This window comes from Nocardia sp. NBC_00508, from assembly GCF_036346875.1.
GTDB lineage: Bacteria > Actinomycetota > Actinomycetes > Mycobacteriales > Mycobacteriaceae > Nocardia.
Genome location: NZ_CP107852.1, coordinates 3,436,170 through 3,551,512, shown reverse-complemented (window position 1 = coordinate 3,551,512; position 115,343 = coordinate 3,436,170). Strand labels below are relative to the sequence as shown.

At 66.6% G+C, this 115,343-nt stretch carries 100 protein-coding genes and 4 tRNA genes (2 of these 104 cut by a window edge); 50 read left to right on the top strand and 54 right to left on the bottom strand.

All coding sequences use genetic code 11. The features are described from left to right. On the bottom strand, positions 1-1,109 hold the 5' portion of the coding sequence (locus OHA40_RS15825) for an alpha-L-fucosidase (protein WP_330233792.1). Its footprint begins 361 nt before the window's first position; the window shows 1,109 of its 1,470 coding nt (coding positions 1-1,109); its start codon is at positions 1,107-1,109; its stop codon lies beyond the left edge, outside the window. Between the two features lie 252 nt (positions 1,110-1,361). Between OHA40_RS15825 and OHA40_RS15820 the strand changes: the two genes are divergently transcribed. Then, the gene (locus OHA40_RS15820) at positions 1,362-1,790 is read left to right on the top strand and encodes an ester cyclase (protein WP_330233791.1); all 429 of its coding nucleotides are present in this window, start codon (positions 1,362-1,364) and stop codon (positions 1,788-1,790) included. A 112-nt stretch (positions 1,791-1,902) separates the two neighbouring features. Here the strand turns inward: OHA40_RS15820 and OHA40_RS15815 are convergent. Next, positions 1,903-1,985, bottom strand: a tRNA-Leu gene (locus tag OHA40_RS15815). A 237-nt stretch (positions 1,986-2,222) separates the two neighbouring features. Between OHA40_RS15815 and OHA40_RS15810 the strand changes: the two genes are divergently transcribed. From OHA40_RS15810 to OHA40_RS15775, 8 genes are all read left to right on the top strand, one after another. Further along, positions 2,223-3,620: an FhaA domain-containing protein gene (locus tag OHA40_RS15810; protein ID WP_330233790.1), complete on the top strand. Its 1,398-nt coding sequence runs from the start codon at positions 2,223-2,225 to the stop codon at positions 3,618-3,620. A 205-nt stretch (positions 3,621-3,825) separates the two neighbouring features. Then, positions 3,826-4,293: an FHA domain-containing protein FhaB/FipA gene (locus OHA40_RS15805; RefSeq protein ID WP_014980860.1), complete on the top strand. Its 468-nt coding sequence runs from the start codon at positions 3,826-3,828 to the stop codon at positions 4,291-4,293. Beyond that, positions 4,290-5,774 carry a PP2C family protein-serine/threonine phosphatase gene (locus OHA40_RS15800; RefSeq protein ID WP_330233789.1) on the top strand — a complete coding sequence of 495 codons (1,485 nt, stop codon included), beginning with the start codon at positions 4,290-4,292 and terminating at the stop codon, positions 5,772-5,774. Before OHA40_RS15805 ends, OHA40_RS15800 begins: the two co-directional genes overlap by 4 nt. Beyond that, positions 5,774-7,258: an FtsW/RodA/SpoVE family cell cycle protein gene (locus OHA40_RS15795; protein WP_330233788.1), complete on the top strand. Its 1,485-nt coding sequence runs from the start codon at positions 5,774-5,776 to the stop codon at positions 7,256-7,258. Before OHA40_RS15800 ends, OHA40_RS15795 begins: the two co-directional genes overlap by 1 nt. After that, on the top strand, positions 7,255-8,721 hold the full coding sequence (locus OHA40_RS15790; RefSeq protein WP_330233787.1) for a peptidoglycan D,D-transpeptidase FtsI family protein: 1,467 nt from the start codon (positions 7,255-7,257) through the stop codon (positions 8,719-8,721). The genes OHA40_RS15795 and OHA40_RS15790 overlap by 4 nt, the downstream gene beginning before the upstream one ends. Positions 8,722-8,758: 37 nt before the next feature. Beyond that, positions 8,759-10,267: a protein kinase domain-containing protein gene (locus OHA40_RS15785; RefSeq protein ID WP_330233786.1), complete on the top strand. Its 1,509-nt coding sequence runs from the start codon at positions 8,759-8,761 to the stop codon at positions 10,265-10,267. Next, entirely contained in the window at positions 10,264-12,156 is a 1,893-nt protein-coding gene (gene pknB, locus OHA40_RS15780) for a Stk1 family PASTA domain-containing Ser/Thr kinase (RefSeq protein ID WP_330233785.1), read from the top strand. Before OHA40_RS15785 ends, pknB begins: the two co-directional genes overlap by 4 nt. A 136-nt stretch (positions 12,157-12,292) precedes the next feature. Continuing rightward, the gene (locus OHA40_RS15775; protein WP_330233784.1) at positions 12,293-12,712 is read left to right on the top strand and encodes a CBS domain-containing protein; all 420 of its coding nucleotides are present in this window, start codon (positions 12,293-12,295) and stop codon (positions 12,710-12,712) included. Positions 12,713-12,942: 230 nt separating this feature from the next. On the opposite strand, the gene OHA40_RS15770 is transcribed toward OHA40_RS15775, so the two are convergent. Both OHA40_RS15770 and OHA40_RS15765 read right to left on the bottom strand, forming a co-directional pair. Continuing rightward, a complete protein-coding gene (locus OHA40_RS15770) occupies positions 12,943-13,623 on the bottom strand; it encodes a RibD family protein (protein WP_330233783.1) in 681 nt (226 codons plus the stop codon). Further along, on the bottom strand, positions 13,620-14,264 hold the full coding sequence (locus OHA40_RS15765) for an aminodeoxychorismate/anthranilate synthase component II (protein WP_330233782.1): 645 nt from the start codon (positions 14,262-14,264) through the stop codon (positions 13,620-13,622). Before OHA40_RS15765 ends, OHA40_RS15770 begins: the two co-directional genes overlap by 4 nt. 96 nt (positions 14,265-14,360) lie before the next feature. Between OHA40_RS15765 and crgA the strand changes: the two genes are divergently transcribed. Together crgA and OHA40_RS15755 are read left to right on the top strand one after the other, a co-directional pair. After that, complete coding sequence (crgA, locus tag OHA40_RS15760) at positions 14,361-14,624, top strand: cell division protein CrgA (RefSeq protein ID WP_067469491.1); 264 nt, start codon at positions 14,361-14,363, stop codon at positions 14,622-14,624. Positions 14,625-14,761: 137 nt separating this feature from the next. Further along, complete coding sequence (locus OHA40_RS15755) at positions 14,762-15,196, top strand: PH domain-containing protein (protein WP_330233781.1); 435 nt, start codon at positions 14,762-14,764, stop codon at positions 15,194-15,196. A gap of 73 nt (positions 15,197-15,269) precedes the next feature. Here the strand turns inward: OHA40_RS15755 and OHA40_RS15750 are convergent, their stop codons facing one another. From OHA40_RS15750 to OHA40_RS15720, 7 genes are all read right to left on the bottom strand, one after another. After that, the gene (locus OHA40_RS15750) at positions 15,270-16,142 is read right to left on the bottom strand and encodes a rhomboid family intramembrane serine protease (protein WP_330233780.1); all 873 of its coding nucleotides are present in this window, start codon (positions 16,140-16,142) and stop codon (positions 15,270-15,272) included. 4 nt (positions 16,143-16,146) lie between these two features. Further along, positions 16,147-16,674 carry a peptidylprolyl isomerase gene (locus OHA40_RS15745; protein ID WP_330233779.1) on the bottom strand — a complete coding sequence of 176 codons (528 nt, stop codon included), beginning with the start codon at positions 16,672-16,674 and terminating at the stop codon, positions 16,147-16,149. 333 nt (positions 16,675-17,007) lie between these two features. Then, positions 17,008-17,856, bottom strand: coding sequence for an ABC transporter permease (locus OHA40_RS15740; protein WP_330233778.1), 849 nt, complete (start codon positions 17,854-17,856; stop codon positions 17,008-17,010). Next, positions 17,853-18,872, bottom strand: coding sequence for an ATP-binding cassette domain-containing protein (locus tag OHA40_RS15735; protein WP_330233777.1), 1,020 nt, complete (start codon positions 18,870-18,872; stop codon positions 17,853-17,855). The genes OHA40_RS15740 and OHA40_RS15735 overlap by 4 nt, the downstream gene beginning before the upstream one ends. Positions 18,873-19,697: 825 nt before the next feature. Next, positions 19,698-20,624 carry an acyl-CoA dehydrogenase family protein gene (locus OHA40_RS15730; RefSeq protein ID WP_330233776.1) on the bottom strand — a complete coding sequence of 309 codons (927 nt, stop codon included), beginning with the start codon at positions 20,622-20,624 and terminating at the stop codon, positions 19,698-19,700. 44 nt (positions 20,625-20,668) lie between these two features. After that, a complete protein-coding gene (locus tag OHA40_RS15725; protein WP_330233775.1) occupies positions 20,669-21,166 on the bottom strand; it encodes a pyridoxamine 5'-phosphate oxidase family protein in 498 nt (165 codons plus the stop codon). Continuing rightward, positions 21,163-21,939: an SDR family oxidoreductase gene (locus OHA40_RS15720; protein ID WP_330233774.1), complete on the bottom strand. Its 777-nt coding sequence runs from the start codon at positions 21,937-21,939 to the stop codon at positions 21,163-21,165. The genes OHA40_RS15725 and OHA40_RS15720 overlap by 4 nt, the downstream gene beginning before the upstream one ends. Before the next feature lie 231 nt (positions 21,940-22,170). Here OHA40_RS15720 and OHA40_RS15715 point away from each other — a divergent pair, with 231 nt between their 5' ends. After that, the gene (locus OHA40_RS15715; protein WP_330233773.1) at positions 22,171-22,905 is read left to right on the top strand and encodes a YoaK family protein; all 735 of its coding nucleotides are present in this window, start codon (positions 22,171-22,173) and stop codon (positions 22,903-22,905) included. 44 nt (positions 22,906-22,949) lie between these two features. Next, complete coding sequence (locus OHA40_RS15710) at positions 22,950-24,140, top strand: hypothetical protein (RefSeq protein ID WP_330233772.1); 1,191 nt, start codon at positions 22,950-22,952, stop codon at positions 24,138-24,140. 96 nt (positions 24,141-24,236) lie between these two features. Here the strand turns inward: OHA40_RS15710 and OHA40_RS34730 are convergent, their stop codons facing one another. The 4 genes from OHA40_RS34730 to OHA40_RS15690 form a co-directional block, all read right to left on the bottom strand. Continuing rightward, the gene (locus tag OHA40_RS34730) at positions 24,237-25,112 is read right to left on the bottom strand and encodes a C40 family peptidase (RefSeq protein ID WP_442944010.1); all 876 of its coding nucleotides are present in this window, start codon (positions 25,110-25,112) and stop codon (positions 24,237-24,239) included. 334 nt (positions 25,113-25,446) lie between these two features. After that, on the bottom strand, positions 25,447-26,280 hold the full coding sequence (locus OHA40_RS15700) for a hypothetical protein (protein WP_330233771.1): 834 nt from the start codon (positions 26,278-26,280) through the stop codon (positions 25,447-25,449). Continuing rightward, on the bottom strand, positions 26,280-27,005 hold the full coding sequence (locus OHA40_RS15695) for a ParA family protein (RefSeq protein WP_442944009.1): 726 nt from the start codon (positions 27,003-27,005) through the stop codon (positions 26,280-26,282). Before OHA40_RS15695 ends, OHA40_RS15700 begins: the two co-directional genes overlap by 1 nt. 280 nt (positions 27,006-27,285) lie before the next feature. Beyond that, positions 27,286-27,358 (bottom strand) — tRNA-Ala (locus tag OHA40_RS15690). Between the two features lie 212 nt (positions 27,359-27,570). On the opposite strand from OHA40_RS15690, the gene OHA40_RS15685 reads away from it, so the two are divergent. After that, complete coding sequence (locus OHA40_RS15685) at positions 27,571-28,683, top strand: IS630 family transposase (RefSeq protein WP_330234030.1); 1,113 nt, start codon at positions 27,571-27,573, stop codon at positions 28,681-28,683. Between the two features lie 56 nt (positions 28,684-28,739). Then, on the top strand, positions 28,740-30,068 hold the full coding sequence (locus OHA40_RS15680; RefSeq protein ID WP_330233770.1) for an IS630 family transposase: 1,329 nt from the start codon (positions 28,740-28,742) through the stop codon (positions 30,066-30,068). A gap of 373 nt (positions 30,069-30,441) precedes the next feature. Here OHA40_RS15680 and mhpA read toward each other — a convergent pair whose 3' ends face one another. Genes mhpA through OHA40_RS15655 form a run of 5 tightly spaced genes read right to left on the bottom strand, consistent with a single transcriptional unit; the run spans position 30,442 to position 35,024 of the window. Next, a complete protein-coding gene (mhpA, locus tag OHA40_RS15675) occupies positions 30,442-31,995 on the bottom strand; it encodes a bifunctional 3-(3-hydroxy-phenyl)propionate/3-hydroxycinnamic acid hydroxylase MhpA (protein ID WP_330233769.1) in 1,554 nt (517 codons plus the stop codon). Further along, positions 31,995-32,348, bottom strand: a complete 354-nt coding sequence (locus OHA40_RS15670) for a DoxX family protein (protein ID WP_330233768.1) — start codon at positions 32,346-32,348, stop codon at positions 31,995-31,997. The genes mhpA and OHA40_RS15670 overlap by 1 nt, the downstream gene beginning before the upstream one ends. After that, positions 32,345-32,962: an AMP-binding enzyme gene (locus OHA40_RS15665; protein ID WP_330233767.1), complete on the bottom strand. Its 618-nt coding sequence runs from the start codon at positions 32,960-32,962 to the stop codon at positions 32,345-32,347. The genes OHA40_RS15670 and OHA40_RS15665 overlap by 4 nt, the downstream gene beginning before the upstream one ends. After that, entirely contained in the window at positions 32,959-33,894 is a 936-nt protein-coding gene (locus OHA40_RS15660; RefSeq protein ID WP_330233766.1) for a fumarylacetoacetate hydrolase family protein, read from the bottom strand. The genes OHA40_RS15665 and OHA40_RS15660 overlap by 4 nt, the downstream gene beginning before the upstream one ends. Then, positions 33,891-35,024 (bottom strand): VOC family protein, encoded by a 1,134-nt coding sequence (locus OHA40_RS15655; protein ID WP_330233765.1) that lies wholly within the window; start codon positions 35,022-35,024, stop codon positions 33,891-33,893. Before OHA40_RS15655 ends, OHA40_RS15660 begins: the two co-directional genes overlap by 4 nt. Before the next feature lie 133 nt (positions 35,025-35,157). Between OHA40_RS15655 and OHA40_RS15650 the strand changes: the two genes are divergently transcribed. Both OHA40_RS15650 and OHA40_RS15645 read left to right on the top strand, forming a co-directional pair. Next, positions 35,158-35,820, top strand: a complete 663-nt coding sequence (locus tag OHA40_RS15650; RefSeq protein ID WP_330233764.1) for a TetR/AcrR family transcriptional regulator — start codon at positions 35,158-35,160, stop codon at positions 35,818-35,820. Between the two features lie 130 nt (positions 35,821-35,950). Beyond that, positions 35,951-36,026, top strand: a tRNA-Ala gene (locus OHA40_RS15645). 400 nt (positions 36,027-36,426) lie between these two features. Here the strand turns inward: OHA40_RS15645 and OHA40_RS15640 are convergent. From OHA40_RS15640 to dnaA, 10 genes are all read right to left on the bottom strand, one after another. After that, positions 36,427-36,500, bottom strand: a tRNA-Ile gene (locus tag OHA40_RS15640). A 208-nt stretch (positions 36,501-36,708) separates the two neighbouring features. After that, positions 36,709-37,878, bottom strand: a complete 1,170-nt coding sequence (locus OHA40_RS15635; RefSeq protein ID WP_330233763.1) for a DUF3566 domain-containing protein — start codon at positions 37,876-37,878, stop codon at positions 36,709-36,711. Between the two features lie 39 nt (positions 37,879-37,917). Beyond that, complete coding sequence (gene gyrA / locus OHA40_RS15630) at positions 37,918-40,431, bottom strand: DNA gyrase subunit A (protein ID WP_330233762.1); 2,514 nt, start codon at positions 40,429-40,431, stop codon at positions 37,918-37,920. A gap of 106 nt (positions 40,432-40,537) precedes the next feature. Then, complete coding sequence (gene gyrB / locus OHA40_RS15625; protein WP_442944008.1) at positions 40,538-42,619, bottom strand: DNA topoisomerase (ATP-hydrolyzing) subunit B; 2,082 nt, start codon at positions 42,617-42,619, stop codon at positions 40,538-40,540. 277 nt (positions 42,620-42,896) lie between these two features. After that, entirely contained in the window at positions 42,897-43,553 is a 657-nt protein-coding gene (locus tag OHA40_RS15620) for an alpha/beta fold hydrolase (RefSeq protein ID WP_330234199.1), read from the bottom strand. Positions 43,554-43,587: 34 nt separating this feature from the next. Further along, the gene (locus OHA40_RS15615; RefSeq protein WP_330233760.1) at positions 43,588-43,788 is read right to left on the bottom strand and encodes a hypothetical protein; all 201 of its coding nucleotides are present in this window, start codon (positions 43,786-43,788) and stop codon (positions 43,588-43,590) included. A 125-nt stretch (positions 43,789-43,913) separates the two neighbouring features. Further along, on the bottom strand, positions 43,914-44,483 hold the full coding sequence (locus OHA40_RS15610) for a DUF721 family protein (RefSeq protein ID WP_330233759.1): 570 nt from the start codon (positions 44,481-44,483) through the stop codon (positions 43,914-43,916). A 387-nt stretch (positions 44,484-44,870) separates the two neighbouring features. Continuing rightward, positions 44,871-46,160, bottom strand: a complete 1,290-nt coding sequence (recF, locus tag OHA40_RS15605) for a DNA replication/repair protein RecF (RefSeq protein WP_442944007.1) — start codon at positions 46,158-46,160, stop codon at positions 44,871-44,873. A 243-nt stretch (positions 46,161-46,403) separates the two neighbouring features. Beyond that, a complete protein-coding gene (dnaN, locus tag OHA40_RS15600) occupies positions 46,404-47,579 on the bottom strand; it encodes a DNA polymerase III subunit beta (RefSeq protein ID WP_330233758.1) in 1,176 nt (391 codons plus the stop codon). A gap of 797 nt (positions 47,580-48,376) precedes the next feature. Continuing rightward, positions 48,377-50,347 (bottom strand): chromosomal replication initiator protein DnaA, encoded by a 1,971-nt coding sequence (gene dnaA / locus OHA40_RS15595; protein WP_330233757.1) that lies wholly within the window; start codon positions 50,345-50,347, stop codon positions 48,377-48,379. Between the two features lie 640 nt (positions 50,348-50,987). Here dnaA and rpmH point away from each other — a divergent pair. From rpmH to OHA40_RS15550, 9 genes are all read left to right on the top strand, one after another. Next, complete coding sequence (rpmH, locus tag OHA40_RS15590) at positions 50,988-51,131, top strand: 50S ribosomal protein L34 (protein ID WP_006934459.1); 144 nt, start codon at positions 50,988-50,990, stop codon at positions 51,129-51,131. A gap of 21 nt (positions 51,132-51,152) precedes the next feature. Next, positions 51,153-51,584, top strand: coding sequence for a ribonuclease P protein component (rnpA, locus tag OHA40_RS15585; RefSeq protein ID WP_330233756.1), 432 nt, complete (start codon positions 51,153-51,155; stop codon positions 51,582-51,584). Further along, complete coding sequence (gene yidD, locus OHA40_RS15580) at positions 51,581-51,979, top strand: membrane protein insertion efficiency factor YidD (protein ID WP_330233755.1); 399 nt, start codon at positions 51,581-51,583, stop codon at positions 51,977-51,979. The genes rnpA and yidD overlap by 4 nt, the downstream gene beginning before the upstream one ends. 4 nt (positions 51,980-51,983) lie before the next feature. Continuing rightward, positions 51,984-53,063: a membrane protein insertase YidC gene (gene yidC / locus OHA40_RS15575; RefSeq protein WP_330233754.1), complete on the top strand. Its 1,080-nt coding sequence runs from the start codon at positions 51,984-51,986 to the stop codon at positions 53,061-53,063. Between the two features lie 161 nt (positions 53,064-53,224). Then, positions 53,225-53,731: a Jag family protein gene (locus OHA40_RS15570; protein ID WP_330234198.1), complete on the top strand. Its 507-nt coding sequence runs from the start codon at positions 53,225-53,227 to the stop codon at positions 53,729-53,731. Positions 53,732-53,874: 143 nt separating this feature from the next. Further along, the gene (gene rsmG, locus OHA40_RS15565) at positions 53,875-54,669 is read left to right on the top strand and encodes a 16S rRNA (guanine(527)-N(7))-methyltransferase RsmG (protein ID WP_330233753.1); all 795 of its coding nucleotides are present in this window, start codon (positions 53,875-53,877) and stop codon (positions 54,667-54,669) included. A gap of 1,448 nt (positions 54,670-56,117) precedes the next feature. Next, positions 56,118-57,074 carry a ParA family protein gene (locus OHA40_RS15560; RefSeq protein WP_442944050.1) on the top strand — a complete coding sequence of 319 codons (957 nt, stop codon included), beginning with the start codon at positions 56,118-56,120 and terminating at the stop codon, positions 57,072-57,074. 69 nt (positions 57,075-57,143) lie between these two features. Then, positions 57,144-58,160, top strand: coding sequence for a ParB/RepB/Spo0J family partition protein (locus tag OHA40_RS15555; protein ID WP_330233751.1), 1,017 nt, complete (start codon positions 57,144-57,146; stop codon positions 58,158-58,160). Between the two features lie 343 nt (positions 58,161-58,503). Beyond that, complete coding sequence (locus OHA40_RS15550; RefSeq protein ID WP_330234197.1) at positions 58,504-59,232, top strand: GNAT family N-acetyltransferase; 729 nt, start codon at positions 58,504-58,506, stop codon at positions 59,230-59,232. A gap of 71 nt (positions 59,233-59,303) precedes the next feature. On the opposite strand, the gene OHA40_RS15545 is transcribed toward OHA40_RS15550, so the two are convergent. The 9 genes from OHA40_RS15545 to OHA40_RS15505 all read right to left on the bottom strand — a co-directional run bounded on the left by OHA40_RS15545 (position 59,304) and on the right by OHA40_RS15505 (position 71,718). Next, positions 59,304-60,497 (bottom strand): N-acetylmuramoyl-L-alanine amidase, encoded by a 1,194-nt coding sequence (locus OHA40_RS15545; protein WP_330233750.1) that lies wholly within the window; start codon positions 60,495-60,497, stop codon positions 59,304-59,306. A gap of 160 nt (positions 60,498-60,657) precedes the next feature. Beyond that, positions 60,658-60,990 (bottom strand): thioredoxin, encoded by a 333-nt coding sequence (gene trxA / locus OHA40_RS15540; RefSeq protein WP_330233749.1) that lies wholly within the window; start codon positions 60,988-60,990, stop codon positions 60,658-60,660. Between the two features lie 32 nt (positions 60,991-61,022). After that, the gene (gene trxB, locus OHA40_RS15535; RefSeq protein WP_330233748.1) at positions 61,023-62,003 is read right to left on the bottom strand and encodes a thioredoxin-disulfide reductase; all 981 of its coding nucleotides are present in this window, start codon (positions 62,001-62,003) and stop codon (positions 61,023-61,025) included. Positions 62,004-62,131: 128 nt separating this feature from the next. Further along, positions 62,132-62,950 (bottom strand): hypothetical protein, encoded by an 819-nt coding sequence (locus OHA40_RS15530; protein WP_330233747.1) that lies wholly within the window; start codon positions 62,948-62,950, stop codon positions 62,132-62,134. A gap of 75 nt (positions 62,951-63,025) precedes the next feature. Then, on the bottom strand, positions 63,026-63,610 hold the full coding sequence (gene sigM, locus OHA40_RS15525; RefSeq protein WP_330234196.1) for an RNA polymerase sigma factor SigM: 585 nt from the start codon (positions 63,608-63,610) through the stop codon (positions 63,026-63,028). A 296-nt stretch (positions 63,611-63,906) separates the two neighbouring features. Beyond that, entirely contained in the window at positions 63,907-67,749 is a 3,843-nt protein-coding gene (locus OHA40_RS15520; protein ID WP_330233746.1) for a murein biosynthesis integral membrane protein MurJ, read from the bottom strand. A gap of 512 nt (positions 67,750-68,261) precedes the next feature. Beyond that, the gene (locus OHA40_RS15515) at positions 68,262-68,384 is read right to left on the bottom strand and encodes a hypothetical protein (RefSeq protein ID WP_330233745.1); all 123 of its coding nucleotides are present in this window, start codon (positions 68,382-68,384) and stop codon (positions 68,262-68,264) included. Positions 68,385-68,617: 233 nt separating this feature from the next. Continuing rightward, positions 68,618-71,185, bottom strand: a complete 2,568-nt coding sequence (locus OHA40_RS15510; protein ID WP_330233744.1) for a DUF6049 family protein — start codon at positions 71,183-71,185, stop codon at positions 68,618-68,620. Next, positions 71,182-71,718 carry an NUDIX hydrolase gene (locus tag OHA40_RS15505; RefSeq protein ID WP_330233743.1) on the bottom strand — a complete coding sequence of 179 codons (537 nt, stop codon included), beginning with the start codon at positions 71,716-71,718 and terminating at the stop codon, positions 71,182-71,184. The genes OHA40_RS15510 and OHA40_RS15505 overlap by 4 nt, the downstream gene beginning before the upstream one ends. A gap of 130 nt (positions 71,719-71,848) precedes the next feature. On the opposite strand from OHA40_RS15505, the gene OHA40_RS15500 reads away from it, so the two are divergent. Then, on the top strand, positions 71,849-73,309 hold the full coding sequence (locus OHA40_RS15500; RefSeq protein WP_330233742.1) for a CCA tRNA nucleotidyltransferase: 1,461 nt from the start codon (positions 71,849-71,851) through the stop codon (positions 73,307-73,309). 5 nt (positions 73,310-73,314) lie between these two features. Here OHA40_RS15500 and OHA40_RS15495 read toward each other — a convergent pair whose 3' ends face one another. Next, positions 73,315-74,130, bottom strand: coding sequence for a hypothetical protein (locus OHA40_RS15495; RefSeq protein WP_330233741.1), 816 nt, complete (start codon positions 74,128-74,130; stop codon positions 73,315-73,317). Between the two features lie 140 nt (positions 74,131-74,270). Here OHA40_RS15495 and OHA40_RS15490 point away from each other — a divergent pair, with 140 nt between their 5' ends. The 3 genes from OHA40_RS15490 to OHA40_RS15480 are packed head-to-tail and all read left to right on the top strand — an operon-like array spanning position 74,271 to position 76,599. Continuing rightward, positions 74,271-75,026, top strand: coding sequence for a LamB/YcsF family protein (locus OHA40_RS15490; RefSeq protein ID WP_330233740.1), 756 nt, complete (start codon positions 74,271-74,273; stop codon positions 75,024-75,026). A gap of 8 nt (positions 75,027-75,034) precedes the next feature. Then, entirely contained in the window at positions 75,035-75,745 is a 711-nt protein-coding gene (locus OHA40_RS15485) for a 5-oxoprolinase subunit B family protein (RefSeq protein ID WP_442944006.1), read from the top strand. Then, positions 75,742-76,599, top strand: a complete 858-nt coding sequence (locus tag OHA40_RS15480) for a biotin-dependent carboxyltransferase family protein (RefSeq protein ID WP_330233739.1) — start codon at positions 75,742-75,744, stop codon at positions 76,597-76,599. The genes OHA40_RS15485 and OHA40_RS15480 overlap by 4 nt, the downstream gene beginning before the upstream one ends. Here OHA40_RS15480 and OHA40_RS15475 read toward each other — a convergent pair. Beyond that, on the bottom strand, positions 76,569-78,197 hold the full coding sequence (locus OHA40_RS15475; protein WP_330233738.1) for a DUF4185 domain-containing protein: 1,629 nt from the start codon (positions 78,195-78,197) through the stop codon (positions 76,569-76,571). The two genes, OHA40_RS15480 and OHA40_RS15475, sit on opposite strands and share 31 nt — an antisense overlap. Before the next feature lie 320 nt (positions 78,198-78,517). Here OHA40_RS15475 and OHA40_RS15470 point away from each other — a divergent pair, with 320 nt between their 5' ends. Next, positions 78,518-79,006: a hypothetical protein gene (locus OHA40_RS15470; RefSeq protein ID WP_330233737.1), complete on the top strand. Its 489-nt coding sequence runs from the start codon at positions 78,518-78,520 to the stop codon at positions 79,004-79,006. Here the strand turns inward: OHA40_RS15470 and OHA40_RS15465 are convergent. Both OHA40_RS15465 and OHA40_RS15460 read right to left on the bottom strand, forming a co-directional pair. Further along, positions 78,996-80,324: an MFS transporter gene (locus tag OHA40_RS15465; protein ID WP_330234194.1), complete on the bottom strand. Its 1,329-nt coding sequence runs from the start codon at positions 80,322-80,324 to the stop codon at positions 78,996-78,998. The two genes, OHA40_RS15470 and OHA40_RS15465, sit on opposite strands and share 11 nt — an antisense overlap. 96 nt (positions 80,325-80,420) lie before the next feature. Further along, on the bottom strand, positions 80,421-80,885 hold the full coding sequence (locus tag OHA40_RS15460; RefSeq protein WP_330233736.1) for an NUDIX hydrolase: 465 nt from the start codon (positions 80,883-80,885) through the stop codon (positions 80,421-80,423). Between the two features lie 233 nt (positions 80,886-81,118). Between OHA40_RS15460 and OHA40_RS15455 the strand changes: the two genes are divergently transcribed. Both OHA40_RS15455 and OHA40_RS15450 read left to right on the top strand, forming a co-directional pair. Then, positions 81,119-81,907, top strand: a complete 789-nt coding sequence (locus OHA40_RS15455; protein WP_330234193.1) for a pirin family protein — start codon at positions 81,119-81,121, stop codon at positions 81,905-81,907. Between the two features lie 131 nt (positions 81,908-82,038). Beyond that, the gene (locus OHA40_RS15450; RefSeq protein ID WP_330233735.1) at positions 82,039-82,533 is read left to right on the top strand and encodes a DUF4190 domain-containing protein; all 495 of its coding nucleotides are present in this window, start codon (positions 82,039-82,041) and stop codon (positions 82,531-82,533) included. Here the strand turns inward: OHA40_RS15450 and OHA40_RS15445 are convergent. Further along, the gene (locus tag OHA40_RS15445; protein ID WP_330233734.1) at positions 82,496-83,026 is read right to left on the bottom strand and encodes a hypothetical protein; all 531 of its coding nucleotides are present in this window, start codon (positions 83,024-83,026) and stop codon (positions 82,496-82,498) included. The two genes, OHA40_RS15450 and OHA40_RS15445, sit on opposite strands and share 38 nt — an antisense overlap. Positions 83,027-83,170: 144 nt before the next feature. Here OHA40_RS15445 and OHA40_RS15440 point away from each other — a divergent pair, with 144 nt between their 5' ends. From OHA40_RS15440 to OHA40_RS15430, 3 genes are all read left to right on the top strand, one after another. Then, positions 83,171-84,022 (top strand): Scr1 family TA system antitoxin-like transcriptional regulator, encoded by an 852-nt coding sequence (locus OHA40_RS15440; RefSeq protein ID WP_330233733.1) that lies wholly within the window; start codon positions 83,171-83,173, stop codon positions 84,020-84,022. 10 nt (positions 84,023-84,032) lie between these two features. Beyond that, entirely contained in the window at positions 84,033-84,407 is a 375-nt protein-coding gene (locus OHA40_RS15435; protein WP_330233732.1) for a DUF397 domain-containing protein, read from the top strand. A 72-nt stretch (positions 84,408-84,479) separates the two neighbouring features. Beyond that, entirely contained in the window at positions 84,480-86,498 is a 2,019-nt protein-coding gene (locus OHA40_RS15430) for a M13 family metallopeptidase (protein WP_330233731.1), read from the top strand. Positions 86,499-86,763: 265 nt separating this feature from the next. Here OHA40_RS15430 and OHA40_RS15425 read toward each other — a convergent pair whose 3' ends face one another. The 3 genes from OHA40_RS15425 to OHA40_RS15415 all read right to left on the bottom strand — a co-directional run bounded on the left by OHA40_RS15425 (position 86,764) and on the right by OHA40_RS15415 (position 90,701). Then, a complete protein-coding gene (locus OHA40_RS15425) occupies positions 86,764-87,678 on the bottom strand; it encodes a L,D-transpeptidase (protein ID WP_330233730.1) in 915 nt (304 codons plus the stop codon). A gap of 278 nt (positions 87,679-87,956) precedes the next feature. Beyond that, on the bottom strand, positions 87,957-89,336 hold the full coding sequence (locus OHA40_RS15420; RefSeq protein ID WP_330233729.1) for a cytochrome P450: 1,380 nt from the start codon (positions 89,334-89,336) through the stop codon (positions 87,957-87,959). Between the two features lie 87 nt (positions 89,337-89,423). Next, positions 89,424-90,701: a serine hydrolase domain-containing protein gene (locus tag OHA40_RS15415; protein WP_330234192.1), complete on the bottom strand. Its 1,278-nt coding sequence runs from the start codon at positions 90,699-90,701 to the stop codon at positions 89,424-89,426. 238 nt (positions 90,702-90,939) lie between these two features. Between OHA40_RS15415 and lppU the strand changes: the two genes are divergently transcribed. Next, positions 90,940-91,566: an LppU family putative lipoprotein gene (gene lppU / locus OHA40_RS15410; RefSeq protein WP_330233728.1), complete on the top strand. Its 627-nt coding sequence runs from the start codon at positions 90,940-90,942 to the stop codon at positions 91,564-91,566. An 85-nt stretch (positions 91,567-91,651) separates the two neighbouring features. Continuing rightward, the gene (locus OHA40_RS15405) at positions 91,652-93,103 is read left to right on the top strand and encodes an MFS transporter (RefSeq protein WP_330233727.1); all 1,452 of its coding nucleotides are present in this window, start codon (positions 91,652-91,654) and stop codon (positions 93,101-93,103) included. A 62-nt stretch (positions 93,104-93,165) separates the two neighbouring features. Here OHA40_RS15405 and OHA40_RS15400 read toward each other — a convergent pair whose 3' ends face one another. Beyond that, positions 93,166-93,840: a S1 family peptidase gene (locus tag OHA40_RS15400; protein ID WP_330233726.1), complete on the bottom strand. Its 675-nt coding sequence runs from the start codon at positions 93,838-93,840 to the stop codon at positions 93,166-93,168. Between the two features lie 524 nt (positions 93,841-94,364). Between OHA40_RS15400 and OHA40_RS15395 the strand changes: the two genes are divergently transcribed. From OHA40_RS15395 to OHA40_RS15355, 9 genes are all read left to right on the top strand, one after another. After that, entirely contained in the window at positions 94,365-95,219 is an 855-nt protein-coding gene (locus tag OHA40_RS15395; RefSeq protein WP_330233725.1) for an MlaE family ABC transporter permease, read from the top strand. Positions 95,220-95,223: 4 nt separating this feature from the next. Continuing rightward, positions 95,224-96,087: an ABC transporter permease gene (locus tag OHA40_RS15390; RefSeq protein WP_330233724.1), complete on the top strand. Its 864-nt coding sequence runs from the start codon at positions 95,224-95,226 to the stop codon at positions 96,085-96,087. Between the two features lie 7 nt (positions 96,088-96,094). Next, complete coding sequence (locus OHA40_RS15385) at positions 96,095-97,585, top strand: MlaD family protein (protein WP_330233723.1); 1,491 nt, start codon at positions 96,095-96,097, stop codon at positions 97,583-97,585. Further along, complete coding sequence (locus OHA40_RS15380; protein ID WP_330233722.1) at positions 97,582-98,625, top strand: MCE family protein; 1,044 nt, start codon at positions 97,582-97,584, stop codon at positions 98,623-98,625. Before OHA40_RS15385 ends, OHA40_RS15380 begins: the two co-directional genes overlap by 4 nt. Further along, positions 98,625-99,623, top strand: a complete 999-nt coding sequence (locus OHA40_RS15375) for an MCE family protein (RefSeq protein ID WP_330234191.1) — start codon at positions 98,625-98,627, stop codon at positions 99,621-99,623. The genes OHA40_RS15380 and OHA40_RS15375 overlap by 1 nt, the downstream gene beginning before the upstream one ends. After that, positions 99,620-100,729, top strand: a complete 1,110-nt coding sequence (locus tag OHA40_RS15370; RefSeq protein ID WP_330233721.1) for an MlaD family protein — start codon at positions 99,620-99,622, stop codon at positions 100,727-100,729. Before OHA40_RS15375 ends, OHA40_RS15370 begins: the two co-directional genes overlap by 4 nt. 8 nt (positions 100,730-100,737) lie before the next feature. Further along, entirely contained in the window at positions 100,738-101,829 is a 1,092-nt protein-coding gene (locus OHA40_RS15365) for an MlaD family protein (protein ID WP_330233720.1), read from the top strand. Continuing rightward, complete coding sequence (locus OHA40_RS15360; RefSeq protein WP_330233719.1) at positions 101,826-103,004, top strand: MlaD family protein; 1,179 nt, start codon at positions 101,826-101,828, stop codon at positions 103,002-103,004. The genes OHA40_RS15365 and OHA40_RS15360 overlap by 4 nt, the downstream gene beginning before the upstream one ends. A gap of 132 nt (positions 103,005-103,136) precedes the next feature. Next, complete coding sequence (locus tag OHA40_RS15355; protein WP_330233718.1) at positions 103,137-103,928, top strand: hypothetical protein; 792 nt, start codon at positions 103,137-103,139, stop codon at positions 103,926-103,928. A 77-nt stretch (positions 103,929-104,005) separates the two neighbouring features. Here OHA40_RS15355 and OHA40_RS15350 read toward each other — a convergent pair whose 3' ends face one another. The 5 genes from OHA40_RS15350 to OHA40_RS15330 all read right to left on the bottom strand — a co-directional run bounded on the left by OHA40_RS15350 (position 104,006) and on the right by OHA40_RS15330 (position 108,888). Further along, a complete protein-coding gene (locus OHA40_RS15350) occupies positions 104,006-104,578 on the bottom strand; it encodes a ribonuclease H family protein (protein ID WP_330233717.1) in 573 nt (190 codons plus the stop codon). Positions 104,579-104,588: 10 nt separating this feature from the next. Next, the gene (locus OHA40_RS15345) at positions 104,589-105,059 is read right to left on the bottom strand and encodes an SRPBCC family protein (protein WP_330233716.1); all 471 of its coding nucleotides are present in this window, start codon (positions 105,057-105,059) and stop codon (positions 104,589-104,591) included. Between the two features lie 136 nt (positions 105,060-105,195). Then, positions 105,196-106,398, bottom strand: a complete 1,203-nt coding sequence (gene lhgO / locus OHA40_RS15340; protein WP_330233715.1) for an L-2-hydroxyglutarate oxidase — start codon at positions 106,396-106,398, stop codon at positions 105,196-105,198. A 231-nt stretch (positions 106,399-106,629) separates the two neighbouring features. Then, positions 106,630-107,421, bottom strand: a complete 792-nt coding sequence (locus OHA40_RS15335) for a TIGR03084 family metal-binding protein (RefSeq protein WP_330233714.1) — start codon at positions 107,419-107,421, stop codon at positions 106,630-106,632. Between the two features lie 111 nt (positions 107,422-107,532). Next, entirely contained in the window at positions 107,533-108,888 is a 1,356-nt protein-coding gene (locus OHA40_RS15330; RefSeq protein ID WP_330233713.1) for a hypothetical protein, read from the bottom strand. A gap of 286 nt (positions 108,889-109,174) precedes the next feature. On the opposite strand from OHA40_RS15330, the gene lon reads away from it, so the two are divergent. From lon to OHA40_RS15315, 3 genes are all read left to right on the top strand, one after another. Next, positions 109,175-111,511 (top strand): endopeptidase La, encoded by a 2,337-nt coding sequence (gene lon, locus OHA40_RS15325; RefSeq protein ID WP_330234190.1) that lies wholly within the window; start codon positions 109,175-109,177, stop codon positions 111,509-111,511. A gap of 192 nt (positions 111,512-111,703) precedes the next feature. After that, complete coding sequence (locus OHA40_RS15320; protein WP_330233712.1) at positions 111,704-112,774, top strand: DNA polymerase IV; 1,071 nt, start codon at positions 111,704-111,706, stop codon at positions 112,772-112,774. A 37-nt stretch (positions 112,775-112,811) separates the two neighbouring features. Continuing rightward, the gene (locus OHA40_RS15315) at positions 112,812-113,807 is read left to right on the top strand and encodes an oxidoreductase (protein ID WP_330233711.1); all 996 of its coding nucleotides are present in this window, start codon (positions 112,812-112,814) and stop codon (positions 113,805-113,807) included. A 104-nt stretch (positions 113,808-113,911) separates the two neighbouring features. On the opposite strand, the gene OHA40_RS15310 is transcribed toward OHA40_RS15315, so the two are convergent. Further along, a protein-coding gene (locus tag OHA40_RS15310; protein WP_330233710.1) for an MFS transporter crosses the window boundary here: on the bottom strand, positions 113,912-115,343 show its 3' portion. It continues 86 nt past the right edge of the window; only the last 1,432 of its 1,518 coding nucleotides appear in the window; its start codon lies off the right edge, out of view — the gene reads right to left on this strand; the stop codon is at positions 113,912-113,914.

Genomic DNA, 115,343 nt, shown 5'->3' with positions numbered 1-115,343 from the left:
CCGCTCGGGCCGACATTGAGCAGTAAGTTGCCGTTCTTGGCGACGGCGTCGGCGAAAGCCGGGAACAGCTCCTGCTCGAAGGACGCGTAATCCGCGTCTGTCTCGTTCCGGTTGAAGCCGAACGAGTTGCCGATGCCTCGGGTGGCCTCCCACTTCCTCGTCTGAGTCGTGTCGAACCGGGTGTATTCGCGGGTGGTGAAATCGGAATGCGGCAGGACCGGTGCCGGGGCACTGTGCACGAAATCCTGCTTCGCCTTGATCAGCTGCTTCATCAGCAGGTCGAAACCAGCGCGGGCGAGCCTCGAGCGCATCACCGTCCTGCCCCACGAGGCGGTCTGCCATCGGTCGTTGACGACACCGTCCGGCACGGTGTTGTAGTAGTGGGCGAACAATGCGAACAACTGCTTCTGCCCGGTCGGCCAGGAAATGTCATTCCACAAGATGTCCGGCTCGTAGCGGGTGATGAGCTCCCGCACCTGCGCGTCGGCGTACGCGGGGTAGCCGCTGGCGTGCGGGGAGTAGATGTAGTCCCCGAGGGTCTTCATCACTTTCGACTGGAAGGTCCAGTCGATCCCTCCCGAGTAGTAGACGCCGAATTTCATCCCCCGCTCGCGGACCGCCGCCGCCAGCTCGCCGACCAGGTCACGCTCGGCGAACCAGCCGGGGCGATGCGGATTACGCACCTCCGTCGGCCACAACGCGAACCCGTCATGGTGCTTGGTAACCATCACGACGTACTGCGCGCCCGCCCTGCGGAACGTCTCGGCCCACTCGTCCGCGCTCCAGTCCTTCAGCCCTTCCTCGAACATGGCCTTGAAGCCCTCATACGGCAAGTCTCCGAAATGCCGCCTGTGGTATTCGGCTGTCGGTCCCCCGGGATCCCTCATCATGTTCATGTATTGCTCGGCATACGGGTTCCGGGTCATCGCATGGTCGTAGTCGTCGCGAAGCGCGTCGGCATAGCTCCCCCTCGGCGCGAACCCCGGCACCGAGAACAGACCCCAGTGAACGAATATGCCGAACTTGGCATCCCCGAACCAAGTCGGCACGGAGCGAGCCGCCAGCGATTCCAGCGAAGCCTCGTACTGTCCTTCCCCGAGCCGCTCCATGGTGTCCTCTCGTCGAATGTCGATTCCCGACGAGCCTAGCTGACCGATCGGTCAGTCGCCTCCGCTGCGCGTACCCAGCAACGACGAGAAGGGCCGGAAACGGCGTCGCGGAGCCCCATTGCCCGAACCCCCGACACGACGCCGCGCAAACCGGTTGCTGTTCCATTGCCGCTTCCGATGGGCGACACTCGAGTGAACCGCCACCATCGCCATGGCCGCTCGCGGCGCGGCACTCGAGGAGGAAGGTCGATCATGTCGCTGGAAGCGAACAAGTCTCTGATCCGCCGGTTCTATCAAGAGATCGACGCGGGAAACATCGACGCCATGGACGAACTCGTCGCCGAGGACTACCTCGATCATTCGCCTCCCCCGTTCCCCGGCATCGGTCCGGGCCGCGAGGGCCTGAAGCAGGCGTTTCGTATGTTCTGGGAGGCCACCCCTGGGCGGCACGAGATCGAGGATCAGCTCGCCGAAGGCGACCGTGTCGTCACCCGGATCACCGCATATGGTCGCCACACCGGGGACCTGCCGGGTATACCGGCAACCGGTCGCGAACTGACGATGACCGGCACAGCGATCCACCGGATCCAGGACGGCAAAATTGCCGAGAAATGGTCCGACAAGGACGTGCTCGGGTTTTTGCAGCAGTTGGGTGTACTTCCGGCCGCCGCAGGGCCGTGACAGACGACACTGCGGCCTAATCGGCGAACGACCGACCGAGCCGAGCGGAATAGATCAAAAAAGCCGCGTATCGGCGCAATGTACCGATACGCGGCTTTCCGAAATCTCTCTGTGGGCGAAGGGGGACTTGAACCCCCACGTCCCGAAGGACACTGGCACCTGAAGCCAGCGCGTCTGCCATTCCGCCACTCGCCCGAGCGACTCGGAGACACTATCACGCTCCCGCGGCGGATACGAAATCGCCATTTCAGAGGCCTGACAGGGGCGTGACAGGGGCTCTGGACGGGCCAGGGAACCCCGCATCACCGCCAAGAGTTACAGGTGTGGACGATCGTGGATATCATGCAATGAACGTGGTCGATAAGCGACACGCCATACACGCGTGTCGTTGTTACGAATCAGGAAAGAGACGCTCACCGAAGGGAGGCCGAGATGGGCATCGTTTCGCGGTTCGAGCGTCGCCTGCAAGGCGCGGTCGGTGACGTATTCGCCAGAGTGTTCGGTGGCAGCGTCGTGCCCCAGGAGGTGGAGGCGGCGCTGCAACGCGAGGCCGCCGATCATGTCCAGGATGTCGGCGGCGGGCATCTGCTGGCGCCTAACAGCTATGTGATCACGATCAACTCATCGGATCATCAGCAACTGGACGCCGACCACGACCTCACCACACGCGCGTTCGCCAAACATCTACAGGACTACATCCGCGAGCAAGGCTGGCAGACCTACGGCGACGTACACGTGGCGTTCGAGGCATCCCCTACGCTGCACACCGGACAGTTCAGGGCAAGTGGCCGCGTCGATCCCGATGTCGGCCATAGAGCCAGCGCGGCTCGCGGCCCCGAATCACCGCCACAACGACCTGCAAACCCGCAACCAGGAGCTGGCCCCATGACGCAGAACTCAGGCTACGACCCGAGCCGTGAGCCCGCGGAGTCCGATCCACGCAACCGCGGGTACGCTCCACCGCCTGCTGGTCGCGGCGGTCCGCAGAACGGCGCGTACCGCGACGACTACGGCCGCGGTGGCGCGTACGACCAGGCTCCGGACGCACAACAGGGTTACAGCGACTACCAGAACGGCTACGACTACCAGCAGGGTGGCCAAGGCTATGGCCAGCAGGGCTACGCCGATCAAGGCTATGGCCAGCAGGGCTACGCCGACCAGGGTTACGGCCAGCAGCAGGGCTACGCCGACCAGGGTTACGGCCAGCAGCAGGGCTACGCCGACCAGGGTTACGGCCAGCAGCAGGGCTACGCCGACCAGGGCTACGGCCAGCAGCAGGGCTACGCCGACCAGGGCTACGGCCAGCAGCAGGGCTACGCCGACCAGGGCTACGGCCAGCAAAACCAGGGCTATGGCCAGTCCGGGTACGCCCAGCCGGGCTACAACGACCCGGGCTACGGCGATCAGAACTACCCCGATCAGGGCGGCTACGGCCAGGATGACCAGGGCGGTTACGGCCAGGCCTACTCGCAGCAGCAGGGCTACGGCGCGCCGCAGGGCTACGGCGGCCAGGGCTACGGCGCCACGCCGCAGGCGGGTTCGGGCTACTCGGCTACCCTGCAGCTGGACGACGGCAGCGGCCGGACTTACCAGCTACGGGAAGGCAGCAACATCATCGGCCGCGGCCAGGACGCGCACTTCCGCCTGCCCGACACGGGCGTCTCGCGCAGGCACATCGAGGTGCGCTGGGATGGCCAGACCGCGATGTTGTCCGATCTCGGCTCCACCAACGGCACCTTGGTCAACGGTTCTCCCGTGCAGGATTGGCAGCTCGCCGACGGCGACGTCATCCGTGCCGGGCACTCCGAGATCCTGATCCGTATCGTCTGATCCCGTAAGCTCGCGGTGCAGGTCACGACATGGCTCTCGAGGGATTCGTCGGTCGTATCGTGATCGAAATCGACCGACGGCCCTATGATGCTGCCAACACACGCGCGGCGCCGACACCGGGGCCGGCAAGACCAGCAGGCTGGTGGGGGTGGTCGAACCGCACCTACGGCACCGACGTACACGGTCGAACAGGAGGTGGAGCGCCGTGCAGGGACTGATCCTGCAACTGACCCGTGCGGGGTTCCTTCTGCTGTTGTGGTTGTTCGTGTGGGCTGTGCTGCGCACGTTGCGCAGCGACATCTACGCGGCATCCGGCATTCGGATCCAGCCCAGGGCCGCACGCGGTTCCGCGGTGCTGCCGTCCTTCAGCCGGGGCCAGAAGGGCGCCAAATTTCTTGTGGTGACGCAGGGTTCACTGGCCGGCACCCGCATCTCGCTCGGCACTCAACCGGTGCTGATCGGGCGTGCGGACGATTCCACGCTGGTACTCACCGATGATTACGCCTCGACCAGACATGCGCGGCTGTCTCCGCGTGGTGACGACTGGTACGTGGAAGACCTCGGCTCGACGAACGGCACGTACCTCGATCGCGCGAAAGTCACGACCGCGGTCCGAGTTCCACTCGGCACGCCTGTCCGTGTCGGCAAAACAGTGATCGAGCTGCGATCGTGACACTTGTTCTCCGCTACGCAGCGCGCAGCGATCGCGGTCTCGTCCGAGGCAACAACGAAGATTCCGTGTACGCGGGCGCACGACTGCTCGCACTCGCCGACGGTATGGGCGGCCACGCCGCGGGAGAAGTCGCGTCCCAGTTGATGATCGCCGCGCTGGCCCACCTCGATGACGACGAACCGGGCGACGACCTGCTCGGCAAGCTCGACGCGGCGACCCGCGAGGGTAACGCCGCCATCGCCGATCAGGTCGAGGAGGAGCCCGAACTCGACGGCATGGGCACCACGCTCACCGCAGTCCTGTTCGCGGGCAAGAAACTCGGCCTCGTGCACATCGGCGACTCGCGCGCGTATCTGCTGCGCGGTGGCGAGCTCACCCAGATCACCCGGGACGACACGTTCGTCCAGTCGCTGGTCGACGAGGGCAGGATCACGCCCGAGCAGGCGCACACGCACCCGCAGCGGTCGCTGATCATGCGTGCGCTCACCGGAAACGAGATCGAGCCCACGCTGATCATGCGTGAGTCGCGCGCCGGGGACCGGTACCTGCTGTGTTCCGACGGCCTGTCGGACGTGGTCAGCGACGAGACGATCGCGAACACGATGCGCGAGGGCACCACCGACGAATGCGCCGATCGGCTCATCGAGCTCGCGTTGCGCAGCGGCGGTCCCGACAACGTGACCGTCGTCGTGGCCGACGTCATCGATCTGGACTACGGCCAGAGCCACCCGATCGTTGCGGGCGCCGCCTCCGGCGTGGACGAGGACACGCCACCGCCGAACACGGCCGCGGGCCGCGCCTCCGCGCTGCGTCCGCCTCGTTCCGCGCCGCGCCGGGCAGCCGCCGCGCCGGAGCCGCCCGCCGAGAAGTCACGGCGGCTGCGGTGGATCGTGCTCGCGTTGGCGCTGGTCGTCGCCGTCTGCATCGGACTCCTGGTCGGGTACAAGATGATCCGCAGCAACTACTACGTCGGAGCCAACGACGGCTCGGTGGTGATCCTGCGCGGCTTGCCCGGATCCATCCTGGGTTACTCGATCCACGACGTGAACCTGGTCGGCTGTGTGACCCGCAACGGTGAACTCACCCTGGCCGAGCCGGGCAAGGACCTGCCGTCCTCGTGCAAGCCGCTGAAGGTCAGCGATCTGAAGCAGACCGGCCGCGATCAGGTGGACAAGGGGTTGCCGCCGGGTTCGCTGGACAAGGCCAAGGACGCGATGACCTATCTCGCCCAGCGAGAGCTGTTGCCGCCGTGCCCGGCCAAGGAATCGGCGCCGCAACCGGGGGTGCTCCCGCCGGCCGAGCCCGCGCCCAACGGCGCTCCTCCCGCCCCGGCGTCGCCCGCCCCTGCTCCGGCGCCGGAGCAGGGTGACGCACGCGGCACCGAGGTCAAGACACCGACGAAGTCGGAGGCTCCTGCCTCGCCGTCGAGCACGTCGCCGAACCCCCAGACCGCGGGGGAGAACTGTCGGGTGACGGACTGATGTCCGCACCGGCACCGCCGCCGGCTGGAGCCTTTCCCAGTCCCCCGGGCGGCTTCGCTCCCGCGCCACCGCCGAGCACCAGACGAAATGTCGAACTGTTGCTGCTCGCCGCGGCGGCGGTGATCACGACGGTGTCCCTCTTCCTGGTGGAAGCCAGTCAGGAACAGTCGATCACCTGGGATATCGCCAGGTACGGTCTGGCGTACCTGGCGTTGTTCGGGATCGCGCACTTGGCGGTGCGGCGCTTCGCTCCGTTCGCCGATCCGCTGCTGCTGCCGATCGTCGCGTTGCTCAACGGTCTCGGGCTCGTGCTGATCCATCGGCTCGACCTGGCCGATCAGCAGACCGCCGCCTACAACTCGTGGGCGATTCCCTCCCCCGACGCCACGCAGCAGATCCTGTGGACGGCGCTGGGCACGCTCGTGTTCATCACCCTGCTGATCGCTCTGAGCGACTACCGCACGCTGGCTCGGTACAGCTACACATTGGGCCTGATCGGCCTTGTCGCACTGGCCATTCCGGCCATCCTGCCGAGCAAGTTCTCCGAGACCAACGGCGCGAAGATCTGGATCCGGCTGCCCGGGTTCAGCGTCCAGCCCGGCGAGTTCGCGAAGATCCTGCTGATCGTCTTCTTCGCCTCGGTGCTGGTCGCCAAGCGCGAGCTGTTCACCGCGGCAGGCCGCCACGTGCTCGGCATGGAATTCCCGCGCGGCCGCGATCTCGGCCCCATCCTCGCGGTCTGGATCGTGTGCATCGGCGTACTGGTGTTCGAGAAAGACCTCGGTACCTCGCTGCTGATCTTCAGCACCGTGCTGGTGATGCTCTACATCGCCACGGAACGGGTCGGCTGGCTGGTCATCGGCGGCGGGCTGCTCGCGCTGGGGTTCTTCTTCGCATACCAGTTGTTCGGCCACGTCCGGGTCCGGGTGGAGACCTGGCTGCACCCGTTCGACGACTACAACAACACCGGCTATCAGATCTCGCAGTCGCTGTTCGGGCTGGCCACGGGCGGTCTCGCGGGTACCGGCCTTGGCAGCGGCAGACCCAACCAGGTGCCCTTCGCCAAGACCGACTTCATCGTCACCACGATCGGCGAGGAACTCGGGCTGATCGGGCTCACCGCGGTCCTGGTGCTGTTCCTGGTGTTCGTGGTGCGCGGGCTGCGCACGGCGCTCGCGGTGCGTGACAGCTTCGGCAAGCTGCTCGCGGCCGGCCTGTCGTTCACCATCGCGATCCAGTTGTTCGTCGTCGTCGGCGGTGTGACCAAACTGATTCCGCTGACCGGTCTCACCACACCGTTCATGTCCTACGGCGGCTCCTCGCTGCTGGCCAACTACGCATTGCTGGCTCTGCTGATCAAGATCTCCGACGCCGCCCGCGCGCCCGCTCCGGTGCGCAAGAAGGAACCGGCGCCGATCGCCGACGCGCAGACCGAGTTTCTGCGCCGCGACGCGGGACGACCGGAAGCGGGGGCCGCGATATGAACACTCCACTACGGCGAGTCGCGGTCGCGGTGATGGCGATGGTCGTCGCGCTGCTGGCGAACGCCACCTACGTTCAGGTGATCAAGGCCGACGACCTCCGCTCCGACCCGCGCAACTCGCGGGTGCTGCTGGACGAGTACTCCCGCCAGCGCGGGCAGATCTCGGCCAGCGGCACCGTGCTGGCCAGCTCGGTGGCGACCGAGGACCGCTACAAGTACCTGCGCACCTATCCGACCGATCCCGAGGCTTACGCACCTGCCACCGGTTTCTACTCGATGCAGTACGGCAGCACCGGTTTGGAGCGTGCCGAGGACTCGGTGCTGAACGGCTCCGACAACAAACTGTTCGGCAGCCGCCTCGTCGACCTGGTCTCCGGCCGGGATCCGCGCGGGGGCAACGTGCTCACCACGCTCAACCCGGTGATGCAGCAGGTCGCCTACGACCAGATGACCAGCAAGGGCTACACCGGCTCGGTGGTGGCTATCGAGCCGAGCACGGGCAAGATTCTCACCATGGTGTCCACGCCGAGCTATGACCCGAACCTGCTGTCGGGGCACGATGGTGCGCGCGGCACCCAGGCGTGGGAAACCCTGAGTGCGGATCCTCGCCATCCCATGTTGAATCGCGCTATCTCACAGACCTATCCGCCCGGATCCACATTCAAAGTGGTGGTCACCGCCGCCGCGCTGGCCAACGGCACCGCGACCCCCGACGACCAGTTCACCGCGGCACCGAATATCGAGCTGCCCGGCACCACCACCAAGCTGGAGAACTACAACGGCTCCACCTGCGGCCCCAACCCCACCGCTTCGCTCTTCGAGGCGTTCCGGCGCTCGTGCAACACGGCCTTCGCCGAACTCGGCGTCAAGATCGGCGCGGCGAATCTCGAGGACGAGGCCGCCGCGTTCGGCGTCGGCCCGCACCGCGGCATCCCGATGCCGGTGGCGGAGAGCACCGTCGGCCCCATCCCCGACAACGCCGCGCTGGCCCAGAGCAGCATCGGGCAGCGGGATGTCGCCTTGACCCCGCTGCAGAACGCGGTCGTCGCGGCAACCATCGCCAACGGCGGCGTCCGCATGGAGCCCTACCTCGTCGATCAGCTGCAAGGCCCGGATCTGAGCGAGCTGTCCAAGACCAAGCCGGTCTCGGTCGGCCAGGCGGTCAGCGCAGAGGTAGCGTCGACACTGACCAACCTGATGATCGCGTCGGAGAGCAATACCGCCGGAGGTGGCCAGTCCCGCTATCAGATCGCGTCCAAGACCGGCACCGCGGAGCACGGAACCAACCCGCGCCAGACGCCGCCGCACGCTTGGTACATCGCGTTCGCCCCCGCGCAGAACCCGAAGATCGCCATCGCGGTGATCGTGGAGAACGGCGGGGACCGGGCGCTTGCCGCGACCGGCGGCTCGGTGGCCGCGCCGGTGGCTCGCGCGGTCCTGGACGCGGGTCTTCGAGGGGGCTGAACGATATGGATGTGCGAGTGAAGGTACGGGGACCTCGATGCTGAACAACGGTGCGATGATCGCCGACCGGTACCGGCTGCAGCGACTGATCGCGACCGGCGGCATGGGCCAGGTCTGGGAAGCCCTGGACACCAGGCTCGACCGCCGAGTCGCGGTCAAGGTGCTGAAATCGGAGTTCTCGGCCGACCCGACGTTCCGGCATCGGTTCCGCACCGAGGCGAAGACGACCGCCCAGTTGAATCACCCCGGTATCGCCGGGATCTACGACTACGGCGAGACGATCGACCCGCAGGGTGGCGAGACCGCCTATCTGGTCATGGAGTTGGTCCAGGGCGAGCCATTGAACACCGTGCTGAACCGGCTCGGCAGGCTGTCCGTGGCCCAGGGCCTGGACATGCTGGAGCAGACCGGGCGCGCGCTGGAGGTGGCGCACCGTGCGGGCGTGGTGCACCGCGACGTGAAGCCGGGCAACATCCTGGTCACGCCGACCGGTCAGGTGAAGATCACCGACTTCGGCATCGCCAAGGCGGTGGACGCGTCACCGGTGACCAAGACCGGCATGGTGATGGGCACCGCCCAGTACATCGCGCCGGAGCAGGCGGTCGGCGAGGACGCCACCGCGGCCAGTGACGTGTACTCGCTCGGCGTGGTCGGTTATGAGGCGCTCGCCGGGCAGCGGCCGTTCATCGGCGACGGCGCGATCACCGTGGCGATGAAGCATGTCCGCGAGGCCCCGCCGCCGATGCCGGCCGACCTGCCCGGCAACGTGCGTGAGCTGATCGAGATCACGATGGAGAAGGACCCGGGGCGTCGCTACGCCCGCGGCGGCGAGTTCGCCGACGCCGTCGCCGCCGTGCGCGCGGGCCGTCGTCCACCGCCACCGAGCGGCGCTCATCCTGGAGCACCGATGACCGGAGCCACCCGGGTGTTGCCGCCCGGCCCGACGGCCGTGATCCCCTCCACACCGCCCGATTTCGACGGTGCGACGGTGCGCTACTCGACGCCCGCGGCCGGGACGGTCGGCGCGGCAACACGTGCCGGTGCGGCCGCGGCTCCGGCGACCATGCTGAGCCGGAGCGCCGACGGCAATCAGCCGCCCGGCGGCAAACGGTTCACCTCGACGCAGAAATGGTTGGCCGGGCTCGGCATCGGCTCCGTGCTGCTCGGCGCGATCACGATCTTCCTGCTGTTCGGCGGCGATACGAACCCGGACTCGACGCCGTCCCCGACCTCGACGATCGCGCCGAATCCGAAGCCGATCCCGCCGGTGGTCACCACAACCCCGAAGCCCGCGCCTCCGCCGGTGGTCACGACGGTCCCGGAACCGACGACCACCGAGCCGACGACCACGACCCCGGAGCCGACGACGACCACGCCGACCACCACCACGGCACCGAGCACGACGACGCCGACGACGACCACGCCGACTACTACCACCCTGCCGCGCGTTCCGACGGTCCCAATACCATTTCCGGGGATCCCCGGTGCCCAAGGCCCCACGGCCAGCCGCAGCGGATCCGCTACTTCTCCGCAAGGACAGCCATGACGACCCCGAAGAATCTCTCCTCACGCTACGAGCTGGGCGAGATCATCGGGTTCGGCGGCATGTCCGAGGTGCACAAGGCGCGCGATATCCGGCTGAGCCGGGACGTGGCGATCAAGGTCCTGCGAGCCGATCTGGCCCGCGATCCCACGTTCTACCTGCGGTTCAAGCGGGAAGCGCAGAACGCCGCCGCGCTCAACCACCCGGCTATCGTCGCGGTCTACGACACCGGCGAGGCCGAATTGGACGGCGGTCCGCTGCCGTACATCGTGATGGAGTACGTGGACGGCGACACACTGCGCGATATCGTGCGCGGCAAGGGTCCGCTGCCACCACGCCGTGCGATGGAGGTCGTCGCGGATGTCTGTGCCGCATTGGATTTCAGCCACAAGGCCGGGATCGTGCACCGCGACATGAAGCCCGCGAACATCATGATCAACCGATCCGGCGCGGTGAAGGTGATGGATTTCGGCATCGCCCGCGCGATCGCCGACAGCTCGAACCCGATGACGCAGACCGCGGCCGTGATCGGCACCGCACAGTATCTTTCGCCGGAGCAGGCCCGCGGCGAGACAGTGGACGCCCGCTCGGATGTCTACTCCGTCGGCTGTGTGCTGTTCGAAATCCTCACCAGCGAGCCACCTTTCACCGGTGACTCGCCGATCGCCGTGGCCTACCAGCATGTGCGGGAGGATCCGCGGCTGCCCTCGCACGTGCTCCCGGGCGTACCGCGCGAACTGGACTCGGTCGTGCTCAAGGCGATGAGCAAGAACCCGGCCAACCGCTACCAGACCGCGGCCGAGATGCGCGCCGACCTGATCCGGGTGCTCGGCGGCCAGAAGCCGAGCGCCCCGATGGTGATGACCGACGAGGATCGCACCACCATCATGGGCGCGGACGAACCCGCACCGCGCAGTTACCGCACCATCGAGCGCAACGACGACACCGCCGAACAGGAGCCCGCCGACCCGGACGGCCAGCGCCGCACCGCCTATATCGCGCTCGGTGCCGCTGCGGCGATCGCCGTGGTGATCGCGCTGTTCTGGGTGTTGATCGGTCCGGGAAGCCGACCCGACCAGGTCGCGGTTCCCGACCTGGCGAACAAGTCCGCCCAGCAGGCGCAGGACGCGCTGCAGAAACTCGGATTCACGGTGGCGATTCAGCAGAAGCCCGACGGCAAGGTCGCCACGGGCAATGTGATCGCCACGCAGCCGCTCGGTGGTTCCAGGATCGACGAGGGAAGCACCGTCACAGTCCAGGTTTCCAGCGGACCAGCGCAGGTCCAGGTGCCGAGACTGGACGGGCTGACCCAGCAGGATGCCGAGCAGAAGCTCAACTCCATCGGGTTGCAGATGGATCCGAACGTCGAACGCAAGCCCTCCAGCCTCCAGGACACCGACAAGGTGATCGGCACCGATCCCGCGGCAGGCTCGCGGGTCGACGCGGGCCGGACCATCATGGTCATCATCGGTGCGGGCCCGGAGAAGGTGCGAGTTCCCAATGTGATCGGCCAGTCGATCGACGTCGCGCAGCCGAATATCGAGGGCGCCAATTTCAAGGTTCAGATCCAGGAAGTCGCCTCGTCCCAGCCGAAGGGTGAGGTGATCGGCACCAAACCCGCTGGTGGTTCGTCTGCCGACAAGGGATCGACCGTGGTCCTCCAGGTGTCCACCGGCGACCAGATCAGCATGCCCGAGATCAGGGGCCTGACACCCACGCAGGCGGTGGACAGGCTGCGCCAGAGCGGCTGGACCGGCAGCCTCTCGCAGATCAGCCAGACCACAGTGTTCGATCCGGGCAATGTCGGCCGCGTCGTGGCTCAGCAACCGTCGGCCGGCTCGTCAGTCGGCAAGAACGCCACCATCTCGATCACGACCGGGGCGATCGCCTGAGTCGCGAGCGCCTGCGCTCGGCGGCGGTGAGAGGTGTCGCCATCGGTATCGAGAAAACGAGACCATTCGGTGTGAACTGCGGGAGAATAAGGCTGCTTCATCCTAATCAGCTCAGCTGACCACAAGGAGGTAGCTCATGACCACTGCCAGGGACATCATGAAGCCCGGCGCACAGTGGATCTCCAAGGACGAGACGGTCGAACGGGCCGCCAACCTCATGGCCGAACTCGGCGTCGGATCCCTGGTCATCGCGGACGCGAACGAGCGGATGTGCGGCATCGTCACCGACCGCGACATCGTCGTGAAGTGCATCGCTCAGCGCAAATCGCCATCCAAAACGCGGGTGGAAGAACTGTGCGAAGCGACACCGCGGTGGGTCGACGCCGACGCCGACATCGAGGTCGTTCTCGACGAGATGGAAAGTAACCGGGTCAAGCGAATGCCGGTGATCGAGAACAAGCGGCTGGTCGGCATGATCAGCGAGGCGGATCTGGCCAGGCACCTGGACGACAACCAACTCGGCGAGTTCGTCACCGCCGTCTACGGACGTCCTTAGGTGCCGGAGTAATCCAGACGGTGCCCTTGGGACACCGCCGGTACAAGGATGGCTAAATTTCGACGGCGGCTGCCGTAGCTTCCGCACCGCCACCACCGATCACGAGATCTCGCCTGGCGATGACAACTCGAGGGATCTCGCTCCGCAGGATCGGTTGGTTTACGGCAGCCGCATCGAAGTGGTGTGCCGTCCGGGCACCGAGTTCCAGCGACGCCGATGCGGACACCTCGTCAGTCCGTATGGGCCTTCGGCAGATAACGCAGCACGGCGACATCGCCGACCTGGGTCACACCCGCCAGCCGCATCCTGCGATTCGGCGCACCGGGGTAGTCGGCGTCGGCGAGGAAGCGCGGCGCCGCGGCATCGCCGACCAGGATGGGAGCGACCGCGACATGCAGTTCGTCGGCCAGGTCGGCGGCCAGGAAGGCAGTATGGACGCGGGTGCCGCCCTCCACCATGAGGCGGGTGACACCGCGATGGCCCAGGTCGTCCAGTAACGCACCGAAATCGAGTTCCGCACCGAGGCTCACCACGTCCGCGAGACCGGTCAACCGATCGGCGAGTTTCGCCGCGCCCGCGGTGGTGGTGTAGACGAGCTTGCCGCCGCCGTGATGCCAGAAACGCAGCTCCGGGGCCAGGTCGGCGCTCGCCGACACCGTCACCTTGAGGGGATACTCTGGTTTGCCCGCAGCGACGCGCGCCGCTCTGCGGTCGGCGCTGTCTATGAGCAGGCGCGGGTTGTCCCTGCGCAGGGTTTGCGCGCCGACCAGGATCGCATCGGAGTCCGCGCGGACTTGGTCGACGCGATCGAAGTCCGCCGCGTCGGACAGTCGCAGGCGTTCGGGGCTCGCGTCGTCGATGTACCCGTCGATGCTGACCGCGACCGACAGCAGCACGTAGGGACGGGTCACTGCAACACCAGCGCGGCGACCTCCGCCTCGAGCCTTTGCACCAAGCCCTCGGCGGGACGCTGGCCGCATACGCCCAGCCAGTTCGCCAGCATGCGGTGGCCGCTCTGGGTCAGCACCGATTCGGGATGGAACTGCACGCCGTGGATGGGCAGCGTGTGATGACGCATCGCCATCACGATCCCGCTCTCGGTGCGCCCGAGTACCTCGATCTCCTCCGGCAAGGTGTCCTCGAGCACGGTGAGCGAGTGGTACCGCGTGGCAATGAATGGGTCGGGCAGACCGGCGAGCACACCGGCGCCGATGTGGAACACCTCGCTCGTCTTGCCGTGCAGCAGCTCGGGCGCCCTGGTGACGGTGGCGCCGAACGCCTCGCCGATGGCCTGGTGGCCCAAACACACGCCGAGCAGCGGAACACCGTGCTCGGCGCAGGCGCGCACCAACGGAATGCTGGCGCCCGCACGGTCGGGGGTACCGGGGCCGGGGCTGATCAGGATGCCGTCGAAGTCGCGTACAACCGCGTCCACGTCGGCCAGGTTCGGATCATCGTTGCGCCAGACGACAGCATCGACACCCAGCTGACCGAGGTACTGCACCAGGTTGAAGACGAAGCTGTCGTAATTGTCGACGACCAGAACACGCATGGCATCGAGATTACGTCCCCGCCCGCCACCGCGTCGCATCCATTACCAGTTGGGATAGCCTAGGGGCACGACCTGCACGCCGAATACGAGGACGTCATGCCCAAGTCGAAGGTCCGTAAGAAGACCGACTACACGATCAACCCTGCCAGCCGGACCCCGGTCAAGGTGAAGGCCGGGCCGTCTCCGGTCTGGTATGTCGCCATCATGCTCGGTTTTATGCTCGCCGGGCTGATCTGGCTGCTCGTCTACTACCTGGCAGCCGAACAGATCAGTTGGATGAACGACCTCAACGCATGGAACTTCCTGATCGGCTTCGGCCTGATGGTGGTCGGCCTGATCATGACCATGCGCTGGCGTTGACGCCACCAGCACGGACGCGGATTACAGACGTGTCATTCATGCACATCTGTGGATGAGCCTGTGGACAACTCGAGGAGCGATTGGGGATTGCCTTGACTCCGGAGCCTCAGGATTCCGGCCCGCGCGAAGAACCGCGCATGGCGTGGACCACCCCGACTCCCGCGCTCGTGGCGGTCACGGTGGGCGGCGTCGCCTTGGCCGTGGCCGCGGTTCTCAGCACCGACGCGCCAAGCCGTCTGCTGGTCGGGCTGGCCGCCGTCGGCCTCCTCGCTCTCGCCGGGCTCGGATTCCGGCAGCGACCGCGCCTTTCCGTGCAGTCCGGCGCGCAGCCGCGTCTGATGGTTCGCACGCTGACGGGAGCGGATGAATACGCCCCTGACCAAATACTCCGTGCCCGCGTGGTGGGCTACCGCCGCCTCGGTCGCAAAACTCCGATGCTGGAACTCGACGTGGAGCGCGACGGCGCGGAGCGACTGCTGATCTTCGGCCGCTGGGATCTGGGTGTCAATCCCGAGGTCGTATACCACGAGCTCGTCGCGGCACTGCGCCTGTCGGAGGACAAGACCCGCTGATTCCGCGCCGGAACGGCCTTGCGCGCTTGTCGATAGCCGCACGCCCATGTTTCACGTGAAGCGAATTCCTGTGTCAGGCAGCCAAAGCGACCGCGCTGACGCCCACCGCCGCCAACGCCGCAACCGCGACCACCGCCACGGCCACCCAGCCGACCAGCCGCGCGGTGTCCTGGGATTTCACCCGCAACCACGCAGGCAGGAACAGGATGCCGAGCGTCGCCAGCGTGCCCGCCGCCAGACCGCCGAGGTGTCCCCAGAGCGAGATGCCGGGTAGCGACAAGCTGATGAATACGTTGATACCGATGATGATGAGCATCTGATTCGGGTTCTGCCGCAACCGGATCAGGATGACGGTGATGGCGCCGAACAGGCCGTACACCGCACCGGACGCGCCCGCGGTGAGACTGTGCTGCGCGAACAGCATCACCCCGGCTGAACCGCCCAACAGCGAGACCAGATACACCGCCAGATAGCGCAGGCGCCCGAGCACCAGCTCGGCATCTCGGCCCACGACATACAGCGCGAACATATTGAGCAGCAGATGGATCGGACCGTAGTGCAGGAAGCCGGAACCGAGCACTCGCCACCACTGGCCGTCCGCGACCGCGGGGGCGAACAGCACCCAATCCAGGAATAACGCCGAGCCTCGCTGGTTGTCCATCAGGCTCTTGGCTTGAGCAGCGGTGATCGCGTAGATCACCACGTTGATCGCGATCAGCGCGTAGGTCACAGTGGGCATCGGCGACCGGGCCGCCGGTGCGCCCGAGACCGTCCGCACCGGCGGAACACTTCGCTGATCCTGGCGCAGACAGTCCACGCAATGCTGGCCGACCGCCGCCGGGCGCAGGCACTCCGCGCAGGAGGGCCGGCCGCACCGCGTACAGGCCAGGCCGGTCGGGCGATTCGGGTGGCGGACGCACGTCGGTGCGGGCGACTGAGGATTCATAGTCTCATTCGATCGTGATCTTGGTGATGACGACGGGCTCCAGCGGGCGGTCGTCGCGATCGGTCCTGGTGGCGGCGATCGAGTCGACAACCTTGCGCGAATCGAGGTCCACGACTTCGCCGAAGATCGTGTGCTTGCGGTTGAGATGCGGTTGCGGGCGGACGGTGATGAAGAATTGTGACCCATTGGTGCCCGGCCCCGCGTTGGCCATCGCCAGCAGGTAGCCGCGATCGAAGCGCAGTTCCGGATGGAACTCGTCACCGAACTCGTAGCCCGGGCCGCCGCGACCGGTGCCGGTGGGATCGCCACCCTGGATCATGAAGCCGGACATCACCCGATGGAACAGGGCGCCGTCATAGAACGGGCCGGTGTTGCCGCCACTGGCATTCGCTGTGGTGTACGTCGCCGAACCATCGGCGAGGCCGACGAAATTGCGGACCGTCCTGGGAGCGTGGTTGCCGAAAAGCGAAACTCTGATATCGCCGTGATTCGTGTGCAGCGTCGCCACGGAGGTCTGGTTCGGTGAGGTCACGCCGCCCATCGTGCCACGGTTGGCGACGCCGCCGCGGAACTGGGCCGGACCCGGCTCTGAGCTGGGCCTCCTGCACGAATCGCCGGGCTGTGCCAGAGTGGTCCAATGACCTCGGGGCGCCTACATGTCTCTTCGCGTTCACGTAACCGGCTCATCGTCGCAGCTGCCGTCGCGCTGGCGGGTGCCGTGGCCTATCTGGCCCGCACTCGGCGGCCCCAGCAGCCGCAACCCGCCCCCGTGCCGCCTCGAATCGGATACTCCCGCAATGGCTCCGCGCCGGCACCCGTCGCGGGCGCCGGCGCGGAGCGGGATCGCTGACGCGGGACCAGCGGCTCAGCGGCTGACCGTCTTCTTGTACTGACGCAGAGCCAGCGGCACGAACACCACCAGGATCACCACCACCCAGGCCAGCGAGGTGGTCACCGGGTGCTGGAGCGGCCAGGCATCCTGGGTCGGCGCCAGCGGACTGGTGTTGCCGAACAGGTCGCGGGTGGCCTGAGTGAGTGCGGACACCGGGTTCCATTCCGCGATCACGCGCAGCACGGTAGGCAGCTTGTCACTGGGCACGAACGTGTTGGCGATGAAGGTAAGCGGGAAGACCACCATGAAGCTGGCGTTGTTGAACACCTCCGGCGCTCGCACCAGCAGACCCACCACGGCCATGATCCAGGACACCGCGTAGGCGAACAGCAACAGCAGTACATAGGCCAGCACCGCGTCCAAGAACGAACCGCGGATCCGCCAGCCGACCGCCAAGCCGGTGAGCGACATCACCGTCAGGCTGACCACGTTGATCACCACATCGCTGATCGTGCGGCCGACCAGCACCGCCGACGACGCCATCGGCAGCGAGCGGAACCGGTCGATGATGCCCTTCTGCATGTCCTCGGCCAGGCCCGCACCGGTGAAGGTCGCACCGAACACCACGGTCTGGGCGAAGATGCCCGCGATGAGGAACTCGCGGTAGCCGCCGGAGAGGCCGGGCACGTCGATTGCCGCACCGAAGACGTAGGCGAACAGCAGCACGAACATGATCGGCGAGAGCGTGGAGAAGATCAGGACGTCGGGTACCCGCTTGATCTTGATGACGTTGCGTTTCGCGATGGTCACGCTGTCGCTGACCACTATGGACAGTCGCTGGCCCAGCGAGGGCCGTACCAGGGCCGGGGCCGTCGCGGTCATCGAATCGTTCCTTCCGTAGCTTCCAGCTTGTCGCCCGCATTCAGCTTGTCGTTCGCCCTACCGCCGTCGGCGGGCGCTTCCGCCTGGTGGCCGGTGAGGGTGAGGAAGACGTCATCGAGCGACGGGCGCCGCAGGCCGACGTCGTGGATCTGGACGTTGTGCTCGGCCAACCTGCCGACCGCCTCGACCAGCGCCTGCGATCCATCGGCTACCGGGACGGTGATCCGGCGCAATCCGGGCTCGAGATGGATCTCACCGTCCGCCAAGGTCTTCAGCGCCGTCTCGGCCGTCATGAGATTGTCCGCGCGATCGACGGTGAGTTCGATGCGGTCACCGCCGACCAAGGTCTTGAGCTCGTCGGCGGTCCCCTCGGCGATCACCTTCCCGTGGTCGATCACCGCGATGGAATCGGCGAGCCGGTCGGCCTCCTCCATGTACTGCGTGGTGAGCAACAACGTGGTTCCGCCGGCGACCAACTCCTCGATGACGTCCCAGAGGTCCAGGCGCGCACGGGGATCGAGCCCCGTGGTCGGCTCGTCGAGAAACAAGATGGGCGGATTCGCGACCAGTGCGCCCGCCAAGTCGAGGCGGCGGCGCATACCGCCGGAGTAGCCCTTGACGGGTCGGTCCGCTGCGTCGGTGAGCCGGAATCGTTCGAGCAGTTCGCGTGCGCGTTCCTTACTTCGCTGCACGCCCATGTGATACAGACGTCCCACCATTTCCAAATTCTCGAAACCGGTGAGATATTCGTCCACCGCGGCGTACTGGCCCGACGCGCCGATGTGGGAGCGCAAGACTTGCGGATCGCGCAGCACGTCGATTCCCGCGACCGTGGCATGTCCGGCATCCGGCACCAGCAGGGTGGTGAGCACCCGGACCGTAGTGGTTTTACCCGCACCGTTGGGTCCGAGCAGTGCGGTGACGGTCCCCTCCGGGACCGTCAGGTCGAGTCCGTCGAGGGCCACCAGCTGGCCGTATCGCTTGACCAGACCCTCGGCGACTATTGCGTCGGGCATAATTCTCCTGAAGTTGAGTTCTCGATCTTGTTCCATACGACGCCAGGAGTCCGGGCGCCGACAATTCGCTGGATCGGGTGACCACCGATACTCGGGCCAGTATTGTCCCGGCCACCGACAAATTCATCCGAATTGTTCCGGGACGGCAACGGCTGGAACGCACGAGCGGCGCAAGAAGGCCGCATTCCGATCCAGTCGGTGCTCGGGGAGACCGGATCGGAATGCGACCGGTTCGATGATCCCGCGTGCCCGTGCGCGGGGCGTGCGTAGTGGACTACCCGAATGGACATGGACCGATACTCGGATCGCACACCGTCGAGCGCAGCGCCGCGACGCGAGCGGGTGCGCTCGGCCCGAGTTGTCGGCACTGTGGACACGAACAGATGTTCGCATCGGGGTACGACATGTACCGCGATGCGCGCGGCCCGAGGCGCGACAGCCCGGGCGCACCGACACGCGCGAATCCGGCACGGATTCGACTCTTGCGGCGACCTACCGGCACATTTCCCCTGCTGGACAGCGGGACGTCATCAGCTCGCTTCAGCACGAAATAGCCTGATTGCCAAGGGTTTTGACCTACGATGTGCCATCGGAAAGGAACGTCGAGAACAGTCGGTCGGGCACCAGCGGCGGCGATCAGGGGCTCGGAAGGTAAGGCCACCCGAAAAAACTTGGAAAGTGGCCGCCCCCACGCACACACAATCACGGATCATCGAGTAGCATCATTCACGTCGGCCCCTCCCCCCCGGGCCGACCTTACGCGGGCCTCGGCTAACTCCCCCCCTTCGCCGAGGCCCGCTCCCATTTCCAGACCAGGCGATACGCCTATTCCGGCTGGTCGGCATCCGTTTGCACGGTGCGCCACGCTGCGGTGAGTCGTTGCCCGCGCGCCCGCCCCGCCGTCGCCAGCAGTGGCCGGTCCCGCTCCCATCGCTGCCGTGTCGTGGGATCCACGGACTCCCACAGCGGGTCCAGGCCGACCAGCAGATCACCGAATAGTTCGAAGACCCCGCCGAGCGCGATGTGCACTCCCGGCGAACGCGGTGCATCGATATCCAGCCCGCGGACGGCGGCCACCGCGGTGAGCAGTCGCTGCAGGATCTCCCGCGGCCAATCCGATGTTCGGGCCACCCGCACCAGCCAGCCGAACGTGGCGGCGAGCACGTGGATGTCCTCGATCGTGCGAAATGGTTTGAGGTAATCCAGATATCCATCGCCGGGCAAGATCCGCGCGGGCACGTCGGTCAACCGCACCGAGGCGTGCGGGATCTCCGGCGCGAAAGCGAGAGCGGGGTGGTCGGTCAGGCGCACCCCGGTCGCTGCGTCGACCATGGTGGCGCGCAGCCGATTCCGCCCGTCGGGAGCCGTCCCGACGCTGGCGATCACCACCAGATGATGCGCGAAAGCGCCCATGGTCGCGAACGACTTCGTGCCGTTCACCAACCAGACGCCGTTCCGCTCGGTGAGCGTGGTCCGGATCGCGGAGGGATGACCGCCGCCCTCCTCGGTCGCGCACATCGCGACCAGCTCGTCGTCCGGCAGATCCGGGATCAGTGTCCGCAGCGCCTCCTGATAGCCGGAGAGGAACGCGAAACCGAGCCGGTCGGCGCCGAAGCCGCCCGCGATCGCGACATCGACCGGCCGATCGAATCGGTTCGCGGCCACCTGATGTCGCGTCCACGCGGCGGCGACGTCGTTCAGCGGCGCCGTCGCGACGGGCTCGGTCAGCAGGAAGTCGAGCAGAGAATCCACCTCAGCACCGTAACCGAGCGGCGGACCATCCTCGCGGACTCAGCTCACAGCCTGCCCACCGCGGCGGATGCCTGCCATATCCGGCTGCGCAGATCCCTGCCGCGGATCACCTGGATCCGCCACGGCTCCAACCGCAGGATCCGCAGCTGGGGGTCCTGCGGCGAGCGCCAGAACTGGCCGAGGTCGTAGCCGGCGCCGCGCGGACTGGTCCGGCGGTACAGCTTCCACACCCGCTGCCGGATATCGACGCTGTCCACCCCCTCGGCGGTGGCGTCGACGGCGACGGAGTTGTTGCTGCCCTGCGCCCAGTAAGAGAAGCTCACGTGCGGATTGTTCGCGATGTGTGCCTCCTTGACCGGCGTGCGGTAGGTCGCCAGCCCCCCGAGCGGGCGCCCCGCCACGGTCTCCCAGATCGGGATCAGAATCCTGGTGCGGGGCCGATTCCGCTTGTCCACCGTGACCATCGTCGCGTAGACGGTTCGCCCGATGTAGGCGTCGAACTCGTCCTCGATCTCGGCGAACGACGCGACCTTCTGCGTCATACCGCCACCTCTTCCGCCAGTGCGGGCGCACCGAGACCCTGCCCCCAACCGCCGTCGACCGGAAGCTCGACTCCCGTGGTGAACGTGGCGTCGAAGGCGAGGAACAACGCCGCCTTCGCCACCTCGTCCACGGTGCCGTTGCGCCGCAAGGGAGTACTGCGCTCGCCTTGCGCCAAGAACTCCGCTCGCTCCTGCTCGGTCAGCCCGACCACGCCCATGGTCGGCGTCTCGATGAATCCGGGCGCCACCGAGTTCACCCGGATCCGGCGCGGCAGCAACTCGGCGGCCAGCACCTGGGCGATCGCCCGCAGCGCTTCCTTCGACCCGGAGTAGGCGCTGAGCCCGGGGAAGACGACATCGTTGGCGACTGTCGTGAACACGATCGAGCCGCCATCGGCCAGCAACGGCGCCAGCCGCTGGACCGTGAAGAACGCGCCCTTGGTGTTGATCGCGAATTGACGGTCGAACGATGCCTCGGTGGCGGCGTCCAAGGTCTGGAACTCCGCGGTCCCGTGGTTGACGAACAGCGCGTCGACCCGGCCGAGCCGCTCTTCGACAAACGCGCCGAGAGCGTCGATGTCGGCAGCGACCGCCGCATCCGACCGCACGGCATGTGCCCGCCGCCCGGCCAAGCGTGCCCGCGCCTGCCCGAGGTTGTCCTCGTTGCGGCCGGTCAGCACCACCTCGACGCCTTCGGCGAGCAAGGCCTCGACGATGGCCAGCCCCATGCCGTGCGTTCCACCCGTTACCACGGCCTTCTTTCCTGCGTTCACGATCAGAGGTCCTTCGCTACGAACTGGACGGTTACTTCTTGTAACTGACAGCATCTTCCGTCACCCAGGCTGACCAGGGAAGACGGCACTTCTAAGTCACTCGGTAACCGCGTGGGAACCGACTGCGCGAATCGACGAGGCGAACGGGCATCCGGAATGAACCGATGGCAATCCATTGGCGAACCTCGGCGCTTCGTGGGCGAATTTCGGGAACGAGCCTGTATCACTGAGATGTTGCGCCCGCCCCGGAAGGAGTTGGACCTGCCGAAACCGGACGATAGTCGCAAACAGGCACTGTTCGACGCCGAGGCCAGACTGTCCTGGGTGCTCGCCGCGCTTGCCGGCTTGATCGGTGCGGCGGCATTCATGCATACGGCTGGCTATTTCGTCACGTTCATGACGGGCAATACCGAACGGGCCGTCCTCGGGCACTTCCACGACGAGCCCGATATGGCGGTGGCGGCCGTCGGTCTGCTCATGTCGTTCCTGTCCGGCGTCGTGGTCGCCTCCTGGTGCCGCAGGCGGTACTGGTCCGGCCACCCGCACGGTCCTACCCTGCTCACCACCGTTTGCCTAGCGGTGGCCTCGGTGGTCGACGTCCTGGAGTACCAGGCCACCGCTGAGCGGATCGGCTTGTTACCGATCATGTTCGTCGCGTTCGGAGTCGGCGCGCTCAATACCTCGTTCGTGCGGAACGAGGAGGTGTCGGTGCCGCTGAGTTACGTCACCGGCACGCTGGTCAAACTGGGCCAAGGCATCGAGCGCCACCTCAGTGGCGGCGACTACGCCGACTGGCTCGGATACTTCCTGCTCTACGCGAGTTTCGCGCTCGGCGCCCTGCTCGGTGGACTGCTGAGCCTGGTCGTCGCGGGCTGGGCCATGCTGAACACCGCGACCGTCGTGTGTCTGATCGTCACCGGCTTCACCTACCTGCATCTGGACCGGCACGGTCCCCTCACGCGGTAAGACTGCGTCCTGCGTCTGTCGGTGTTCCCGGCTACGGTGGCCGCGTGCAGAATTTCGACGACGAAACCGACGCGTTCGCCGTGCTCGTCATGCAACATCTATCCGCGCGTGGCGAGACCGACATCGAGTACGACCAGGATGAGTTCGCGATACGCAGCGGCGATCTGATTCTCCACCTGCACAATATCTTTCGGGAGACCCGCGAGCTCGATGACGCGGAGCGCGACGCCCGCGTGGCCCGGCACTTGGAAGCCTTGGGCGAGCTGCGAGATCCGGAGCGGGACTGGCCGTCGGTGCGGTCCGCACTGCGGCCGGTGTTGCGGCCCAATAGCTTCGGCGTGGATGTACCGGAACTCGAGCTGCGTCCGATCACGCGGCCCGCGTTTCCCTTCGTGGACGAGCTGGTCGCCATCGATATGCCCAATACGCGATCAATCGTCACCTACGCGTCGGTTCAGGAGTGGGGCGTCACCGTCGACGAGGTTTTCGCGGTCGCTCGCGAAAACCTGGGCGCCATGGTGGGTTTCACTGGCATCAAGGAACCGGGCATCCTGCGCTTCGTCGACGACGGCGACGGCTACTGCGCCTCCTGGCCTCTGCTTCCCGGTTGGCTCGCCGGATCCGGCGCCGAAGCCGAGCCGCCGGTCGCGTTCATGCCCGACATCGACACCCTGATCATCGCGCCCGGCGGGGACGAGCTCGAGCAGGTCTTCGAGGCAGTAGAGGAGCAGTACCGCGACGCGGTCCGCCCGATCTCGCCGCAGGGGTACACCGTGGACGACACCGGCGCACTGATCCCGCTCGATCGCTCGCCCGCACACCGCCACTTGCCCGCAGTGCAGCGCGCTCGATGTGGTCTGGCAGTGACGGAATACGACGCTCAGGCCCAGATTCTCAATGAGATCGTCGAGCGGGATGTCGAGTTCACTCCCTATGGCGTCGAGCCCGCCTATGTCGGCTCGGTCATGTACGGCCACGGCGACAACGGTCCCTACACGATCACGGTCTGGGGCGAGGGCGTCGAGTACCTTCTCCCGGAAGCCGACTACGTCGTGTTTTGCCGAGACGACGAAAATGGCGATCTGGAGCGTCTTTTCGAGGTCCCGTTCGATACCGTCGCAACCCTTACCGGTCTCACGCCGATCCCGGATCTGTCACCCAGCCGCTATGAGATCCGCGACTGGCCCGATACCGAAATCCTGGCCGAGCTGAAGGCTGCCGCGGTCTCACCCTGACTGGCGCAGGGAGCCGATCGCGATGTCGGCGAACCGTCCTCGCCCGGTCGGCCCCGGGGACAGATCCCGGTGGCGAGGAATGTTCACGGGCGGAGGTCAGAATCGGCGGGCACCCGCTACTGGCATCGATGCGAGGGGCGAGGCGATCACCCCGGTGCCGTAGGTCGACGCGTGGATGACGGTGCCTTCACCGGCATAGAGAGCGGAGTGGCTTCCGTCGTAGAACGCCACCACATCGCCCGGTTGCAAGTTGTCCAGCGGTATCGGCGTACCGGAGGCGAGCTGTTCGTGGCTGGTGCGCGGAAGGTCGACACCGGCCTGTCCATAGGACCACTGCACCAGTCCCGAGCAGTCGAAGGAGTCTGGGCCGACCGCGCCGTAGTTGTAGTCCGCGCCGAGTTTGGTCCGCGCGGCGTCGACGGCGATCTCGCCGGTGGTCTTCTGTGGCGTCACCGCGGCGGGCGGTGTCGGCGCCCGCGGCATGATTTCCGGTGTTCCAGCATGGAAGGGTAATTCGATCGATGGAAGGACATTGAGGAACGGAATCTGGATCGGCGGGACAACCGCGACCACCGGTACCTCAACCGCGGGAACGGACACCGAAATCGGAAGCTCAATTATCGGAGCCGGCGTGAACGGTGCGATCTCGATTTGCGGAACCGGAATGGAAGTACGGAACTCGATTTCGGAGATGTCGGCCAGGATCGGGGTTTCTTCCAATACCTCGGCCAGGATCGGAGCTTCCGAGACCGGGAGAATGGCGTGGTTCCGGAACGGTTCTTCAGGTACACCGGGAAGCGGGATCGCCTCGGCGACCTCGGCTGTTCCCACGGCGGGAATCGCCACCGGCTGGGCCGATGCCGTTCCTGCGTTGAGCAACATGCCCATGAGCGCGGCAGCTCCGGCGGCAAGCGCCCACAAAACAGCGCGTCGCAGGTAGCGGAAATATCGGACGTCGGTCGATGATGCCATGATGCGGTCCTCCGATGCTCAGATCGTCGGCCGGTGGCGGGCCGTGGACGCCGCAGTTCGTGGCGCGTGGGACCTCACCAAAGACCTCGAATTGATTCGAAAACCATCACGGTGCTTCGTCAGTCCTGCGGATCCGATCCGAGGATTCACCTTTCGTCATAGAGCACACAACGCAAAGTCCAACACGCCCGAATTCGATAACAAAGTAATAACTCCAGCAACATGCGTTTCAGGAATTATCAATAAAATGTCGTTCGTGCGGGATACCCGGCCTGCGACGCAAAGTGCCCCGCAGGGAATGCATCCGACTGCGGGGCACTGGTGGCGGTGAAACTCAGGCGGTGATCTGCTCCTCGATCTGTTCGGCGATAGTGCGGAGCCGCGCCGCGAATTCCCGCGCCGCGACCGGGTCGTGGCTCGATCCTTTGACGACTCTCCGAGTCAGTGCGGCGAGCCGAGATTCCATGGCGCTGAACACGCTTGCCGCCCGGTCATTCGGGTCGTCCGACAGCTCACCGCGCAACCACGCCTGGAGCCGCTCGACCACCAGATGCTCGTCATAGCGGTCGGGAAGCAGCGACACGGCTTGGCGGAGTCTTCCGGCGGTGACCTTCACATCGGCGCCGGCGGCCACCGTGGTGTACACGGTGACCGCCGCATCTTCACCGTGTTCTGCGACCACCGGCAGCAGTTCGCGGACCTGGCCCTCGTTGATGGCCGGCGCTATCGGATGCAGCCTGGCGGCCAGGGGCCAGGCACGAATGAGCTTGTGCGCGTACGACCGCTGCATGTCCCACCGCTGTTCCACGTACTCGTCGAAAGTCTCGTGACTGTCGCGGTACAGCCGCCCGTCACGCACGATCTGCATAGCTCGCCCTGCGGCCCAGAATGCGATGCGCAGCGTGTCGATCGACGACTCGCAGGCGGTCAACTGCGCCCGCTCCCGATCACTCAGTGGCCCGTCACCCGCGACGGGCACCGGCATCGTCAACACATTCGAAGCCAGGACCTGCGTCGAGGGCGCCGCGGCAGCGTCCGCGCCGACACCGGCGGCATTCGGTCGCCGCCATTCGGCATCTCGCAGCGGCGAGACAGGAGGTGTGTGCTCGGCGGCGTCGGTCAGCGGATTGGCCCCGCCGATCGAACCCTTTCTCCGTTGTGGAGGCATCAGGCCGGCACCTCCATCAGCAGCCGGTAGGAGCTCACCAGCTCGTCACCCACCTGCCGATATTCCGCCAAGTCTTCGATCGGGTTCTCGGCGCCCTCGCCGACCTCCCCATCGGCCGCCTCCCGATACCATTTCCAGGCGCTCAAATAGGATTCGAATACGTCATAGCCGGCGTTCTCCAGATTCCGCCGCTGGGCCCGGTATTCGGTCGAGACATTCACGCCGTGTTTCATGATCACCGGTACCTTGGTCATCAGGATCCGCACGCGGATTTCCCGGCTGCTGCCTGCCACCGCCTCCTCGGCGGCCCGGAATGTACTCGGTACTCGTTTGACTTCGGACGGGCTCACACTCGTCACCAGCAACAGCTCGTCGCTCTTCGGGATGGCGGCCTTGAAGATCTCGGCCGACTCACCCCCGGCATCCACGATTATGACGTCGAAATCGCCTGCCTTGTCGGCGATGCAATCATCGACGTGCCGGGACGGGAATGCCACCAGTTCGAACGGCACCTCGATTCCCCCTTTGACCAGCCGCCGGTGCCAGGAGTACCCGGTCTGACTGAGCGGGTCGGCGTCGATCACCAGCACCCGCAGCCGGTGAACCGAAGCGAAGTAACTGGCCAAGAAGAACGCCGAGGTCGTCTTACCGACGCCGCCCTTGAGATTCCCCAGTGTGATGACCAGGGGTTCGGGCAATTCGAGTGGCGCAACAGAATTCGTCATGGACGGTCCTCCGAGGGTGAGGAGTGCATTACTGTGTGCGGGGCAAGTCTGGCACAGCGCCACCGAATTTCGGCTGATTGCGGCGGCCTGTTGCCGCCGCCGTGGCAGCAGCGCTCTGTGTCCAATTGGACACAGAGCATCAGGGTGAATGTATTCATCCCGGCGAAGTGGTGATATCGCCGAACGCGCCATCAGCCAGGGTTACGCAGTCAGAACCACGATGGCGGTCCAAGACGTGGTGGCGCTGTCCTGGGCGGCTGATAAGCCAGAGTTTCAGAAGTGGAGCCTAGGGGAATCGAACCCCTAACCCCTGCCTTGCAAAGGCAGTGCTCTGCCAATTGAGCTAAGGCCCCGAATCAGCGGGTGGTGACCTCGTGCCAGGTGTCCGCATCGCCGCGCTGGCGCAGCTTGGAGATGCCGAAGAGAACCAGAATCACGACGCCAACCGTGAGAAGAATTTTCATGGCCCCAGCCTACTGTGCTGGTCGTGGTCAGCCTAGTGCCTCGTCCAGGTAGGTTGCCCTGGTAACCGGGTGTCGGGTTGATCGTGGACGCGTGTCCGGTGATGCTGCCAGTGGAGGTGGTGTCGGTGGCCCGGAGGCCGGAAGTGTTTGTGCGGGCGGTGACCCCGGAGGAGGGGCGCCGGTTGCAGAAGATCACCAAGACGAGCAAACAACCGGTCAGGACGCGACGAGCGATCGTGGTGATGGCCTCGGCGCAGCGGCAACCGGCCCCCGCGATCGCGAGGTTGATGCAGGTCAGCGAGGCGTATGTGCGGCAGGTGATCCACGAGTTCAACGAGCGGGGGTTCGAAGCTCTGGACCCAAAATGGAGCGCGGGCAGGCCGAAGAAGGTAGATCGGGCGACGCGTGAACGCATCGCTTGTATCGCCCGGTGCTGCCCGCGTGATCTGGGCTGGCCGTTCTCGGTGTGGAGCCTGTCGAAACTGCGAGAAGTGTTGCTGACCAACGGAATCGCTGAGATCAGCCGCGAAACTCTGCGCAAGATCCTCCACGGCGAGGGGGTGTCGTGGCAGGCGGTCAAGACCTGGAAAGCGGGCACCGACCCGGAGTTCACCGCGAAGATGAACCGCGTCCTGGACCTCTATGACCATCCACCCACCGATGGGCGGGTGGTCTGCGTGGACGAGTTCGGGCCGCTGAACTTGCAACCCCGCGCTGGTCGTGGCTGGTTCGGGCGACGAACCCCGAAACGGTTGCGGGCGACCTACCGGCGCACCCAGGGCGTGCGGCACCTACTCGGCGCTCTGGATCTGGCGACCGGCAAGATCCACTACCGGATCCGGGATCGTAAACGGTGGCAGGAGTTCCTGTCGTTGCTGAAGTCGCTGCGGGCGCGCTGGCCCGGACAGAAGCTCTACGTCATCGCCGACAACTTCTCCCCGCACAAACGAGCCGAGGTCCGCACCTGGGCTGCGGCCAACAACGTGGAACTGGTCTTCCTACCGACCTATTCATCGTGGTTGAACTGGATCGAGTCCGAATTCGCGGCTCTACGCTACTTCGCCTTGAACGGCACCGATCACCGCAGCCACGACGAACAGGACGCCGCGATCGGCGCCTACATCCGCTGGTACAACCAGCACGCCCGACCCAAACGCGACTTCGCCGTCAACTCCAAGATCCGGCACCCTGATTACCTACCGAAGGTTGCTTGACGAGGCACTAGTGTGTCGCGCCTGAAATGCGTCCCCTAAGTTGTTAGGCTGTTTGTGTGTCGCATCGTGGGCCTTCTGCTGTTGAGATCGTTGTGTCCGACGCTGAGCGTGTGGAGCTTGCGCGCATGGCGGAGTCGCCGGATCGGCGTGAGGCGCAACGAGCTCGGATCGTGCTGGCCTGCGCTGAGGGTATGTCGAATGCGGGTGCCGCGCGGCTTGTCGGTGTCTCGGTGGGGTCGGCGGCGAGATGGCGCGGGCAGTTCGCCGCCGAGGGTCTGGAAGGGCTGGGTGATCGTGATCGTGGTGGGCGGCCGGTGGCCGAGATCGTGTTGACCGGCGATGAGCGTGAGACGTTGCAGCGGTGGGCGCGTCGAGCGAAGTCGTCGCAGGCGCTCGCGGAGCGTTGCCGGATCGTATTGGGTTGTGCGGCAGGTAAATCCAATCAGGATGTGGCAGCCGAGTTGGGTATCACGGCCCAGACTGTGGGTAAGTGGCGGAGGCGTTTCGCGCAGAGACGTCTCGAGGGGTTGTCCGACGAGACGCGTCCGGGACGGCCCCCGTCGATCCTGCTGGACAAGGTCGAAGAAGTGGTCACGATGACCCTGGAGCAGAAGCCGGCAGACGCGACGCATTGGTCGCGGACCTCGATGGCCAAACGAAGCGGCTTGTCGCCGTCGACGATTGGGCGGATCTGGAGCAAGTTCGATCTGAAACCGCATGTGGCCGACGGCTTCAAACTCTCGACCGATCCGTTGTTCGTGGACAAGGTCGTCGATGTGGTCGGGCTGTATCACAATCCGCCGGAGAAGGCGGTCGTGTTGTGTGTGGACGAGAAGTCCGGGATCCAGGCACTGGACCGCTCGCAACCGGTGCTGCCGATGATGCCCGGCATGCCCGAGCGATACTCCCACGACTACGTCCGCCACGGCGTGACCAGCCTGTTCGCGGCGTTCGACATCGTCGACGGAGCCGTGATCTCCAAGCTGTACTCCCGCCGCCGCGCGGCCGAGTTCAAGAAATTCCTCATCGCGATCGACAAGGCCGTGCCCGCGGAACTGGACGTACACCTGGTCTGTGACAACTTGTCTACCCACAAGACACCGACGATCAACGCCTGGCTGGCCAAACATCCACGCTTCCATATGCATTTCACCCCGACCGGCTCCTCATGGCTCAACCAGGTCGAGCGCTGGTTCGGGTTCCTTACCGACCAACTTCTGCGCCGCGGAGTCCACAAAAGCGTTGCGGCACTGGACAAAGACATCACAGCCTGGATCGAGCAATGGAATGCCGATCCGAAACCATTCGTCTGGCGCAAAACCGCGGAAGAGATCCTCGAATCACTCGCTAAATATCTTCAACGAATTTCAGGCGCAGGACACTAGAAGGGTTCGAGCTCGGATTCCCGCCGACAACCTCCCTGGTCGGCACCGACGCCGACGATGCCAATCGTATTGACGAAATCGTCATAAATGAGCTCTCGACCACCGGCTCGGGAGACATGGCGGCAAAGTGCTGCCATGCCGATAGTCGCGGCCGCGGCGGGCCCATAAGTGCGCAGAGCGGCCATCCGCTGGCGAGCATCGTGCGATCGACCGATCATCTCGGACAGTGCGTTCGTCGAATTACACGGTGCCGTCGAAGACGGTGATGGGGTCGGGGTCGTCGGTCGCCGGATGCCGCTGTCGATGCTCCGTCACCGTGATGATTACGCCGGCGGCAGCGTGAGGTCATTTCTACTGCGGCACAGGCAATTTCCTAGCCGAGGGCGCCGAGCGTATCTACCGGATTCGTCGGATCAGAGGTGTGGAAACGAGGCATTGCGGCGCAGAGGGCCGAGAGGTCCCGGCCAGTGCGCTGCACGGTGGCGTCGGGCCGGACGAGAGCGATACGGGTGCCGATCCGGTGCAACCAGCCGTGCAGTTCGCTCGTGGGACCGGCGACCACCACTACCCCGCCACATACTCGGATCTGGGTTCGTTGCGCGGATGTCGGCTCGACGGTCGTGACGATCGCGTACCGTCCCGCAGCGATATCGTCGTACCGGCGGCCGTCGTCGAGAACCGCATTGGGCACCAGTTTGCCCGCTCGACCACCGGGCGAACGCGGCCGCACCACGAGCTCGGACCGGCGCAGCGGCGGGGTCTCGCCATTGGTTACCAGTGCGTGGAAGCCGGGCAGGCGGTGCAGGTGTGGCGTGATGAGACGGCGGAGGAAGTTGCCGAGGTCTCCCCCGTCGGTCATGGCCATCCCGGTGGCCTTCGCGAGTCGAATCATGGTTCGGGCATGCGGTTTGCGTTCAGCCTCGTAGGAGACGAGTACCCGCTCGGGCAAGTCCCCGGCGAGGACTCCGGCGAGCTTCCAGGTGAGGTTGGCCGCGTCGCGCAGTCCGGCGCCCATGCCCTGGCCGATGAACGGCGGTGTGAGGTGGGCGGCATCGCCGAGCAGGAAGATCCGGCCCGCGCGCCAGCGGTCGGCGAGCTGCGCGCGGAAGGTGTAATCGGCGACCCGGACCAGTTCGAGTTCCTCGATCGGAACGGTGCCGGTCCACGGGCGGATCAGTCCGTGCAGTCGATCGATGTCGCGGTAGTCGTCCGCGGTTTCCCTCGGCCCCAGCCGAAATTCCCAGCGGTGGCGGGTTTCCCCGATGCGCATGTACGTGGCGGCGCGAACCGGGTCGCAGATCTGATGTACCCCTTCCCATTGCCGGAGTTCGACGGTGGTGGCCACGTCGACGACCAGCCAGCGCTGCTCGAAGTTCAGGTCCCGCATGGTGGCGCCGATCGAGGACCGGACCAGGCTGTTGGCGCCGTCGCAGCCCAGGACGTACCGCGCCAGGACCGATTCCGTTGCGCCGGTCGTGCGGTCGGTGAAGTCGACGCGCACGCCGCCGGTTTCCTGCGTGACCGTTGTGACCTCGACGTCACCGCGGACGGTGACCTCCGTGTGCCGCTTCACAGCGGCCCGCAGAATCGCCTCCAGCTCCGGTTGGTCGAACATGTTCGCGTCCGGGTAGCCGTTGCGGCCGCTCGCCGGATCGCGGTGGAATTCGGCCAGCACCCGCAGGTTCCGGTCGAGCAGTCGCAGCCCCAGGGCTGGTCGGGAGATGGCGTCGAATTCGTCGCCGACACCCAACCGGTCCAGGATACGGCGGATCTCGCCGTCCAAGTGGACCGCGCGCGGCTGCGGGTAGACCCCTTCCCACCGCTCCAATACCAAAGACTCGACGCAGTACCGGGCGAGCAGCGTGGCCGCGGTGAGACCGGTCGGGCCCGCGCCGACGATCACCACCGGAACGTGCTCGGCATGCATCACAAGCCTCCCCACACTGTGGTGAGATAGCCAATTGCTATCAGTGCGGTGATCGCGGCAGGGCCGAACTGGCGCACCGCGTCACCGGTGCGCCGATGAACGACGACGGCTCCGATCATCAGCAACACCAGCCCGGTTCCCGCTGCCGCGCCGACCGGCCACCAGGCGATGCCGATCAGCAGGCCCAGTGCGGCGGCTATCTCGAGACCGCCGATCTTCCGACGGGCGGAGACGGAGAACCCGGCATGCGTGGCACGCTCTCGCATCGACCCGACCGCCACCACCTTCGACACCCCGACCAGCAGAAAGAACCCCGCCAGCAGGAGGGCGAGCACGATAGACGCACCGTTCATCGGCGCACCGCGACTCGCCACGCGATCGGGTATCGGGCGAGGATGGCCGCCACGACGGTCTCGCCATCCGCATGGTCCAGTTCGACGGTCGCGACTATCGCTCCGTCCTCGATGGTCGCGATGATGCTTTTCACTCCGGTGATCCCGCTGAGGGCATCGAGAAATTCACGGCGCGTGGCGTCGGCGCGTAGTCCGAGTCTGTAGGGTTTGCCGACGTCGGTGACCGGCAGCGCATCGAGGACCGTCACGGTCTTGGGTGCGGCGGCGCGTTCGGGTACGTGTTGGTGTGCCCAGTGGAGCAGGTCGGTTTCGGTGATGTCGGCGCTGGGGATAAGGGAGACGTACGCGACGGGCACTTCACCGGCGTGGATGCCGGGGCGGCCGACCGCGCCTGCCGCGGTGACCTGTGGGTGAGCGAGCAGGGCGTCTTCGATGGTCGCGGGGTCGATATTGTGGCCGCCGCGGATGATGAGGTCCTTGGCCCGCACCAGCAGGGCATAGGTCGATTCCGGTAGGCCGCGCTGCGCCAGCGGCACGGATTCGATCTCGGCCAGGTCGCTCGGCTGCCCGTAGAGCGGCCACAGCAGGTCCCCGGTCATTACTTCTTCGATCACCGGTACCTCACCGTGGTGCGCTGGCGACCCAAATCGATGGCGCCATCGTCGGTAGCGATCGTGGCCTCGATGACGTCGCCATCCTGCAGGTACTTCGGGTTCTTGGCCTGGCCTTTGAAGAACAACTTCCATTTCACCGCGGGCGGTAGCAACGATCCGATGATCTCGGCCGGTTTCGGCGGAGCGCTCAACGCGGTGCCGATCGGCGTCCCGGTGAGCAGCAGGTCACCGATGTCCATGCGCTGGAACCGGGTCAACGCCTGCAGGGTCTGCAGCGGCCGGTAGATCATGTCCGCAACGGTCATGTCCTGGCGCACCTCGCCGTTGACCCACAATCGCAGCCGCAGATCGGTGAACCGCTTCAGCTCGTCGGCATCCAGCAACACCAGAGCGGGCCCGACCGGGGTGAATGTCGGGTACGACTTCGCCTCGTAGAACTGGGTTTTCGGCAACTGCACATCGCGCGCGGAGATGTCATTGGTCACAACCAAACCGGCGATGTAGTCGGCGACGTTGTCCGCGCTGATCTCCGATCCGACCGCCATCTCCCGGCCGAACACCAGACCGATCTCCACCTCGTAGTCCAGCAACCGCACATGAGCGGGCCGGATGACATCGTCGTGCGGACCATTGATCGACCCCGACGCCTTCCGGAAGAACGTCAGCGGCACCGTTTCCGGGTCCATGCCCGAATCCTTCACGTGCGAGGCGAAATTCGTCATCTGCGCGACCACCCGGCACGGCGCGGTCACCGGCGAGACCAGCGAAAGCCCCGCGACCGGCACGACCTCGGCGCTGACGGCAGCCGCGCCGAGCGCCTGCCGATCGGTGAGCAGCTGAGCGGTGGTGGTCGCCGCTGTATCGACCCTCGCGGCGCCGGAAGGTGTTGCCACCCACCAGGCATCGGCGGTACGGAGAACGGAAATGCTCATGAATTGGCTACTTTCAACAGGCCGCGCAGACGGCGGAGATCGAATTCGTTGGCGTCGCGTAGCGCGTCGACCATTGCGCGCAGCTCGCGAAGCGATTCCCGGCCTGGCTTCAGGCCGAGGAAGTCCTTGCTGGCGGGCGGTCCCCACTGGGCCAGCCCGGAGGCGGTGAACGGCGCCCAGCCGGGTTCCAGCGTGCAGTCGAACATGTCGCCGTCGCTGAAGTGCTCGACCAGAAACCCGTCCGGATCGCGCCAGTAGTCGAAGATCTGGCTGCCCTGGATGTGCCTGCCGATCCCCCACGACCGGTAGTAGCCGTGATCGCGCAGGTATTCTCCACCCGCGGCCAGCGCATCCAGATCGGCGACCTGGTATGCCGAATGCACATACCGGCTCACCGGACCGAGCGCCAACGCCAAGGTGTGATGGTCAGCAGGAGTCCGGCCTCGATCGCATCGGATGAAGCTCATCACCGGCCCGAGTTCGCGCTGCCCCGGGTAGTAGAGGAAGTCGCTGACGATCAGACCCAAATGCCGCAGATACCAATCGAGCGTCTCTCGGTACTTGGTGGTCTGTACCACCACATGCCCCAGACGTTGGACCCGCGCCGGCTCGCGCGGCGGCCGCTGCGTGCGGTTCATCCGGGGCACCTCGTGCCCGAGGTTGAGTGTGTGCGGAGTCTGTCCGGGCACGGCGGTCAACGTGTGCGTGTCGGCGACAACCCGCACACGCAACCCGCTCGGATCAGTCAGATCGACGGTCGACCCGCCCAGATTGCCGGGCAGGTACGCCACCTTGCTTCCCCCGGCCTCCGCGAGCCGGAACAGATCGGCGGTGTCCGCCGCTCGGAAGGCCGGGCCGACGAACCTCGATCGCAGTCCGCGCCGGATGAGTACGCATGGCGCGGCGGCGTCGGTGCCCCGCAGCTGCAGCTCGTTCGGCGTGCGCAGCGACGTCGCGAAGCCGAAGGCATGTGCGAAGGCCTCAGCACGCTCGAGGTCCGGCTTCTCGAACTCCAGCCATGCCAGATCGTGCACCTTCACGATCGGATCGCGCGCTCGCCCTGGATGTTCGCCCGCGAAGGCACCGTGCTCACTGTGCAGTCCGGTGTGCGGGTCGTGATGGTCGATCATCGACCACTCCCTCCATAAGACTGACGATATCGTCACATGCGACGCAGTATTCAGTCAAGCAGTTATGAGGAATTCGTCATAACTGAAGTAGGGCGTTAGTATGTCCGGGTCGATCAGGGAGAGGTGAGCAGGAATGACCGGACAGCCCGCTGCGGAAACCAACCGCCTGGAGCGCCGCAAGGCACGCACCCGCGCCGCTCTCCTGAGCGCAGCCCAGCGGTTCATCGCGACCGGGAAACTGAATGCGCCGATCCTGGAGATCACCCAGGCCGCCGATGTCGGCATGGGGTCGTTCTACAACCACTTCCAAAGCCGGGAGGACCTGTTCCACGCCGCGGTCGAGGAGGCGCTCGACCAGCACGGCGCGGTGCTCGACGCCCTGATGGAGGGCTTGGACGACCCTGCCCAGATCTTCGCGCAGAGCTTCCGGCTGACCGGTCGCATGCATCGGCGAAACCCCACCCTCAGCAAGGTCCTGCTCAACAACGGCCTAGCGCTGACCGTCTCCGATAAAGGCCTGGCGCCCCGCGCTCGCCGCGATATCGAGGCAGCGGCCCGCGCAGGCCGGTTCCACACCCGCGACGCGGAACTGGCCATGACGATCGTGGCCGGCGCCGCCCTGTGTCTGGGCCAACTACTGCACGATCACCCAGAACGCGACGATGCCACCGCCTCCGACCAAGTGACCGAGGATCTGCTGCGCATGTTCGGCCTCCCCGCCGACGAGGCATGCGAAATCTGCCGACTCCCGCTGCCCTCGCTCGACACGCTGCGGCGCGGCGACAACCTCGCCTGACGGAAAGCCACTGGGTGCCGCGCGTCCTGCCGTCCACTTCCAGCCGTGACATCCTGCTGTTTTGACCGTGTCAACCTCGAGAAGGTACCGTTTCCAGGCATCTGTGCACGCCGACCGTGCGAACGATGACGGGGCCTTAGCTCAATTGGCAGAGCACTGCCTTTGCAAGGCAGGGGTTAGGGGTTCGATTCCCCTAGGCTCCACCAATAGGAGGCGAGTGCTCGCGGAGAGCGCTCGCCTTTTTGGTTTCGCGTGTTTTGTGGGGATGCAACCCCCACGCCCCGCCCGGAGGGCTTCGCCCCCGGACCCCCGTGCTTGTGGTTGCGTTGGGTGGTCATGGTTCGAGTGAGTTCCCGCAAGGTCCACAAGGGGCAGGCTCGTGCTCGCGGAGAGCGCGAGCCTTTTTTGCTCCGCCATCACGTTTGGGGGTGCAATCTCCAAACCCCACTCGAGCGCTACTGGCGTACCTCCATCGCCGAGCACGTGGCAAAGGTGAGATGTCCGCACCGCTGTTCTTTGCCATCGAAGTCGACGACACAACATGCTGTGAAAGCGGGGGGCGTGGTGCGAATCTGCTACCGGACGGTCGATGACCGGAAATGTGGGTGGGCCTAGGAGGACTTGAACCTCCGACCTCTTCGTTATCAGCGAAGCGCTCTAACCGCCTGAGCTATAGGCCCCTGTTGTAATCGACTCGGATCGCCGAGCCGAGAGCAAAGATTACCGGAAACGAGCTCCATGAACCAAAACTGCTGGTAGAAGGCTTGCGGTTGACTCGGGCCCGGCCCGAGAACGATCTGAGCGGGCCGCCTCGGCGTATTGCCGATAACCAAAACGGCCGGAACCAGCCCTGCTGAGGGCGGGTACCGGCCGTTCGGAGGACCTGGCCTAGTCGGGGTCGGCCAGGGTTACCTGGATACCGCCGACGAGGTCGCAGCACTGGTTGTAGATGAACGTGCCGACGGTGCCGAGCGCGGTGAACAGAACGACATTGATCAAGCCGATCACGCCCGCGTAGCCGAAGACGGTGCCCGCGTCGATCAACCCGACCGAGCCGCCGTCCTGGGACACCATGTCGGTGAACGTGTTGTTCAGTCGTTCCCACACACCCATGCCCTCGAGCACGATGTACAGCAGGCCGACCGCCAGCATCCACACGAAGAACATCGCCACGCTGATCACCAGCGAGATCTTCAGTGTCGACCAGGGATCGATGCGACGGATCTGCACTGTAGCCCGCAGCGGATGACCGGAAGCGACCGCGGCGACCGCGACCGGAACCGCGGGCGAAAGCGGTGTGGACTGGGGACCCGAGGCCTCGGTCGGCGGCAATGGGTGGCGGATCTCGGACAGGTCGGGCATGTCCTTGATCAGCTCCGGCCGCGCGATGCTGCGGGTGGGTCCGTCGATGCCGACGGACTTCACCATCGCCGCTTCCTTGCGTGCCGCCTTGGCCGCCAGGTCGGCGGTGGTACGCGCGTTGGACGTGTTGTTGCTGAGACCGACCGGCCCGCCCGAGTTCGGGCGGCCGGTGACCGGCGCCTGACCGGGTCGGTACAGGTTGGACTGCGGCTCCCGCTGCGGAAGCTGCGACCATCCGTCCTGATACGGCGACTGCTGGCCACCGTTGCCTGCGGTACCGCCGGCCTGCTTCTCCCCGCCCTCGGGCGCTGACTGCTCGGCCTTGGTGTTGATCCGCGCCGTCTTCTGATCGAAGTGGTCCTGGCCGTCGCCGGCGGGCGCCTTGTCCGGCATGCCCTGCTGCGCCGCGAAATCACCCTGGTTGTCACGAATCTCGTGCGGCTGGGCGTTCGGGTTGTTGGCACCGGGCTGCCCGCCACCCGGCTGCGGCCCCGGCTGGCCCTGGTGACCACCCGGTTGTCCACCAGGGTGGCCGCCGGACTGGGGACCGCCCGGTTGGCCGCCGCCGGACTGACCGTTCTCGGCCGAGGCGACCGGCCGTGGGATCGGCCGCGGCGGAATCGGTGACGGTGCGATCCGCTCGGTCACACCGTTCGTCTGGTGCCGCTCGTCATTCGGCTGATTCGGAGTGGTCAATGGGAATCCTTAGATCCGTTCGTTGCCGCCGCTGTTGGATTACTTCTCAGAAGAACCGGTATCGCCGTCACCGGCGAGCTGATCGGGATCGGGCTCGTCGGCATTGCGCGCGATCGCAAGCAAGGTATCGCCCTCTGCGAGGTTCATCAATCGCACGCCCTTGGTCTGCCGTCCAGCCTTACGAACCTGCTTTGCCGCCGTCCGGATGACGCCGCCCCCGGAGGTGATCGCGTACAACTCATCCTCGTCGTCGACGATGAGCGCCCCGACCAGGGTGCCACGTTTCGCGTCGAACTGGATGGTCAATACGCCTTTACCGCCGCGGCCCTGCGCGGTGTACTCCTCGATCGCCGTGCGCTTCGCATAGCCGCCGGACGTCGCGACCAGCAGATATGTGCCATCGCGAACCACATTGAGCGACAACAGTTCATCGCTGTCGTTGAACCGCATGCCCTGTACGCCCGAGGTCGCGCGCCCCATCGGACGCAGCGCCTCGTCGGTGGCCGAGAAGCGAATCGACTGGCCGAGCGCGGATACCAGAAGCAGGTCCTCGTCGGCCGAGCACAGCACGGCGCCGACCAATTCGTCCTCATCGCGCAGATTCACCGCGACGATGCCGCCGCTGCGGTTGGAGTCGAAATCGGTCAGCTTCGACTTCTTCACCAGACCGTTCCTGGTGGCGAGCACCAGGTACGGGGCGTCGGTGTAGGTCCTGATCTGAATGATCTGGGCGATCTTCTCGTCCGGCTGGAAGGCGAGCAGGTTCGCCACGTGCTGTCCGCGCGCCGTGCGGTTGGCCTCCGGCAGTTCGTAGGCCTTGGCGCGGTACACGCGCCCCTTGTTCGTGAAGAACAGCAGCCAGTCGTGCGTCGAGGTGATGAAGAAGTGCTTGACGATGTCGTCCTGCTTGAGACCTGCGCCCTGCACGCCCTTGCCGCCGCGCTTCTGACTGCGATAGAGATCGGTCTTGGTGCGCTTGGCGTAGCCGGTCTCGGTGATCGTGACGACCACGTCTTCGCGGGCGATGAGATCCTCGTCGGCCACGTCGCCGTCCGCCGCGATGATCTTGGTGCGCCGCTCGTCGCCGTACTTGTCGACGATCTCCTGCAGCTCGTCCCGGACGATCGCGCGCTGGCGCTGCGGCTTCTCCAGGATGTCCTTGAGGTCGGCGATCTCGAGTTCGATCTTGGCCAACTCGTCGACGATCTTCTGCCGCTCCAACGCCGAGAGGCGCCGCAGCTGCATGTCGAGAATCGCGGTCGCCTGGATCTCGTCGATCTCCAGCAGCCTCATGAGGCCGGTACGCGCGGTCTCGGTGTCGGCCGAGCGCCGGATCAATGCGATGACCTCGTCCAGCGCGTCCAGCGCCTTGACCAGACCGCGCAGGATGTGGGCTCGTTCCTCGGCCTTGCGCAGCAGGTACCGGGTCCGCCGCACGATCACGTCGAGCTGGTGGTTGACGTAATGGCGGATCATCTGGTCCAGCCGCAGGGTGCGCGGCACCCCGTCGACGATGGACAGCATGTTCGCACCGAAGCTGGTCTGCAGCTGGGTGTGCTTGTAGAGGTTGTTCAGCACCACCTTGGCCACGGCGTCGCGCTTGACGGTGACCACGATGCGCAGACCTGCGCGGTCGGAGGACTCGTCGTGGATGTCGGAGATGCCCGCGATCTTGCCGTCGCGCACCTGCTCGGCGATCGAGGAGATCAGGTTGTCCGGGTTGACCTGGTAAGGCAGCTCGGTGATGACGATTGTGGTGCGGCCCTTGTTGTCCTCCTCGATCTCGACCACACCGCGCATGCGGATGGAGCCGCGACCGGTGGAGTAGGCGTCGTGGATGCCCTGGCCACCCACGATCAGGCCGTCGGTCGGGAAGTCCGGGCCCTTGACGCGCGCCATGCAGGCGGCGAGGGTGGCTTCCTCGTCGGCGTCGTGATTCTCCAACGCCCAGTAGATCGCCTCGGCGACTTCCCTGAGGTTGTGCGGCGGAATGTTGGTCGCCATACCGACCGCGATGCCGCCCGAGCCGTTGATCAGCAGGTTCGGCACCCGGGACGGCAGAACCACCGGCTCCCGCGAGCGGCCGTCGTAGTTCGGCACGAAATCGACCGTCTCGTGGTCGATCTCGCGCAGCATCTCCATCGCGATGGGCGTGAGACGGCACTCGGTGTAGCGCATGGCCGCCGGGCCGTCGTTGCCGCGGGAACCGAAGTTGCCCTGCGGGTCGACCAGCGGGTAGCGCAGCGACCACGGCTGCGCCATCCGCACCAGGGTGTCGTAGATCGGCACGTCGCCGTGCGGGTGGTAGTTACCCATGGTCTCGGCGACCGGGCGCGCGGACTTCACATAACCGCGGTCGGGCCGATACCCGTTGTCGTGCATCGCGTACAGGATGCGCCGGTGCACCGGCTTCAGGCCGTCGCGCACGTCGGGCAGCGCGCGGCCGACGATCACGCTCATCGCGTAATCGATGTAGCTGTTCTGCATCTCCTGCTGGATGTCGACCGGTTCGATGCGCTCGCCGCCGGTCGGGGGCAGGGTGGTGTCGGTCATGAGGTCTCCTGTGTCTTGCAGATGCTCCCGCATCCCGTCGGCGTCATGAGTGCTGCGCGATGGTGTCGTGCGGAATGGGATCGCGCGTCACGACGCGCGCGCTGACTCACAGATCGAGGAAGCGGACGTCCTTGGCGTTGCGGGTGATGAAGCTGCGCCGCGCCTCGACGTCTTCGCCCATCAGCACGCTGAACAGCTCGTCGGCCGCGGCCGCGTCGTCCAACGTCACTTGACGCAACAGCCGCACCGACGGATCCATGGTGGTCTCCCACAGCTCCTTGGGGTTCATCTCGCCGAGACCCTTGTAGCGCTGCACGCCGTCGTCCTTGTTGATCTTCTTGCCCGCGGCGAGGCCGGTCTCCATCAGACCGTCGCGCTCGCGGTCGGAGTAGGCGAACTCCGGGTCGCTGCGCTGCCACTTGAGCTTGTACAGCGGCGGCTGCGCCAGGTACACGTGACCGTGCTCGACCAGCGGGCGCATGAACCGGAACAGCAGCGTGAGCAGCAGCGTCGAGATGTGCTGGCCGTCGACGTCGGCGTCGGCCATCAGCACGATCTTGTGATACCGCAGCTTGCTGATGTCGAATTCGTCGTGGATGCCGGTGCCGAACGCGGTGATGATCGACTGGACCTCATTGTTCTTGAGAACCTTGTCGATCCGCGCCTTCTCTACGTTGATGATCTTGCCTCGGATCGGCAGGATCGCCTGGTACATCGAGTCACGGCCGGACTTTGCCGAGCCGCCGGCGGAGTCACCCTCGACGATGTAGATCTCGGACTTGTGCGGGTCTTTGGACCGGCAGTCGGCGAGCTTGCCGGGCAGACCGCCCAGGTCGGTTGCCGACTTGCGGCGCACCAGCTCGCGCGCCTTGCGCGCCGCCATGCGAGCCTGTGCCGAGGACACGGCCTTGTTCACGATGGTCTTCGCGTCGGCCGGGTTGGCCTCGAACCAATGGGTGAGGTGCTCGTTGCAGGCGCGCTGCACGAAGGACTTGACCTCGGTGTTGCCGAGTTTGGTCTTGGTCTGGCCCTCGAACTGCGGCTCGCCGACCTTGACGCTCACGATGGCGGCCAGGCCCTCCCGGATGTCGTCACCGGTGAGGTTGCCGTCCTTCTCCTTGATGAGCTTCTTGTCCTTCGCGTACTTGTTGACCACCGTGGTCAACGCCGCGCGGAAGCCCTCCTCGTGTGTACCGCCCTCGTGGGTATTGATGGTGTTGGCGAAGGTGTGCACCGACTCCGAGTAGCCGGAGTTCCACTGCATCGCGACCTCGAGCTCGTGGCCGGTGCCCTTACCGGTGAACCCGACGACCGAATTGTGGATCGGCTGCTTGGTCCGGTTGATGTGGCGGACGAATTCCTCCAGACCTCCGGGGTAGTGGTAGGTCCGGGTCTTGACCTTGTGCACGGCGGGCGCGCCGTTCTCGTCCGCGTGCTTGGGCGCCTCGGCGGTTTCGCTGACCACCTCGTCGGTGACGTCGGAGTCGGTGACGCGTTCGTCGGTGAGCTTGATGGTCAGTCCCTTGTTCAGGAACGCCATCTCCTGCAACCGGCGGGCCACGGTCTCGAAGTTGTAGGTGGTGGTCTCGAAGACCTCGGGGTCCGCCCAGAAGCGGATGACGGTACCGGTCTTCTTGGTCGGCTCACCCTGGATCAGCTTGCCCGGGATGGCGTCCTTGTAGGTTTGGCTCCAGTGGTAGCCGTCGTGGTCGATCTCCGCCTCGAGGCGGGTCGACAGCGCGTTGACCACGGAGATACCGACGCCGTGCAGACCACCGGACACCGCGTAGGAATCCGAGTCGAACTTGCCGCCCGCGTGCAGCTGGGTCATGACGACCTCGATGGTGGGCACGCCTTGGGCATGCATCGCAACCGGGATGCCGCGGCCGTCGTCGACCACTTCGACGCCGCCGTCGGCCAGCAGGGTGACCTCGACCTTCGTCGCGTACCCGGCCATCGCCTCGTCGACCGAGTTGTCGACGACCTCCCAGATCAGGTGGTGCAGACCGCGCTCGCCGGTGGAGCCGATGTACATGCCCGGACGCTTGCGGACCGCCTCGAGCCCCTCGAGAACCGTGATGGAGGAGGCACCATAGTCCTGCTTCCCGGTCGCCTTGGTCGAACCCGATGCGGTGGAGTCTTTGGCAGCCACTGGTCGGTAGCTCTCCTTACTTGCTGATCCCGGCATACAACGATCGGACAGCACACGTGGGACCCTGATTGTGTCTGCTCGAAATTCAGGGTCAACGCGCGGGCTGTGCGGAACGCGCCGAAGGTATCGCCGCTAGTTACGTCACCATCCTACTGGTACACCCAACTTACAATGCACCTCCGACACCCCTGACGGCTCCGTGAATGCGAGAAATCGGATTCCGCCGACTCGGTTCCGCCTTCCATCGATTTTGATCCATCAGACGTGGGCTGAGAGATGCGTTGCCCGGTGCGGAGTTCGAACCGGGTGCCGATCAGCCTGCGGCGCCGATCCGATCGACGAAGGCAGCCGTGTGGCGAGCCAGCTCCGCCGGATGTGAGATCGGCGCCCAGTGCCGAGCCGAGATCTCGGTGCGGGTCAGATTCGAGACCCATCGGTGGGCCTCGGCATTGACCACCGGCCGCACCGCCCGATCGCCGGTGGCGACGATCAGCTGCACCGGCACCTCGATCGGGCGTGGCCGCGGGTGGCGCAGGTGCGTCCGGATATTCGCGCGGTAGAGCTTCAGGCTGTTGATCATATCGGTACGCAGCGTCGGCGCCGTCTCCACCAGTGCGGGGTCCAGGCCGTCGAAGAACCCGAGGAAGCGCGGCCAATGGCCGGACAGCACCCGTAGCACCGGGTTCGGCAGCCTGGGGATCTGGAAGGCGACGGTGTAGGCCGATGCGATGGCCTGGGCCAGCGAGCCGCGCAGCCGCGCAGCCGTGACGGGGCCGCGCAGATAGGCGCCGAGGAAGTCCAGGTTCGGGCCGGACACCGAAGTGAACGACGCGATCGCGGACACTGCGTCCGGAGCGGCGACCAACTCCCACCCGATGACCGATCCCCAATCGTGGCCGAGCACGTGCACCCGCTCGCCCGGCGCGGCCGCGTCGATCACTGCGCGGACGTCGGCCGCGAGCTCTTCGATCCGATAGGCGGCGACACCGGTGGGCGCCGAGCTGTCACCTGCACCTCGATTGACGGCCCGCGAGCAACGCGGCCACCCGGCTCCACAGCAGATGAGTGTCGGGCCAGCCGTGGACCAGGAGAACTGGCATCCCCTCGGGATTGCCGCATTCGTACACCGCCAGTTCGACGTCGCCCCGACGCACGGTGCGGGTCGGGGTCGCGGGAAATGGACCGACGGAGGTGGTGATCGTCATCGAAAGTCCTTCCGCCCGGACGATTCCGATCCGACGCGTCAGGTTCCGGGCGACATCGGGCCGAGGCGTTCCACGTGAAACGCCGGTTCGACGTAAACGTAACATTGAGTAGCAGATACTGTCTGTCACCCGTACGTGTCGCGCGGTCCGCGGCCCTTGATATGACGTTCGCCCTTGCGCCAACTCGGTGCGGCAGGCCCGGAGATCTTCAGGGAGGTCACCACACCCGGACCGACAGCGGCATTGATCTTCGCCAGAATCTGGCTCTGCAGCATTCGCAGCTGGGTGGCCCACGCGGTCGACTCGGCGGCAATACTCAGCACACCGTCCTTCAGAGTGACCGGGGTGGCGTGCGCGGCGATGTCCTCACCGACGACACCCGCCCACCGGCCGAACACCATGCCCTCGGCGACCTTGCTCGACCAACCGCGGCTCTTGGCCATGGAGCCGGCCAGCTTGGACAACAGCTGGGGATCGCGATCGTCCGGGCGGGCGCCGGACCATCCGGTGCGCCTGCGGGCTCCGGTCCGCAGCCTTCGCTGCGGAGAAGAACGACCCTGACCGACGGACTTACCGCTGGCTCGTGCCGCGGCACGAGCCTCCTCCAGCGCGCGCCGGGCCAGGTCGATTCCGCGTAGCTCGGGTTCGTGTCCTGCGGATTCGCCGGATCCGGGCCCCGCAGGCTGATCGCTCATCGGGCTTCCCTCTTCGCGCACGCTCGTTTGTCCCCAGTTTCGATCACGTTGTCCCCAGCCTTTGCCAAATGTTGTCCAAATCGCACCATCTGGCGAGTAAGCAATCGAGATTCTCGTATATCTCCACGTAACGACCACATTCTAGAAAGCTATGGGCGAATTAGTTTGCTTGCTGAAATGTTGCTGAGTCAGGTTTCGCTGAGTTGGGCGACGTCGACCTGACGAGTTTTCCACAGGTGCTGGGGAGTCCGCCGCAGCGGTTGGGAAGTCGGGCGATGTTCCCGACGACTGGTCACTGTAGTGGACCGCACTCATGGAGGCACAGGCTCGGATCGCGTGTCGACGCGAGGAGCGCCCGGCCGGTTGGTACGCCGCATCTCGGGATAGCTATGGCGCCCGCGACTCGGTCGAACCAGGGACGGAATCGCATGCGGGTTCGGGCGCAGCATGCGTGACCGCATCGTTCTGCCCCTCGCCGACATCGAAGTCGCGGGCTGCGCCGTCCGCCCGGTCCTCGGCGGCGAGACGCGAGATGCGACCATCGGGCCCGTCCGCGGTCTCGACCCGCAGTGCCACCGCAGCCAGCTCGTCGGGCACGTCTTCCGGAACCGCCGCGGTGATCAGCACCTGCTCGGCCCCTACGGCGACGGCGGCAAGCGCGGCGCGGCGACGACGGTCGAGTTCGGCGAATACGTCATCGAGCAGCAGCACCGGTTCGGCGCCGGTGGCGCGCAACAGATCGAACGCGCCCAACCGCAAGGCCAGCGCGAAGGACCACGACTCGCCATGGCTGGCGAAACCCTTCGCGGGCGAGTTCCCGAGCATCAGTTCCAACTCGTCGCGATGCGGACCGACCAGGCATACCCCGCGCTCGAGTTCCTTCGGCCGTGCCGCCGCGAGCTCGCGCAGCACGATTGCCTCGAGCGCCTCGGTGTCATCTGGCTGCGGCGGCCTGGCCGGATCGAGGAAGTCCGGCGGCAGCGCGGCGCTGCGGTAGGCGATCGCGGCGGGCTGGGACTCGGGAGCGATCGAGGCGTAGGACTGGGCAAGGTACGGCGCCAGGTCGTGCACCAAGCGCAGCCGCTCGGCGAGTAGCACGGCAGCATGGGCGGCCAGGTGCCCGTCCCACACATCGAGGGTGGTCAGGTCCGTCTTCGACCTTGCCTGGCGCCCAGCGGTTTTCAGCAAGGCCGAGCGCTGGCGCAGTACCCGGTCGTAGTCGCTGCGAACCGCGGCCAGCCTCGGCAGGCGCGCTGTGCACAACTCGTCCATGAATCGGCGGCGCTCGCCCGGATCGCCGCGCACCAGCGCGAGATCCTCCGGCGCGAACAGCACCGTCTGCAGGATGCCGAGAATTTCGCGAGTCCGCCGGACCGGCGAACGGTTGATCTGTGCGCGGTTGGCGCTGCCCTGGTTCAGCTCGACATCGATGCGCAACTCGCGGCCGGCGTTCACCACGGTGGCACCGATCCGGGCACGCGCGGTGCCGGTTCGGATCAATGGCGCCTCCGTGGCGACCCGGTGCGACCCGAGCGTGGCCAGGTAGCCGATCGCCTCCAGCAAGTTGGTCTTGCCGTTGCCGTTCGATCCCAAGAAAACCGTGCGGCCTGGGGATAATTCGAGGTCGGCGTACTCCCATGAGCGGAAGTCGCGCAGCGACAGTGCTCGGATGAACATCCGCTATCGCGCCCCTGCCTGGGCCGAAACGGTCATTCCTGCCGGTTTGCCCGCCATCGGCGCACCCGCCGATCGCCGTATCAGGGGCTTCACCTCTGTGGAACACCTGTGGATAGAGTGCGCGGGCAGCTGCGACGTGACCGAGTTCCCCGACGTCGCTGGTCGTTGCCCAGTGATGTGGCCGCTCGACTGCACCGGATCAGGCGGCGCGGATCCGCACGCTACGCGATCATGCACCGGCCATCAGCCCGGGAGCCGGACCGGCATCAGCAGATAGATGTAGGGGCTGGACAGCGCCGCGAACGACCCGGAGTCGAGCACCTCGGGCTCCTCCTCGGAAGCGGGCAGCAGCACGGCGGGCCTGCTCGGCGTGGTGAAGCCGAAGGTGACCCGGTCAACGTGCAGCGCGGACAGGCCGTCGATGAGGTAGCCGGGGTTGAACGCGATGGTGAGCGACTCGCCACGGAAGTCGGCCTCCAACCACTCCTCGGCGCGTCCGGCGTCGTCGCCGCCGGCGGAGAGCAGGAGACCGTCCGAGGAGAACTCCAACCGCACCTGGGCACCGCGCTCGGCGACCAGTGCGACGCGCTTGATGGCGTCGGTCAGCGCGGCGACCGCCAGGGTGGCGATCGAGGTGTGTTCCTTGGGGAGTAGCTGGCGGAACTTGGGGAATTCCGCGTCGAGCAGGCGGGTGGTGGTGCGGCGGCCCGCGTTCACGATGCCCAGCAGGCCATCCGAGCCCGCTCCGGTGCCCAGCGACAACTGGACCGGAGCATCGGACGGTCCGAGCGTCTTGGCGGCCTCGGAGAGCGTCCTGGCCGGGATGAGGACGGAAGTCTCGATGTCCGCGCGCGCGGGCTGCCATTCGATGTGCCGGATGGCGAGGCGGAACCGGTCGGTTGCCGCGAGGACGACTTGCGAGCCTTCGATCTCCACCCGGATCCCGGTGAGCATGGGCAGGGTGTCGTCGCGACCCGCGGCGACGGCGACCTGTCCGACGGCCTCGGCGAAGACCTCGACACTCAACTCACCGGTCTGCTGCGGCACCTCCGGCAGCTGGGGATAGTCCTCGACCGGCATGGTGGGCAGCGAGAATTTCGCGCTGCCACAGGTGATCAGCACCCGGGTGCCGTCCAGCGAGACATCGACGGGCTTGTTGGACAACGCCTTGGTGATGTCGGCCAGTAGGCGACCGGAGACGAGCACCTGACCGGGACCCGCGACCTCCGCCGCGACGCGCACCTGCGCGGAGACTTCGTAGTCGAAGCCGGAGACGGTCAGACCGTCTTCGTCGGCGACCAGCAGCACACCGCCGAGCACCGGAACGGGGGGCCGGGACGGAAGGCTGCGCGCCACCCAGGCGACGGAGTCGGCGAAATCCTCGCGGGCGACCCGAAACTTCATGCTTGCAAGCTCCATCGCCCGATCTGTCCTCTCCCGGTTCCGTGATCTGTTGTCGGCTCGTCAGTGTCGGTTCTCGAAAGGGTCCTGCCGAATCGGCCGCCTTCGCAGTCTGGCACAGGCGACCGACATCAAACCGTACCCGCGTGTGCGACAAGCACCTAGCCCGACCCTCCGGCGGATGCCCGTGGCCGATGCGTACGGGCTGCCGAGTGGCTGCCGCTGTTCTCCATGCCGGAGACAGCGTGGCACGGAAGCTGCGTCGCTCGACCGACTTTCCACACACCCTGTTTTGAAGAGAAATCTCTGATGAGAAGAACCGAAGTAGTAGTAGGTGCTGTGGATTCTGTGGACTGCGGCCGAATCCGCTGGTCAACGGGCGTGGTGCCGTGGGGATGACCGTGGGGTGTCTCGAGGATGAACATGAGGCGTCTGTGGAGGTTCATCGGTTGTCCACGATTCATCCTCGAGCGCTCCTCGAGTTGTTCCACCACATTCACCCGGTTGTTCACACATGTGCACGAAATCGTGGACAGCTCGAGGATTCCTCGAGGACTCCACATGGACTCCTCGAGGAATCCACAAGGCCTGATCCGGACACTGTGCTGGTCAACGGGTGTGCACAACCGACACTGGGGAAACTGTTGAATTCGGCCTGTGCACGGACCGCCGGGGACGCGCACTCCCGCCTGTGTACGAATCGGTGGACAACCCAGTGGATTCCTCGAGGACTCCACAGGGATTCCTCGAGGAATCCACAACCCACAAAAAAGCACCGCCCCAGGTCAGGGGCGGTGCTCAACTGTGTATAGGCCTCAGCGCGAGCGCTGCTTGATCCGGGCTGTGAGTTCTTGTACCTGGTCGTAGACGCGGCGCCGCTCGGTCATCTCCTTGCGCACCTTCTTCTCCGCGTACATCACCGTGGTGTGGTCGCGGCCGAACGCCTGACCGATCTTCGGTAGCGACAGATCGGTCAGCTCGCGGCACAGGTACATGGCGATCTGCCTGGCCTGGGCCAGCGGCCGAGCCTTGCCGGGGCCGGTGAGCTCTTCCAGGGTGGTGTTGAAGTACTCCGCGGTGACGGCCATGATGGTCGCCGCGTTGATCTCCAGTGCCGCGGTATCCGGCATCAGATCGCGTAGCACCACCTCGGCCAGCGGCAAATCCAGCGGCTGACCGTTCAATGACGCGAACGCGGTGACGCGGATGAGCGCGCCTTCCAGCTCGCGTATGTTCCGCTCGACCCGGCTGGCGATCAACTCCAGCACGTCGTGCGGCACATCGAGCCGGTCCATCCGTGCCTTCTTGCGCAGGATGGCGATCCGCGTCTCCAGTTCCGGCGGTTGTACATCGGTGATGAGTCCCCACTCGAACCGCGTCCGCAGCCGCTCCTCCAGGGTGGCCAGTTGCTTCGGCGGACGATCCGAGGAGACCACGATCTGCTTGTTCGCGTTGTGCAGGGTGTTGAAGGTGTGGAAGAACTCTTCCTGGATACCTTCCTTGCCCTCGATGAACTGGATGTCGTCGACCAGCAGGATGTCGGTCTCGCGGTACCGACGCTTGAACGCGACCTTCCGGTCGTCGCGCAGGCTGTTGATGAAGTCGTTGGTGAATTCTTCGGTCGAGACGTACTTGACCCGCATGCCAGGAAAGAGGCGCTGCGCGTAATGGCCCGCCGCGTGCAGCAGGTGTGTCTTGCCCAATCCTGAAGCGCCCCAGACGAATAGCGGGTTATAGGCGCGCGCGGGGGCTTCGGCGATGGCGACGGCGGCGGCGTGCGCGAAACGGTTGGACGCGCCGATGACGAACGTTTCGAAGGTGTACTTCGCGTTCAGGCTGGCCGAGGAGCTCGGCGGAGCAGACGCCTCCTGCGACTTGGTGAAGTAGGTCGGCCAGGAGTTGCGGACATTCACCACGGGCTCGTCGTCATGGTCGCCGCGCGGGTTGTCGCCGCGCGGGTTGTCGCCGCGCGGGTTGTCGCCGACGGGCTCGCGCACCGGATCGTGTGCCAGTCCGGTGTCGGCCTCGGCGGCTTCGCGCACCGGGGCACGCATCGGGCCGCGCATCGGGCCTGGTCCCGGTTCGGGATTGAACAGCGATTCCTGGCCCGGCGGGATAGCCGACTCCCGGCGCGGCGGAAGTCCGGTCTCCCGCCGCGGCGCGACGTCCGGCGGGGAGACCCCGGGAAGTTCGGCCATTGTGGAGTACTCGCCGCGCACGGGATAGTCCGCGCGGGCGTACTCCGGCTGGCTGTATTCCTCCGCGGGGGCGAAGTCCTGTCCGTACTCGGGCCGGGAGAAGTCGGATCCATCGTCGTAAGAGGGCGCCGGCGCGAAGTCGGCGGACTGTGCGTAGCGGGGTGCGGGGTATGCGTCGCGGCCTGGAAAGTCGGAGCCCGGGTATGTGACCGGCCCGCGGCCCGCGTCTCGTGGTCGCTCGGGCCTGCTCGTCATCCTGGCGTGCCGGGGTGTGTTGCTCTGCCGGTCGACCGTCGGGCTGGTCGGCGCGGCGATGCGGACGCCGAGCCCCTCCACTTGCGGACCGAGCCGACGGGCCAGCGAGCGGAGGATCGGCTCGCGCAGATCGCGTTCGATGGCCTCCTGAGCCAGCGACGAGGGCACCGAGAGCAGGGCGAACCCTTGTGCGACCGTCAGCGGCTTGACCAGCTTGAGCCAGGCCTGCTGTGCTCGGGTCACCGGAGGGATGGCGCCGTCCGGTGAGCCGGTGGTCAGCTCGGTGACAACCTCGGGCCACACCCTGGCCAACACGTTCTGCTCGTCGTCCATGCAATTTCCTCCCCGGAAGTAGGTCGATAGGAGCAGACGGCCGGGGTACGCAGGGAGGGTGAGGTGCGACCATGCTCGGTCGGTCCCGTGATCCTGCGAACGTCCGTAACCGGTTCGGACGCTGCCCGGGTCCCCCATCCAGGCAGCGGCGTGGCACCGTCGGCCCTACGAATATGCCACTCCAGGGGTCTTTCCACACAATTATCCACAGATGTGGAGAACCCTGGGGAAGAGAGAAACGCGCGCACGCGCAAGGGTGGCAACGCTGCGACCTGCGGTTCTGTAGCAATCGCCTGGCTACGTACCTGAGTGGTCGAGGTGCGCGATGCCTAGGGGTGTGGACGACCTCACGGTCATTGCCGGGACGTCTGAATCCTCGCGACCGATTGTTCCTTGTCGCGGGTTCGGCTCGCGGGTGGCGCGAGTTTGACCCACCCCGGACCGATCAGTACCCTCGTACAGTCACCCCTTGGTGCGGTGGCGGTCTTGTGCTGACCGCGTTTAGGTCGTGATCGACCGACTGTGCGCCAGGACCGACGCGCGCCGATGATGACCAGACTTGCGATTCATTCGCGTAATACACGTATCACCGACAAGCTTCGGGCACTACCTGTGCCCGCCTACTCGAGGAGTGTTGACCGTGGCCAAGGGCAAGCGGACGTTCCAGCCGAACAACCGTCGTCGGGCGCGGGTTCACGGCTTCCGCCTCCGGATGCGAACCCGTGCCGGGCGCGCCATCGTGTCGGCGCGTCGCCGCAAGGGCCGCACTTCCCTCACTGCCTGATCTTCGCTCTCGGACGCTCGGGTGTTGCCTGAGCCGTATCGGTTGCATCATCGTGCCGACTTCTCCCGGACGGTGCGCCGTGGCCAGCGAATCGGGAGGCGCGATCTGGTCGTGCACGCGCTCTTACACGAGTATGACGGAGTCGTGGGCGCGAATGGACTACACGATCAGATCCCGGACGACACGCTGGTTCGCATCGGCGGACCGCACTTCGGGTTGATCGTCAGTAAGGCGGTGGGCAACGCGGTGATTCGACATCGCGTTGCCCGCCGCCTGCGTCATATGTGCGCCCAGGTGCTCGCCGAGGTGTCGCCGGGGACCGACGTCGTGATCCGGGTGCTTCCAGGTGCCGCTACGGCGTCTTCGGATGACCTCCTGCGCCAGCTGCGCGGCGCCCTGCGCAAGCTCGGCGCCGGCGCCGCGGCGGGCGCACGATCGGGCGGTCCGTCATGAGCATGCGCTCGACGATCACCAAACTGCCCGCAAACGCGCTGATCTTTCTGATCGAGCTGTATCGGACCTATGTCTCCCCCACCCGCATGCCGGTGTGCCGATTCACCCCGACGTGTAGCGAGTACGCGGTGACCGCCCTGCGCACCCGCGGCTTGTTCGTCGGCTTCTTACTGACGGTCGTGCGCTTGGCCAAATGCGCGCCCTGGCACCCTGGTGGGTGGGACCCCGTCCCGGAGCGGAAGCGGAGCACACTTCGCACCGAGCCAGTGGACGAGGCAGCTACCGACGCGGCATCGCAGGAACCGACCCTGCCTGCCGGGCCGCGGTCGGAGCCGAACGCTTGGAAAGGATCACCGCACGCGGTGATCGGCGACACGAACGACGGGAGTGCATAGAGCCGTGCTCGACTTCATTTATTACCCGGTGTCCTGGATCCTCTGGTTCTGGCATCGGGTCTTCGGGTTCGCGTTCGGCGCGGACAACGGTCTCACCTGGGCGCTGGCTGTGGTGTTCCTGGTGTTCACTTTGCGCTTGGTGCTCTACAAGCCGTTCGTCAAGCAGGTGCGTACCACCAAGCAGATGCAGGAACTGCAGCCCCAGATCAAGGAGCTGCAGAAGAAGTACAAGAACGACCGCCAGAAGATGGCGACCGAGATGCAGAAGCTGCAGAAGGAGAACGGCTTCAACCCGCTGATGGGCTGCTTGCCGATTCTCGCTCAGGTGCCGGTCTTCCTCGGTTTGTTCCATGTGCTGCGGTCGTTCAACCGGACCGGGCACGGCTTCGGCCAGCTCGGCTTGACGCCCGAGCAGAACGCGAACACCGCGAACTATGTCTTCAGCGCCACTGACGTCCAGTCGTTCCTGAGCGCTCGCATCTTTGGTGCGCCGATCTCGGCCTTCATCACCACGCCCGTCAGCGAGTTGCAGGCGTTCGCCGACTACGGTGGCGTGCCGAGTCGCTTGAGCATCGCGCTCGTCGCGATCCCCCTGATGGTCATCGCCGGTCTGGCGACCCACTTCAACGCGCGCGCCTCGGTCGCGCGGCAGACACCGGAAGCCGCGGCCAACCCCCAGGCCGCGATGATGAACAAGCTCGCGCTGTGGGTGTTCCCGCTCGGCGTGCTCGTCGGTGGTCCGTTCCTGCCGATCGCCATCCTGCTGTACTGGGTTTCCAACAACATCTGGACCTACGGACAGCAGCACCTCGTCTTCGGTCGTATGGCGAAGGAAGAGGAAGCCAAGAAGCAGGCGAAGCTGGAACAGCGTGCGCAGCACGCGCCGAAGCCGGGCGCCAAGCCGGTCAATGTGAAGAAGAAGCCGACACCGGCCCCCGAGTCCGCGGGGTCGGACGAGGACAGTGCGGCCGCGTCGACGAACGGCACCGCCAAACCGGCGAAGCAGGCCGCGGGCCAGCGCCGTGCGGGCAGCCAGAAGCGGTCCGGAAGTCGGGGCCGGGCGAACCAGAAACGTCGGCGCTGACTCCATGATCGGTGGGGTGAGATGTGCCCACCTCTATCGCTGAGCAAACCCTTGATCGCGAATACCGTCCGGCGGCGATTGCCCGGCGCGCGCGATGAGCAGATGAAGGAAATCAAATGACTGTTGAGACCGACGGAGGGGACGCCACAGTGGCGACGACGATGGTGAACGCCGGAACCGACGCCGGCGATGTCGAGAACGACGCCGAGGAAGCTCTCATCGAGGAAGGCGAGATCGCGGGCGACTACCTCGAACAGTTGCTCGACGTGCTCGACTTCGACGGGGACATCGATCTCGACGTGGAAGGCGATCGCGCCATCGTCAGCATTGACGGCGGCCGCGACCTGACGAAGCTTGTGGGACGCAATGGTGAGGTGCTCGACGCCTTGCAGGAGTTGACTCGCCTGGCCGTCCAGCAGGCGACGGGTGTGCGTAGCCGGCTGATGCTGGATGTGGCGGGGTGGCGGGCCAAGCGGAGGTCGGAGCTGAGCGAACTCGGTACGGCCGCCGCGCAGCGGGTGCTGGAGTCGGGTGCGCCGGAATCGCTGGCGCCCATGACTCCGTTCGAGCGCAAGATTGTGCACGACGCGGTGGCTGCGGTGGAAGGTGTCAGCAGCGAAAGCGAAGGCGTCGAGCCGAACCGCCACGTCGTGGTCGTTCCTGCCTGAGTGCTGCCGCTCTGAAGCGGGCGGGCATTTCCGCGGCCCGGATGGGTAGTGGTTGGATAGGGCCTCTGGTCTTCGGACCGGGGGCCCTTGTTCATGTCCGGCGCCCGACTGCTCGCTCGATGATCGACTTCGAGTTCGGAAGGATGTTTCACGTGGAACGAGATCTCGGTGGATTCGCCGCGGAGCCCGGGGAGCTGAAACCACCCGCGTCGGCGGCGACCATCTTCGGTGACCGACTCGATCTCGCGCGGCGCTATTGTGCGGCGCTCGCGACCGCGGGGGTGGAGCGCGGGCTGATCGGTCCGCGAGAGGTGCCGCGCCTCTGGGATCGCCACATCCTCAACTGCGCCGTGCTCGGTGAGTTGATCGCCGAGGGGGCGTCCGTGGTCGATATCGGCAGCGGCGCCGGACTGCCTGGGATCCCGCTTGCGATCGCGCGTCCGGACCTTCGGATCACGTTGGTCGAACCGCTACTGCGCCGGACCATCTTCCTGAGCGAGTTCATCGAGTCGGTCGGATTGGACGTGACCGTGGTCCGGGGGCGTGCAGAACAGTCGGGCGTGATGAAGGAAGCCGGCGGGGCCGACGTCGTTACGTCCCGCGCGGTGGCGCCGCTCGGAAAGCTCGCACAGTGGTCGCTTCCGCTCCTCCGCGACCACGGACACATGCTCGCGCTGAAGGGCGCCAGCGCGGTGGAGGAACTCGAACGCGACGGCGACGCTCTGGCGCGGGCCGGGGCCGGGCACGCGATCGTGCTCGAGTGCGGCGCCGGATTGGTGTCCTCTCCGACGATGGTGATCAGCGCCGAGCGGCTCCCCCGGGCCGAACGCACTTCGCGGCGGCGCGCCGAACGAGCGGTCACCGGCGGCGCGAAGACGGCTCGGACCGGTGCGATGGAGCGCGGGCGCGCCAAGCGCGCGGCTCGGAAGGCCAAGTAGGAGTTGGGGGCCTGGTTGTTTCGTTACGCTGACGGAGCTGTGCCGATCGCGCCACATCGCTCTCTCGGAGTGAACAGTGGAGAGTCTCTGCGCACCGTTCGATCTGGTTCAGTCGATCACTGAACGTCGGCAGCCGTCCGGGCGCTGTTTCGGTCATGGAGATTGAACAGTATTCCGGAATGCTCCGTTGAGTCCTCGGCAATGTTTCACGTGAATCGAAGCCGCATTCGTGGTGCTGGCTGCAAGACCCCATCCAACGGGATGTGGGGCGGCTTCCAAGAGTTCGCGCTGCGCGGCGAAGTCGGGGGCAGAGCCAGTCGGTGCCGGTCCACCATCGCTGGGCGGCAGCACGGACCCAGCGGCTAGGCCGAGAGATGTCCGATTGCGATTGCCTTGCAGGATTGCTCGACGAATCCGATCCAGTCCGCCACGGCAGTCACGCTTCTCGGATTCGTGTTCGGGGATCCGGCTACTGCCATCGCGCTTGGTAGAAGTACGAGCAGGCGCGGGTTGGGTGAGTTCGCCCGAGATGCACTGGGTTCCGTGCCTCTCCGCAGCCCCCTCGGACCGGCGGCCATTGATGAGCGCACGAATAGATCGCCTGCTTCGGTGGCGGAGCAGTGCCGATCCAGGTAGCTGTCGGATCAGCGATCTCCCCCAGTGAACGTATTCGATTGGTAGATGCCGCACCGCATGATTCACGTGAAACAGAACCTCGAGCAAGTCCTTCGAGCTGACCTGACCCGAACCGATGGGAAGCACGGTGTTCGACGCTGAGGCGGCGCACTTCTTCGCAGTCGGCTTGTAAGGGGACATCGAGGGCGGCAGGCGGCCTTTGACGCCTCCAGATGCGAGCGGCGGAGAGCGGGGCGCTTCGCCGCTGGCCTGACCCGTCCGTGACGAAGAAGCTGGGCGGCGCCCTGGCCTGTCCCAGTGCCCGCGGGTGTGTCGGGCGGTGACTCGAAAGCCGATGCACCACAATCCGCTCAGGCGGCCATTCAACCCTCGCCCACCTTTGGATGATCTCGTCACCCCGTCCGGCAGCGAGCCGAGTCACCGCGCACCACGCGGATGTGCGGTCCGCGGGCGATGTTTCATGTGAAACAGCGGGCGTGGCGACACAAATCGGTGCGGATTTGCGTGTCGCTTTGCGCCTCGCCGCGGTTCAGCTTTCTTATCGCGCTCAGTGCTGGCAAGCTAGTGTGCGTCGGGCGTGAGCGTGGGTGCCACGGAGGATCTGGTTGTCACAGCGGTGAAGGCTCCGCTCGGTCGATCGGGCGCCGAGAACCCCGGTTGTGCATCGTGTTCGATCCGACAACAGGCTGTTGCAGACACGGCGCCGACCTGTTCCCGTCGCGCATGTGTTCTGACGTTTCTCGGGTTAGGAGCTGTCTATGTCGAGCGGTCCGGCGAATGTTTCACGGGAAACGACGTCGCGCGTGCCGGGGATGCTGGACTCCAGCAATTTCGACGCGGAGGCATTCGGAAGCACACCGTTCGGGCACATTTCCCCGAGCGAGACCCCGATAGCAGCCGAAGCCCAACGCGCAAGTCAGGTTCTCCATCCAGGAAAGGTGATTGTGCCGAAACCGCACGAGCAGCGCATCATCACGATCGCCAATCAGAAAGGTGGCGTCGGTAAGACGACCACCGCGGTGAATCTGGCGGCCGCCCTGGCGCATCAGGGGATGACGGTTCTCGTGATTGATCTGGATCCGCAGGGCAACGCTAGTACCGCCCTGGGGATCGAGCATCATTCCGGCGTCCCCTCCAGCTACGAGTTGCTCATCGGTGAGGTCTCGGTCAAGGACGCTATCCAAACGAGCCCGCACAATGAACGTCTGCTCTGCATCCCGGCGACCATCGACTTGGCGGGCGCTGAGATCGAACTCGTGTCGATGGTGGCCAGGGAAGGTCGGCTGAAAGCCGCCATCCAGGAGGCGAATATCGCCGGGTACGACATCGACTATGTGATGATCGACTGCCCGCCGTCGCTGGGCCTGCTGACGGTCAACGCGCTCGTCGCCGCGAAGGAGGTACTGATCCCCATTCAGTGCGAGTACTACGCGCTGGAAGGTGTCGGTCAGCTGCTCCGCAATATCGGGCTGGTGCAGGCGCATCTGAATCCGGAACTCCATGTCTCGACCGTGATTCTCACGATGTACGACGGGCGCACGAAGCTGGCCGATCAGGTCGCCGAGGAGGTCCGCGGGCACTTCGGTGATGTCGTGCTGCGCTCGGTGATCCCGCGCAGTGTGAAGGTCTCGGAGGCGCCGGGCTACGGCATGACGGTGCTCGATTATGATCCAGGCTCCCGGGGTGCGATGAGCTACCTGGATGCCGGACGTGAGATGGCAGCCCGCGCGCTGGTGTCGCGCGCTGCCGCGACGGAGTCGGCGGAGTGACTCGGCCGGCCGAGTCAACGCTCGGCGAAGTCCGGTTGGTGGCGAAACGAGGAAGGGGTCGATAGACCGATGAGTCAGGCGAAGAAGGGTGGACTCGGGCGTGGTCTCGCCGCGCTGATCCCGACGGCACCGGTGGGCACGCCGGGGCCAGGCAGCGCCGCTGCGAGCGTCATCGGTCTCGATCCGATCGGGCCGCAGCCCGTCTCGACCCACCTGCACCGGGTCCCCGACCCCGTCGACGACAACGCCGAGTTCGCCGTCGGCGGCGCGATCTACCGCGAGATCCCGCCGGATCAGATCGAGCCGAATCCGAAGCAGCCCCGCACCGTCTTCGAAGAAGAGGCGCTGGCCGAGCTGGTGCATTCGATCCGTGAGTTCGGCCTGATGCAGCCGATCGTGGTGCGCCGGGTCGAGCCGGGCGTCGACCGCTATCAGCTCGTCATGGGCGAGCGGCGCTGGCGGGCGTGCCAAGAGGCCGGTCTGGCCACCATCCCCGCGATCGTCCGCGAAACCGCGGACGAGGCCATGCTGCGGGACGCCCTACTGGAGAACATCCACCGGGTACAGCTGAATCCGCTCGAAGAGGCGGCGGCCTATCAGCAGCTGCTGGAGGAATTCGACGTCACCCATGAGGAATTGGCCGCCCGAATCGGTCGCTCCCGCCCGGTCGTGACGAATATGATCCGTCTACTGAAGTTGCCGATCCCGGTGCAGCGCCGGGTCGCGGCGGGCGTACTGTCCGCCGGGCACGCGCGGGCACTGCTCGGCCTCGAAGCGGGTGCGGACGCCCAAGAAGTGCTCGCCGCCCGCATCGTCGCCGAGGGACTCACAGTCCGGGCTACTGAGGAAGCCGTCCACCTGGCGAACCGAGAACCGGACGCCGCGGCGCCCTCCCCGGTAGCGCAGCGTAAGCCGATCCACATGCCGGGTCTGCAAGACGTAGCCGATCGGCTGTCCGGCTCGTTCGACACTCGGGTCACCGTGAGTCTGGGCAAGCGCAAAGGCAAGATCGTCGTTGAGTTCGGCTCGGTCGAAGACCTCCAGCGGATCGTTGCCCTGATGGAGCAGAACACCTCTGATGTGTGACAGAAGTGACGAAATTTAACTTGTGATTCCCATGGGTGCGGATCTCCGACTGAAACGTCACTGTGACGGCATGGCTCCGCGCGGCTTCGGAGCATGCGGTGCTCCGCACAGAGCAGCACAGAGCAGCACAAGTCCTTCTGACCAACAGCACAGCGATATGGAATGAGGCGGGTTCCCTTTGATCGCTTATTCTTGCTGGCGAGAAAACATTGTGATGATGCGGCGTGAGTGAGCGCAGCGAGCGAGCCATGTCACAGCGCGCGACGCGCAAGCCGGAGGCGAGCGCTAGCGAGGCGGAGGCGTGAGCGTGGATGAATCGGATAGCTGGAGGCTGAGCAGAGCGGTGTCGACCAGCGTCACAGCATTAACCCTCGGCGGACTGGAAAAGCTTCCCGCGCATGCGCGCCGCTGTGTCTTCTGGGAGATCGATCCCGCGGTGGCTGAGGACTCCCGCAATTTCAGCGATCCGGTCTTCGAGAAGGAAGCATGGCTGTCCACGGTCATGCTGGAGTGGGGGTCGTGCGGGCAGGTGGTGAACGCCGACGGCAACGTCGTCGGCTGCGCCCTCTACGCGCCGCCCAGCGCGGTACCGCGGGCTACCCTCTTCCCCACCTCTCCGGTCAGCCCGGACGCGGTCCTGCTGACCACGCTGCGGGCCGAATTCCCCTACCAGGATGCCGATGTTGCCCACCAATTGATCCAGGCGGTGGTGGCGGATCTGGTGCGTCGCGGCGTGCGCGCGCTGGAGGCGTTCGGCATTCGCACTGAACCGCCCACGCAGGCGCTGTCGGAGCGCTTCGGCTCGATGACGCTGATGGAGCGGATCATCGCACCGATCAATGGCTCGAGCACGGCCGGTGCGGCGACCGAATGCTCGCCGGAGAACTGCATGATCGATGCCGACTTCCTCGAGGACGTCGGGTTCGAGGTGGTCGCACCGCACCACCGGTTCCCACGGCTGCGCTTGGAGCTCGACTCCGATCACGGCTGGAAGGAAGACGTCGAACGGGCGCTGGACCAGTTGCTCGCGGCGGCTTCGATGACCGTACCGACCCGGATCGGGGCCCGCTGACCCCGGGCATGGAAGCGCCCCCTGCCGATCAGAGAAAGGCTGGGGGCGCTGGCGTTTCAGGGGCGGCGAGGCTACATCCGGTTGGCGGCGGCCAGCTCCTCGGCCAGCAATTCCGCGAAAGTGTAGGTGCCCGTGGGCTGATCGTCTTGCCCGAGCAGGTACAGTCGCTTCACCGAGATCAGGATGGCTTCGGCGATCACATCCCGCATGCGCGGATTGGTGAGCACCGAGGCGTCGTATTCGTTTGTCAGATAACCGATGTCGACCTGGACGGTCGGCATCTTCGTGAGACGCAAGAGATCCCAGGTCCGCGCATGGGTCCGGCAGTCCTGCAACGATGTTCGCGCGACCACTTCCCGCTGGATGAAGCCGGCCAGCACCTGGCCGATCATCGACACCGAGCCGTGCGAATTGCCGAAGTAGAACCCGGCGACGCCGTTCGCCAGCGGGCTCGGGTTGGTGGCGCAGCGCAGCGAGATCATCAGATCGGCGTCGAAGGCGTTCGATGTGTCGGCGCGTTGCGCGTCGGTCGGGTTGGCTCCCCACGGACGTGACAGGAAGGTCTCCATGCCGGTGGCTGCCATCCGGCCCTCCAGGCGACTTGCCAAATCCCACAGGATTTCCGACTCGTAGACATCGCCGTACTCGGTGGGCACCGCGCAACCCTTGTCCGGACCGCCGAGACCCGGATCGATGACGATCCGTTTGCCGGTCAGCTGCGGGCCCGCCCGGTGCACCACTTCTTCCTCGGCGATGCGATGCGGGTTGCCTCCGGTCACCCTGGCGCCGAGCAGGTCCAGCGAGCGGAGTGTGTCGGGTCCGCAGATGCCGTCCGCCGACAACCCGATCTCCCGCTGGAAGGCGGTCAGTCCGTCATGGGTGTGCGGGCCGAAATAACCGTCGACGCGGTGTACGTAGAAACCGAGGTCCTGCAGCCTGCGCTGGAGAGTGGCCACGTCGTCGCCGAACAGCGGTGCCGAGAGCTGGTAGATCAGCGTGCGTGCGCCGAGCCGGTAGGACGCCTCCTTCAACGCCCGATAGGTCGCCGGTCCGACCACGCCATCGACGAGCAACCCGCGGTGCTGCTGGAACGCACGGACCGCGGAGTCGAGATGATGGTCGAAGGAGACTCCGGTGTCTTTCCAGTACTCACGTGCGTCCGCGTAATCGGTACCGACGTGCGCATGTAGGAACCCGAGACTTGCCAGGGTGCTCCGAACCTCTGCTACGGCTGGACCGGAATCGCCGTGACGAAGTCGGTGCATGCGTGAGAGCCCTTTCCTTCCGTCAACCCGCGGGTACCCACCCATGCGATGGGATACACCTTCGCACGACCGGAGCGTCGGTCGATTGTCTCAAACCCGGACCGGGTTGCGACAATCGACCGGGTCCAGGCATCCTACGACGCGTTGTCATTCCGCGTCGTCAGATGACGCCGTCGAGTTCACGCAAAAGAGCCGCCTTGCCCTTCGCCCCGACGATCTGCTTGACCGGCTTACCGCCGTGGAACAGCATCATAGTGGGCAGCGAGAGGACCTGATAGTCGCGGGCGGTGCTCGGGTTGGCATCCACGTCGAGCTTCGCGATGGTCAGCTTGTCCGCGTGCGTGCCGGCGATCTCCTCCAGGACCGGGGCGACCATCTTGCACGGCCCGCACCAGTCGGCCCAGAAATCGACGAGGACGGGCTTCTCACTGAGCAGCACATCATCGGCGAAGGACGCATCGGTGACGGTGACCGTCTTGGCGGACTCGGACATGAATTTCTCCTTGGAATACAGCGAGACGGAAGTCAGTTGGCGGGGGCGGTGACCGACTCACCCGCATGCTCGAGGGTGTTCGCGGTGATATCGCCCTGCTCGGCCAGCCAGCGCTCGGCGTCGATCGCCGCTCGGCAGCCGGTGCCCGCGGCGGTGATCGCCTGGCGGTAGGTGTGGTCGACCAGATCGCCCGCGGCGAAGACGCCGGGGATGTCCGTGGCCGTCGTCGGTTCCTGTACCAGCACGTATCCCTCGTCGTCCAGCGTGACTTGGCCCTTGACCAGCTCGCTGCGTGGGTCGTGGCCGATCGCGACGAACAGGCCGGTGGCGGGCAGTTCGGACGTCTCGCCGGTGCGGGTGTCGCGCAGAGTCAGGTGGGTGACGCTGGTCTCACCGTGCACCTCGATCACCTCGGCATTGAGCACGAACTTGATCTTTTCGTTCGTCTTCGCCCGATCCAACATGATGCGGGAGGCGCGGAACTGCTCGCGGCGGTGCACGATGGTGACGCTGGAGGCGAACTTGGTCAGGAAGATGGCCTCCTCCATCGCGGAGTCGCCGCCGCCGACCACGACGATGTCCTGGCCCTTGAAGAAGAAGCCGTCGCAGGTGGCGCAGGCGCTGACCCCGCGTCCGAGCAACCGCTGCTCACCCGGGACGTTCAAGTAGCGCGCGGCCGAGCCCATTGCGAGGATCACGGCGTAGGCCTCGTAGACCTCTTCACCGACTGTGACCTTCTTGATCGTGCCGGTCAGATCCACCGACTCCACGTCCTCGGTGCGGATTTCCGTGCCGAACCGCTTGGCCTGCTCGCGCATCTCCTCCATGAGATCCGGGCCCATGATGCCCTCGCGGAAGCCGGGGAAGTTCTCCACCTCGGTGGTGGTCATCAGCGCACCGCCGAACTGGGTCCCCTCGAACAGCAGCGGTTCGAGCTCGGCCCGGCCCGCGTACACAGCGGCCGTGTAGCCGGCAGGTCCGGAGCCGATGATGATCAGGTCGCGAACGCTCATGGGGCCCTTCCGGGGAGTTTCAGTGGACGTGTCGGTCGACGACATGGACGTGTCGGTCAACAACAGGGTAATGGCTGTTGTTCCCGCGTAATCCGGGTCACACCGTATGCGTGGCCGATCTCGCAGTGTCAGCCGATGTCCTGTAGGGCTCTGCGCTGTGGATCGCCTGTGCTGCAGCCGGTTCCGACGACAAGTGCGGTGATCTTGGGTGGGTGGGGGCCGGTGAGCAGGATGAGTACCGCGGTGCGGCCTCGGAAGTTGATGTCGGTGGAGCCGAGGACGGTGCGGTCGATTCCGTTGGCGTGGACGCAGCGGTCCAGGGCGGCCGGGTTGGCGAGCGTGCCGGTGACGGTGTGGCGGCCGAGTGCGCTGAGCGCGACGGTGGCGGTGAGATCCTCGCCGAGAGGGTCGCTTCCGGGGGCGGGCCCGGCGGTGGGGGTGGGGTCGTCACCGCCGCGCAGCGTCGAAACGACGACACCCGCGCCGGCGACGGCGAGTATCGCCGCGGCGGCTGCGGCCAACCAGCGCAGCCTTCCGCGGCGGCGCTCGCCGAGGGTGATCGGTTGGGCGGGCGAGGGTTCGGAAACCGCTGACTCGTCGTCGGATTCGCCGGTCGGCGCGGAGGGCAGGGGATCGATCGTGGCGTCGTGGGCGGTGGCGTCCTCGACTGGGTTCAACTCCTCGACGAACCGGGTGAGCCGGGCCGCAATGTCGGCGGGCATGGGGTGGATGATGCGTTCGTCACGGCCCAGGGCCCGTAGTTCGGCGCTGACCTCGTCCAGCGACCGCAGGAAACGCAATGCATCCGCATCACGCGAGACCGCGGGCCACAACTGCTCGCGCTGCTCGGGTGTCACATTGTCGGCGTGCAGGTCGGCGAGCAACTCGGCTGTGAACGCAGGCCGCGGCACCCCCGTCGCCATCACACCTCCGTTCGCATCCGACATCGCAGCAATTCCCTCGTCGAGGGGGACTGCCTCTACATCGTTTCGTGGTCCGTCACTGTTAATGACGCATCCCGACTACCTCCGGTTCCCCGGATCACGCAGAAAATCCAACCGCTGTTTCAACCGCTGCCGCGCCCGGGCACACCGGCTCTTGATCGTCCCCTCCGCCACACCCAGCAACACCGCCGCCTCGGCCACGCTATACCCCTCCACATCCACCGCCACCAACGCAGTACGCTGCTCGGGCGGCAACGCGAACAACGCCTGATCGATCACCATCGACATCTCCACCTCGGCCATCTCGTCGCGGCCGTACCTGGGTTCGGGCATGCCCTCCACAGACAGCGACACCGCGCGCCTGGTCTTGTTGCGGCGGATCCGATCCAGGCACGCGTTCACCACGATCGCATGCAACCAACTACGCACCTCCGCCTCACCGCGGAACGACGCGGCCGTGCGATGCGCCGCCAGCAACGCATCCTGCAGCGAATCCGCCGCGTCCTCCCGGGTATAGGACGTGCGCAACGCCGTCTGCCACAAATGATCGTGATGCCTGCCCAGCAACACCGCGAACGCCTGCCCCTGCCCACCCACATGCGCGCGCAACAACTCCACATCACTGCACTCATCGGGGACGAACGAACGCTCGCGACACGCCACCGGCCGCGACGTCCCCCCGCGAAACCCCTCGTTCACATCCGACGACAAAGCCAACCCCTTGGACAGCGCTCATGGCGGCAACGGGCACGATTGACCATCGCCGAGATTTCGCAGCATCCGGGATCGAAAGCACCAGAACCCGGGAAGCTCCCCTGCTGAGAGCGCTCGAAGATCATATCGTCCGGCACGATTTGGCGGCAACCAAGCGATCGGGCGGAATCAGAAGAATGCGCGACGCCCAGCGTGCGCACGAATGGCCTGCACGAGTATGCGGCCGGAGACCTGTGTGGGGCGAGCTACGGCGCGGCGTCGAAACGAATGTCGGCGATCTCGCTTTGGAACTGACCGCCGGAGTTCCCCAGTCCGGTGATCCAGACGAGCACATAGCGGGCGGCTTGATCGGCGCGCACCGGGATGTCGGTGACGCCGTCGTCCAGCCGGGCGGAACCGATCAGCTGTGTCTGATCCAGAGTCGGCGAGCCGGTGGGCGAGGTGCGGATCTCCACCGACGTGCCCGCACTGGGCGAAGTGATCGATACGTTCGTGAGCTTGGCGGGGCTGGGCAGCGTCGCCAGCAGCCCGACGCCCTTCTTGAGCGCCGGGAACTGCTGGAAGTACTGATCTGTGCGCCACAGCGTGTCCGGGTCGTTGTCCAGCACCGCGTTCACGTTGGCGACGCCGTCACGGGTGCCCTCCGGAGAGAACACCGACACACCGGTCACCGGGACCGGCACGCCGGTCGACGTCAGGTTGGGGCCCGCTGCGGCCGGGGTCGGCGCGGGCTGGCTGTTCGTGGTCAGGCCGATATTGCGTTGTTCGTTCAGCGGAGCTTCCGAGGCGCCTGGTGCGAACACGCTGACCATCCACCAGATGACGATGCCGACTACGAGTGCGGCGAGGATGCCGAGCCCGACCATGATCCACATCATGCGCTGCGACCGTTCCCGTTCCGCCGCAAGCAGTTCTGGATCGGCAAGCGAGTCGTCGATATTCGCCGGCGCGCGCTGACCGAGTCGCAGCACCGGGATGAAGTCGGTCTTCTGGTCCACCACCGACGCCTGCTCGAGCACGTGCTGGACCGTGGCGGCTGTGCGCACGCCTTTGTTCGATTCCAGCGAGCGCACCGCGACAGCGGAGATCTCGAACGGCACTTCGGGACGGATCTGCCGCGGCTCCATAGGGGTGCCGTCCGGGCCGAAGTCGGCCGGGCGCAGTCCGCCGACCGTGGCGGCGGTACCGCTGACTCCGCCGGAGCGGATCGGCCAGCGGGCGGTGATCAGCGCATAGAGCATCGCGCCCAAACCGCGCACGTCGGACTGCGCGTCGGAATCGGACAGCGTGCCGGGGAATGCGAGCACCGCGTCGCCGGACGCGCTGATGCGGACTCGGTCCGGATGGTCGATGGACAGCGAGCCACCGCCGCGGTGGGCCAGCTCGGCTGCCGAGGCGAGCGCGCGGATGGCGCGCGCCGCACCGATCGGCGAGGGGACCGTCTCGGCCATCTCGCGGAGCGAGCGGCCCGGTGTCCACTCCGCCACCACGATGCCGCCGGAGCTGCCGCGCACCACGTCCAGAACCCGGGCGAGGCCGGGCGAACTGATCCGGCCGAGGCGCAGCGTGCGGGAAAGGATCGCCTGCGGGCCGTCGTGGCCGGAGTTGTCGGTCGCCTTCTGGTCGGCGTCGACGAAAGTCAGCGCGACCTCACGGTCGAGCTTGATGTCCAGCGCCTGCCAGAACTTCAGGCCGCGCGCGCCGCCATGGCCGGCCAGCAGGCGGTAGCGGCCACCGGCCACCGAGGCGCCCGGGATCAGCTTGGGGCCGCGCGGAATTCGCCGAGCGCCGAGGTTCTCGCCACCCATCGGTGGCATCTCCGGCGAGCCGATGGGGATCATCCCGGTGTCGTACATCGGATCGCGCGGCGGCAGCTGGTGCTCCTGCGGTCTCGCCGCGCCTGGATCCGGCGGAGCCGTACCCGGCTGCCTGTTCGCGTACGCGGGATCCAACGGCTCCCCCGTGTTCGGCGGGACATCGGTGAAAAGTCCGCCGGACGTGGTCGCAGAAGAATCGGCGGCCGGGACGCCGCCCACCGCGTCGTCGCTCACCCTCGGTCCTCCTTCGCCCTGATATGTCGAGGTTCCGGCGAATTCGCCACTTGTGCTTCTCTGCCGAACAGGGTACGGGAACTCACCCACGCCGGTGCGGTCAACGGGTTCCGCTCTGATCACGGGCAGCACCATGGTCTGGGCGTCCATGTACGGGTCGAAGCGCGGGTAGGCCAGGTATGGGTCGGGCCTGCGGAGCACCTGCGTGACGTAGGGATCTTCGACCGGGCTCTCCAGGTCGAGATCCGGCGCGGGCGGGGTCCAGCCGAGGCGCCGCGAGATGGCCACCGTGATGGCGACGATCTCCGGAATACCGGCGAGTCGCATCAGGCCGAAGGCCACCGCGAACATGACGATCGCGGTGATCGCCACCCGGATCAGCGAGCCGGGGCCGCCGAAGGACTCGGTCAGCCGGTCCAGGCCGAGTACTCGGTCCACGATCCACATCACCGCGCCGCCGGCGAGCGATGCGAGCACCACCCTGGTCACCGTGCGGCCGACGTTGGCCATCCGGAGATCCCCCAGGCTGCGGTGCAGCAGTAAGCCGCCGACCACGGCGCCGACCGCGAAGCCCAGACCGTTCGCGACGCCGAGTGCGATCACCACGTGCTCGGCGTCGGTGACCATCGGCGCGAGCGCCGAGAAGACGATCTTCGCGGCGGTGATGCCGAGAATGATCCAGGTCGGAATCCACGCCTGTTCCCTGGCGTAGAACACGCGCAGGTGGATGAGCACGAGTGAATACGGGATCAGCGCGAACGCCGACCAGCTGACCGCGAGGCCGAGGCGCTCGGCGTCGGAACCGAAGTTGCCGTAGCCGTACAGCGCCTGACCGAGCTGGGGGCCGGCCAGCGTCAGGAAGGTGACCACCGGAAGCAGGGCGATCATGGTCAACCGGGTGGCGGCGGAGAGATCGTCGACCACCGCGGGCGTGTCGTCGGCCGCGGCGTTGCGGCTCAGTCGCGGCATGATCGCGGTGAGCACCGTGACACCGAGCACACCGTAGGGCAGCTGCAGCAGCAGCCACGCGTTGTTGTAGATCGCCGGGCCCGCCGCGTCGGCGTGCGAGGAGATGCGCGTGGCGAAGACGAAACCCGCTTGGCTGATCAGGACGTACAGGACGATGGCGGCGCCCATGCCGCCGAACTGCTTGAGCCGGGCGTCGATCCCCCAGAGCGGACGCAGATCGATGCCCGCCCTGCGGATCGCCGGAATCAGGCTGACCGCCTGCACCACCACGCCACTCAGGACGCCGACACCGAGCACGAGCAGCTTGGCGTCGCTCATCCGGACCGGATTCAGGGTGATCTCCCCCGGCATCAGCACGTACAGGCCCAGTACGGTCAGCACGACCAGGTTGTTCAGCACAGGAGCCCACGCGCCGGGCTTGAACATCTGCCGGGTATTCAAGATCGCCGTGAGCAGCGCCGACATGCCGTAGAACAGGATCGCGGGCAGCAGCAGGAAGGCCAGCGCCGTCGTGAGCGCGGTGTTCACCTGGCCATCGTCGGACAGGAAGACGTGCGTGGTCAGCACCGGCGCTGCCGCTGTGGCCAACAGCGCGGCGGTGGCAAGGACCACGAAGGCCGCGGTCACCAAGCGCCGCACGAATGCGGCCCCGCGATCAGGGTCCTCCTGCTCCGCGCGCACCAGCGTCGGCACCACGATCGCGGTGAGCACCGCGCCGAGCACCAGCTCCGCGATCATGTTCGGGATCTGGCTGGCCACGGTGAACGCGCTGGCGATGGCCGGACCGAGCACGGTCAGCAGCAGCAGCTGCTTGCCGAACCCGGTGATCCGGCTGATCAGCGTCGCGAACGCGATCGATCCCGAGTCGCTGAGCAAGCGGGAACTCGAACTCTGCTGCGACTCCTCGGCCTTCGGCGGCTCCGCGGTGGCGGTGGTGGCCTGCCACTCCCTGGTCCGCGGGCGATCCGCCTCGCCGGGTTCATGCCGGACCGGAGCGGGCGGCCGCTGGCGCGGTGGCGGTGGCGGGTATTGCTGAGGCTGCTGTGGGGCATAGCGAGGCGGCGGCACTCGGCCGGACTCGGGCGCGGCGGCCGGGATCGGTCCGGATTGGGCCGGGCGTGGCGGCGCGGCCGGTATGGGACCCGGCTGAGGTGGGCGCGGCGTCGCCGGAATAGCACCCGACTGAGGTGAGCGCGGCGGGGCAGGCCGAGCCGGTGGCGCCGGCCGTGGCGCACCGGTCGGGAGCGGACCGGACTGCCCCGGCCCGGGACGAGCGGGACCGGGCGGTACCTGACGCCGTTGCTCAGCGGGACCGGCCGGTTGTCCGGCGCCGGGCCATTGTGCGGAACCGGACGGTTGTGCGGAATCGGGCAGCCGTGCGGGACCCGGCGGTGGCGGCGGGTACCGCCGTTGGTCCGGGTACGGCCCGGGCCCAGGACGTGGTGGCGGCATGGGCGGCCGTTGCGGTCGCGGCTGGGGTGCGAGCGGCTGGGGTGCGAGCGGCGGCGGTGGCATGTGCTGACCACCCTGCGTCGGCTGTGGCGCGGCCGAGGGATGACTGACCTGCGGCTGGCCGCCGTTCACGTCCGGATCGCCGGCTTCGGGATACGGCGGACGGCGTTCCCACGGCGCGGCGGGCGCTCGGCGGGCTGCTGGCCCGTCGAGCCGATCGCCTGGTCGAGGGCGATGAGCGGATATGTCATCGTCGCTCATCATGCCTCCTGTACCCGCCGGGATATCCGCACCCCCATCGGTGCGGTGAGCTGCGGCTCGCCGCACCGGTTCACCGTGATCGGCGAACCTTCTGCCCATCGCGCCCCTCCGGTCCGGGCCGGCACGGGAACACTGTGATTGTCCTCCACCGTGCCACACGGCACCGTGGGATACCACATTGATGCAGGTAGAAGCGGTTTGCGAGAGTCTGTCGCCGCGGGTCTCACCGCGTCTCCTGGAGATGCTCCTGCTCCCGCAGCATCCGTCTGCGTGCGCGACCGTACCGGTTGACCCGGCGCCTGGTGCCGGGATCGAAGCCCTCGTCCGCCGGATCGGGCTGCCCACGGAACCGGCGCCACAAACGGCGGCCGGCCAGCAGGAGCAGCAGGAGTCCGGCGCATCCGGTAATTATCGCCAAGGCCTGACCGTAGGCGTTCGAACGCACCGAGACTTGTGTGGGATTGCCGAGTGCGATTCCCTCCGACGTGGTAAGCGAGATCGGAATGACCAGGTTGCGGCTGTCGCTGACCTCGGTCGGAATCTGGAACGATCGGGACCCGTTCGCGGGGAGCTGCTGCTCCCCGGGATCGGTGATCTCCGTCTCCGTGGGCGCCTCGATGCGGAACCTGACCCGGATGGCTACGGGTAGATCGTTGCGTGCGACCAGCAGCAACGGGCTCTGCTCGGAGGCGAGCGTGTATATACCGCCCGGCGGAAGCACGGTGACCGAGCGGTAGAGCCGGTCCATCGTCCGGGTGGTCTGGTCCAGCCTCCGCTGGGCGAACGTGTCCGGTTGCGCGGCGTCGTCTGCGCGCCTATCCGACAGGCTCAGCGTACGAATCAGGTCGTCCCGCAGCGGCGTCAGGAAACCGTGCGGCGTCGGCTCGGCCTCCGGCACGTCCACCAATGCCCGCATCATCTCGCTGATCCGACGACCTTGATCGCGTACGGGCAGCACGAACCGGTCCGGCACCGCGTCCTGCGCGACCTGCGGCAGATAGTCCAGCTCGTAAGGCTGCGGGTCCGGCGGCAGCGCCACCAAGTCATGGAACGGACGGGCGGTGGCGAGATTCCCGCGCAGCAGCACGTCGACCTGGCGCAACAGCGCGGTCGCTTCGTCCCGGTTCGGCCCCCACTGCTGTGGCGGGGCAAGCAACAGCGAGCGGGGCCCGCTCGTCTCCGGGTGCAGCGCGCTCCAGGAGATCGCGCCGAGCGCGTCCTGCAAGCGCGCCGCACGCGAATCGTTGGTGACGTCGTAGCGGACCCGAGACGGAGTGAACGGCGGCGTAGGCGGGTTGGAGCCGACCGCGGCGAGTGCCGTCGCGGACCAGATGTCGAACGTCACCGCGTGCAGCGCGGGGTCGGCGGCGGGAGTGGGCGCGGTCGGCGGTGTGGTGTTGCCCGTGACCGGCGGCGTGGGCGCGGGCGGAGGGGACGGCGGAATCGCGGTGATTGCGGGCAGCCGAACTACTTCGGGGCTTGCCGGATCCGCGGTCGAGAGGAGCGAGTTCGAATCGGCCGTTCTGCCACTTTCGCTGGTGGAGTGCGCCCAATCCGCGGTGCCCTGCGGGATGGTGGCCGTCGAAGCGAGCACGGCGGTCCCGAAACCGTGGTTGCGCAACAGCAGTCCCGCGCTCGCATCGATGCTTCCGGAATCCGGCAGGCTGACACCTCGTACCGAGCGGGTGGACAGGATCGAGTCGATGATGTCGGCGGGTTCGGTGATCGCGCGCGCGGACAGGGCCGGGTCGTTGACGGCGGCCAGGGTCGAGAGATCGACCTGGCCGAACGGCAGCGCCACGGTGCACATCGACCCGGCCAGTGCACGCAACCGGTCCAGCCAGCTCTGCGCCTGTTCGTCGCCTGCGCCCGCCCTGGTCGCGCCATCCGGGTCCGACGGACTTGCCAGCACGCGATAGCCCTTGGTCATCGCGCGCACTGTCAGCAGCAGGTCGGGATCGACGGCGAGGCAGACCGCCGAAGCCAGGTTGCTGTCCCGGTTGCCGTCCGCGCCGGTCACCCCCTCCAGCGCGGCCAATAGCTGGTCGAGACGGCCGCCTTTGCCGAGCGAGGCGGCCAGTTCGTCGTCGGTGAGTTCCACCTTGCCGTCGACACTGCCCGGGCGGCCTGCCACCTGCCTCGGCCGGTCGGCCAGCGGCCACAGCAAGGTCGTCGCCACCGGCGCGTCGGTAGGCGCGGGTATCGCCGGGGCCGCGGAGCCGTCGTCGCTCGGAGCCGGTGGCACTCCGAGCACCGGTAGCAGGAACCTGGCATCGTCGAGCCTGGCCTGGGTGCCGTAGGCGGGTTCGCCGTTCACGTTCAGCAGTAGCGGATAGATGCCCGGCTCCGTGATGCGCAGCGATGTCGCGCCGTTCTCCGAGCGCAACGGGATGCTCAAGGTGAACTGTTTGCGCTGCCCCGGATCGAGCCGCAGCGCGACATCCTCGAACTCGCCGTTCACCTCGTAATTGACCTCGTCGAGGCGCAATGTGGCCCGCAATCCGCTCGGTGCGGTGATCGCCGCCGCTCGCTGGATGCGGATGCTGACGTCGTCGACCCAGCGGTCGCCGATGTTGGTGACCGTGCCCGACACCGTGAGTAGCGGATCGCTGGTGGTGGTCACCGTTGTCGGCGACACCGAGTCCAGCGAAAGCTTCAGGAACTTCGGGTTCGATGGGGTCCCGGATCCGGTGGGTTGCGCCACGGCCGTCGCATCCAGCAGCGGCAGCGCTGTCACCGGGCCGAGGATGGTCAGGACCGCCACGAAGATCCGGAACAGTCCACGCGTCATCGCTTGCCGGTCTCCATCCGGTCGATCAGCTTGTTCGCCATCTCGGCCAGCCGCCGTTCGTCGGCATAGGCCAGCCGAGAATCCAGCTCGCTCAACGGAACCCACGCGACCTGGGTAACTTCCACGTCGGCGTCGGACAGTTCACCACCGACCGAACGCAGCAGATAATGATGCACCGTTTTGTGTACCCGCCGACCGTCGGTCACGAACCAGTAATCGATACTGCCGAGTTCGGCGACCACGACACCGTTGATGCCCGTCTCCTCGGCGACCTCCCGGATCGCGGTTTGCTCGGCGGTCTCGCCTTCTTCGATATGTCCTTTGGGCAGTGACCACAGTAGCCGCCCGCGGCGGTCGGTGCGGCCGATGAGGGCGGCGCTACGTTTCTCGCGCGGGCCATCCAGGCCGTCGACGACCAGCCCGCCCGCCGAGGTCTCCCGCACCGTGCGCATCCGCGGTTTCGCGGCATTAGCGGCCGAACCGCGGCGCCGAGACTGGCGGCGTCGACTGTTCGCACGATCGGCCGGAGACACCTGGCAATCTTACTGTGTTGAACTGGCCGCGCCTGCGGCGCGTTCGAGGCCCTCTGCCGGCCGGCGTCCGAACTGCTGCGTCGGCCTGCGCCGTAATATTCGTTGGTGCGGCTCGGTAAGCTGCTCATTCGTGGTTTCGCCCAAGTCCGAGGACGCTGCGCTGGATAGACGTACCCGATTGCTCGCCGCCGCGGCGGTGACGCTCGGGAGCCTGTCGGATGTGCTGACGCCGCTGGGCGAGATGTTCGCCGCCCGCGGGCACGAGCTGTACCTGGTAGGCGGCAGTGTGCGGGACGCGGTGCTCGGCAGACTGGGGACCGATCTGGATTTCACCACCGACGCGCGCCCGGAGGTGGTACAGGACATCGTGCGCGGGTGGGCCGACCATCTGTGGGATACCGGCGGTCTCGCGTTCGGCACGGTGAGCGCGGCCAAGGGCGCCGAGCAACTGGAGATCACCACATTCCGCGCGGACAGCTACGACCGCGTATCCCGCAATCCCCAGGTGACCTTCGGCGACTCGCTCGAGGACGACCTGGTGCGCCGGGATTTCACGGTGAACGCGATGGCGGTCAGGATCGGCGCGGACGGCGCGCTGGAGTTCGTCGATCCGCTCAATGGGATGAACGCCCTGCTCGAGGGGGTGCTCGATACACCTGCGGCGCCGGAGGATTCGTTCAACGACGACCCACTGCGCATGCTGCGCGCCGCGCGGTTCGTCGCCCAGCTCGGCTTCGAACTGCACCCGCGGGTGCGGACCGCGATCATCGCGATGGCCGAACAGATCGACCGGATCACCGCGGAGCGGGTGCGCGTCGAGCTGGACAAGCTGATCGCGGGCGTACACCCGATCGACGGCATCAACGTCATGTGCGAGACCGGGCTGGCCCAGCGGGTGCTGCCCGAGGTGCCTGCGATGAAGCTGGAGATCGACGAACATCATCAGCACAAGGACGTCTACTGGCATTCGCTCACCGTCTTGGAGCAGGCCATCGACCAGGAAGAAGGCGACCCCGACCTGGTGCTGCGCTGGGCTGCGCTGCTGCACGACATCGGCAAGCCGGACACCAAGCGCAACGAGCCGGGCGGCGGCGTCAGCTTCCACCACCACGAGGTGGTCGGCGCGAAGATGGTGCGCAAACGGATGCGGACACTGAAGTATCCGAAGCAGTTCACCGAGGACGTAGCCAGGCTGGTGTTCCTGCATCTGCGCTTCCACGGCTACGGCAAAGGCCAGTGGACGGATTCGGCGGTCCGGCGCTATGTCACCGACGCCGGCGACCTACTCCCCCGTCTGCACAAACTCGTCCGTGCCGACTGCACCACACGCAATAAGCGAAGGGCCGCCGCGCTGCGCGCCACCTACGACGAGCTGGAGACGCGGATCGAACGTTTGCGGCAGCAGGAGGATCTGGCCAAGGTCCGCCCTGACCTGGACGGCAACGCGATCATGGAGCTGCTCGGCCTGCCGCCCGGCCCTGAGGTCGGCCGGGCCTGGCGGCATTTGAAGGAACTGCGCCTCGACCGCGGCCCGCTCACCCGTGACGAAGCCGAGTCGGCGCTGCTCGAGTGGTGGAAGACGCAGAGCTGACCGGCTCAGAAGACGATCAGGGTGGTGCCCGCCAGGATCGCGGAGCGGATCTGCGCGAGGTCGAACGAACCGGTGATCTCCGGCAGTTCGATGCGGAACCGGATCGACTCGCCCTCATGGACAGCGTGCGCGATTCGTGCGCCGTTGGGCAGTCGTTCGAGCGCCACCGCGGGTGCGTTGATCATCCGGCGCGGGATCCGAACGCCGAACCAGCTCGCTCTGCGCACCGCGATGTCCAGCCGATTGTCCGTGACGGATGCTTCGACCAGCGCGGTGACCGCTCGGCGGCGGTGCCGGGCCAGGATGAACCCGGTTGCGTGCAGGTCCAAGGTCCAGTCCAGCGGCTGGGTGTTGAGCCAGCCGACCAGCGCCGCGACGGTAACCGTGCCGTCCAGGTCGAGCTGGCCGGCACGGACCTTGGTGGGCACACCCGGAATCAACCGGACGCCGTGTGCGATGACGGTTACGGCCTCGATCGGATGATCGTCCCAGCGCAGCCGCGACAACACCGTCTTGGTCTGGAAATGCGCGCCGCGGCGGCGCACCTTCAGCACCTGCAAGGTGGCGCGGAGGTCGTGACCGAGCACCGTCGCGCTGACCTGCTGCCCGCCGAACCGGCTCGAGATGCCCTCGCTGAGCATTGTCATCAGCACATCCGGCAGCAGCGCCGTGACCGTCCCGGAGCCGAGGTCCGCGACCGGATCCAGCCAAGCGGAGCTCAGCGCGACCCACTGCTCCAGCCAGGATTGATCGAACAGGCGCTTGCCGGCATCGACGGCCCGTGACGGCGACCAGGACTTCGGATCGAAATACGTGGCCATGATTGGACCGAGCGTACTTGGCGTGGCCTGCCGAACCTGTGATCTGTGACCCAGGTCGCGCGGACGGCTGCATTTGCCGGGACGAACGCTCCGGGACGAGAATCGAAAGTCCGCCGCAACACGGAGCTGGGAGAACGGACATGGCGCTGGATCTCAACAGTGATCTCGGCGAGGGCTTCGGACCGTGGACGATGGGCGACGACACCGCGATGCTCGACATCGTCACCAGTGCGAACATCGCCTGCGGCTTCCACGCGGGCGACCCCTCGATCATGCGCAAGACCTGTGCGCTCGCGGTGGCGAAGGGGGTGCGGATCGGCGCCCATGTCGGATACCGGGACCTGGCCGGATTCGGGCGGCGCGAGATCACTGTCGCGCCCGGCGAGCTGCACGACGAGGCGCTGTATCAGATCGGCGCCCTCGACGCCTTCGCGAAGGCCGCGGGCGATCGGGTGCGGTACGTGAAACCGCACGGGGCGCTTTATCATTCGGCCGCGCGCGATCTGAAGCTGGCCGATGCGGTGCTGGGCGCGATAGTGGAGTACGACCCGCGGCTCGCGTTGCTCGGCCCGGCGGGCACCCAGCTGGAGCTGGCCGCGCAGGCCGCGGGGGTGCGATTCGTCGGCGAGGGTTTCGCCGACCGCGCCTACACGCTCGGTGGCGCACTGGCCCCGCGCGGTGAGCCCGGCGCGGTGCTGCGCCCGGAGGATGCGGTCCGCCAAGCGGTTTCGATCGCCGAGTCGGGCACGGCGCGGACGGTCGACGGATCCGGCGCGGTGGCAGTGCGCGCCGCGAGTATCTGCGTGCACGGTGATTCGCCCGCGGCGGTGGAGATGGCCCGTCGCATCCGCGCCGCGCTGGACGAAGTCGGCGTGCCGGTGGAGCCGTTCGGTTGAGGCGGGATATGCGGGATATGACGAAGGGCGCGGTCCCCGACGCGGCTCGGCACGAGGCCGAGACGGCGATTCGCCCAGCAGGCGATCGGGCGCTGTTGGTGACGCCGGAGCGACGGGAGGTTGTGGCGGACCTCGTCGCTGCGCTGCGAGCCGGATCGATCCCCGGTGTGCAGGACGTACTCCCGGCCGCGGAAACCGTACTGCTGACGCTGGATTCACCACGCGACCGTGACGCGGTGCGCCGCGCGCTGACCACCATGCTCGTTTCGCTGCGCGAACTGCGGCCCAACGCGTCCCGGGTAACACTGCCGGACAACGCTTTCCGAGCCGCCCCGGTGATGATCCCGGTGCGCTACGACGGCGCCGATCTGGACGAGGTGGCCAGGCTGCTCGAACTCAGCACCGCCGAGGTGATCGCCGCGCACACCGAGACGGTGTGGCGGTGCGCGTTCGTCGGATTCGCGCCCGGCTTCGGTTACCTGGAATCGCCCGATGGCCGGCTGGCCGTTCCACGCCGAGCGCGGGCGCGTACCGCGATTCCAGCGGGCGCGGTCGCGCTGGCCGGAGGTTACAGCGCGGTGTATCCGCGCAGTACGCCCGGCGGGTGGCAGCTGATCGGGACCACTGAGCTCAGGATGTGGGAGATCGAGCGCGATCCACCCGCATTGGTCCGCGCGGGCGACACGGTCCGATTCGTCGACGCGAAGGACGCCGGATGATCGTCGTCGACCAGGTCGGTCCGCTCGCGACCATTCAAGATCTCGGCAGGGCGGGCTGGTTCGATTCCGGTGTCGGTTCCGCGGGCGCTGCGGACCGTGGGTCGCTGCGGTTGGCCAATCGGCTGGTCGGCAACCCCGAGGGCCACGCGGCGATCGAGGTGCTACTGGGCGGATTCGCGCTGCACGCCGAAGAACACGTCATGCTGGCGGTCACCGGCGCGGCGGCGCCCGCGACTGTTGACGGCAGGCCCGTGGGGCATGCCAGTGTGCTGGAGCTCGAGCCGGGACAGGTGCTTCGGCTCGATTACGCGGCGGTCGGACTGCGCAGCTATGTCGCCGTGCGCGGCGGTATCGACGTACCCCCCACGCTCGGTTCGCGCAGCCGGGACACCATGTCGGGATTGGGGCCGGAGCCGTTGGCCGAGGGGGATCGTCTCCCGATCGGCCCGTCTCCGCACACCATTCCGATCGTGGATTTCGCCCCGGTGGCCGAGCTGCCCGTGGACGTCGTCACCGTGCGTGCCGTGCTCGGTCCGCGCGACGACTGGTTCACCGATGCCGCTGCCTTGTTCGACGGCCTCTGGGCCGTCTCCTCCGATACCGACCGGATCGGTGCGCGACTCGATCGCCGGACCGGCCCTCCGTTGGCCCGCACGGACACCCGCGAGCTGCCGACCGAAGGCATGGCGCTCGGATCGATCCAGGTGCCGCCGAGCGGGCAGCCGGTGATCTTCCTCGCCGACCACCCGATCACGGGCGGCTACCCCGTGATCGCCGTGGTCATCGATGCGGATGTCGACGCGATCGCGCAGGCGCGCCCCGGTCAGCCCGTGCGGTTCGTCCGTGCGGCCTGACCGGCGCTCGAATTCAGCCGGGCGTGCATGAGATACACGTTGTAGCTGTCCCACTCCGAGAGCGTGAAGTACAGATCCTCGCCCGTCGACCATGGATGGATGAAACCGCCATAGGACTTCGGGTAGTCGGCGGTGGATACCAGCGGGATCGTCTCCGTCCATGCCCCCTGCGGGCTGGACGCGGTGCGCAGCACGATCGCGCCCTGCGCCGAATCCAGATAGACCATCTGCCACTGCTCGGTCTCCCGGTCGTAGCGCACCGATAGCTCACTGGCCATGCCGAGCACGAGCGGGGTGGCCTGATTCTCGGCCGCGGGCGCCCAGCTGCCGCCCACCCAGTACTGGTAGGCGGATTTGTTGAGCACCTGGTGCTTCGGCACTCTGGCCAGCCCGATGACACCGATGCGGCCGTTGGGCGTGCCGAACATGTAGACGTAGTCGCCCTCCGGCACCATCGCCGCTACCTGGAACCTGCCGAGGCCGAAGAAGTTCTCCCACTTGGCATGCTGGTCTTTCCTCCAGGTACGCCCGTGATCGTCGGAGTAGGCGATGCCGCCGTAGTTGGTCCACCACAGGCCGGGGATGCGGCTCCACCTGTTCACCGACATGTAGCTCAGGTATTGCCGGTTCCCGATGGCGAACCCGGAGGTCGGGATGGTGGTGGTCTCCCAGTTCTTGATCTTGCGGCTGCCCAGGATCTCCGCGGCGTGACAGCGGCTGTCCTGTGCGAAGGTATCCAGCGTCAGGCCGTCGGACAGGTCGCGATCGGTACTGAAGCCGATTACGTTGCTGCGCCAGTCCTGGTCGTCGTTGCCTGCGCCACCGCCGCCCCAGCCCTTGCCGAAGGTGTCGCCGAAAACCACGGCCACCTCGCCTGGCGTCGTTTCCCACATCAGCCCGAGGTCGGTGCCGTCGACCTGCCAGCGCATGTCGGTGCGGTTCTCCGAACCGTGCCCGGTCACCTGACCGACCAGCCGTACCGATTCGACGCGCGGCGCGGCCACCGGCGCCGCGAGCGGACCCGGTTCAGCCGGATGCACCACGTGCGGCGGAGCGGGCTGTGGCTCCTCACCCGGACCGCCGGGCACCGGAATCGGAATCGGTTCGACCTCCGGCTTGAACTCGATGCGCGGCAGTTTGACCGGGTCACCGGAACCCGAGCCGCTGCCGGAACCCGAGCCGCTACCCGAACCCGAACTGCTTCCGGAGCCCGAGCCGCTGCCCGACCCCGGGGCGGAACCAGAGCTGGAGCCCGAACCAGTGCCGGGCCCGGGAGCGGTGCCGTTGTCGGACTTCGGGCTCGGATCGGCATCGGGCTCCGGCGGTTTCGGGTTGTCCCTGATATCCGGGCACGGGTTGTCGCACGGATTCTCCGGCAGTGGGTCGGGGACGATCCGCGTGTTGTCCTGTGGCGGGTCGGGCACTGGAACCGGCGTGATCTCCGGGACCGGAACCGGAATATCGATCTGCGGCGGCAGTGGCGGAGGAGGCGGCTGCGCGGGATCGGGCTCGCGATCGAGCGGATCGAACCCGACCTCACCGCAGCTGTTCACCGGCGGCGGCGCCCACGGGAACGGTGCGGACTGCGCGGCGGGCATCGGCATAGTGAGAACGCCGGCGAGTAGCGCGCCGAACAACGCCGGTGCACAAGGGGATGTGATTCCGGATCGGCGCATCACGTCGGCTCGGCGGCCGCTAGCCGACCGCCGGGCGACCGGTAGCGGCCCGGGTCTTCCACGCGCCCAGCAGTTTTGTCACCGCATCGGGCGTCTTCGCCGGAAAACCCATGTCGTGTTGTCTCCTGTCGGTCGGCCGCCGACAGGTCAACATACCGGAACTGCGCCCGCGAACGTGGGACGAGAATCGGAAAACGTCCGGGTAATGGAACCGGTGTCGCTGCGCGCGCGTCCAAAGGTATATGAACGAGATCGAGTACGTGTTCGGCACCGGCGACGGTCCCGTGCACGTTTGGACCAGTCCGGCCGACCTGGAACTCGGCGACACGGGAGCCGCCGACGCGGTGCGGCTGGACTTCGACGGAGATGGCAGCGCCGACGACGCGCTCTGGGATTCTTCCGGCTCCGGCGTCGCCGATATCGCGGCGCTGGATCTCGACGACGACGGTGTGCTCGACCATTTCTTCACCGACCCCACCGGGCTCGGCACCTGGAATCACCAGGTCACCGGTCTGCCCACCGACGCAGCGAGCGAGCCGTTGGATTGGATCGTGCGCACCGAGCAGGAGGCGCCCGATCGCCTCGTCGACGGCGCGGAGCCGGCGGATGTACTGTCCACGCAGCCGGACTCCGACCATTCCGCCGCACTGGCCGACGCGCTGCCCCACCACTTGGCGCACTGGTTGAGCCGCGACGGACGAACCCTCGGCGACGAACCGTTCATCGCGTGAGTGTGCCGCGTCGCGTGTTCAGCGCGATCGCCGCGATGCCCGCGCCGTAGATCGCGGCGCCGGCGAGAATCACGGCCAGCGATCGGCCGTCGTCCGGAATCACCAGCGCCGCAACCGCGATCGCCAGCACGAACGCGATGTTGAAGACGGTGTCCTGTAATGCGAATACCTGGCCCCGCCGTGCGTCATCGATATCGATCTGCATTGTCGCGTCACCGGTGAGCTTGATCGTCTGCCCGGCCAGCCCCAACAGAAACGCGCCGACCAGCAGAAGTTGATGCGCGCGCTGCACCGCGGTGCCCGAGTCGGCGAACGCGATCGGTGTGACCAGGGTGATTTGCACCAGCAAGGCGGTGATCAGACCGGCGACCACCGTGCGCGGCCGCCCCAGCCTGGGGATGAGCAGCGGCGCCACGACAGCGGCCACCAGCATGCCCGCCGCGGTGGCGGCGATGGCGACGCCGAAACCGACCAGACCACCGCTGAGCCCCGAGCCGTCCACCGGAACCTGGCGCAGCACCAGCACCATGATGAGCGTATTCACGCCGAAGACGATCCGATGCGTGCCTATCCCCAGCATCGCCGTGGTGACTTGCACCGATTGCCATACCGCTGTGGCGCCGGTGCGCAGTCCGGTGGCGATCGCGTGCACGGTGTTCTCCCGCGCCGCGGCGTCGGAGGCCGGACCGAGCACATGCCGACGGAACCCGGCCGCCAGTATCGCGCCGACCACCGACCCGGCGCCGCTCACCGCGACCGCGACCGACGAGGCGAAGTCCCCCGCTCCGATCAGCCCGATCACGCCGACCGCGGTGGCCGCGCCCAGACCGGCGCATCCGGAGGCGACCGTGGCGAACACCGAGTTCATCGGCACCAGCCACGCCTGCGCCAGCACCCGCGGCAGCGCCGCCGACACACCCGCCAGGACGAAGCGGCTGACGCCGACCACGGCCAGCGCCAAGAGCAGCAGGGGTGTCTCGCCGACCCCGGCGATCAGGCCCGCGCTCACCAGGGCGATCAAGATCGCGCGCAGCACGTTGGCCACCAGCAGCACGGCGCGCCGGTCCCAGCGATCCAGCAGCGCGCCCGCGTATGGTCCGATCAGCGAATACGGCAACAGCAGCACGGCGAAGCCCGCCGCGATGGCCAGCGGATCGGTTTCCCGCTCGGGATTGAACAGAATCGCGCCCGAGAGCGCCGCCTGGAACATCCCATCGCCGAATTGCCCGGCGAAGCGCACCGCGGCCAGACGCGACACGCCCGGGCTTTCCCGCAGTGCCGCGCGCAGACCGATCGGCTGCTGCTCCGCGGGAGTGATGCCTTCGGCGTGACCAGTCGACACGTCCGCGAGGGTACTGCGTTCGGCGACGGTGCCGCGCACCGCAGGCAGGCGGCGAATCCCGCGGCGTGCGAATCAGACCCGATCGACCAGTGTGCTGACAGTCTGCCGCGTATCGGGCGCCATCGGCAGTTCGTCGAGGCCCTCTGCGTCGATCCAGGCGAACGCGTCGTGCTCGCGCGGCGCCAGGGCGACATCACCCGGTTCCGCGTCTACGACATAGCTGTATTTGCGCACTTTCGACTTGGTCCGGGTGGCGTAATCGAATCCGCCCAGGAAGTCGGTGATGGCGCGCACACGCAACCCCGTTTCCTCCAGCAATTCCCGCGCCACGCACTCGGCAAATGTCTCTCCGGATTCGACACCTCCGCCGGGCAGTTCGTACAAACCGCCGCGATAGTCGTCCGCGGCCCGGCGCACCAGCAGAAGTCTGCCCGCGCGGAACACGGCGACGCCGATCACGAAATGTGCGATGCCGTCGCGCCGCGCTTCGCTGCGGAGTTGCTGTTCGATCCGGGCGAGCTCATCGGGTCCCAGCACGTCGCTACCTCCGGTTGGCAATGTGGCGCTTGGTTATCGGCAGGGGCCGCGATATCCGACGAGGTGGCCCCACGTTTCGACGTACCGGTTGGTTCTGCTTGCCTCCCGTTCACCTTCCGGTCGCTCGCGTAAAATGCCGAGTGCTGCACAATTTACTAGGAATGCGGAGTACCGCGACGGAAGTGCCCTACCCTGAATGGCGATCGGTGCACGGTCCCGAGAGGAGGACCATGATGTCCACACTCACGACACCACACATCGACGTCCACCGTGGTGGCGACCGCATGAAGACGCGGGTCTCCTGGTTGGATTCGAAGCACTCGTTCTCCTTCGGGGAACATTACGATCCCGATAACACCCACCACGGCCTGCTGCTTGTCAACAACGAGGACATCGTTTCCCCTGGACAGGGCTTCGATACCCACCCACATCGGGACATGGAGATCGTCACCTGGGTGCTCGGCGGCAGCCTGGTGCATCAGGATTCCCTGGGCCACAGCGGCGTCATCTATCCCGGGCTGGCCCAGCGGATGAGCGCGGGCACCGGCATCCTGCATTCGGAGAAGAACGACTCGTGGCGGCTGGACGGCCGCGCTCCGCAACACGACGAGCCCGTGCATTTCGTGCAGATGTGGGTGGTCCCCGACGACCCGGGTCTCACCCCTGGCTACGAGCAGCTGGAGATCGACGACGAGCTGGCCGGTGGCGGCCTGGTGACGGTCGCCTCGGGCCTGCCCCGATACCGCGACCGGACTGCCATCGCCATCAACAGCAGTCATTCGGCACTGCACGTGGCGCGCATGATGAGCGCGGAGCCGGGTGCCGAACAGGTCATCGAACTACCCGACGCGCCCTACCTACACTTCTTCGTCGCGCGCGGGGAGGTGGAGATGGAAGGGGTCGGCCCGCTCTACGAGGGTGACGCGGTGCGTTTGACAAGGACCGGCGGCCAGCGCGTGATCGCGCGGCGACCTTCGGAAATCCTGGTGTGGGAGATGCACGCGCGCCTGGGCGCCCAGTAGTCGCCGGTTCCTGTCCAGCCACCGCATTAACATCCGTCCGCAGGCACCGCGATCAGTAGGCGATCGCCGCGCACCTACCGGATCACCTCGTCCGGACCGAGCATCGCGAGGCACCGACGGAGAGGAAGTCCATGTCGCAGTATCCGCCCCCCGGTCAGTACCCGCCGCCGGGTCAATACCCGCCGCCTCCCGGGCAGTATCCCGGCCAGCCCGCGTACTGGCAGGAGTCGCCGAAGGGCAAGGGCCTGGCGATCACCGCGCTGGTGCTCGGCATCATCGGGTTGCTGAGTTTCTGGACGATCGTCGGTGGCTATCTATTCGGCATCTTCGCCGTCATCTTCGGCGTGATCGCTCTGGTCAAAGCCCGCGCGGGCACCTCGGGCGGCACCGGCATGGCGATCGCCGGTCTGTTGCTCGGTGTGCTGAGTCTGGTCGGCGCCGTGCTGCTCACCATCGTGGGTTACAGCTTCTTCGTCGATTCCGGCGGCAGGGACTTCGTGGACTGCCTGAACAAGGCGGGCAGCGATCAGTCCAGGATCGAGCAGTGCGAGCGCGAGTGGAATCAGAAGCTGCAGGATAAGTACAGCGTCACGCTAACTCCGCCGGCCCCGCCGACGCCCCGGTAGCCGCGGCGCACGCCCGGGTCGTGGCGATCACTTCGCCGAACTCGCGGCGGAAGTCACCATCGGGCGCGGCGGCCCAGACCCGGTAGCCGCCGTGCTCGTCCGTGGGCGAGGGCAGCACGAGGTGGCTGCCGGGTAGTGCGATCGAGGCACAGTACCGGAACAGGTCGGCGAACAGTTCGGTGTCCAGGTACGAATTGTCGGTCGGACCCGTCAGGAAGGTCCAGCGGTCGGAGCGCGGATGCGCGATGATCGGCCCCGGCCGGTGCTCGGCTCCCGCGATCAATCGTTCATGCACCCTTCGACCGAAGGCGGTGGGCATCACGACGGCGCCCACCGAGCCGACTTCCAGCATGATGCGTCCCAGTGCCGCGTCCACGACGGCGTACAGCCGGTTGTCCTGGCGGTAGCGACGGCAGCGAGTGAACGCGTCCTGGATCGCAGGCAACTCCGTCGGCGCGAGATGACTGCCTGATTCGGTGCGGGATCTACTCATGACGAACAACCTCGCCTCATTGCGGGTGGATCGCGTGCTCGGAAATCGACCGCTTGCATCGACCCTAGTCCTCGGCAAGTTGCTTGACAATAGTCACGCGCTAGCGCGGTGTCAGAACTCGGCGTGGGCGTAGCATCACCGGACATGGCACCCGTCTCGCCGACCGTTGCCCGCTGGGAGCTGGTGCTTCGCCTTCGTGAGCTGCGCGAACAGCGCGGATTCGACTCGGCGGGGTTCGCCAAGCGGGTCGGGTTCACGCCGGCCAACTGGTCGCATGTGGAGAAGGGCAGACGTGTACTCACCACCAACACCATCGGACCCGTGCTCGAGTTGCTGGAGGTGGAACCCGAGGAACGCGCGGAACTGCTCGCCTTGCTGGAGGCGAGCAAGCAGCGTGGATGGTGGGCGAAGTCGTCGGCGCTGATCGGAACGGAGTTGCAGCGGCTGTACGGAATGGAGTACGGCGCGCAGAGCATCCGCAGCTACGACAGCCTCGTCGTGCCGGGCCTGCTGCAGACCGAGGGTTACGCCCGTGCGTTGATCAGCGCCGACGTGATGATCCGGCCGGTCCAGGTCGAGCAGTTGGTGGCGATTCGGATGCGGCGACAAGAGCGGCTGCGCGGCGCGGACCCGGTCGAGCTGACCGCGGTGTTCGGGGAGGGCACTCTGCTGCAGCAGACCGGCGGGCCGGATGTGCTGCGCGGGCAGTTGAACTACCTGGCCGAGCTGATCGAAGAACTCGACACCGTCGAAGTGCGGGTGATCCCGTTCGCCGCCACCGCGGGCGCCGTACTCGGCGGCTCCAGCTTCCACCTCATCGATTTCGCGGGCGAGCAGCTGCCCACCTTCGGCTGGGTGGAGAGCGCGGTGTTCGGCGGCGCCGTCGAGGACCCGGATCTGGTGCGGGATCTGAGCTTCGCGTACCTGCGCGCCGTGGAGCAGTCCCTCTCACGTACCGAGTCATTGGCCCTGATCAGACGCTATTCCCGCGTGTAAAATCCTGGCCATGGCCACCACCGCACGGCCGGCGAGCACCGGCTGGTTCACATCGACCAGATCGAACAACGGCAATCAATGCGTCGAGGTTCGGTTCGATGGTGATGCGGTGCTCATCCGTGACAGCAAATATCGCCGCAACCCGGCCAACCGCCCCGCCGACGAGCCCATCATCACCGTCACCGTAGCCGAATGGACCGCGTTCCTCGACGTCCTGCGCACCCGCGGGCGATCGAATGGCGAACTGATCGCACACACCGCCGCGAACGGTCACACCAGGTTGCGACACCGCGCAACCACCCTCACCTACACCTCCGAGGAGTGGGACGCCTTCTTGCTCGGCGCACACGATGGCGAATTCGACCGCATCGTCGAGCTCGCCTGATTCCCCCGCTCAGTACCCCCGGCCCGCCGCGGCCGGGGGCCGGCTCTCGCGCGTGTCGGCATACTGGAGATCGTGACTTCCGAGCTGACCCGCCCTTCCGGAATCGATCTGACCCACCTGGACCAGGGCGTGCGGGTGCAGGACGACCTGTTCGCGCACGTCAACGGCAAATGGTTGGCCGCCCACCGGATACCCGCCGACCGCGCCGTGGACGGCGCCTTCCGCGCGCTGTACGACCAAGCCGAACTCGACGTCCAGGCAATCATCCAGAATGCCGCGGCCGCCGACGCCGAGTCGGGCAGCGACGCCCGCAAGATCGGCGATCTGTACTCCAGCTTCATGGACACCGCCGCGGTGGCCGCCGCCGGGCTCGCGCCGATCGCCGCCGAACTCGCCGCGATCGCCGACGTGGGCGACAAGGGGACTTTCGCGACGCTGCTCGGCCGGTTGCAGCGCACCGGCGTGGGCGGCGCGGTAGCCGTCTTCATCGACACCGACGACAAGAACTCCACCCGCTATCTGGCGCACGCCACCCAGTCCGGGATCGGTCTGCCCGACGAGTCCTATTACCGACAAGACGAATTCGCCGAGATCCGCGCGAAATACATCGCGCACATCAACCGCGTGTTCGCCCTGGCCGCCGCCGACTCGCAGGTCGCGGGGCTGCTGCCTGCCGAACTCGACACGGTCGGACAGCGCGTCTTCGCTCTCGAGCAGAAGCTGGCGGCCGGGCATTGGGACGTGGTGCGCCGTCGCGACGCCGAGCTCAGGTACAACCTGACCACCTTCGCGGCGTTGACCGCGGACAATCCCGAATTCGACTGGACCGCATGGAGTTCCGCGCTGACCGAGGGAGTCGACGGCAACGGTTCCGCTCTGTTCGCCGAGTTGGTGGTCTACCAGCCGGACTACCTGCGCACGTTCGCGCAGGTCTGGGCGGCCGAGCCACTCGCGGACTGGCAGGCGTGGGCGGCGTGGCGGGTGCTGCGGGCGCGCGCACCGTATCTGACCGATGCCCTGGTCGAGGAGAATTTCGATTTCTACGGTCGCACCCTGACCGGCGCCGAGGAGAACCGGGAGCGCTGGAAGCGCGGTGTCGCGCTGGTGCAAGATCTGCTCGGTGAGGCGGTCGGCAAGCTGTATGTCGCCGAACACTTTCCGCCGCAGGCGAAGGCGCGGATGGTCGAGTTGGTGGCCAACCTGCAAGAGGCGTATCGCCGCAACATCGCCGAACTGGAGTGGATGGGTCCGGACACCAGGTCGGCCGCGTTGGCCAAGCTGGAGAAGTTCACCCCGAAGATCGGTTATCCGGACAAGTGGCGGGACTACTCGGCCGTGGCGATCGATCCGGCCGACCTGGTCGGCAACTACCGCAACGGCTATGCCGCCGAACACGATCGGGATCTGAACAAGCTCGGTGGCGCGGTCGATCGTGGCGAGTGGTTCATGACGCCGCAGACGGTCAACGCCTACTACAACCCGGGCATGAACGAGATCGTCTTCCCCGCCGCGATCCTGCAGCCGCCGTTCTTCGACATGAACGCCGACGACGCGGCCAACTACGGCGGCATCGGCGCCGTGATCGGTCACGAGATCGGCCACGGCTTCGACGACCAAGGCGCGAAGTACGACGGTGACGGCAACATGATCGACTGGTGGACCGACGAGGATCGCACCGAATTCGGCAAGCGGACAAAGGCATTGATCGATCAGTACAACGTGCTCTCGCCCAAGGACCTGCCGGACGAACACACCGTCAACGGGGAGTTCACGATCGGGGAGAACATCGGCGATCTCGGCGGCCTGTCCATCGCGTTGGAGGCGTACAAGATCTCGCTGAGCGGAGTCGAAGCCCCGGAGCTCGATGGCCTCACCGGTTTGCAGCGGGTGTTCTACGGCTGGGCACAGGTGTGGCGCACCAAGGCCCGTTCGGAGGAGGCCATCCGCCGCCTCGCCATCGACCCACACTCGCCACCGGAGTTCCGCTGCAACGCCGTGGTACGCAACATCGACAGCTTCCACGAAGCATTCGACGTCGAACCCGGCCACGCGCTGTACCTGGAACCCGCTGAGCGCGTAAAGATCTGGTGATTCCCGGGCTGAGGCGGTCCCACAGAGGGGCTGCCTCAGCCCCGCCGGCTTCCGCTGATGATCCATGCGTCGGAGAAGAAAGACGCCTCATCCGGCGCGACGCCACAACTGATTTCGCGCGCACATGGGTAACTCGCCGGGCACGCCCAGAACCCGAGCGGCACCCGACGCAGGACCTGAACGCGGATCCCGCGTCACCTGACTTGTACGGCCTGAAGTTCGGAGAGGCGGAGGAGCCTGAAGTTTCGGAGAGGCGGGCGAGCTCTCAGTTCCAGTCGCCCAGGCCGTCGCTGGCGCTGAGGGTGCCGCCCTGGGTGTTCTGCACGATCACCGGATCGCCGCGGCGCACGTTCTCGAAGAACCACTTGGCATTCTCGGTGCTGACATTCAGGCAGCCGTGGCTGGCGTTGGACACGCCCTGCTGGGCGACCGACCACGGAGCCGCGTGCACGAAGATGCCGCTGTTGGAGATGCGGGTCGCATACTCGACCTCGAGCTTGTACCCCTCGGGGTCGGTGATCGGCACACCGTAGGTGGACGAGTCCATGATCATCTTGCGCTGCTGCTCGCCGACGATGTAGGTGCCGTTCGGGGTCTCGTGCTTGGGCTTGCCCATCGAGGTCGGCATTTCCATCACCACCTCGCCGTTGCGGGTGATGGTGATGGTGTGGGTGTCGTCGTCGGCGGTGGTGACGAACGCGTCGCCGATCCGGAACGAGCTGGTGGTGCCGCCCGCTTGGACCTGCACGTCGGAGTTGTCCGGCCAGAACTCGTCCGGCCGCCAGCGCACCTGCCTGTCGCCGCGCCAGTAGAAGTGGCCGGGGGTCGGCTTCGACGACGTGATCTTGATGGCCTGCTCGGCGGTGGCGTGATCGGTCACCGGTTCCTGGAAGGTGATGATGATCGGCTGCGCGACTCCGACGACCTCGCCATCGGCGATGTTGATCGAGGGTGGGGCGAAGTTCGCCTGCGGCGCCGGATCGGTGGCCGAGGCGGCGGAGCCCGTTCCGATACCCGGAATCGGTTCGGCCTGCGCAGGCGCGACGAGCAGGACACCGGCCGCCGCGATCGCGGCGGACAGCAGGACGCCCTCGCGCAACCGGCGGGTTAGCCGAGCTCCCTTGCGGTGCGCAGGCAACGACCCGGTGTGCAAAGCGGCATGCATAGGTTTCTCGTCCATTCCATCTCTCGTACGCGCGTGTACGAGATCGTTCATTCGGCGCGGAGCCAGAAGAGCGCCCCATGGGTATTGACGGCCCGACCCGTCGTCCTTCCTACCGTCCCGGCACCCGTCGAAGCCACCTGCGTTTCAGAGTGATTCAGTCAGCGCGCTAAATGTGTCATGCATCACAACATCTTCCAATGGGTATCGGTCTGATGAACTTCCCGGTCAACCCGGATCGACCGGCATCGGGCCGTCTCCGACCCAGGGCAGGAGGGCGGTCCGGCGCAAACTTCTTAGTGAGGAACATCACTTACGACGTCGAACCAGATCGGGCGATGTGGACCGGTCGCGATGTTGTGTGGCACCGAGAGCGGGACGTGTCCGCGCGCGTAGCGTGGTGCGAGCCGCAGGTGCTTCTGTCCGAGAATGGTGGCAAGCGCGATCCGTAATTCGTAGTCCGCGAGTGCGGCGCCAACGCAGCGCCGGTGCCCGCCGCCGAACGGAGCGAACTCGAACGGCCGGTAGCGGCGTTCGATGAAGCGGCCCGGCTCGAAGCGCCGGGCGTCGGACCACGTGTCCGGGTCGGAGTGCAGCAATGGCACCGCGATCCCCATGGTGTCGCCGGGTGCGAGCGCAACTCCGCGCAGCGTGTACGACTCGGTGAGCCGTCGCACGACGATCGGGACCGGCGGGTGCAGGCGCAACGTCTCCTGACAGACGGCGTCCAGGTAGGGCAGCCCGGCCAGCTCCGTCGGGCTCGCGTCGGGACCGGCGTCACGCAACTCCGCGCGCAGCCGCGCCAGCGGCCCCGGTGCTCGATGCAGCCGGAACAGCGCCCACACCAGGGCGGTCGCCGTGGTCTCGTGCCCGGCGACCAACAGGGTGCGTACTTGATCGCACAGTTCGTCGTCGGTGCTCGCGGCAGCGTCGACGTCAGCATCGGACAGCAGGATGCCGAGCACATCCGTCGGCTGGGTGCCCACGGACCGGCGCCGATGTGCGATATCGGCGCGGATCAGCGTGTCCAGCCGCGCGCGGGCGGCGTGAAATCGGTCCCATGGGCTGTGTCCGAGCACTCCGTGCCGCAGTGCGGGAACCAGCATCAGCGGCCCGGAGAACGCGGTGAGGAAGTCCGTGACCGCGGCGGTGTACTCCGCCCGCCGCTGCGCGTTGTCCGCTCCGAACACCACCGTCGAGATCACCCGCAGCGTGAGGGCCCGTGCGGCCGCTCGTGCGTCGACGCGCGCGCCCGCCACCCAAGCCCGGCCGCTCTCCCCGGACATCTCCCGCACGGTGGCGTCGCGGATGAGCTCGCCGTAGGCACGAATTCGCACGCTGTGGAACGCCGGCGTGAGCAGCGCCCGGTCGCGCCGGTGGCGCTCGCCCGAAGCCAGGATCAGCGACGCGGCGCCGACCATCGGTTCGATCGGATTCGGACGTGGCGGCTGCGTGCACTCCACCGGAGCGCGGAACATTTCGCGTGCACCGACAGCCGTCCCGGTGAAGAGCGCGGCACCGAAGCCGGGGAAACGAACATAGAACGGGTCGCCCTCGCGCGCTCGGCGCCACCGGAAGTATCGGTCGAAATCGATGCCCGCGGCCAGCGCGTGCAGAGCGGTCCAGCGCGGCGCGCGTGGCCCGGCGCTGTCCTCACTTGCGCAGGTTGGAGGCATACCGACGGCCATACCCAGAAACACGAACTCCGCACCGGACGGGTTCGACTCGCGTGATCGTCCAGGGCGGCCGCCCCGCGGCTTCGGCTACCGTTCGACGTGCTTGTCCTTGCGGACCGTGGCCTGCGCCGTCGCCGCCAGCCGGGCGAGTCTGGCGTCACCGAGGGCGGTCAGCATGCTGCCGATCCCATTGGTCACGAATGCGATCGACATGCCGAGATCCGGATCGGCGTACGCGCCCGAGCCGCCCATGCCGTAGTGGCCGAATGCGTTCCGTGGCTGCTGCTTGGCCATCAGCACCGGGCGGTGATAGCCGAGCGTGAAGCGGATCGGCACGCCGAGCACGTAGTCGCGGCTCCGGGTCGTCTGGACCTGGCTGATCGTCGCGATCGTCTCCGGAGCCAGGAACCGCACGAGGTGCTCCGGCGCGTCCGTACTGATGCCGCGCATGCGCCGCTCGGGGTAGACCACACCGCCGTTGGCCAGCGCGCCGTACATCCGTGCCAGCGCACGTGCCGAGAAAACTCCGTTCCAGCCGGGCATTACCGCGTCGTGCACCCGGGGGTCGCGGACCAGTTCGTCGAAGCTCTCCGGCATGCCCGCCTCGGCGAGCCCGCGCACGGGCCGCACCCAGGACATCACCGAGGAGGCGGCGTTCCAGCGGATTCCCGGCGGACCGAGCGGCCGGAGGATCTTGGCGATCCGATGCCGTTCGGATTCCGGCACCTGGAACCAGTACTCCTCGGGCCCGAGCGGCTCGGCGATCTCGGTGCGCACCAAGTCGGTGAACGACGTGCCGCTCGCCCGCTGCACGATCTCGGCGACCAGCCAGCCGAAGGTGATCGCGTGATAGCCGGAGGTGCGGATGCGGCGCGGATCCGGCGGGCTGTCGGCGAGCGCGCGAATGACGGCGTCGTAGTTCAGGATGCCCTCGCGGCCGGGGACCAAGCCGCGCACCCGATGCAGGCCCGCTCGGTGCGAGAGCACGTCGCGCACCGTGATCTCGTCCTTGCCGTGCGCGGCGAACTCCGGCCAATACTCGGCGACCGGCGTGTCGTAGCCGATCAGGCCGCGTTCGGCGAGTCGATGCACCACGGTCGATGCCACGCCCTTGCCGGTGGAGAAGGTCAGTACGACGGTCTGGCTGTCCCAGCGGCGCTCCTTGTCCGCCCAGCCGGCCCAGATATCGACGACCGGTCTGCCATCCAGGTAGACCGCGAGCGCACCGCCACCGCGGGCGGGCTGGGCGAACATGCCGAAGAACTGATCGGCCAGCCGGATGAATCGCGGGTCGACCAGCATCTCGCGCGGTGGCGCCGGCTGCTTGCCCGCCGCGTCGGCGGGCTCGAACGCGTCCGCCGCCATTGCCGAAACCATGGGGTCACCTCCTGACCACCGTTAGTCGCGCTGGTCAACCAGGGTAACTCGCGGAGTCGGTCTGCCAGTGCCCAAAAGGCGTGGTCAGTCCGGCGACTTCGGTTTCGGCTCGACGCGCGCTCGGTCAATGGTGTATTCATGGCGTGGTATTTCAAGCACAGCCATGGCAACTTCGGATTCTTACGGGGGTGTGAGTTCGGAGCGTTACAGCTCGGGAGGACTGTACGTGTCTCGTCAACCCACCTCGGGTCGTCTCGCCTTCGCCGGACTCGTGATCGCGGCTGGTCTGTCGCTGATCGGGTGCAGCTCCACCATCAGCGGCACCGCGCAGCCCGCGGTGGACAACGGGACGATCGACGCGGTCTCGGTGACCAATACGCCGAAGCCATCCTCGGGCAGGCCCACTCCGAGCAGCGGCAAGCCGTCGCCGACCAAGTCCGGCGGCGACACCGACTTCCAGGCCGAAGTCGGTGACTGCGTGACACTGGGCGGCACCACGACCAACGCGACCATCGAAAAGGCGTCGTGCGGTAGCCGTACGTCGAACTACAAGGTGATCGAGAAGAAGTCGAAGAGCTCGCAGTGCGTCAGCGACGCCGACAACTACTACGCCGAGACCGTCAACGGCATCGAGCAGGGCGCGCTGTGCCTGGATATCGACTGGGTGGTCGGCGGCTGTATGGACGTCGGCGGCGATGATCCCAAGCGCATCGACTGCACCGGTTCGACCCCGGCGAAGGGCGTGAAGGTGGTCAAGATCCAGCAGGGCGCCGACGACGTCAGTGTCTGCGGCAGCGGCACCGGGTACGTCTACGACAAACGCCGCTTCGTCGTCTGCGTTCAGGAGCTCTGACCCGGGCTCACGGGCCGCGCACTGCGGGGCGCGGTCCGTACGTCTTTCTCGCCGCTGACCGGCGGCCTGCCGCTAGGTTGTGGTGGTGAGCACCACCGAGCTTCCCCGGCTGCAGTCGAGCACAGGTCGCTGGATTCTGCTGGCCACCATCCTCGGGTCATCGGTGGCCTCGCTCGACGCGACGGTCGTCAACATCGCGCTGCCGCGGATCGGCGAATCGCTGGATACCGACGTCGCCGGGCTGCAGTGGACACTGAACGGCTACACGCTGACCCTCGCCTCGTTCATCCTGCTCGGCGGCTCGTTGGGCGACAAGCTGGGCAGGCGCAGGGTCTTCGTCTGGGGGACCGTCGCCTTCGCGATCTCATCCGTACTGTGTGGCGCCGCGACGAACATCGAGATGCTGGTGGCCGCCCGGATCCTGCAGGGCGTGGCGGGCGCGATGCTCACGCCGGGCAGCCTCGCTTTGATCTCCTCGTCGATCGATCAGCGCGACCAGGGCGCGGCGATCGGGCTGTGGTCGGGCTTCGGCGGCGTGGCGGGCGCGCTGGGACCGTTCCTCGGTGGCTGGCTGATCGAGATGGCGGGCTGGCGGTCCATCTTCTTCCTGAACGTTCCGCTGACCCTGGTCGTCGTGCTCGTCGCGGTGCGCCACGTGCCGGAGAGCCGCGACCCGAACGCGGCGACCGAACTCGATCTACCGGGCGCGCTGGTGGTCGCGCTCGGTCTCGGCGCGCTGACGCTAGGGCTGATCGACACCGTTCCGCTGCTCATCGCCGGCGGTGTCGCGTTGCTGGCGGCCTTCGTCGCGATCGAGCTGCGCAGCGACCACCCGTTGGTGCCGCCCTCGCTGTTCCGTTCCCGGGTCTTCACCGCGGCAAATCTGGTGACGCTCGCGGTCTATGCCGCCCTCGGCGGCGTGTTCTTCTTGTTGGTGCTGGAATTGCAGCTGGTGGCGGGATACTCGCCGCTGATGTCCGGTCTGGCGACCGTGCCGGTCACCCTGATCATGCTGACGCTCTCGGCTCCGGCCGGGCGTTGGGCGCAGGTGCACGGGCCACGCATTCCGATGACCGCCGGACCACTGCTCGCGGCGGCGGGCTTGGTGCTCTTGCTGCGCATCGGTCCCGATACCACGTATCTGACCGACGTGCTGCCGGGCGTGCTCGTTTTCGGGCTGGGGCTCGCGGTCCTCGTCGCCCCGCTCACCGGCGCGGTGCTCGGTGCGGTGCCCAGCAGCGAGGCCGGCATCGCCTCCGGGGTGAACAACGCTGTCGCGCGCACGGCGCAACTGCTCGCTGTGGCGGCGCTGCCCGGGCTCGCGGGCATCTCTGGTGCATTGGGCGACCCGGACGCGTTCGACGACGGCTTCGGCACCGCGATGTGGCTGTGCGCCGGCTTGCTGGCGACCGGCGCGGTGCTCGCCGCCGTCCTACTGCGTCCCGAGCGGCGCGTGCCCGTCATGGACAATGTCGACTGCATGCCGCAATGCGGGGTGGCCGGCCCGGCGCTCGCACCGGCCCGAGGCGAAAAATGAGCGGCCCGAACGGATCGCTCTCCGTTCGGGCCGCTCATCGCTTGGATCGGGTAACCGGTCGATCAGATCGGGAGGTAACCCGCGCCGAGACCGCCGCGCGCGTTGAGGTCACCCATGATCGCGCTCATGTTCGTGCCGACCTCCGGTCCGAAGCAGGCCATGGCCAGATAGGCGTTCACCATGCCGACCAGCGTGGTGCCGACGACGACCGGCGCGCCGGAGTCGCCTTCCACCACGCACATCTGACTCCAGGTCTCGACGTTCGTCCGGAACACGTCACCCCAGGCGATACCGCAGGTGTTGCCGGTGGTCCGACCTTCCTTGCAGACGATCTGTGGGAAGGTCGCAGGTCCGCCGATCCCGGTGATCGTGACATTGCCGATGCGGTTCACCGGGGTGATCTTGCCCGGCTCGAACTGAATGACGGCGTAATCCAGGTCGTGGTTGGAGTAGACGAACTTGCCGATCACGCCTGCGTCCCGGTCGGATTCGGCGTAGACCTGCGAGCCGGGATCGCCGCAGTGCCCAGCGGTCAGTCCGACCAGACGGCCCGCGTTGTCATGGCCGACTGTGGTGATCGTGCATTCGAATTGGTTGTCGATGATGATCCCGGATCCACCGCCCACGACCGGCGGGCCCGGTTGGGCGTTTGCGGCCCCTGCGCCCGTGCCGAGCAGCGCCGCGCCAAGGGCGACGGCGAAGGCGGCGTTGGCCACCTTGGCGAGTTTGCTGAACATGTCCCTCCAGACGTCGGAAGCCCGCACGATATCAATCTGTCGCACCCATCGTGTCAGTAATCGACCTCGGGCGCGTCACCCACTACGGGTTGTCCCCACTGCGATGTGCTTCAACCCTATTTCGTACACAACAGTTGTAATGTATCTTACGCGCACAATAGCGATCTGCTATTGCAATTGTGAAAATCCGATGATCGTTTGTCTCCGAGTGGTATCGACGGCCGGGTGTGTTCGTCTTCGGAATCAAATGAGATTTTTGATGAATTTTCCTCATATTAATTCGCCGCATCGACCGGCATAGGCCGGGGATTCGCGCAGGTGGGTTGTCACTTGTTCCAGAGATCAGCGCGGTGGTACTGGGCCGTATCCCAATGTTCCCGGCCTCTGCCATTGCTTTTGTCAACGGTGAGCGACATCTATGACAGCAGTCACAAGTCGGTGGTGTGTTCTGCACTACTCCGTAGTAAGGTGCGTCAAGCAAACGAGTCGTCGGGGCAGCCAACCGGCGTCGAGGAGGGTAGCCAGTGCAGTCGACCGAGAGTCCACCCCGAGAGTCACGGTTCAGTGATGCGGTCGATTGGACGAAGTCGTACTGGCAAGACCATCCGAAGCGTTCGCTGGAAACCTTCGGTCGTCAGATCACCATGGGATTTGCGGCGGTTGCCGAACTGTTCATCGCGATTTTCCGCAGACGTTTCCCCTTCGGGGAGTTCATCCGGCAGTGCGGTTTCATGGCCAGTGTCTCCGCGGCGCCGACGTTGCTGGTCGCCATCCCGATCGGCGTCATCGTCTCCATTCAGGTCGGTTCGGTCGCCGGTCAGGTCGGCGCCACCTCGTTCATCGGCGCTGCCAACGGTCTCGGCATCATCCAGCAGGGCGCCCCGCTGGTCACCTCACTGATGATCGCGGGCGCCGTCGGCTCCGCGGTCTGCGCCGATCTCGGCTCCCGCACCATCCGCGAGGAGATCGACGCCATGAAGGTGATGGGCGTCGACCCGATGCGCAGACTGGTCGCGCCACGCCTCGGCGCCGCGATGCTGGTCAGCGTGCTGCTGTGCGGCTTCGTGGTCTTCGTCGGTTTCTTGACCGGCTACATCTTCAATATCTTCGCGCAGAACGGCACGCCGGGTTCCTACGTCGGCACCTTCTCGTCGTTCGCGGTTACCACCGATCTGCTCGTCGCACTGGGCAAATCACTGATTTTCGGACTGCTGGCCGCAATCATCGCCTGCGATACCGGATTGAACACTCGAGGTGGTCCCGGCGGTGTCGCGAACTCGGTGAATTCCGCGGTGGTGAGTTCCGCCATCATGCTGTTCGGAGTGAACCTCATCATCACCCAGGTTTACAACGCACTATTCCCGTCACAGGTGGTCTGAGCCGGTGTCATCAACCTATGTACCTCCGCTGCTGCGGCCCTTCCAGACACTCCGGAAATCCGCTCAGGCGCCGGTAGATCTGCTCGCCAGGCTCGGCCATCAGGTGTTCTTCCTGCTGCGTTCGATCGGCTCGATTCCGCTGGCACTCAAGCACTACCCCAAGGAAGTCTGGCGGCTGCTTTCCGACGTCACCTGGGGCAACGGCAATCTCGTCGTCGGTGGCGGCACCATCGGCGTCGTCATCATCCTGAGCGCCTTCGGTGGCATGACCGTCGGCATCCAGGGCTACAACTCATTGAACCTGCTCGGACTGAGCCCGATCACCGGCGCCATCTCGGCTTTCGCGACAACCCGCGAACTCGGACCGTTGCTCGCGACGCTGGCTTTCGCCGCCCAGGCGGGCTGCCGGTTCACCGCGCAGCTGGGCGCCATGCGCATCTCCGAGGAAATCGACGCGCTGGAGTCCATCGCCATCCGGCCGCTGCCCTATCTGATCAGCACCAGGATGTTCGCGGCGATGGTGGCCATCATCCCGCTGTACTGCCTGGGTCTGGCCATGGCCTACATCTCCTGCGCGGTGACCGTGCAGCTGATCGGCGGCACCGCCGCAGGCACCTACCAGCACTACTTCTATCAGTTCCTGATCCCGATCGACGTGATCTACTCGCTGATCAAGGCGATCCTGTTCGTCGCGATCACCACGTTCATCCAGTGCTACTACGGTTTCTTCGCCTCCGGTGGTCCGGAGGGTGTCGGCGTGGCCGCCGGCCGGGCGATCAAGGTGAGCATCATCGCGGTCGTCTTCGCGAACCTGTTCATGACATTGGCGATCTGGGGTGTCAACCCCGGCATCCGAATCTCGGGGTAAACAGCAGATGATCATCGATCCCAGTGGGCGCGGGCCCACGATGCGGCAGTTGCTCGTCGCAGGCCTGTGCGGTCTGGTCGTCTTCGCACTGGTGCTGACCTTCTTGATGCTGCGCTACCAGGGTTACTTCAAGGAGAAGGTCAACGTCACCGCGAACCTGACCACCACCGGTGACGGCCTGCCCGAGCAGGCCGACGTGAAGTTCCGCGGCGTGCTCGTCGGCGCGGTGCAGAACGTCGACGTGGCCGCCAAGGGCGAGTTGCAGAAGGTCCGGATCGAGATGAAGCCGGAATTCGCCGGCGGCATCCCGGCCAACGTGACCGCCCGCGTGGTGCCGAGCAACCTCTTCGCCGTCACCTCCGTCGAACTGGTCTTCAACGGAGCCACCGATCAGTACCTGCACGAGGGCTCCGTCATCGAGGAGGACCGCAGCCAGGGCACCATCGCGCTGCAGGACACCCTCACCACGGTCCGCGACATCCTCGACAAGATCGACCCGGTGCAATTCGGCCGCGTGCTCGGCACCCTGTCGCAGGCGCTGGACGGCAGCGGCCGGATGCCCGGCTCCACTGTCGAGCGGTTGGACCGATGGCTGCTGGCGGTCGACGAGTCGATCCCCGACCTCGGTGTGCTGCTGAGCGATTTCTCCGCGTCGTTCCGCGCGCTCAACCAGTCCGCACCGGAGCTGGTCGACGTGCTCGGCAGCTCGGTGCAGACCGCGCGCACCATCGCCGACCGACGCGGCGAGTTGGTCGCGCTGATCACCGGCGCAGGCACGACCATGGACACGGTGAACGATCTCTTCGCCCGCAACCCGGACGTCGGCAAGGAGGTCACCGCGGGGACCAGCGACATGTTCGGCGCCTTGGCGGCGGACCCGGACGCGATCACCAGGAGCCTGCTCAACCTGAGCGAGACCACGCGCCGGATGGACACCACGTTCCACTGGGGTCCGCAGAAGCAGCAGGTCTGGAACGCGGGTGTCACGCTCACGCCGTACCGGCCGTACACCGTGGCCGACTGCCCGCGCTACGGCGAGATGGTCGGCCCGAGCTGCGCCACCGCCCCCGCCGTCGCCGAACTCCCCGACCTGCCGGAACAGCTGAAGCCGCGTGCGCTCGCCTCGGCTGCCGGGCTTCCGCCGGTGGTGCCGATGCCGGGTCTGCCGCTGGTCCCCGGCATCACCACGCCGGACCCGAACCGGGCCACCGCGGCCGCTCCGACCGGCGGGGCGCTCGCTCCGTTCGCGGGCACGCCGCTCGAGGGTCTGTTCCCGATGTTGCCGCCGGGACTGCTCCCGCCTGCCGCACCGGCACCGGCACCGGCACCGGCCGTCGCGCCCGAGGGCACCCCGTCGGCGGCGCCGATCTCCTACCACGGTGACTCGGCGATCGTCGCACTGCTCGGCCGCAAGCCGACCACCGCCGAATATCTGCTGCTCGGCTCGATTTTGAAGGGCGGAACCATGCAGGTGTCCGACAACGGTGCCGGACGATGAGCATTCGTAAGCCGCTGATCGGATTCAGCATCTTCGCCATCGTGTCCATCCTGGTCACGGTGGTGGTGTGGAATACATTGGCGCGCATTGTCAGTGGTGACACCTACACCTACACCGCGACGTTCTCCGACGTACTCGGCCTGCACGAGGGCGATGACGTGCGCATGGCCGGTGTGCGGGTGGGCAAGGTGGACAAGATCGAACTCGGCCGCGATGCCAACCTGAGGAAATCGGTCGCCAAGGTCACCTTCGTGGTGCAGCGCGACCAGACGATCTACGACGACACCAAAGCCCTGGTCCGCTACCAGAACCTGATCGGTCAGCGGTATGTGGCCCTGGCGCCCGGCACGGCAACGAGCCCGGCACCGCTGAAGAACAAAGGATCGATCCCGGTCGAGCGGACCGAGCCGTCGTTCGACGTGTCGGCTCTGCTCAACGGCTTCCAGCCACTGTTCCAGGTATTGCAGCCCGAGCAGGTCAACCGTCTGTCGGAGACCTTCATCCAGGCGTTGCAGGGCGACGGTGTCTCGTTGAGCGCGTTCATCGTTCAGGCCGCGCAGTTGGCCACCGACTTCCAGCGCAGGGACGCGATTCTGTCCGATGTGATCACCAACCTCTCGGGCGTGATGGCGGGGTTGGCCAAACGAGGTGATGAATTGGAGACCCTGATAACCCAGACCCGTGCCTTGATCGGCGGGCTGTACGAACAGGGGCAGTCGTTGCTCGCCTCGACGGAGCAGATCGCGAGCGCCACCACATCGCTGGTCGACATGATGGGCCAGATCCAACCGAAGCTGCAGACCGCGCAGAACTCCACCAGCGCGGCGCTGACCTTGCTGTTGGACAACGGCGCCAAGCTCGACCAGACGGCGATCGACCTGCCGAACATTCTCTCGGCGGCGGGCAGGCACACCTCCGAGGGCGCCTACGCCAACGCGTACCTGTGCGGCCTGGACGTCTCGCTCTACGGCATCCTGTTCCCCCGCGGCCTGTTCTCCCAGATCGGTGGGACCTCGTACTCGGCGGTGTGCCGCCCATGATGACGAAACTCAGGGCCAGGTTCGACAGCAACCGGTACTTCTGGTTGGGCATCATCGGCGGCGGTCTCATCGTGGTGCTGCTGCTGGTGTCCAGCGTCTACAAACTCATCGGGGTCGGCGAACAGTCGATCAAGGCCGAGTTCGTGCAGGCCGCGGGCATCAAAGTCGGCGACAAAGTGAATGTCGCCGGTGTGCCCTCCGGTCGGGTGGTCGGCGCCGAACTCGAGGGAAGCCATGTGCTGGTCACGCTGAGCGTTCGCGATGACCTGAAACTGGGTCCGGACGCGCGCGCCTCGATCAAGATGGCCACGCTGCTCGGCGCCAGGTACGTCGACCTGGAGCCCGGCGACGGCTCCGGCTCGAGGGGCAAGCGAATCCCGCTGTCCAACACCACCGTTCCCTACAACCTGGCCGACGTGGTGCAGCTCGGCACCCCGAAGTTCGAGGCGCTCGACACCAAGAAACTGGCGCAGTCGCTGAATCTGATCAATGAACAGATCGGCGGTTCGCCCGAGCTGGCCGCGCAGGCACTCGACAGCGTCGGCGCGCTGGCCAAGGTGATCGATGCCCGCAGGGCCGAGGTGGACACGCTGCTGAAGGACCTGGACCGGGTCACCCGAATCCTCGCCGACAACCGCAACAGCGTGCTGCTGGTGATCACCCAAGGCGAGGCCATCGCCAACCGGGTCATGGAGCGCCAGGCTCTGCTGCGCCAGCTGCTCGACGGCGTCGCGACGCTGACCAGGCAGCTGCAGGAGATCGGCGCGCAGAACAACGATCAGCTCGGCCCGACCATCCAGCAGCTGAACACCATGGCCGAGGGCCTGCAGAAGAACAAGGACAACCTGGACCGGATGCTGTCGCTGATGCCGCCGACCGTGCGCTACCTGGCGAACTCGTGGGGCGGCAACGGTCCGTACGGTGACGTCGGCCTGCCGTGGGTCTTCCCGGACAACTGGTTGTGCTTCGCCCAAGTGATCGAGGGGTGCCAGGGATGAAATTCCGCACGGCTTTTCCGTTGCAGTCCGTCGCGAAGACGCTCATGATCAGCGCCGCCGCGCTGGCGGTCGGCAGTTGCTCGCTGCTGCCGAGTTCGGTGAACGACGCGTTGGGCACCACGATGCGGATCACCGCCGACTTCGAGAACATCGCGGGCATCTACGAGGGCAATCCGATCACGGTGCTCGGGCTGGACGTCGGCAAGGTCGACAAGATCGTGGCCAAGGGCACCCTTGTCGAAGTGCACATGTCCATCGACAAGGGCGTGAAGATCCCGAAAGACGCCGAAGCCGCGATCGTTTCGCCGTCCATCGTGACCGACCGGCACATCGAGCTCACCCCGGTCTACACCAGTGGCGAGACCATGTCCGACGGTGCGCATCTGCCCAAGGCCCGCACCAAGACACCGGTCGAGCTGGACACGATGATCAAGACGATCGATCAGTTCGCCGCCGCGCTGAAGCCGGAGCCGGGGCAGGAGGGCATCGGCCCGCTGTCGGGCCGGGTGCTCTACCCGATGCTCAACGGCAACGGCGAGAAGATCCGCGATACCCTCAACGCGCTGTCCGGCGCACTGAAGGTCGGCGTGGACAACAAGGACGCGATCTCCAGCATCATCATCAAACTGAACGAGCTCACCACCATGCTGGCCGAGAACGACCAGTCGGTGCGCGATTTCAGCAATCGGGTGACCCAGATGTCCGGTCTGCTCGCCGAGCAGTCCCCCGGCCTGCAGGCCACGCTCGACCAGCTCAACGCCTTCCTGGTGAACACGAGCACCACCCTGGTGCAGTACGAGGATCAGCTGGCGGGCACCATGACCGGCCTGACCAACGTCACCCAGCAGCTGCGCGACAACGCCTACGGCATCACCGAGGTCGTCGACGTGGCGCCGATGGTCATGCAGAACATCAACGGGATCGTGAACCGCGAGCATCAATACGTGCGGCTGCACGCGCTCATCGGCACCGCCCTCTCGGGTGAGATCGTCAGCCTGTTCTGCGAACGCGTCCAGATGAAGGCCGACGGCTGCCGCACCGGAAACATGCAGGACTTCGGACCCGACTACGGGCTCACCGCCGCGCTGCTCGGCCTGACGAAATGACGTACCGAATGACGATCAAGGCACGCAGGGCGCTGGTCTCCCTCGTCGCGGTGGCCGGTGTCGCGATCACCGCGGGCTGCGGGTTGACGGTGGAGAAGCTGCCGCTGCCCAAACCCGGTCTGAACGGGGACACCTATACGGTGCACGCGGTGTTCGAGAACGCGCTGAACCTGCCGGACCAGGCGAAGGTGAAGATCGGCGGCTCGGATGTCGGCGTGGTCACCGGTATCACGACGAAGAACTTCCAGGCCATCGTGGATCTGACCATCCGCAAGGACCTCGAGTTACCCAAGGGCAGCACGGCGGAACTGCGTCAGGCCACCCCACTCGGTGATGTGTTCGTCGCGGTATCCAAGCCCAAGGTCGATCCGGGTGCGGAAATGCTGCACGACGGGGACACGCTGACCCTCGACAGCACCTCCGCGGGCGCGACCGTCGAGCAGCTGCTGATCTCGGTGTCCATGCTGTTCAACGGCGGCGGCATCGCGAGCCTGTCCAGGCTGGGCGCGGAGTTGGACTCCATCCTCGGTGGACGCGGCGGGCAGCTGGCCCACCTCATTACCGAGATGACCGGTGTCGTCGGCAGTTTGAACGCCAACACCGACCGGGTGGACAGCGTCCTCGGTGAGTTCAGCACCTTGGCGAACACCATCGAGTCGCGGCGTTCCGAACTCGGCGAGGTGGCCGACACGCTGCCCCAGATGATCGGCGCGGTCGCGGAGAACAACCGGGCCATCGGCGAACTGCTGACCAAGCTGTCGGTGGCCAGCGCCGCGCTCGGCGACTACGCGAACACCTCCACCGAGCAGCTGAGCGCGCTGCTGGACAACACCCATCAGCTGATGGACGCGCTGGCCAGGACCGGTGACGGTTTCGGCGTGCTGCTCGATCGGCTGCGGGTGCTGCGGCCGAAGGTCGACGCGACTTTCCGCGGCAGCAGTTTCGCGGTGTACGCGACCGCGACCAACCTCGACATCAGCGCGCTCACCGACCCGGAGCACGGCAAGATCCAGGATCTGCACGATCTGCAGGACTTCGCGGGCAGCCTGATCCAGATCCTGCAACTGGTGCACGGCCGGGTGGCGGGAGGACACCGATGAGCTTCCTGCGCAACCTGGCCGGCCGCAAGGTGCTGCTGTCGAACGTGGGCCTGGTGCTCGTGCTGCTGGTCGGCGCAGGGTACCTGATGGTGAACATCATGCGGGTCAACCCGCTGCGTTCCGACTACACCGTCACGGTGAACCTGGACCGTTCCGGCGGCCTGCAACCCGGCAACGACGTGACGCTGCGCGGATGGCGGATCGGCAAGGTCACCTCGATCGAGCTGATCGACCGCGGCCAGGCCATCGCCGCCACCGCGCAGATCGACGCGAAGTACAAGATCCCGGTGGACACCCGGATCGCGGTGCAGGCGCTGTCCGGCGCGGGCGAGCAGTACATCGACTTCCGGCCGAACTCCGAGCAGGGTCCGTACCTGGCCAATGGCGCCGTGATCAAGTTCGATCCGGAGAAGATCCAGACCCCGACGCCGGTGTGGCAGGTTCTGGACAACTCCAGCGTCCTGATCGCGCAGGTCAACCCGGACCACTTCAAAGTGATCCTGAACGAGCTGGACATCGCGCTCAGCGCGGGACCGGATCAGCTGCGCGGCATGGTCAACGGGATCAGCCTGGCAATGGCAGGCTTGGACTCGTTGCTGCCGCAGACCACGAATCTGATCACGAACCTGCGCACCATCGCGAACACCACGTCCATGGCGCAGCCGGACCTGGCCACGCTGACCCGCAACTCCGGCACGCTGTTCGAGCAGTTCAACAACGCGAACGCCGAGCTGCAGCGCGTGCTCGATCAGGCTCCGGGCCAGCTCACCAGCCTCGGCGCGGTGGTGGACCGGACGGCCGATCCGATCACCAGCCTGGCGACCAACTTCCAGGCGATCACCAAGGCGGCGCAGCTGCGGTTGCCCGCGCTGCGGGCGCTGTTCCCCTCGCTCGCGCTCGGTGGCGAGGCGCTCGGCATTCCGGCGCACGACGGCGAGTTCCACGCGATCATCGACATCTGGCCGCGGCCGTTCTGCACCTACGAAACCCCGAAGATCCGCAACGAGGTCGTGCAGGACGGCACGATTCCGAAGTGGAACTACTGTGAGAACCCGCCGCCGGGCCAGCTTATCCGCGGTGCCGCGAACGCGCCGCGACCCAATGTGCCGAACAACGGCGCGCACATGCCGCCGGGTGTGGATCCGAACGAGCGGACCCTGCCTCCGGTGCGGTGAGTTCGCACCCGGTCCGCCGGTCACCCCGCCGGACCGGGCATACTCGCCGGTAGAACGCGTAAGGTTCGCTGTCGCGGGCCCCGAAGCCAATCGGCGCGCGCCGATGCGCGCCGGGAAAGCAGGTTTGTATCGATGCCTACCGACGACGCCGAGACCGACAAGGACGCCGAGACCACGGCAGCCGCCAACGACAAGGCCACCGACGAGGTGACCGAGAAGTCGGAGGATGCCGCTGGCGCGGCGAAACCCGAGCTGTCCAAGGCGGAGAAGGCAGACAAGCCGAAGACGGACAAGAAGCCGGCGGAGAAGGCCGTCCCCAAGGCGGACACGGCCGCGAAGTCCGCATCGCTTCCACTGGTGGCCGCATTCGCTGCCGGTGTGCTCGCAGTCGCGGCGATCACCGCCCTCGTCGTGTTCTTCCTGCAGGGTAGGGACCGCGGTGACAAGCTCGACGCGATCCGCGACTCGACCAGCGCCGCGTGCGAGTTCGGCAAGGACGTCTCGGTCTACGACTACTCGAAGAACCTCGACGAGTACTTCACCACGGTGAAGGCCGGATCGACCGGGGAGTTCCTGAAAGAGTTCGACGACGCGACCAAGGCGCTCAAAGACGCCATGGTGCAGGCGCAGGTCAAGTCCTGGGCCGACGACGTGCAGTGCGGCTACCAGTCCGGTGACAAGACCTCGGCCAAGGTGCTGGTGACCCTCACGCAGTACCGGACCAACTTCACCCAGGCCAACCCGGAGCGGCAGTTCGTCGTCGTGATCGCCCAGTTGCAGAAATCAGGCGACAAGTGGCTGGTCGAGAAACTCGACTCGCCGATGCTCAAGGGTGCGGGTACCGGCCTGCCGGGCGCGCCTGCGCCGGGCAGCGCTCCGCAGCCCGCTCCGACGGGTCAGCCCGCGCCGCAGCCGGGCAACTGACCGAGCGCCTCCGGCGGTGGGCCGAGCCACCACCGCCGGAGGTCATTCGGGCAGTTTCCGGTCCCCGCGCAAGCGGATCAGAACAGAGTCAATGTCTGTGGCGCCGACGGCGCGGCCGCCTTCCCCGCGGCCTTGTCCTTCGGCGCTTCCGGCGCCGTCGACGTTTCCTCCACAGTCACCGCGGGCATTTCCACGGTGTTCGCCTCGGCGACGGCCGCGGTAACCGCTGCCTGCCGAGCCGCTTCGCCGGCCAGCGCGTCGGCCTGCTCGTTGAAGTAGTTGCCGACATGTCCACGGACCCAACGGAATCGGACCGGACCGGGCCTGCTCGCGATAGCCCGATCGATCTGCTGGACGAGTTCGACATTCTTCACCGCGCCGCCGGTGGACGTGCGCCAGCCGTTGAGCCGCCACCCCGACACCCACTCCGAGGCGCATTTGATCGCGTAGAGCGAATCGCTTTCGATGAGCAGGGGTTCGGACCCGGGATGGGCCACGATCGCCTCCAGCACCGCGCGCAACTCCGCGACCTGGTTGGTTCCGGATACGGCTCCTCCGCTCGCCGAGGAGCCCTGATGATTGACCCAAGCCCAGCCGATGGCGCCGCCGGGATTACGCAGGCAGGATCCGTCGGTGCTCACGATGATCATGGGCGGCACCCTACGCAATCCGACCGACAAGATCGGTACCGTGGAATTCCTCTATCTCCCTCCGTAACCGGGATTCCGTACGTCGCAGCGCCGATTCGACCGCGGCGTCCACCAGCCCGGCGCCCAGGCGGCCGACCGGCCCGCGCGGTGGACCGTACTCCGCCTCGGAGGTCAGCACCGACCGCCCGTAGCCGAGCGGGTCGAAGCGCAGTGTCAGCGTTCCGGACAAGCGTCCACGGAGCGTATACCCGATCACCGCGTTGCGGCGGTACTCGGTGATCTCGCAGGTCGGATTCGGTCGCCAGAGTGCGAGACGGGCGCTGGTCGCGAAGACAGCGCCGAGGCCGCGGTCCGATTCGCCGGTCGGCACGAAATCCACGATGCCGAACATCCAATCCGGTACGAATAGGTGGTTGTCCGTGTAGTTGAAGGCGACCTCGACAGGTGCTCCGACGTCACTCGCGTACTTGATGTGGCCCATAGGCCCTCCCTGTTCACGACTGGCGTCAAAAGTACTACAGCTCTCCTCTTTATTCGAGACTTTGTGCGTAAATTTGGTGTGTCTTATTGCCAGATGCGACCGGTCGGTTGCTCGAGTCCGTGCCTTCCGGCGACGCTCAGAGCTGGTCGACGATGTGCTCCGCGATCGGCATGGCCGAGGTCGCCGCAGGTGAGGGGGCGTTGAGCAAGTGGACCGATCGCTCGGTGTGTTCGATCATGAAGTCGTGCACCAGAGTTCCGTCGCGCAGGACCGCCTGCGCGCGAATGCCCGCCTCGCGTGGAAGCAGATCGGCGAGCGTCAGCTCTGGACAGTAGCGGCGGCACTGCGCCAGGTATCCGCGCTTGAACAGTGAGTTGCGCAGTTCTCGCAGGCCGGTGCGCACGTTCGCCCTGGCGACTCGGTGAAATCCGGGGAAGCCGAGTACATCTCGCGCGTCCTCGGCATCGAAGCTGCCCTTGCGATAGCCCTCTCTGGCCAGTCCGAGCACCGCGTTCGGGCCGACGGTCAGCGCACCGTCGATCGTCGGGCTCAAATGCACGCCGAGAAACGGCAATCCGGGATCGGGAATGGGATAGATCAGCGTGCTGACCAGCCCCGTTCGTTCCGGCGGCAGTTGGTAGTACTCGCCACGGAATGGCACGATGCGAAAGTCGGTGCGCAGCCCGGCCGCTCGCGCCATCCGATCGGACTGTAAGCCCGCGCAGACCACCAAGCGGCGCGCGGTCCAGGATCCGGCCGGGCCCGCGGCGGTAACCACATCCGCCGTCTCGGTGAGCGTGACGATTTCGGCGCCGAGCACGAATTCGCCACCGGCGGCCCGGACTTCCTCGGCGAGCGCGGTGGTCACCCGGGTGAAGTCGATGATTCCGGTGTCCGGAACGAACAATGCCCCGGCGCCGGTGATCCGCGGTTCACGCCGGGCGAGTTCCGCCGCGTCGATCAGTTCGACGGTAACTCCGTTGGTGATCGACCGTTCGTGCAGCGCGAGCATGCGTGCGTATTCGGCATGGTCGGTCGCTACCAGCAACTTGCCGCAGACCTGGTACGGAATGCCATGTGCCGCAGCGAAATCCTTGGTCCATTGCGCGCCGCGGCGGCACAGCGTGGCCTTCAAGCTGTTCGGCGGATAGTAGATGCCGGAATGGATTACGCCGCTGTTGTGCCCCGTCTGGTGGGTGGCCAGCTCGCGCGCCTTCTCCAGCAGCACCAGGCTCGCGCCGGGGTTGCGCGTCAGGATCTGGTGTGCGGTCGCGACGCCGACGATGCCGCCGCCGATGACGCAGAAATCGTAGGCTGTGCCGATGGTTCGCTCGTTCATTGCCGAGCAGCGTAAGCGGTGGCGCACCGCCCATCCGCATGTCCCGGGTGGCATTGTTGGTTTCCGCCGACCCACGAGCGGGTAAATACCCGTGTAGCTGGCGAGCGCCATTCTCGACTGCCACATCGAGACACCCCGGCCAACGGCGTCCGGCCGTCGACACGAACACGGCGCACCCAAGTGTGGCGCTCGCCCGCTCCAAATCTCGGGATCGGGTCCGGTGTCAGCGGGTCAGGCGAACTGGCCCGCTGTCCTTCCTTCGCCCGTCGGCCCCGCGAACGCCTGTGCGATGGCGAGCCATTCCGCGGCGTCGGCTCCATATGCCTCGATCGTGAGGTCGTCATGATGGCGGCGCTGTGTCACCAGGAGGCAGAAATCGAGCGCGGGTCCGGTCACTCGCTGCGCGGCATCGTCGGGACCCCACGACCAGATCGTGCCGTCCGGCGCCGCCAGCTCGACTCGGAATTCCGCTGCGGGCGGGGTCTTTCCATGCACCATGTAGGCGAAGTTCCTGGTGCGCACGCCGATATGGGCCACGGTGCGCAGCCGGGCCGTTGGCGTCCTGCGTACGCTGAGCGTGTCGGCCACGTCCTGCCCATGCGCCCAGGTCTCCATGATGCGGGCGGTGATCATCGAGGCCGCGCTCATCGGCGGGCCGAACCACGGCAGTTTGCTACCCGGCGGCACCGCGCGCAGCGCCGCGGCGAGGGATGCGCGTCCACGACGCCACCGGTCGAGCAAGTCGGCAGGGGGTTCGGTCGCGGCCTGCTCGGCCGCTTCATCGACGAAGGTGAGCGCACGCGGCCCGGCCTCGGTCACCAAGCGCTGGAAGTCCGCTGGGTCCGCCGCGGCGATCGTCGCGATCTCATCGGTCCAGGCCAGGTGGCCGATCTGATGGGCGATGGTCCAGCCGGGTGCCGGGGTGGTGCGCGCCCACTCCCCGAGTGCCAACTGGCCGACGAGTCGTTCCAGATCCGCGCATTCGTCGGCGAAATCACCGAGCAGCGCTTCGAGGTCAGCCATTCGTTTCCTTGCCGGTCCCTTGCACACCGCTTCGTGTGCCGTCGGCGTTCAGCATCGCAGCGGGCACAGAAAAAGGCAAGCATGCTTGTTTTATATTTGCCAGCGGACGCACTACCAGCCGAAAACGACCAGATGGGCGGCGCCGACGAGGAGTCCGAGGGCCGCCCCGTGCAGATACAGCAGCCAGGCGTCCTGCTCGACAGAGGCGTAGAACATCTCCATGAACTCCCCGGGCGTCAGCCGCCGCAGCTTACGCGCCGCGAACTCGTCGATGGTCTTGGCCTGCTCGAGGGTGAACTCCTCGTCCTCCGCCAGGCTGGGCGCCAAGCCGACTGCCGCACCCGCCGCGCCCACCGAGAGGTTGACGAACTGGCGGCGTCCCAGCGCCGCTCGCACCAGGGTGGTGGTCGGCCCGAGCTGGCGAGTGATCTCGTCGGCGATCACATGCTCCAGCAACTGCCTGGTCTTGTCCCCGTTCGGGCCGTCGAGAAGCTCTTTCGACAGGTTGGGCAGGGTCAGCACCTGGTAGGCCAGGATGTGGGCGAGGTCGGTCGCCGCTTGCGGCTGCCGCTTCGCCAGCAGCGCTTGTTTCCACAGGTACTTGTATCTCGGTTGCGGGTCGCCTGGCTCGAACACCATCTTCACCGCGATGACGTTCACGATCACGCCGATCGCCGCCGAGGCGAGTAGCACGATCACCCAGCCCGGCACCGAGCCGAGCACTGGAATGTGCTGGTGCACATGCAGGTACAAGGCAAGCAGCAGACCGAACGGCGCCCCGAGCAAACCGATGCGCACCATGAATCGCAGCTCGGGCGCCGCGATGGTGGTGGTCAGATCCTTCAGGATGGCCGGGTTTTCCTGCAGGTAGCGGATCACGAAGCTCTTGATGTCGATCAGCTGGTCGACGTTGTCCCCGAGTGAGGCGAACGCGCGCCGCGACAGCGCGGGCAACTCCCGATCCACCCGCTGATAGATCAGCTGCTTGGCGGCGCGCGGTACGGTGCGCCACAGATCCGGGTTCTCCCGGTACATCAGTTCGTCGACCAGCGGCCGCACCTGTTCACGCGCCAGCACCGCGGTGTAGTCGGCGATGCCGTCCAGATCGAGTTCGTGGATGAAGTCCTTGGGGCTGCCGATCCGCATCAGCGCCTTGTCCACGCAGATACTGGCCATCTTCTCCGCGCGCGCCGGAATGAAGCCCTGGAATCCGAGGCGGCGGCCGTCGGCCGAGAAGGTCGGCAGCACCTGGACCCGGCGCGGGAAGTATGGGTAGAGCACCTGCAGGCCGGGGATGTGAACACCGCGAAACCGAATCGGCCAGAACAGCATGAGCACGCCGGTCCAGTTGGTCAGCCACCCGGCCAGCGCACTGAAGATCGGAAACGTGACCAGGTCGACCACGAACTTCGACTGCCCGGTCAGCCCTTCCCAGTCGATGAACACGCCAGCGGCGAGCGACGACATCGATGGGACTCCCTAAGCCGAGCCGGCGGTACCGCCGGTATGAGATATCAAGGCCCCCACGTTCTCATTGCCTTGGACGGAGTGTCAACGAGACCCGTTCCTCGGAGCGGGCAGGTGATCAAGGCCTGCGCTATTCGCCGTCAGCGAACGACCTGAGCTGCGCGGAACAAACGCGAACACCTTCGGGTTGAGTAGGCAACGCTCAACTTTTGGAAGGGTCGAAGACGTGACTACACCACAGAACCTGCCGGTGCTGTTCCTGACCGATCCGATCGTGCTGCCGGGCATGGTCGTGCCCATCGAACTGGACGAATCGGCGCAGGCCGCGATCGATGCCGCACGGGCCGCCAAGAAGGACTCCGTGCTGCTCGCGCCCCGGCTGACCGAGGGCTACGCCACCTACGGTGTGGTCGCCACCATCGAACAAGTCGGCCGGATGCGCGGCGGGGCCCCGGCGGCCGTGCTGAAGGCCGAGCGGCGCGCCAAGATCGGACACGGGGTCACCGGACCGGGCGCCGCGCTGTGGGTGGAGGCCGAACCGGTCGAGACGCCGACATCGGACGGTCGGACCAAGGAACTGGCCGCAGAGTACAAGAAGCTGGTCGTCTCGGTGCTGCAACGGCGGGAGGCGTGGCAGATCATCGATGCGGTCAGCCAGTTGACCGACCCGTCGGCGATCGCCGACACTGCGGGCTACGCGCCGTACCTGACCTTCGAGCAGAAGCGGGAACTGCTCGAAACCCCTGATGTGGCCAAACGGCTCAGCACCTTGATCGAGTGGACCAAGGAGCACATCGCCGAGGCCGAGATCACCGAGAAGATCAGCGAAGACGTCCGCGAGGGCATGGAGAAGAGCCAGCGCGAGTTCCTGCTGCGCCAGCAGCTCAACGCCATCCGCAAGGAACTCGGCGAGGACGAGCCCGACGGCGCCGACGACTACCGCACCCGCGTCGAGCAGGCCGACCTGCCCGATACCGTGTGCGAGGCGGCGCTGCGCGAGGTCGGCAGGCTGGAGCGGGCCAGCGATCAGAGCCCGGAATCCGGCTGGATCCGGACCTGGCTGGACACCGTGCTGGAACTCCCGTGGACGGTGAAGACCACCGACAGCACCGACGTTTCGGCTGCCCGCGCGGTCCTGGACGCCGATCACCACGGCTTGGACGAGGTCAAAGACCGCATGGTCGAGTACCTGGCCGTCCGGGCCCGCCGTGCCGCCCGCGGGCTGGAGATCGTCGGTGGGCGAGGCTCCGGCGCGGTGCTGGTGCTGGTCGGCCCGCCCGGTGTGGGCAAGACCTCGCTCGGTGAGTCCGTCGCGCGGGCCTTGGGCCGCAAGTTTGTTCGCGTCGCCCTGGGTGGCGTGCGCGACGAGGCCGAGATCCGCGGTCACCGGCGCACCTATGTCGGCGCACTGCCCGGTCGCATCGTGCGTGCCATGAAGGAGGCGGGTTCGATGAACCCGGTCGTCCTGTTGGACGAGATCGACAAGGTCGGCTCGGACTTCCGCGGCGACCCGGCCGCCGCCCTGCTCGAGGTGCTGGATCCAGCGCAGAACCACACGTTCCGCGACCACTACCTCGATCTGGATCTGGACTTGTCCGACGTGCTGTTCATCGCCACGGCGAATGTCATGGAGACCATCCCCGGCCCGCTGCTGGACCGGATGGAGCTGATCACCGTGGACGGCTACACCGAGGACGACAAGGTGGCCATCGCCCGCGACTTCCTGGTGCCGCGACAACTGGAGCGCAACGCGCTGACCGCCGACGAGGTGACCGTCACCGAGGAGGCGCTGCGCGAGATCGCGGCCGACTACACCAGGGAAGCCGGTGTGCGACAGATGGAGCGGCTGATCGCGAAGGCGTTGCGCAAGGCGGCGACTCGGTTGTCGGAGCGTGGATCAGTGCCCGCCGCATCGGGTTACGATCCCGGGCTGGGCTCCGAAAAGCTGGTCGAGGATGTCCTGACGATCGGTCTGGGCGACTTGAAGGACTACCTCGGCCGTCCGCGCTTCACCTCGGACTCGGTGGAACGCACCGCCGTTCCGGGTGTGGCGACCGGACTCGCCGTGACCGGCGCGGGTGGCGATGTCCTCTACATCGAGGCCAATGCCGCCGAAGGTGAGCGCTCCCTGACCCTCACCGGCCAGCTCGGCGACGTCATGAAGGAATCCGCGCAGATCGCGCTTACCTACGTGCGCTCACACCTGGAGGAGATCGGCATCGAGCCGTCGGTGTTGGATCGCAACATCCATATCCACTTCCCGGCAGGAGCGGTGCCCAAGGACGGTCCGTCCGCGGGCGTCACCATGGTCACCGCGCTGGTGTCGCTGGCGCTTGGTCGCCAGGTGCGCTCGGATGTCGGCATGACCGGCGAGGTCACGTTGAACGGCCGGGTACTGCCGATCGGTGGCGTGAAGCAGAAGCTGCTCGCCGCCCAGCGGGCCGGTTTGAAGACGGTGTTCATCCCGGCGCGCAACGAGCCGGACCTGGACGACGTCCCCGCGGAAGTGCTTGCCGCGCTGGACGTCCGCCCCGTCGCCGACGTGACCGACATCCTGGCCTATGCCATCGAGCCGGTCGCCGAACCGGCACTCGACGGCGCGGCGCTCGCCGCAACAGCCTGAGCTCGCCCGCCTCTCCGGGTCTTCAGGCTGTACAAGTTGGGTGCCGCCGGATGTGCGTTCAGGTCCTGCGTGGGGTGTCACCCGCGTTCTGGGCGTACCCGGCGAGTTACCCATGTGCGAACGAGATCAGTTGTGACGTTCGCTCGGCCGCGCAAGGGCGACAATGTCGGCGCCGTGCGGTAAGAACGGCATGTGGCCAGATGGCTGTTGCACGTCGATCTCGACCAGTTCCAGGCGGCGGTGGAGTTCCGCCGTCATCCGGAACTGCGGGGACTGCCGGTCATCGTGGGCGGCCACGGCGATCCGACCGAACCGCGCAAAGTGGTGACCTGCGCGTCCTATCCGGCGCGCGCGTTCGGGGTACGGGCCGGGATGCCGCTGCGCAGCGCTCAGCGCAAATGCCAGGAAGGCATTTTCCTTCCCCTGGACATGGCCGCCTACGAGGACGCCTCCGACGAGGTGATGTCGCTGTTACGGACATTTCCCGGGCGGGTCGAGGTGTGGGGCTGGGACGAGGCGTTCCTCGCCGCCGACACCGACGATCCCGAAGCTCTCGCGCAAGAGGTCCGCCGCGCCATCGCGGGCTTGGAGCTGACCTGTTCGATCGGTATCGGCGACAACAAACTCACCGCCAAGCTCGCCACCGGGTTCGCCAAGTCGGCGGGCAAGTCGTCGGTCGAACCGGCCGCGGACCGAGGCGCCGCCGCGGGTGTCTTCCGGCTCACCGCCGCGAACTGGAACGAAGTGATGGCTCACCGCCCGACCAACGCGCTGTGGGGCGTCGGCAACCGGATCGCCGCCCGCCTCGCCGAGCTCGGCATTCACACGGTCGGCGAGCTGATGGCGGCCGACCGGCATCGGCTCGCCGCCGAGTTCGGTCCGAACACCGGCCCTTATCTGTGGGTGCTCGGAAACGGCAAGGGCGACACAGATGTCACCGTAGAACCGCGAATTCCCGTGGGCCGCAGCAAATCCGAGACTTTTCCGCGGGACCTGACCGATCCCGGCGAGATCCGTGCGCAGGTCGCGCGGCTGGCCACCGAGGTCGCCGAGGAGATGGCCGCCGCGGGCCGGATCGGCACCCGGGTCTCCGTCACGGTGCGCACCAACACCTTCTACACCCGAAGCAAGCAGGAAAAGCTGCCCGAACCGACCATCGATGTCGCCCAGATCGCCGAGACCGCGTTGCGCATCGTCGATCGGTTCGAGCTCGACCGGCCGGTTCGTCTGCTCGGTGTCCGCCTGGAACTCCTGCCGCAGTAACCCCCGGACCCGTCCGGACACTCGTATGCTCGTCGGCATGGAGTTCTGGGCGATGGTGGCACAGGAATCGGACAGCGGGATCGTCCTGGCCCGGCAGCAGGTCGACGAGGAATTTCTCGGGCCGGGCGATGTGACGATCAAAGTGCACTACTCGAGCGCGAACTACAAGGACGGTTTGGCGATCACCAAGGGTGGCGGCGTGGTCCGCAGCTACCCGATCGTGCCGGGCATCGACCTCACCGGCGAGGTGGTCGAATCCTCCGTCGACGATTTCTCCCCGGGCGACCTGGTGATCGCGCACGGGTACGAACTCGGTGTCTCCCACAACGGCGGTTACGCCGAATACGCCAGAGTGCCCGCCGACTGGATCGTCGAGCTCGGTCAGCTGGACACCCGCGACGCCGCGGCGATCGGCACCGCGGGCTTCACCGCAGCACTGAGCGTGCAGGCCCTGCTGGACCGCGGACTCACCCCGGACGACGGCCCGGTGCTGGTCACCGGCGCGACCGGCGGCGTCGGCAGCGTGAGCGTGGACATCCTCTCGCGCCTCGGCTTCGAGGTCATCGCCTCGACCGGCAAGACCGACGCGGAGGATTTGCTCAGCGAACTCGGCGCCAACGAGGTGATCGGGCGGCTGCCAGCGGACCCGACCGCCGAGCTGCGGCCGCTGACCAAAGCGCGCTGGGCCGCGGCGGTGGACAGTGTCGGCGGTGCTTCACTCGCCTACATCCTCAGCGCGATCGGCTACGGCGGCGCGGTCGCGGTCAGCGGTCTTACCGGTGGGTCCGAGCTGCCCACCACCGTGATGCCGTTCATCCTGCGCGGGGTCGCGCTGTTGGGCATCGATTCGGTCAACGTGCCCATCGAGCGGCGTGCCGAGCTGTGGACCAGGCTCGCCGATGAGCTTCGTCCGCAGCATCTTTCGGCCCTGGAGAGCTACGCGCCGGTCACCGAGGCGGAGCGGGTGCTGCGCTCGATCCTGGACGGTAGCCACAGGGGCCGAACTGTTCTCGGCGTCGCGGGAGAATTCTGATCGGCAACGGCGAATCGGTACCCGCGCCGGGGCAGGCTTTGCGGTAGCTGCGCCGAAGCCCGGCTCGAATCATCGAGCCGGGGCTTCAGCCGTGATGTCTCGCGTTACCGGGCCGGCACCTCTACCGCCGCGGGCCTACCGGCCTGCTCCGCGGGCTCGGTCTCGGTATTGCGCATGATGAACAGGGCGACGATCGCCGCGGCCAGGATGCCCGCGCCGCCCGCCAGGAAACTGGTCGACATCGCGGTGCTGAACGCATCCCTGGCGGTGGCGAGGAGTTCGGTGTCGCCGGTCCGCGCGGCCAGGGCCAGTGCGTCGGTGATCGAGCGCTTGGCCGGTTCCGCGGCCGAGTCCGGCATGCCGGCGGTGAACGTGCTGGACAGGATGCTGCCGAGCACGGCGATGCCGAGGGCGGCGCCCGCCTGCTGGATGGTGTCGTTGAGCGCGGAGCCGACGCCGGCCTGCTCCTGCGGAACCGCGCCCATCAGCGCGGCGATCGCGGCGGGCTGTGCCAAGCCGGCACCCGCGCCGAGCACCACGAGTGCGAGCGCAAGCATGCCGAAGTCGCTGTGCGCGGACAATCCGGCCAGCAGACCGAGCCCGACGGCCGAGACCAGCATGCCGGTGACGGCGAGCGTGCGGTTGCCGACCTTGCCGCCCAGGCCGGCGCCGAGTGCATTGCACACGATGGACGCGATCATCATCGGAATGAACGCCGAGCCCGCTTTCGTCGGCGAGTAGCCGAGCACGAATTGCAGGTACTGGGTCAGCACCAGCAGCAGGCCGCCGTTGGCCACCTGGACCAGGGTCAGCGACAGGCTGCCGCCGCTGAAATCGCGGTTGCGGAACAGATCCAGCGGAACCATGGGGTGGGCGACGCGGCGCTCCCAGATCACGAACGCGATCAGCGCGACGACGGCGGTGGTCAGCGTGATCAGGGTGCTCGCGTGCTCGAGGCCGCCCTTGGGGAATTCGATGATGGTCCACACCAGTGCGGTCATGCCGACCATGGACAGGACGGCGCCGGGCAGGTCAGGGGTCGTCCACGGCCCCTTGGATTCGGGCATGAGGGTCAGTGTTGCGATGATCGCCAGCACCGCGACCGGGATGTTGATCAAGAACGCCGCGCCCCACCAGAAGTGCGCGATGAGCACCCCGCCGAGCACGGGACCGCCGACCAGGCCGAGCACCGATGCGGCGCTCCAGAAACTCATCGCCTTGCGCCGCTCCGCGTCGTCGAACACCGTGATCAGGATCGACAGCGTGCTCGGCAGCACCAGCGCGCCACCGACACCCATCACGACACGCGCCACGATCAGCTCGATCGGGCTGGTGGCCATCGTCGCCCCGAGTGAGGCGAGCCCGAACAGGGCGAGGCCGACGATCATCACCCGGCGGCGGCCGAACCGGTCGGCCAGACTGCCCGCGGTGAGCAGCAGGCCCGCGAAGACCAGGATGTAGGAGTCCAGAATCCATTGGATGTCCTGGGCCGTCGCGTCGAGATCCTCGGCCAGCGGCGGGACCGCCACGGCCAAG

Excerpts from the sequence above, each read along its gene's own strand:
- dnaA (WP_330233757.1), bottom strand. The coding sequence starts at position 50,347 with ATGGACGACGAGCAGAACGTGTTGGCCAGGGTGTGGCCCGAGGTTGTC.
- OHA40_RS15775 (WP_330233784.1), top strand. The coding sequence starts at position 12,293 with ATGACCACTGCCAGGGACATCATGAAGCCCGGCGCACAGTGGATCTCC.
- OHA40_RS15695 (WP_442944009.1), bottom strand. The coding sequence starts at position 27,005 with ATGACGAATTCTGTTGCGCCACTCGAATTGCCCGAACCCCTGGTCATC.
- OHA40_RS15415 (WP_330234192.1), bottom strand. The coding sequence starts at position 90,701 with ATGGCGGCGGACGCGTTCGAGCCCGCCGACGCGGCGGGCAAGCAGCCG.
- OHA40_RS15755 (WP_330233781.1), top strand. The coding sequence starts at position 14,762 with ATGGCGTGGACCACCCCGACTCCCGCGCTCGTGGCGGTCACGGTGGGC.
- OHA40_RS15330 (WP_330233713.1), bottom strand. The coding sequence starts at position 108,888 with ATGTCGTCGCTCGCCGCTGGCGTGTTCATCGACTGGGAAGGGCTGACC.
- gyrA (WP_330233762.1), bottom strand. The coding sequence starts at position 40,431 with ATGACCGACACCACCCTGCCCCCGACCGGCGGCGAGCGCATCGAACCG.
- OHA40_RS15715 (WP_330233773.1), top strand. The coding sequence starts at position 22,171 with ATGTTGCGCCCGCCCCGGAAGGAGTTGGACCTGCCGAAACCGGACGAT.
- OHA40_RS15355 (WP_330233718.1), top strand. The coding sequence starts at position 103,137 with ATGCCTACCGACGACGCCGAGACCGACAAGGACGCCGAGACCACGGCA.
- OHA40_RS15555 (WP_330233751.1), top strand. The coding sequence starts at position 57,144 with ATGAGTCAGGCGAAGAAGGGTGGACTCGGGCGTGGTCTCGCCGCGCTG.
- OHA40_RS15810 (WP_330233790.1), top strand. The coding sequence starts at position 2,223 with ATGGGCATCGTTTCGCGGTTCGAGCGTCGCCTGCAAGGCGCGGTCGGT.
- OHA40_RS15370 (WP_330233721.1), top strand. The coding sequence starts at position 99,620 with ATGAAATTCCGCACGGCTTTTCCGTTGCAGTCCGTCGCGAAGACGCTC.
- OHA40_RS15670 (WP_330233768.1), bottom strand. The coding sequence starts at position 32,348 with ATGAACGGTGCGTCTATCGTGCTCGCCCTCCTGCTGGCGGGGTTCTTT.
- OHA40_RS15350 (WP_330233717.1), bottom strand. The coding sequence starts at position 104,578 with ATGATCATCGTGAGCACCGACGGATCCTGCCTGCGTAATCCCGGCGGC.
- OHA40_RS15485 (WP_442944006.1), top strand. The coding sequence starts at position 75,035 with ATGCGGGATATGACGAAGGGCGCGGTCCCCGACGCGGCTCGGCACGAG.
- OHA40_RS15570 (WP_330234198.1), top strand. The coding sequence starts at position 53,225 with ATGGTGAACGCCGGAACCGACGCCGGCGATGTCGAGAACGACGCCGAG.
- OHA40_RS15560 (WP_442944050.1), top strand. The coding sequence starts at position 56,118 with ATGCTGGACTCCAGCAATTTCGACGCGGAGGCATTCGGAAGCACACCG.
- rsmG (WP_330233753.1), top strand. The coding sequence starts at position 53,875 with ATGTTTCACGTGGAACGAGATCTCGGTGGATTCGCCGCGGAGCCCGGG.
- mhpA (WP_330233769.1), bottom strand. The coding sequence starts at position 31,995 with ATGCATGCCGAGCACGTTCCGGTGGTGATCGTCGGCGCGGGCCCGACC.
- OHA40_RS15365 (WP_330233720.1), top strand. The coding sequence starts at position 100,738 with ATGACGATCAAGGCACGCAGGGCGCTGGTCTCCCTCGTCGCGGTGGCC.
- OHA40_RS15360 (WP_330233719.1), top strand. The coding sequence starts at position 101,826 with ATGAGCTTCCTGCGCAACCTGGCCGGCCGCAAGGTGCTGCTGTCGAAC.
- OHA40_RS15380 (WP_330233722.1), top strand. The coding sequence starts at position 97,582 with ATGAGCATTCGTAAGCCGCTGATCGGATTCAGCATCTTCGCCATCGTG.
- gyrB (WP_442944008.1), bottom strand. The coding sequence starts at position 42,619 with ATGCCGGGATCAGCAAGTAAGGAGAGCTACCGACCAGTGGCTGCCAAA.
- lhgO (WP_330233715.1), bottom strand. The coding sequence starts at position 106,398 with ATGAACGAGCGAACCATCGGCACAGCCTACGATTTCTGCGTCATCGGC.
- lon (WP_330234190.1), top strand. The coding sequence starts at position 109,175 with ATGGTCGTGCCCATCGAACTGGACGAATCGGCGCAGGCCGCGATCGAT.
- OHA40_RS15820 (WP_330233791.1), top strand. The coding sequence starts at position 1,362 with ATGTCGCTGGAAGCGAACAAGTCTCTGATCCGCCGGTTCTATCAAGAG.
- OHA40_RS15495 (WP_330233741.1), bottom strand. The coding sequence starts at position 74,130 with ATGGCCACGTATTTCGATCCGAAGTCCTGGTCGCCGTCACGGGCCGTC.
- OHA40_RS15425 (WP_330233730.1), bottom strand. The coding sequence starts at position 87,678 with ATGGACGAGAAACCTATGCATGCCGCTTTGCACACCGGGTCGTTGCCT.
- crgA (WP_067469491.1), top strand. The coding sequence starts at position 14,361 with ATGCCCAAGTCGAAGGTCCGTAAGAAGACCGACTACACGATCAACCCT.
- OHA40_RS15530 (WP_330233747.1), bottom strand. The coding sequence starts at position 62,950 with ATGTCGGATGCGAACGGAGGTGTGATGGCGACGGGGGTGCCGCGGCCT.
- OHA40_RS15685 (WP_330234030.1), top strand. The coding sequence starts at position 27,571 with ATGCTGCCAGTGGAGGTGGTGTCGGTGGCCCGGAGGCCGGAAGTGTTT.
- dnaN (WP_330233758.1), bottom strand. The coding sequence starts at position 47,579 with ATGGAGCTTGCAAGCATGAAGTTTCGGGTCGCCCGCGAGGATTTCGCC.
- OHA40_RS15440 (WP_330233733.1), top strand. The coding sequence starts at position 83,171 with ATGGCACCCGTCTCGCCGACCGTTGCCCGCTGGGAGCTGGTGCTTCGC.
- OHA40_RS15795 (WP_330233788.1), top strand. The coding sequence starts at position 5,774 with ATGTCCGCACCGGCACCGCCGCCGGCTGGAGCCTTTCCCAGTCCCCCG.
- OHA40_RS15615 (WP_330233760.1), bottom strand. The coding sequence starts at position 43,788 with ATGACGATCACCACCTCCGTCGGTCCATTTCCCGCGACCCCGACCCGC.
- OHA40_RS15765 (WP_330233782.1), bottom strand. The coding sequence starts at position 14,264 with ATGCGTGTTCTGGTCGTCGACAATTACGACAGCTTCGTCTTCAACCTG.
- OHA40_RS15740 (WP_330233778.1), bottom strand. The coding sequence starts at position 17,856 with ATGACCGCGACGGCCCCGGCCCTGGTACGGCCCTCGCTGGGCCAGCGA.
- trxA (WP_330233749.1), bottom strand. The coding sequence starts at position 60,990 with ATGTCCGAGTCCGCCAAGACGGTCACCGTCACCGATGCGTCCTTCGCC.
- OHA40_RS15400 (WP_330233726.1), bottom strand. The coding sequence starts at position 93,840 with ATGTTCAGCAAACTCGCCAAGGTGGCCAACGCCGCCTTCGCCGTCGCC.
- yidD (WP_330233755.1), top strand. The coding sequence starts at position 51,581 with ATGAGCATGCGCTCGACGATCACCAAACTGCCCGCAAACGCGCTGATC.
- OHA40_RS15610 (WP_330233759.1), bottom strand. The coding sequence starts at position 44,483 with ATGAGCGATCAGCCTGCGGGGCCCGGATCCGGCGAATCCGCAGGACAC.
- OHA40_RS15335 (WP_330233714.1), bottom strand. The coding sequence starts at position 107,421 with ATGGCTGACCTCGAAGCGCTGCTCGGTGATTTCGCCGACGAATGCGCG.
- OHA40_RS15385 (WP_330233723.1), top strand. The coding sequence starts at position 96,095 with ATGATCATCGATCCCAGTGGGCGCGGGCCCACGATGCGGCAGTTGCTC.
- OHA40_RS15790 (WP_330233787.1), top strand. The coding sequence starts at position 7,255 with ATGAACACTCCACTACGGCGAGTCGCGGTCGCGGTGATGGCGATGGTC.
- OHA40_RS15450 (WP_330233735.1), top strand. The coding sequence starts at position 82,039 with ATGTCGCAGTATCCGCCCCCCGGTCAGTACCCGCCGCCGGGTCAATAC.
- OHA40_RS15475 (WP_330233738.1), bottom strand. The coding sequence starts at position 78,197 with ATGCCCGCCGCGCAGTCCGCACCGTTCCCGTGGGCGCCGCCGCCGGTG.
- OHA40_RS15345 (WP_330233716.1), bottom strand. The coding sequence starts at position 105,059 with ATGGGCCACATCAAGTACGCGAGTGACGTCGGAGCACCTGTCGAGGTC.
- trxB (WP_330233748.1), bottom strand. The coding sequence starts at position 62,003 with ATGAGCGTTCGCGACCTGATCATCATCGGCTCCGGACCTGCCGGCTAC.
- OHA40_RS15445 (WP_330233734.1), bottom strand. The coding sequence starts at position 83,026 with ATGAGTAGATCCCGCACCGAATCAGGCAGTCATCTCGCGCCGACGGAG.
- OHA40_RS15455 (WP_330234193.1), top strand. The coding sequence starts at position 81,119 with ATGTCCACACTCACGACACCACACATCGACGTCCACCGTGGTGGCGAC.
- OHA40_RS15650 (WP_330233764.1), top strand. The coding sequence starts at position 35,158 with ATGACCGGACAGCCCGCTGCGGAAACCAACCGCCTGGAGCGCCGCAAG.
- OHA40_RS34730 (WP_442944010.1), bottom strand. The coding sequence starts at position 25,112 with ATGGCATCATCGACCGACGTCCGATATTTCCGCTACCTGCGACGCGCT.
- OHA40_RS15515 (WP_330233745.1), bottom strand. The coding sequence starts at position 68,384 with ATGACATATCCGCTCATCGCCCTCGACCAGGCGATCGGCTCGACGGGC.
- OHA40_RS15785 (WP_330233786.1), top strand. The coding sequence starts at position 8,759 with ATGCTGAACAACGGTGCGATGATCGCCGACCGGTACCGGCTGCAGCGA.
- OHA40_RS15490 (WP_330233740.1), top strand. The coding sequence starts at position 74,271 with ATGGCGCTGGATCTCAACAGTGATCTCGGCGAGGGCTTCGGACCGTGG.
- OHA40_RS15750 (WP_330233780.1), bottom strand. The coding sequence starts at position 16,142 with ATGAATCCTCAGTCGCCCGCACCGACGTGCGTCCGCCACCCGAATCGC.
- OHA40_RS15420 (WP_330233729.1), bottom strand. The coding sequence starts at position 89,336 with ATGCCTCCAACCTGCGCAAGTGAGGACAGCGCCGGGCCACGCGCGCCG.
- OHA40_RS15655 (WP_330233765.1), bottom strand. The coding sequence starts at position 35,024 with ATGATCGACCATCACGACCCGCACACCGGACTGCACAGTGAGCACGGT.
- OHA40_RS15315 (WP_330233711.1), top strand. The coding sequence starts at position 112,812 with ATGGAGTTCTGGGCGATGGTGGCACAGGAATCGGACAGCGGGATCGTC.
- OHA40_RS15660 (WP_330233766.1), bottom strand. The coding sequence starts at position 33,894 with ATGAGCATTTCCGTTCTCCGTACCGCCGATGCCTGGTGGGTGGCAACA.
- OHA40_RS15545 (WP_330233750.1), bottom strand. The coding sequence starts at position 60,497 with ATGCACCGACTTCGTCACGGCGATTCCGGTCCAGCCGTAGCAGAGGTT.
- recF (WP_442944007.1), bottom strand. The coding sequence starts at position 46,160 with ATGTTCATCCGAGCACTGTCGCTGCGCGACTTCCGCTCATGGGAGTAC.
- OHA40_RS15470 (WP_330233737.1), top strand. The coding sequence starts at position 78,518 with ATGAACGAGATCGAGTACGTGTTCGGCACCGGCGACGGTCCCGTGCAC.
- OHA40_RS15725 (WP_330233775.1), bottom strand. The coding sequence starts at position 21,166 with ATGACGCAGAAGGTCGCGTCGTTCGCCGAGATCGAGGACGAGTTCGAC.
- OHA40_RS15700 (WP_330233771.1), bottom strand. The coding sequence starts at position 26,280 with ATGCCTCCACAACGGAGAAAGGGTTCGATCGGCGGGGCCAATCCGCTG.
- OHA40_RS15480 (WP_330233739.1), top strand. The coding sequence starts at position 75,742 with ATGATCGTCGTCGACCAGGTCGGTCCGCTCGCGACCATTCAAGATCTC.
- pknB (WP_330233785.1), top strand. The coding sequence starts at position 10,264 with ATGACGACCCCGAAGAATCTCTCCTCACGCTACGAGCTGGGCGAGATC.
- OHA40_RS15435 (WP_330233732.1), top strand. The coding sequence starts at position 84,033 with ATGGCCACCACCGCACGGCCGGCGAGCACCGGCTGGTTCACATCGACC.
- OHA40_RS15510 (WP_330233744.1), bottom strand. The coding sequence starts at position 71,185 with ATGACGCGTGGACTGTTCCGGATCTTCGTGGCGGTCCTGACCATCCTC.
- OHA40_RS15375 (WP_330234191.1), top strand. The coding sequence starts at position 98,625 with ATGACGAAACTCAGGGCCAGGTTCGACAGCAACCGGTACTTCTGGTTG.
- OHA40_RS15735 (WP_330233777.1), bottom strand. The coding sequence starts at position 18,872 with ATGCCCGACGCAATAGTCGCCGAGGGTCTGGTCAAGCGATACGGCCAG.